Raw genomic sequence first — 112731 nt, 5'->3', positions numbered from 1 at the left:
CGCGCGCGTGCGCGGCGGCAACCCGCTGCTGTTCCCGTTCCTCGGCCGTCACCGCGTCGACGGCGAGCTCGGCCGCTGGCGCGACGCCGCCGGCGTGGTGCGCGACCTGCCGATGCACGGCTTCGCGCGCGACCTGCCGTTCGCCGCGCAACCGTCGGCCGACGGCGCCGCGTTGTCGATGACGCTCGACGCGACCGACGCACTGCGCGCGAGCTACCCGTTCGATTTCCGGTTCGAAACGACCTACCGGCTGGCCGACTCGCGCACGCTCGAAGTCGCGCTGACGACGACCAATCGCGGCGACACGCCGCTGCCCTACTACGCCGGTCACCATTTCTATTTCGCGCTGCCGCACGGCGAACGCGCGGAAACCACGCTCGAACTGCCGCCCACGCATCGCTGCGCGCAGCAGCCGGACGGTTCGATCAGCCCGCCCGAGCCGGGCGAAGCGCGCTATCGCCTCGACAACCAAGATATTCTCGACCGCTTCCACTGCCTCGACGGCGTGCCGGCCACGCCGGTGCGCATCGTGATGCCGGGCCGGCGCCGCACGATCGAGATCGCGCTCGACGTGCCGGGCTCGATCCCGTGGTACGCGGTCACGACCTGGACCGAAAAGCCGGATTCCGACTTCTATTGCGTCGAACCGTGGCTCGGCCTGCCGGATGCGATCCACAACGGCCTCGGGCTGCGCATGCTCGCGCCGGGCGCGACCGAAACGGCCACGCTGCGGATTCGCGTCCTCCCGCTCGCCGGCTGAAACGTGGGCCGAGACGCCGGCCACGCGGGCTGAGACGCTGGCCGAACCGGCGTCCGACGGCCCCCGGCAACGGCACAAACTGCGGTGCGCGGGTCGAACCCGTTAAAATCGGACGTTTTGTATTGCCTGCCGCGTCACGAGCGGCAGGGTCTTGCGAGGTTCAATGTTCGGAACAACAACGAAGCGACTCTTCGCAGCCGCCTGCGCTGCCCTGCTCGTCGCGTGCGGCTCCGCGCCCGTCGGCCCCGGGTTCTATCGCGTCGAACGCGGCGATACGCTCTACAAGATCGCGCGCGACAACCGCACGTCGGTATCGAACATCGTGCGCTGGAACCAGATGACGAACCCCGATGCGATCGAAGTCGGCCAGGTGCTGCGCGTCGCGCCGCCGCCCGGCACGACCACCGCATCGACGCCGTCGACCACCGGCACCGGCAGTGCCGGCCGGGCCCGCCCCGCGCCTTCCGCACCGGTTGAATCGGCCGTCAAGCCGGCCACGAGCATCGCGCTGATCTGGCCGGCGGCCGGCAACGTGGTCCGCACGTTCGACGGCTCGAAATCGAAGGGGATCGACATCGCGAACTCGCCGGGTACACCGGTGGTCGCGGCCGCGCCGGGTGTGGTGGTCTACGCGGGTAACGGGCTGCGCGGCTACGGCAACCTGATCATCCTCAAGCACAACGCCGACTACCTGACCGCCTACGCGCACAACCGTGCGCTGCTGGTGAAGGAAGGCCAGTCGGTCACGCAGGGGCAATCGATCGCCGAGATGGGCAACAGCGACAGCGATCGCGTCGCGCTGCATTTCGAATTGCGCTACGGCGGCCGGTCGATCGACCCGTCACGCTACCTGCCGGCGCGCTGAGCGCCCGACGGACGACACGCGACGCCGGCACGCATCGCGTGCCGTCGCGGTGAAAATCGGGAAAGGTGATGTCAGCGCTTGCGCAGACGTCCGGTGAAACGGCCGGACAACGGATCGACGCGACAAGCGAACGCTACCAGCACGCCGATTCCGATCAGGCTGAACCCCGCAGCTATCAGAAGCAAATCCATGGTCACACACTGATTTTTAAGTGATCTTATGCGTCATTGCGGAATCGTGCACTGAGCCGCAGCAATTGGACGAGTGCGAGGATTCCCTACCCTCAGGCGTCATTGTGGATTCCCCTGCGTGAAACCCTGATGTAAGCCGTTCGCCTGACACCACGCCGCCACCCAGGAGACACTGCGATGCTGCCCGCCGCCGACCGCTACGACGACCTGCTCTCCCGCTTCGCGTGGGACGTTCCGGCCCGCTACAACATCGGCGTGGACGTCTGCGACAAATGGGCGGACGGCAGCGGACGCCTCGCGCTGATCCACGAAACGGCGCAAGGCGACGTGTCCCGCATCACGTTCGACGACCTGAGGAATGCCTCTAACCGGCTCGCGAACAGCTTCGTGCGCGCCGGCCTGCGGCGCGGCGACCGCATCGGCATCTTTCTCGCGCAGGGCCCCGAAACGGCCATCGCGCACCTCGCCGCGTACAAGCTCGGCGCCATCGCGGTGCCGCTCTTCACGTTGTTCGGCGTCGATGCGCTCGAATACCGGCTCGCGAACAGCGAGGCGGCCGCGCTCGTTACCGATGCGGCCGGCTACGCGAAAATCGCATCGCTGCGCGCGCAGCTGCCGGCACTGCACACCATCTATTGCATCGGCGACGATGCGCCCGACGCTCCCGGCGTGCTGCGCTACGACGCGGCGCTCGCCGCCGAGACGCCCGACTTCGTGCCGGCCGATACGGCCGCCGACGATCCGGCGCTCATCATCTATACGTCCGGCACGACGGGCAAGCCGAAAGGCGCGCTGCACGCGCATCGCGTGCTACTTGGCCACCTGCCGGGCGTCGAGATGTCGCAGCAGTGCTTCCCGCGCGGCGCGCGCCTGTTCTGGACACCCGCCGACTGGGCATGGATCGGCGGCCTGCTCGACGTGCTGCTTCCGTCGTGGCATCACGGTGTGCCCGTGCTCGCCCGCCGCTTCGAGAAATTCGACGGCGACGCCGCGTTCGCGCTGATGGCCCGGCACGGCGTCACCCACGCGTTCCTGCCGCCCACCGCGCTGAAGCTGATGCGCACCGTCCCGGCACCGCGCGAACGCTACGCGCTGTCGCTGAAATCGGTCGCGAGCGGCGGGGAGACGCTCGGCACCGAACTGACGGCCTGGGGACGCGACGCGCTCGGCGTGACGATCAACGAGTTCTACGGGCAAACCGAGTGCAACATGGTGCTGTCGTCGTGCGCGGCGCTGTTCGACGCGCAGCCCGGCGCAATCGGCAAGGCGGTGCCCGGCCATGCGGTCGCGATCGTCGACGCGGACGGCACGCCGCTGCCGCCCGGCGTCGAAGGGCGCATCGCGGTGCGCCGCCCCGATCCGGTGATGTTCCTCGAGTACTGGCGCAACGCCGACGCGACCCGCGACAAGTTCGCGGGCGACTACCTGCTCACCGGCGATACAGGCATGATCGACGCCGACGGTTTCGTCCGCTTCGTCGGCCGCGACGACGACGTGATCACGAGCGCCGGCTACCGGATCGGCCCGGGCCCGATCGAGGACTGCCTGCTCACGCATCCGGCGGTGCGGATGGCGGCCGTCGTCGGCGTGCCCGACGCGACGCGTACCGAGATCGTCAAGGCGTTCATCGTGCTGAATCCCGGTCACGCCGGCGACGATGCGCTCGTTCAGGCACTGCAGGCGCACGTGCGCACGCGCCTCGCCGCCCACGAGTATCCGCGCGCGATCGCGTTCGTCGACAGCCTGCCGATGACCGCGACCGGCAAGATCGTGCGCCGCGCGCTGCGCGACGCGTAAGCGGGCCGCCACCCGCGCCGCCCGCCCGGCCGGATGGTTTATAGTGGCGCCACCACGCAGTCTTTCCAAGAAAACGATGTCCTCTGATCACCACGCCGCCGCGGGCGCGTCGCACAGCCCGCTCTACGCCAAACTCCTCGGCGAAACCGCCAAGATCGACTGGTGCGATCTCGAACGCTTCTTCGCGCAGGGCAAGCTGCTGTCCGTTGCGCGCGACCTCGATCTCGTCAGCGTCGCGGAAGCGGTTGCCGACGACGACGCCGAACAGGTCACGCGCTGGCTGTCCGCGGGCCTCGTCGCGCGCATGCCGGCCGAAACCGCCGCCGATTACGCGGCGCGCAACCCGGAGCTGTGGGCAGTCGTCGTCTCGCCGTGGGTCTGCGTGCAGGAACGCGCCTGACGCGTCCGCCATGTCCGAATCCGCGTTACCGCACGGGGCCGGCACGGGCTCGGCCACCGTCACGCACCGGCGCGTCCTCGCGCTCGCGTTTCCGATCGTCCTGGCGAACCTGACCCAGCCGATCCTCGGCGCCGTCGACACGGCCGTCGCCGGCCACCTCGACGGCGCGCAGTATCTCGGCGGCGTCGCGCTCGGCGGGCTGTTCTTCAATTTCGTGTTCTGGGGATTCGGTTTCCTGCGAATGGGGACGACCGGCCTCGTCGCGCAGGCGCACGGTGCCGGCGACACCACCGGGATCCGCCTGAACGTGCTGCGCGCGTTGATCGTCGCGTTCGCGCTCGGCGCCGCGGTGCTGGCGCTGCAGGTGCCGCTGCTGTCGTTTGCGCTGTCGGCGCTCGGCGGCAGCGATGCCGTCCGCGCGACGGCACTGTCCTACAGCCACGCGCGGATCTGGAGCGCACCGTTCGCGCTCGCGAACTACGTCGTGCTCGGCTACCTGCTCGGGGTGCAGCGCGTGCGGCTCGCGCTCGTCGCGCAGGTGTTCATCAATGCGGTCAACATCGGCGCCGTCCTGCTCTACGTGTATGGCTTCGGCTGGGGCATTGCCGGCATCGGCGCCGCGACGGCCACGGCAGACGCATGCGGCTTCGCGCTCGGCGCATGGATGCTGTGGCGGCTACGGCCGCGCGGCCTTGCGCCGATCGCGGTACGTGCACTCGCCGACCGCGTCGCACTCAAGCGGCTGATCGCGCTCAATCGCGACATCTTCCTGCGCACGCTGTGCCTGCTCGGCGCATTCGGCTGGTTCGCGCACCTCGGTGCGAAACAGGGCGATGCGACGCTCGCGGCAAACGCGCTGCTGCTGAATTTCCAGACGTTCATGGCGTACGGCCTCGACGGCTTCGCGCATGCGGCCGAGGCACTCGTCGGCGCGGCGGCCGGCGCACGCGACCGCGGTGCCTTCCGGCAGGCCGTGCGCGTCACCCTGCTCTGGTCGGCGCTCGGCGCGCTGCTGTTCGCGCTGGTGTACTGGGCCGCCGGCGGCTGGATCGTCGCGCGCCTGACCGACCAGGCCGAGATCCGCGAGGTTGCGCTGCGCTACCTGCCGTGGGCCGCGATTTCGCCGATCGTGTCGGTCTGGGGCTTCCTGCTCGACGGCGTCTTCATCGGTGCGACGCAGACACAATCGCTGATGCGCGCAATGGTCGCGTCGCTCTCGATCTTCGTTGTCGCCGCACTCGCCGCCGTCGGCACCTTCGGCAATCACGGCCTCTGGTTCGCGCTGCTGCTGTTCATGGCCGCGCGCGGCGCGACGCTGGCGCGCTACCTGCCGGGGCTGTTGCGGCGCATCGGCACCGATACACCCGCGGCCCGCGCCTGATGGCGCGCCGAACCGGCCCTAAGCGGGTCCGAGCGGCCTTAAACATCCGTTACCGCGCCGGTTTGGGCGGCGGTGCATCGAGCATCGTCGGCGGCGTCATGTCGGTCGGCACGCCGTGATAGTCGGCCGGATCTTCCGGCGGATGGCCGCGACGGGCCTGATGAGGATCGCTGGTACAGGCAGCGAGAAAAGATGCGGCCAGCACGGCCAGCATGAAACGGGTCATCGGGTAAGGCTCCGGAAATCGGCGTGCCCATCGCACGCCGGGACCGCGCCGAGTCTAGCGGAAATCCTGCTTCGGAGTCGCGCCGCGCATGTCCTACTATGTACGCATGGCGCTGTGCCGTGGAAAGGAGGCTGCCATGTCGTCTGAGGAAATTGCCGGCCTGATCGGCCTGTTCATCGGCCTGATGGTGTTCGTCGCCCTGTCGTTCTTCGAGTCGCGCGAGTACAAGCGCAGCCATGGCGGCGAAGGGATCATCCATCACTGGATGGCCGAACACCACCTGCTCGACTGGCGGCGCAAGCACTAAGCGCGCCGCTGCCGTCCGGCCCTCCCCCGGGCCGTTCCCGAACGTGCCGTCCCACGGCACGGCGGTGATCGCGTATCGCCGAAATTAACGGGGCCCGATTCACACACGTTGATCAAATGGACGAACGCCGTCGCGCGGCTCATGCCGCACGACGGCGTTCGCGTGCACGCGTCCGAACCCGCAGGCGGGCGCAACGAGGTTCAGAAGGCTCAGCCCAGGAAATGGCGGGCGTAGCGCGCGTTGATGTCGGACAGACGGAACAGCGTCAGGAAATCCGCGCAGTTGAAGTCGGGATCCCAGGCCGGCGCACCGCAGATCTTCGCGCCGAGACGCAGGTAACCCTTGATCAGCGGCGGCGGCGCCACGACGGTGCCCGTCTGCAATTCGTCGACCGGCAGGGCCGTATGCGGGAACGCACGATACTCGGGCGCCGTCAGCGAACCTGCCGACAGCGACTGGTACAGGTTCGCCGCATAGTGACCGCCGTCGGCCATCGACACGCTCGCGCAGCCGAGCATCGTCTCGTAGCCGTTCTGCATCATGTACGTGCCGAGACCGCCCCACAGCGCCATGATGACGGCGCCGCTGCGGTAGTCGCTGTGCACGCACGAGCGGCCGACCTCGACCATCTTGCCGCGCAGGTGCGTGAGGCGCGACAGGTCGAATTCGCCTTCGGCGTACAGGCGGCCGACACGCGCCGCCTGGTGCGGCGGCAGCACGCGATACGTGCCGACGACCTTCAGGGTGTCGAGATCGCGAACCAGCAGGTGGTCGCAGTACGCATCGAACGGATCGACGTCGAGACCGGAGGGGCCGCTGACCTGCGCGCCCATCTCTTCGGCGAACACGCTGTAACGCAGGCGCTGGGCTTCGCGCAATTCGTCTTCCGTACGCGCCCACGCGGCGCGCAGGCGATACTCCGATGTGACGGTTTCAGCAGCGCGCGGCAGGAGGCGCCGCGACGTGTCGAGGGGCAGCGAGGCAAAAGGGAGCGTAGGCGTCGGCAGTTCTCGCATTAGGCTTTCCTGATCGTAAGGAATAGGACGACATGCCCGCCAATGTAGTAATCGGCCGTGACCGTTATGTGGCACGACCGTGTCCTTTCAATGACGTGTCGCCGAATTGACTTTAGCAGAAAGCTTGCGAAACCGTATGACGAAACCCTTCAAAGCGCTTCAGGCGGGCCTCACACCAGGTCGGGCGTCAATACTGCCCGCAGCACGGCCTGCCGGCTACCGTCGCGCGTGCGGCTCGCGAGCCACACGATTCCGCCCTTCTTGACGCTCCAGCTGTCGTCGCCGCCGGCGATCAGTTGCGCAGCGACGCTGCCGAGCGTCGGCTGGTGGCCGACGATCACGACCGTCGGCGCGATGCCGTCCGGCCAGCCGGCCGCCGCCAGCACGTCGTCGACGCTGCCGCCCGGCGCAAGCGCCTCGACCGTCCGGTACTGGTCGGTCAGCGCCTCGACGGTCTGCACGGTGCGGGCCGCCGGGCTCGCGAGGATCACGGTGTTCGTCTCGAGCCGGCCACGCAGCCACTTGGCCATCGCCTGTGCGTCCTTGCGGCCGCGGACGGTCAACTGCCGCGCGAGATCGCTCGTCGCGTAGTCTTCGGCTTCGGCGTGGCGCCACAGGATCAGGTTCATCATGATGTTCTCCTTGCTTCGGCGAGCGGCCCCGCGCCCATGCGTGCGGGCCGGCCGATTACCGTGCGAATTGTCGCAAATTGCGGCTCGTTCGCCGCCGCGGCATTTACCCGCATATAGGGATTGACCGGATCAGCCATTCAAAGATAGAATCTTTGGCTCGTCGGAGCGTAGCGCAGCCTGGTAGCGCATCTGATTTGGGATCAGAGGGTCGAAGGTTCGAATCCTTTCGCTCCGACCACCGGAATCAAGGGGTTACAACACGAAGTGTTGTAACCCCTTTTCCATTTCGGGCCCGTGAAATATCCCGGACAACCGCCGCATTTCGCGCCACGCAGTCACTCGATCCGCACGAGATCACGCGGCGCGAGCGGCAATCGATCGGCAGGCGTGCTTTCCGATGGTCGCCCTTTCGATCCGGAATATCGATAAACCAGATACTTCCCGTCCGTCTCGCCGCCTTCGTTGGGGATGATCACCCACATCTCCCCACGCCCCGAATACAGCCACCGCGGAAGCGCCTTCTCCGCGAAATAGATCCGCTCTTCGACATGCGTGACCGGATTCAGCCGGATTGCGACGCCCTTCAGGTAAGGCGATCCGTAGTTCAGTACGAAGACGAGGGTCTTGCCGACGCACCTCGACAACGCAATCCTGCCCACGAAATCGGCCTCCGGCATGTCAAGGAACGCACGCCCGGTCTTGTGCCCCCGCCGCACGAACAGTGCATCGCCGTCCAACCCATGCGAGCGGGCGTCGAGCGCAATGCGGCTCCCGTCCGCCAGCGGGCAGGAAAGCACCTGACGCAGGCCGCCGACATCATCGATTCCCGGCGTCGCGCCGAACGTCGCTGTCGCCATCGATAAAAGACCGACGGCGAGCGCTTTCATTCGACCGTTACCGGTCAGTTGCGTCGCGAATCGACTCATTGAGATGCAGCATCGCGGGTTATCCACTTCGGTACGCTCGCACGAATCACCTTTTCCCAGGGACAAACCGGCGCCTCAACGGGGCCAACTCGAACCCGTAGCGGTACCATTATCGGCGCCCCAATGCCAAACCGGAGTTTCGTCGACCATGCCGACATCCCTGTCGTCCCTGCAACTGCCCGAAGGCCTCGGCACCATCGGGAATCTGGCTGTCGAGTTCGTCGAGGATGAACGGAAAACATACGAGATGTGGATGCTCGAAACGGATCTACCTTTCGACGAAGCCGTGTCGCGGTTGTCGGCCTTCGTCAAGCGCCATTTCGGCGGTGACGAGCGGGCTTCGTCCGCCGACCGCTTCGGCTTCCGCAGCTGGGCGGCCTCCTGGTCCCGCGAGAGACAGGAGATCTCGGCCCAGCTCACCGGCACCGACGACGGCAGCTCGGGTTACCTCCGCAATGCGTACGACGCGTGAATGAACACACTTGCCGCCCCCTACACCATCCGGACCTCGCATGACAGCCTCCTCGACTGATCGCCCGGCAAAACCGGCGATGAATATCGCGACCGTCATCGCCATGATCATCGGCGCCGCCGTACTCGCTTTCTGCGTCGTGCAGGCCTACCGGACGACGGTCTTCCTTTCGCACGCCTCTCGTGCACCCGGTGTAGTCGTCAAGTCGAGCGGACACCCGACCATACGCTTCGAAACGGCCCAGGGCCAGCGCATCGAGTTCGTGCAGAACGGCGGCATGGACGGTCCGCCCGGAACTGTCGTGCAGGTCGCGTACGACCCTGCCGCGCCCGCGGAAACGGCCCGGGCCGCCACGTTCCTCGCGATATGGGGAGCTGTGCTGTGGGGATTGCCGGCAGGCATCGGCTTTCTTGTCCTGCCGCTGTTCGGCGCCCGGTTCGTGCTCACCGGGCGGTACGGGAACGCGATTAGCCGTTGAGCGGCGACGCACGGATTCATGCGATGCCCGGGCATTCGCGGCAAGTCCGGACGCTTTCGTCGTCGGTCACGCTTGCAAAGGTCACGAATCGAACGAGGTGGCCGGCCCAGCCGCCGCAACCCGGATACGACACTTCCGGGAACACGCGATAATGCGCGTGGACAACCTGCATCAGCGCATGACAAACAATATTCTCAAGACCGCCCTGTGCGCATCGCTGCTCGCGCTTGCGACCGCCGGCACCGCATCGGCCAAGGCACTCGACGACGCACTCGACTGCCACTCGACCGGGCACAAGTTCGTCGCGCCGCTGCTCGCAGCCGGCGATATCCAGTCGGAGCCGATGCACGTCGAATCGAACTCGGTCAATGCATTCCGCACGAGCCACTCGCTGACCGCATACGGCTTCGGCGTCTACGTCGTGCTCGGCTACCAGGCGAACGACCCGATCTTCCGCACCGGCGACGGCACGCCGATCGGCGACTGGGCCTATGGCGTCGTGGTGCGCGGCACGAAAAGCGCGGTGGAGGAAGCCGTGCGCAAGGCCGGCAGCGACGCGACCGTCAGGCAGGCGTTTCCGTTCCTGACCGCGATCGTCTGCTCGTCGGACTGAGCGACCGTCAGGACGATCATGCGGCAATCCTGAGGGCGGCAAGCCAGCCTGCCGCCCGTCCCGGCCCCGCTATCGGCCTTTTACGCGCCCGTATACACCACGCGATACGGGATTCCGACCTTCTCCCATTCCGCCGCCTCCTGGCTGAGGCTGTAGTCGGTCAGCGGGTTCTGCTCGACCCACGCGCTCGGCAGGCGCACTTCATACCCGCCCTTCTTCATCTGCGAAACGGAAATGTCGGGCAGCCCCGCGTCGGTTCGGCGCCGGCACAGCAGCGCCGCGAGCCGCAGGCAGAACAGCAGCGGCCACTCGACTTCGCGGGCCTGCGACAGCTTGCCGAGCTTGCCCGCATGACCGAGCACCAGCGCGGCGAGCCGCGCCTGGTCGGTGCGCGAAAAACCCGGCATGTCCGCGTTGCTCGCGATATAGGCCGAATGCTTGTGATACGCGCTGTGCGAGATCGACAGGCCGATCTCGTGCAACGCGGCCGCCCAGCCGAGGAACATCCGCCCTTCCTCGCGCGCTTCGTCGTCGGCTTCCTCGAGTTCGTCGTAGAAACGCCCCGCCAGCGCGCCGATCCGCTCGGCCTGCGCACGATCGACACCGTAGCGGCGCGTAAAGCCCTCGACGGTCACCGCGCGCATGTCCTCGTGCTGCGTCCGGCCGAGCAGGTCGTACAGCACCCCGAGGCGCAGCGCGCCGTCGGTCGTATCGACGTAGTCGACCCCGAGTTCCTCGAACACCGCGAGCATGATCGCGAGGCCGCCCGCGAGCACCGGTACGCGGTCGGGCTTCAGCGCGATCAGCTTCAGCCGGTTGACGTTCTCCGACTTGATCAGCGCACGCTTCAGGCGCTCGAGGCCGCCGCGCGAAATGCCGTGCGTGATGCCCGGATCGTTGAAGCCGTTCGCCTCGACGAGTTCCGCGAGCGCACGCGCGGTGCCGGACGAACCGATCGCCTGGTCCCAGCCGGCCTTCTTGTACTCGCTCGAAATGATCTGGATCTCGCGCTTGGCCGCGAGTTCGGCCTGCCGCATCGTGTATTCGTCGACGTTGCCGGCGGGGAAGAAGGCGCGGCTGTGGCTCACGCAGCCAATGTAGAGGCTCTCCATCACGATCGGCGTGTAGTGCGAGCCGATGATGAATTCGGTGGAGCCGCCGCCGATGTCGACGACGAGCCGCTTGCCGGCGCTCGCCGGCACCGAGTGCGCGGCGCCCGCGTAGATCAGGCGCGCTTCTTCGCGGCCTGCAATCACTTCGATCGGAAAACCGAGCGCCGCTTCCGCCTCGCCGAGAAACTCGCCCGCGTTCTTCGCGACGCGCAGCGTGTTGGTGGCCACCGCGCGCACATGATCGGGATGGAAATCGCGCAGGCGCTCGCCGAACCGCTTGAGCGCCTCCCAGCCACGCTCCTGCGACGCGCGATCGAGCATCTTGTCGCTCGACAGGCCCGCGGCCAGCCGGACGGGCTCGCGCAGCGCATCGACGGGATAGATCTGGCTGCCCGCCGGCGTTTCCTCGACGCGTCCGACGATCAGCCGGAAGCTGTTCGAGCCGAGATCCACGGCAGCCAGCAAGTGGGGGGTTGTAACCATCAGAGGGGCTCCGTGCGCGTTCGCCCGCGGCGGCCGGTGCGACAGCCTTGGGCGATCAATCAAAGGCGACATTTTAAGCGTGGAACGCTTGCCGTTGCCACGCTTCACGGGCATGCATACTGCTCGTTTGCATATCGTCGAAACATTTATGGGACGAAACGATTACAGCGTAGAATTTCCCGATATAAATACATCATTGTCATCAGCACGTCATCGTACCGTGAGAGTTTCCGAGCGTCCTTTCGAATCATCGCCCGAATCCCCCCCTACTCTGCCGATGTCCGTCCGTTATCCGCTTCTCAATCGTGAACTCGGCATCCTCGGTTTCAACGAGCGCGTGCTGGCCCAGGCAGCCGATCCGCAAGTCCCGTTGCTCGAGCGCCTCCGTTTCATCTGCATCACCAGCAGCAACCTCGACGAATTCTTCGAAGTCCGGATGGCCGGCCTTCAGGAGCAGATCCGCGACAACCCCGGCGCCCTGACGCCCGACGGCATGTCGTTACAACATGCTTACGATCTCGTGGTCGAACGCGCGCAGCGGCTCGTTCATCGACAGTACACGATGCTGCACGAAACCGTGCTGCCCGCGCTCGAGCAGGAAGGCATCTACTTCCATGCGAGCGACACGTGGAACGACGAGCAGCTCGAATGGGCGCGGCACTACTTCCTCGACGAGCTGCTGCCCGTGCTGACGCCGATCGGCCTCGATCCCGCCCACCCGTTCCCGCGCGTGCTGAACAAGAGCCTGAACTTCGTCGTCGAGCTCGAAGGCCGCGACGCATTCGGCCGTCAGGCCGTGATGGGCATCGTGCAGGCGCCGCGCGCGCTGCCGCGCGTCGTACGCATGCCGCACGCGCTGTCGGGCTTCGAGCACGGCTTCGTGCTGCTGAGCTCGTTCATGCAGCGCTTCGTCGGCGAACTCTTCCCGCAACTCGTCGTGAAGAGCTGCAACCAGTTCCGTATCACGCGCAACAGCGAACTGTTCGTCGACGAAGACGAGATCACGAACCTGCGCGTCGCGCTGCAGGGCGAACTGCCCGCGCGCCACCTCGGCAACGCGGTGCGCCTCGAGGTGTCGGCCGACACGCCGCCGCACATCGTGCGACGCCTGCTCGACGAAAGCGAGCTCGGCGACAAGGACTGCTATCGCGTGGCCGGATCGGTGAACCTCGTGCGGCTGATGCAGATTCCCGATCTCGTCGACCGCCCCGACCTGAAGTTCACGCCGTTCACCGCATCGACTCCCGCCGCGATCACGAACGCGCCGACGATGTTCGACGCGATCGACAACGGCGACATCCTGCTGCACCACCCGTACGAGAGCTTCCAGCCGGTGCTCGAACTGCTGCAGCAGGCCGCGAAGGACCCGAGCGTCGTCGCGATCAAGCAGACGATCTACCGCACCGGCACCGATTCGCCGCTGATGGACGCGCTGATGGAAGCCGCGCGCAACGGCAAGGAAGTGACCGTCGTCGTCGAACTGCTCGCGCGCTTCGACGAGGAAACCAACATCAACTGGGCGTCGCAGCTCGAGGCCGTCGGCGCGCATGTCGTGTACGGCGTGGTCGGCCACAAGTGCCACGCGAAGATGATGCTGATCGTGCGGCGCGTCGTGCAGGGCGGCAAGGCGTCGCTGCGCCGCTACGTGCACCTCGGCACCGGCAACTACCATCCGCGGACGGCACGCCTCTACACCGACTTCGGGCTGATGACGGCCGACCAGAAGATCTGCGAGGACGTCCATCACGTGTTCCAGCAACTGACCGGCATCGGCGGCGAACTCACGCTGCACGAGCTGTGGCAGTCGCCGTTCACGCTGCATCCGCGCATCATCGACTCGATCCGCGCGGAGATCGACAATGCGCGTGCCGGCAAGCGCGCGCGCGTCGTCGCGAAGATGAACGCGTTGCTGGAACCGACGGTGATCGCCGCGCTGTACGAAGCGTCGCAGGCCGGCGTCAAGGTCGACCTGATCGTGCGCGGCGTCTGCGCGCTGAAGCCCGGCGTGCCGGGGCTGTCGGAAAACATCACCGTGCGCTCGATCGTCGGCCGCTTCCTCGAGCACCACCGGATCTACTATTTCCACGCGAACGGTGCCGAGGATGTCTATCTGTCGAGCGCCGACTGGATGGACCGCAACCTGTTCCGCCGCGTCGAAGTCGCGTTCCCGATCCGCGATCGCAAGCTCAAGCGGCGCGTGCTGGCCGAAGGGCTGTCGGTGTGCCTCGGCGACAATCAGTCGGCATGGCAGATGCACAGCGACGGCCACTACCGCCGGCGCCGCGCCGGCAAGACGATCCGCAACGCGCAACTCGGGCTGCTCGCGAAGTTCTGCTCGTGAACCGGCAACGCGGCGCGAGTTGCGCGCCGCGCACCACCGTTGCCAACGAAAAAGCGCAGCCCGCGGGCTGCGCTTTTTCGTTGCGGATCCGGCATGCCGCCGCTCGCAAAACGAGCGACGGATGCCGTTACGCGATCATGCCTCGTACGTGGCCGGCCGGATCGCGATGACGCGCGAACCCGGGAACCGCGCGGTGAACGTGCTGCCGCGCCCTTCCTCGCTCTGCACGTACAGGTGTGCGTCATGCCGCTGCAGCACGTGCTTGACGATCGCGAGCCCGAGCCCCGTGCCGCCCGTGTCGCGCGAACGGCTACGGTCGACGCGATAGAAGCGCTCGGTGAGCCGCGGCAGGTCGGCGGCCGGAATCCCGAAGCCGCTGTCCGTGACGGAAAATACGCCTTGCGCGCCTTCGCGCCGCCACGTCACGACGATCTTCCCGCCGTCCGGCGTATAGCGGATCGCGTTCGTGACGAGATTCGCGAATGCGCTGAACAGTTCCGTCTGCGCGCCGGTGACGCCGAGCGTCTCGTCGATCGAGAACGCGATGTCGTGATGTCCGTTCGACAGCGTCTGCGCGTCCTCCTTCAGGTGGTCGAACACGGCGCGCATGTCGATCGCGCGATCGACCGGCGGCTTGCTTTCGCCCTCCAGCTTCGCGAGCACCAGCAGGTCGGTCACGATGTGCCGCATCCGCGATGCCTGCTGCTCCATCATCTCGAGATAGCGCGCGCGGTCTTCCTCGTTCAGCGGCAGCTCGCGCATCGTCTCGAGAAAGCCCGACAGCACGGTGAGCGGCGTCTTCAGTTCGTGCGACACGTTCGCGACGAAGTCGCGCCGCATCGCGTCGGTCCGCTCGAGCTCGGTGATGTCCTGCGTGAGCAGCAGCTTGCGGTTCTCGCCGTACGGAAACACCTGCACTTCCAGCACGTTCTGCCGCGAGTCGCCCATGCCGCGCATCACGAGCGTCTCGTCGTAATGCTGCGCGTTCAGGTAGCGGACGAAATCGGGATGGCGTACCAGGTTGGTGATGTGCTGGCGCAGGTCGCGCTTCGCATCCAGGCCGAAATGAACCTCGGCGATCGCGTTGCACCACTCGATCTGGTCGTGATCGTCGAGCATCGCGACGCCGTTCGGCGACGCCTGGATCGCCTGGATGAAGCGCGAATGCTGCTGCTCGACCTGCCGCACCTGCGCATGCCACTGCTTCGCGAGCTTGTGCAGACGATAGTAGATCTCGCCCCAGATGCCCGGCGCGCTCGGCACTTCACCGTAGACCGGCGCATCGAGCAGCCGCCACAGACGCTGCGTGTGAAAGGTACTGAAAAAGCCCTGCGCGACCAGCATCACGACGACGAACACGAGGCCCGCGGTCGGGCCGGCGAACACGCCGACCAATACGCCGATCAGCACGAGCAGCACGAGCGACACCAGAAAGCGCGCCCAGATGATGTTCATGATTCAGCGCCCGAAAGAATGAACGGCATGCCGTGGCACACGGCAGGCCCGAATACGTTACGCGTGCTTGGCGAGCCGGTAGCCGCTGCCGCGCACGGTCTCGATCATCGCATCGCAACCGGCCGGTTTCAAGGCCGCGCGCAATCGTTTGATGTGCACGTCGACGGTCCGCTCCTCGACGAACACGTGGTCGCCCCACACCTGGTCGAGCAGTTGCGTGCGACTGTGCACGCGCTCCGGATGCGTCATGAAGAAATGCAGCAGGCGGAACTCGGTCGGGCCGAGATCGAGCTTGATCTCGCTGCCTTCCGCATGCGCGGCGACCCGATGCGTGGCCGGGTCGAGGCGCAGCCCGTTGATCGACACGACATCCTCGGTCAGTTGCGGCGCACGACGGCGCAGCACGGCCTTGATCCGCGCCATCAGTTCCTTCGGCGAGAACGGCTTCGTCACGTAGTCGTCCGCGCCGATTTCGAGGCCGAGCACCTTGTCCTGCTCGTCGCCGCGGGCGGTGAGCATGATGATCGGGATGTGCTTGGTCCGTTCGTTGTTGCGCAGGTCGCGCGCGAACGCGATACCGGATTTGCCCGGCAGCATCCAGTCGAGCAGCACGAGATCGGGCAGCACGTCGCTGATCAGGTTCTGCGCCTGTTCGGCGTTGTACGCACGAATCGGGCAGTGACCGGCGTGCTGGAGATTCACCGAGATCAGTTCGGAAATCGCGGGCTCATCTTCAACGACGAGAATGTTGCTGGGCATCGGCACCTCTTTTTTCCCCTGTACGGAGTCGATTAACTGTTGGCTTCGCGATCGAGCGTGTCGCGCGGCTGGTGCCGCACGTCCGTGCCCTTCACGATGTAGATGATGAATTCGGCGATGTTCTTCGCGTGGTCGCCGATCCGCTCGATCGCCTTCGCGATGAACAGGTATTCGAGGCCGACCGAGATCGTGCGCGGATCTTCCTGCATGTACGACACGAGCTTGCGCACGAACGCACGGAATTCCAGGTCGATCTCCTTGTCGTCCTTGACGATCTGCGCGGCGGCCACCGTATCGAGACGCGCGAACGCGTCGAGCGCGCGGCGCAGGATCGTCACGGCCATCTCGCCCGACACCTTGATCTCGGCGATGTTGACCGCACGCGCGGCCGGCTCGTCGACCAGGCGGCGCACGCGTTTGGCGATCTTCTCGGCCTCGTCGCCTGCGCGCTCGAGGTTCGTAATCGTTTTCGAAATCGACATCAAAAGACGCAGGTCACGCGCGGCAGGCTGCCTCCGCGCGATGATGTTGCCGCACTCCTGGTCGATGTCGACTTCCATCGCGTTCAGCGTTTCCTCGGCCGCGATCACCTTCTCGGCCGTATCGCGATCGAACTCGTTCAGCGCGTGCATCGCGCCGACGATCTGCGACTCGACGAGCCCGCCCATTTCCAGCACTTTCGACGACACGGCATTCAGGTCCGCGTCGAACTGGCTCGACAGATGTTTATCCGACATGGCTGTTGTTCTCCGTCATCAACCGAAACGGCCGGTGATGTAGTCTTCCGTTTCCTTGCGCACCGGCTTGATGAAGATCTTTTCGGTCTCGCCGAATTCGATCAGCTCGCCCAGGTACATGTAGGCCGTGAAATCCGAGCAGCGCGCCGCCTGCTGCATGTTGTGCGTGACGATCACGACCGTGTAGTCGCTCTTCAGCTCCGCGATCAGCTCTTCGATGCGGCCGGTCGAGATCGGGTCGAGCGCCGAGCACGGTTCGTCGAGCAGCAGCACTTCCGGACGGATCGCGATGCCGCGCGCGATGCACAGACGCTGCTGCTGGCCGCCCGAGAGGCCGTAGCCGCTCTGGCTCAGCTTGTCCTTCACTTCGTTCCACAGCGCGGCCTTCGTGAGCGCCCACTCGACGCGGTCGTCCATTTCCGAGCGCGTGAGCTTTTCGAACATCTTCACGCCGAACGCGATGTTGTCGTAGATCGACATCGGGAACGGGGTCGGCTTCTGGAACACCATGCCGATACGTGCGCGCAGCAGCGAGATGTCGCGCTTCGTCGTCAGCAGGTTCTCGCCGTCCATCAGGATTTCGCCTTCGGCGCGCTGCTCCGGATAGAGCGCGAACATCTTGTTGAACGTGCGCAGCAGCGTCGACTTGCCGCAACCCGACGGGCCGATGAACGCCGTCACCTTCCCTTCGGGAATGCTCAGGTTGATGTTCTTCAGCGCGTGAAACTTGTTGTAGAAGAAGTTGAGGTTGTTGACCTCGATCTTCGCGTTCAGCGGCTCGAGCGGACGGCCGTGCGCCGCTTCGTGCGTGCCGGCCGGCGCAGCGGTGCGCTCGACAGGATTCAGGTGGCTTTCTGCCATATTCATCGGATTGCTCCGCCGTTACTTTTTCGAGAAGATCGTGCGCGCCAGGATGTTGAGTCCGAGCACACCGAGCGTAATCAGGAACACACCCGCCCATGCGAGCGCCTGCCATTCCGCGAACGGGCTCATCGCGAACTTGTAGATCGTGACGGGCAGGTTCGCCATCGGCTGGCTCATGTCCCACGAGAAGAACTGGTTCGACAGCGCGGTGAACAGCAGCGGCGCCGTTTCGCCGGCGATCCGCGCGACCGCGAGCAGCACGCCCGTCACGATCCCGCCGACCGATGCGCGCAGCGTGATCTTCAGCACCATGCGCCACTTCGGCGTACCGAGCGCGAAGGCCGCTTCGCGCAGCGCGTTCGGCACGAGCTTCAGCATGTTCTCCGTCGTACGGATCACGATCGGAATCTGCAGCAGGGCAAGCGCGATCACGCCGGCCCAACCCGAGAAGCGCCCCGACTTCGCGACGACGATCGCATACACGAACAGGCCGATGACGATCGACGGCGCCGACAGCAGGATGTCGTTGATGAAGCGGATCGTGCTCGCCAGCAGGTTCTTCTGGCCGTATTCGGCGAGATAGACGCCCGCGAGGATGCCGATCGGCGTGCCGACCAGCGTGCCGAAACCGCACAGCAGCAGGCTGCCGACGATCGCGTTGGCGAGACCGCCGCCTTCCGTGTTCGGTGCCGGCGTCGATTCCGTGAACAGTTGCAGCGACAGGCCGCTGACGCCGAGATGCACCGTCGTGTAGAGAATCCACACGAGCCACAGCAGCCCGAAGGCCATCGCGCCGAGCGACGCGGCCAGCGCGATCGCGTTGACGGCCTTGCGCTTGCGCTGCAGGCGGTTGCGCATCGCGTCGAGCACGGCGCCGTCCGGCCCCGGGAAATTCATGATGGGCTCGCTCATTTCTTGCCCTCTCCCTTCTCGAGACGAAGCAGCAGCAGTTTGGAGATGGACAGCACGATGAACGTGATCAGGAACAGGATCAGGCCCAGCTCCATCAGCGCGGACGTATGCAGGCCCGGTTGCGCTTCCGCGAATTCGTTGGCCAGCGCCGACGTGATGCTGTTGCCCGGTGCGAACAGCGACACGCTGTCGAGCAGGTTCGTGTTGCCGATCACGAAGGTCACGGCCATCGTCTCGCCGAGTGCACGGCCGAGGCCGAGCATCACGCCGCCGATCACGCCGGTCTTCGTATAGGGCAGCACGACCTTCCACATCACTTCCCAGGTCGTGCAGCCGATCCCGTATGCCGACTCCTTCAGCAGCACCGGCGTGACTTCGAACACGTCACGCATCACCGATGCGATGTACGGGATGATCATGATCGCGAGGATCACGCCGGCGGCAAGGATGCCGATACCGATCGGCGGGCCGGCAGTCAGCGGGCCGATAATCCAGACGTCCTTGAACAGGCGGCCGATCGGCTTCTGGAAGTATTCCGCGAAGATCGGCGCGAACACGAGCAGGCCCCACATGCCGTACACGATCGACGGAATCGCGGCGAGCAGCTCGATGGCGATGCCGAGCGGGCGGCGCAGCCACACGGGCGACAGCTCGGTGAGGAACAGCGCGATGCCGAAGCTGACCGGCACGGCGATGACGAGCGCGATGATCGACGTCACGATCGTGCCGTAGATCGGCACGAGCGCGCCGTAGAGGTCCGAGTTGGGATCCCACTCGGATTGCCACAGGAAGCCGAGGCCGAACTTCTGGATGGTCGGCATCGACGCAATGATCAGGGAAACGATGATCCCGCCGAGCAGCAGCAGGGTCACGATGGCGGCGAGCCGTGCAAGACCGCCGAATACGACATCCCCGAGGCGGCTCGGCGCGCGTTGCTGCGCAACGTCGGCGGACCGTGAGGACGTATAGGAAATATCAGACATGGGTGCCTGCTTTTGATTGCCGGGCGCCGTAACGCCCGGCTTTACCGCACACACTGCCCGACCGGCACGGCCGGGCAGCGAACCGCTGCAATGCTTACTCGGCGGCGACCGGCTTGCCCGACGCGTCCGTCACCTTGACCTTCCACTGCTTGCGGATTTCCGCTTCGACTGCCGGCGGCAGCGAGATGTAGTCGAGGCTGTCAGCAGCCTTCTCGCCGTTCTTGAACGCCCAGCTGAAGAACTTCAGCGTTTCCGCGCCCTGCTCCGGCTTTTCCTGCTTCGCGTGCAGCAGCACGAACGTCGCGCCGACGACCGGCCAGGCTTCCTTGCCCGGCTGGTTCGTCAGGATCTGGTAGAACGACTTCGACCAGTTCGCGCCTGCGGCAGCAGCCTTGAACGTTTCGGTCTTCGGCTCGACCACCGTGCCCGTCGAGTTCTTCAGGGCCGTGTAGATCATGTTGTTCTTCTTCGCGTACGCCCACTCGACGTAGCCGATCGCGCCCGGCAGGCGCTGCACGAAGGCCGCGACGCCGTCGTTGCCCTTGCCGCCCGTGCCCGTCGGCCAGTTGACCGTCGTGCCTTCGCCGATCTTCGACTTCCACTCGTCGTTGACCTTCGACAGGTAGTTCGTCCAGATGAAGCTCGTGCCCGAGCCGTCAGCGCGGCGGACCACGGCGATGTCCGTGTCCGGCAGCTTGACCTTCGGGTTCAGCGCGGCGATCGCCGGGTCGTTCCACTTCTTGATCTTGCCGAGGTAGATGTCGCCGAGCACCGGGCCCGACAGCGTCAGTTCGCCGGCCTTCACGCCCGGCACGTTGACGACCGGCACCACGCCGCCGACCACCGTCGGGAACTGGAACAGGCCTTCCTTCGCGAGTTCGTCATCCTTCAGCGGAGCGTCCGAGCCGGCAAAATCGACCGTCTTCGCGATAATCTGCTTCAGGCCGCCCGACGAACCGATACCTTGGTAGTTGACCTTCGCGCCGCCGGTCTGCTGGTAGTCAGCAGCCCATTTCGTATAGATCGGCATCGCGAACGTGCTGCCTGCGCCCGTGATGTCGGCAGCGTGGGCGGCGACGGCGAAAAGCGCGCCAGCCAGGCCGGCAATCGCGGTTTGCATCAATTTCATGAGACCTCCAGTGTGTGAGCGGATGACTACGGCACCGCGAAGGTTAGGGGCTCCTCATGACGGTAATGTGACAATCGATGAAACTGGCGTGACAGTAACATGACTGGTTGAAAGGGAGTAACAGGGTCGGCGCGCGTGGCGCGCAGACGGCGCCGGAGGGGCGATGGCGGCAGGAATTGCCGGCCCGGAAGGGACAGGATGACGCCCCGTTTCTCACTGCGTGGCGGGATCACGGCGCCGCGTCGGTGGTACGAAAAGCCTCCGCCGGCGGCTGGCCCGCTCTCGGGGTCGGACGATTTTTCGTCCGGAGAATGCAGCAGTCGATATGCGTTACTTATAGGTATCGCAAACCTTTGCGTCTGATGAAATCGCGGCGCCCCGAAGGCGCCGCATGCCGGTTCAACGGAACGCCGGCGCGCGGGCGTCCGACCGCCCTCGCACCGGGCCCGCGCGTCAGGCCGTCGCCGCGCGCACCGCGTCGGCGATCGTCTCCGCATGGCGGACCGCGTCGGCCGCTTGCTGCGCTTCGACCATCACGCGCAACACGGGCTCGGTGCCCGATGCGCGGATCAGCACGCGGCCGCTGCCGGCGAGCGCGGCTTCGGCTGCGTCGATCGCTGCGCGAATCGACGTGCTGCCCTTCCAGTCGGCACCTGGCTTCATCCGCACGTTGATCAGCTTCTGCGGGAACAGCGTGACGCCGTCGAGCATCTGCGCAAGGGTCTGGCCGCTGCGCTTCAGCGCAGCCAGCACGAGCAGCGCCGACACGATGCCGTCGCCGGTCGAGTGGCGATCGAGCGACAGGATGTGGCCCGAGCCTTCCGCGCCGAGTTGCCAGCCGTGCTCGCGCAACTGCTCGAGCACGTAGCGATCCCCGACCGCCGCCCGCACGAACTTCACGCCCGCGCGCTGCAGCGCGACTTCGACGGCGAGATTCGTCATCAGCGTGCCGACCGCGCCCTCCACCTTGCCGTCGGTCGCGATCCGGTCCTTCACGAGCACGTAGAGCAGCTCGTCGCCGTTGTACAGGCGACCGGTCGCGTCGACGACCTGCAGGCGGTCCGCATCGCCGTCGAGTGCAATGCCGAGATCGGCGTGGTTCGCGCGCACCGCGCGCACCAGCGCGTCCGGCGCGGTCGCGCCGACGCCGTCGTTGATGTTGAAGCCGTTCGGCGCGACGCCGATCGGGATCACGTCCGCGCCGAGTTCGTGGAACACGTGCGGCGCGATCTGGTACGCGGCACCGTGCGCGCAGTCGATCACGAGCTTCAGCCCGCGCAGGTCGAACGCGGCCGGGAACGTGCTCTTGCAGAATTCGATGTAGCGGCCGGCCGCATCGTCGAGACGGCGCGCCTTGCCGAGACCGTCGGACGATGCGCATTCGAGCGGCTTGTCGAGCCACGCTTCGATCGCGGCTTCGGTGTCGTCCGGCAGCTTGTTGCCGTCAGCGGAGAAAAACTTGATCCCGTTGTCGCGATACGGATTGTGCGACGCGCTGATCACGACGCCCGCCGACAGGCGCAGGGCGCGCGTCAGGTAGGCGACCCCTGGCGTCGGCATCGGGCCGGCCAGCATCACGTCGACACCCGCCGCCGAGAACCCTGCCTCGAGCGCGGCTTCGAGCATGTAGCCCGACACGCGCGTGTCCTTGCCGATCAGCACGGTCGGCCGCGAGCCGGCCGCGCCATCGGCCGAGCTGGCCAGTACCTTGCCGGCCGCGTAGCCGAGACGCAACACGAAATCCGGCGTGATGGGTGCCTCGCCCACCGTGCCGCGAATGCCGTCCGTGCCGAAATATCGACGTCCCATAGCGAATCTTCCTCCTTCGTCTTCTGACTTATCGTTGCCGCGCGGCTTCGCGCACGGCATTCCAGACTTTCAACGCATCGACCGTCGCCGCGACATCGTGCACGCGCACGATCGCCGCCCCACGCTCGACCGCGCACAATGCGGCCGCCACGCTCGCCGCGACGCGCTCCATCGGCGGCTTGCCGCCGATCACCGCGCCGAGCATCGACTTGCGCGACATGCCTGCGAGTATCGGATACGCCCGCCCGTCGGGCCGCGCGGGCGCCGTTTCCGGCAGTGCGGCCAGGAGTGCATAGTTGTCGTCGACGACCGCCTTGCCGAACCCGAAACCGGGATCGACGCAGATCCGCTCCGGCGCAATCCCCGCGTCGCGCAGTGCCTGCGCGCGCGCGGCGAGAAAATCGCGCACGTCGGTCACGACGTCGCCGTAATCGGGTTCGCCGACCTGCATCGTTTGCGGCTCACCGAGCATGTGCATTGCACACAGCCCGCAATTGCCCTCGCGCACCGCGTCGATCGCGCCCGGCTGGCGGAACCCCCAGATGTCGTTGATCAGGTCGGCGCCTGCGGCCAGCGCCGCGCGCATCACGGCAGGCTTGTAGGTATCGATCGACAGCGGCACGTTCAATGGGCGCAGCGCTTCGACGAGCGGGATCACGCGCGCGAGTTCCTCGTCGAGCGGCACCGGCGGCGCGCCGGGGCGCGTCGATTCGCCGCCGATATCGAGAAGATCGGCGCCTTCGGCAATCATCCGCTCGGCCTGGCGCAGCGCATCGTCGCGCGCGAGGAAGCGGCCGCCGTCGGAGAACGAATCGGGCGTGGCGTTGAGAATGCCCATCACGAGCGGGCGCTCGAACGTCAGTTCGAAGCGGCCGCACCGGAGTGGCGCGGGAATTTGGGGGGAAACAGCGGAATCGGACACGGGCAACTGGCGTGAATGAATGCAAAACGGGCCGGTGTGAAGACACACCAGCCCGTGAACGGTGCTAAAGAGCGGAGATTATGCCGCCGGCGAAGCAGGCGCCGGCGCGTTGCCGGCCTTCACCTCGGCGCTGCTGCCGCCACCCGACGAATCGCCGCCGACAGCCGGCGAGCTCTTCGGGGAGCGCGGCGGACGGCCTTCCATGATGTCGTTGATCTGATCGGCATCGATCGTCTCCCACTCCATCAGCGCGGCGGTCATCGCTTCGACCTTGTCGCGGTTCTCTTCGAGCAGGCGGCGCGCAAGGCCGTACTGTTCGTCGAGCACGCGGCGGATTTCCGAATCGACCTTCTGCTGCGTCGCTTCCGAGATCGTGCGCGTGAAGCCACGGCCGAACGGCGATGCATCGTTTTCGTCGTCGACGTAGACCATCGGCCCGAGCGCATCGGTCATGCCGAAACGGGCGACCATCGCGCGCGCCGTCTGGGTTGCCTTGTTGAAGTCGTCCGATGCACCGGTGCTGACGAGGTTCATGAACAACTCTTCCGCCACCCGGCCACCGAACAGGATCGCGAGGCGGTCCATCAGGTAGTCCTTCGAGTACGTTTCGTTGTCATGCTCCGGCAACTGCCACGTGACACCCAGCGCGCGACCGCGCGGAATGATCGTGACCTTGTGCACGGGGTCGGCCTTCGGCAGCAGCTTCGCGATCACCGCGTGGCCCGACTCGTGATACGCGGTCGCACGCTTCGCTTCCTCGCGGATCACCGCCGACTTGCGCTCCGGACCCATGAAGATCTTGTCCTTCGCGTCTTCGAAATCCTGCATCTCGACGATGCGCTTGCCGCGGCGTGCGGCGAACAGCGCAGCCTCGTTCACGAGGTTCGCGAGATCGGCGCCCGAGAAGCCCGGCGTGCCGCGCGCGATGACTGCCGCATCGACGTCGTTCGCGATCGGTACCTTGCGCAGGTGCACGCGCATGATCTGTTCGCGGCCGCGGATGTCCGGCAGACCGACGTAGACCTGGCGGTCGAAACGGCCCGGACGCAGCAGCGCCTTGTCGAGCACGTCGGAACGGTTGGTCGCAGCGATCACGATCACGCCCGAGTTCGCCTCGAAGCCGTCCATCTCGACGAGCATCTGGTTCAGCGTCTGTTCGCGCTCGTCGTTGCCGCCGCCCATGCCGGCGCCGCGATGACGGCCGACCGCGTCGATTTCGTCGATGAACACGATGCACGGTGCATGCTTCTTCGCCTGTTCGAACATGTCGCGCACACGGGCCGCGCCGACGCCGACGAACATTTCGACGAAGTCCGAACCCGAGATGCTGAAGAACGGCACTTTCGCTTCACCCGCGATCGCGCGGGCCAGCAGCGTCTTGCCGGTACCCGGAGGGCCGACGAGCAGCACGCCGCGCGGAATGCGGCCGCCCAGCTTCTGGAATTTCTGCGGATCGCGCAGGAAGTCGACGAGCTCGGACACTTCTTCCTTCGCTTCGTCGCAACCCGCGACGTCGGAGAAGTTCACCGCGTTGTTGTTCTCGTCAATCAGCCGCGCACGGGATTTGCCGAACGAGAACGCGCCGCCTTTGCCGCCTCCCTGCATCTGCCGCATCATGTAGAACCAGAACACGATGATCAGGATCGTCGGCCCGAGGTAGTACAGCGCGGACATCAGCGCGTTCGGCTCGTCGTCGGCCTTGCCGCTGACCTGCACGCCGTACTTCATCAGATCGCCAACCATCCAGATGTCGCCGGGCGACACGATCTGGTATTTCTGGCCATCAGCCGGAGTGACGGTGAGGTTGCGCCCCTGAACGATGACGTTCTTGACCTTGCCGTTCTTGGCGTCGTCCATGAACTGCGAATAGGACACGCCTTCCTGGACGCGGGGCTTGTCGAACTGCTTGAACACCGTAAACAGCACCAGTGCGATCACCAGCCACACCGCTGCCTTCGAAAACATATTGTTGTTCAAAGCACCACTCCTTCACTCGTAGACGAGCGCCTACATTTTCCTTGCGGCGCCCCTCGGTCATTCTAATCCAGTCCGACCACCCTCGCCATAAGCATTGACAACCGCCGCGATAGCGCTTCGCTTGTCTGGCAAGGGCCGGAGCCCGTTTGCGGCACCCCGCCGCGCATCAGCGCGGACGTTTCAGATGCCGACCCAAAATGAACGTTTCGGACGATTTGTCGCGGGACGCCTTCGGCTTGCGCGGCGCGACGGTCTTAAACTGCTGTTTGAATTTCTCGACGATCTGGCTGTAGCCGCTGCCGTGAAAACACTTCACGAGCAACGCACCATCCGGCTTCAGATGGTTCTGCGCGAATTCGAGCGCCAGATCGCAGAGATGCTCGATGCGCGCCGCGTCTGCCGAGGCCACGCCGGAGAGGTTGGGGGCCATGTCGGAAATAACAAGGTCCACCGCGCGGCCTTCGAGCAATTCCTCAAGCTGGTGAAGGACGTCATCCTCGCGGAAGTCGCCCTGGAGGAAGTGGACGTCGGCGATCGGCTCCATCGGCAGGATGTCGAGCGCGACGATCGTGCCGTCGATGCCGCCTTCGCGCTCCGCATCGCGCTTCTTGCCCTGCGCGAGCTTGTTGCGGGCATACTGGCTCCAGCTGCCCGGCGTCGCGCCGAGATCGACGATCACCTGGCCCGGACGGATCAGCTTGTCCTGCTCGTCGATTTCCTTCAGCTTGTACGCGGCGCGCGCGCGATAGCCCTCCCGCTGCGCCATTTTGACGTACGGGTCGTTGATGTGGTCGTGCAGCCAGTGCTGGTTGAAGCGGTTTTTTGCCATTCGAAAGAGAGATTGCTGCCAATTGCTTCGTGAAGCCGCGCTTTTAGCGGATAATACGCGTCTTCTTCGCGCGGCTGCGGCCCCTTTTCGGGCCCAAGCCGCGATTTTACGTGGTTTCGGCGCACGGCTGACGCGGTAACTACCCGCGATCGCTTTTCAGTCAGCGCGCCCTTATTTAGATTTCGACATTTCCATGCCCGCCCTTTCGCTTTCTCCCGCCGAGCGCTCCGCGCTGCGCTCCCAGGCCCATGCGCTCAAGCCCGTCGTGCTGATCGGCGCCGAAGGGCTCACCGACGCCGTGCTGAAGGAAATCAAGGTGCACCTCGACGCGCACCAACTGATCAAGATCCGCGTGTTCGGCGACGAACGCGACGCGCGCATCGCGATCTACGACGAGATCTGCGATCGCCTGAGCGCGGCGCCGATCCAGCACATCGGCAAGCTGCTGGTGATCTGGAAGCCCGAAGCCGCCGTTGCGGCCCCGGCCCGCGGCCGTCGTGCCGGCACGCTACCGAGCGCGGCCGAAGCCGTGGACGACAAAAAAGGCCGTGCCCCGCGCACCGTCAAGGTCGTCAAGGTGTCGCCGAACGCGAGCCCCGTGCGCCGTCCGCGGCCGGTCAAGGTCACGGTGCGCGGCAACGAACGCGTGACGGCGGGCGGTACCGTGAAGCGCGCGAAAAAGCGCCAGGCCAGCACGAAGCGTCCGTTCCAGGACAAGTAAGCATCGGGGCGGCACGGCTGCGCCGTACCGCCACCCTGCCCGCGGGCCCGGCATTGACCGGGCCTGCGCGGCACACGCGTCAGGCGTCGCGCGCCGGCAAACGCCAGATCAGCATCAGCCCCAGTACGCTCTCGACGAGGTAGAACACGCTCGAGACGCCGTGCAGCATCCCGAAGCGGCTCGCATACGGCGAATTCGCGATATCGGTGCCCGCGTCCATCGCGGCGACCCGCAGCGCGTTCATGAACGGCTGCAGCGCAAAATACCCGACCAGCACACATACGACCATCGCGGCGACGACCCAGCGCACGCGGCGATATTCGCTGCTGCCGCGTCGAACCTGCTGGTTCGACAGCGCGAGCAGCAGCACGCCGCATACGACACCGAGGATCGCCTCGATACGGAACAGCTGGGCGGCGACCGAACCGGCCGTCATCCGCTCCAGCGTCTTGAACAGCACGGGCGCGACCGCATACCCGATCGTCAGCAGGCTGCCGACCCACACGGCCGACAGCAGACGGAACACGCGATGCGGCATCGTGTCGCCCCGCTTCAGATGTAGCTGACCGAGATGATTTCGTATTCGCGCACGCCGCTCGGCGCCTGCACGGCCGCGACGTCGCCTTCGGACTTGCCGATCAGTGCACGCGCGATCGGCGAGCTGACCGAGATCAGGCCGTGATCGATATCGGCTTCGTCGTCACCGACGATCTGGTACTTGACGGTGTCGCCCGACTCGAGATCCTCGAGTTCGACGGTCGAGGCGAAAACCACGCGGCCTTCGGCGTCGAGCACGGTCGGATCGATGACCTGCGCGGCCGACAGCTTCGATTCGATTTCCGCGATACGACCCTCGATGAAGCCCTGCTTTTCCTTCGCGGCATCGTATTCGGCGTTTTCGGACAGGTCGCCCTGTGCGCGGGCCTCCGCGATCGCGTTGATCACGGCCGGCCGCTCGACGGACTTGAGGCGCTGCAATTCATCGCGCAGTTGCTCTGCGCCACGCTTTGTCAACGGAATGGTGCTCATAAACGGCTCAATCGCTAAAAACGGCTATAAAAAAAATCACCGCGATTAAGCGCGTTTCCGATGCACTGGAAACACCGCCTAATCGCGGCACGTGTTGCTTCTACAGGTAACTGACTGCTTAGTTTAGGCGAGCGTGAAGACCTTGTAAATCATAGACTTCCAGATCCTTCAGGTAGCGCAAGCCTTCGACTGCCGCGCGCGCGCCCGACATCGTCGTGTAGTACGTGACCTTGTGCGCCTGCGCGCTCATGCGGATCGAACGCGAATCAGCGATCGCCTGGCGCGTTTCGTCGACCGTCGTGAACACAAGTGCGATCTCGCCGTTCTTGATCATGTCGACGATGTGCGGACGGCCGTCCTTCACCTTGTTCACGACCTTCACCGGCACGCCGGCCGCCTCGATCGCGGCAGCCGTGCCCTTCGTCGCGACGATCGGGTAGCCGAGGTCGTGCAGCATGCGCGCGACTTCGACCGCCTTCGGTTTGTCCGCATCCATCACGGTCAGCAGCACCGTGCCCGACTCCGGCAGGCGCGAACCGGCCGCGAGCTGCGACTTGAACAGCGCTTCGCCGAACGTCTGGCCGACGCCCATCACTTCGCCGGTCGAACGCATTTCAGGCCCGAGGACCGGATCGACGGTCGGGAACTTGACGAACGGGAACACCGCTTCCTTCACGCTGAAGTACGGCGGCTCGACTTCCTTCGTCACGCCCTGCTGCGCGAGCTTCTGGCCGACCATCGCGCGCGCCGCGATCTTCGCGAGCGGCAGGCTGGTCGCCTTCGACACGTACGGCACCGTGCGCGATGCGCGCGGGTTCACTTCGAGCACGTAGATGATGTCCTGCTTCGAACCGTCAGCCTGCGGCACTTGCTGGATCGCGAACTGAACGTTCATCAGACCGACCACGTTCAGCGCCTTCGCCATCGCGCCCGTCTGGCGCTTCAGCTCGGCCACGGTCTCCTTCGACAGCGAGTACGGCGGCAGCGAGCATGCCGAGTCGCCCGAGTGGACGCCCGCCTGCTCGATGTGCTCCATCACGCCGCCGATGAACACGGCTTCGCCGTCGCAGATGCAGTCGACGTCGCACTCGATCGCGTCGTTCAGGAAGCGGTCGAGCAGCACCGGCGAATCGTTCGACACCTTCACGGCCTCGCGCATGTAGCGCTCGAGGTCGCGCGGCTCGTGGACGATTTCCATCGCGCGGCCGCCCAGCACGTACGACGGGCGCACGACCAGCGGATAGCCGATTTCGGCCGCCAGTGCGAGCGCTTCGTCTTCGGCGCGCGCGGTGCGGTTCGGCGGCTGGCGCAGGCCGAGGTCCTGCAGCAGCTTCTGGAAGCGTTCGCGGTCTTCGGCCGCGTCGATCATGTCCGGCGACGTGCCGACGATCGGCACGCCGTGCGCCTCGAGGTCGAGCGCGAGCTTCAGCGGCGTCTGGCCGCCGTACTGGACGATCACGCCGACCGGCTTTTCCTTGTCGACGATCTCGAGCACGTCTTCGAGCGTCAGCGGCTCGAAGTACAGGCGGTCGGACGTGTCGTAGTCGGTCGACACCGTTTCCGGGTTGCAGTTGACCATGATCGTTTCGTAGCCGTCCTCGCGCATCGCGAGCGCCGCGTGCACGCAGCAGTAGTCGAACTCGATGCCCTGGCCGATCCGGTTCGGGCCGCCGCCCAGCACCATGATCTTCTTGTTGGTGGTCGGCTGCGCCTCGCACTCTTCCTCATAGGTCGAGTACATATACGCGGTTTTCGTCGCGAACTCGGCCGCGCACGTGTCGACGCGCTTGTAGACCGGGCGCACGTTGAGTTCGATGCGGCGCTTGCGGACGTCTTCCGGCGTCGCGCCGAGCAGCTTCGCGAGGCGGCGGTCGGAGAAGCCGCTCTGCTTCAGGTAGCGCAGCTCGTCGAACGTCAGCGACGCGAGCGTGCGGCCCGCGAGCGCCTTTTCCTTCAGGATGATCTGCTCGATCTGCTCGAGGAACCACGGGTCGATCGCGGTTTCCGCGAAGATTTCCTCGGCCGTCATGCCGATGCGGAACGCATCGCCGACGTACCAGATGCGATCCGGGCCCGGCTCGTGGATCTCGATCGCGATCTCGTCGCGGTCGGTCGACTTCTCGTCGAGACCGTCGACACCGACTTCGAGGCCGCGCAGCGCCTTCTGGAACGACTCCTGGAACGTACGGCCGATCGCCATCACCTCGCCGACCGACTTCATCTGCGTGGTCAGGCGCGAATCGGCTTCACGGAACTTCTCGAACGCGAAACGCGGGATCTTCGTGACGACGTAGTCGATGGTCGGCTCGAACGACGCCGGCGTCTGGCCGCCGGTGATTTCGTTCTTCAGCTCGTCGAGCGTGTAGCCGACGGCCAGCTTCGCCGCGACCTTCGCGATCGGGAAGCCCGTTGCCTTCGATGCGAGCGCCGACGAACGCGACACGCGCGGGTTCATTTCGATGACGACCATGCGGCCGTCCTTCGGGTTGATCGAGAACTGCACGTTCGAGCCGCCCGTGTCGACGCCGATCTCGCGCAGCACCGCGAGCGATGCGTTACGCAGGATCTGGTATTCCTTGTCGGTGAGCGTCTGCGCCGGCGCGACCGTGATCGAGTCGCCGGTATGCACGCCCATCGGGTCGAGGTTCTCGATCGAGCAGACGATGATGCAGTTGTCGGCGCGGTCGCGCACGACTTCCATCTCGTATTCCTTCCAGCCGAGCAGCGACTCTTCGATCAGCAGCTCGCGCGTGGGCGACAGGTCGAGACCGCGCTTGCAGATCTCCTCGAACTCTTCGCGGTTGTACGCGATGCCGCCGCCCGAGCCGCCGAGCGTGAACGACGGACGGATCACGACCGGGTAGCCGCTGCCGCCGGTGCCGGCCATGATCTCGGCGTGCACCTGGGTCGCTTCTTCCATCGAGTGCGCGATGCCCGACTTCGCGGAACCGAGACCGATCTTGGTCATCGCTTCCTTGAACTTCTGGCGGTCTTCCGCCTTGTCGATCGCTTCCGGCGACGCGCCGATCAGCTCGACGCCGAACTTCTCGAGCACGCCGTGGTGGTGCAGGTCGAGCGCGCAGTTCAGCGCGGTCTGGCCGCCCATCGTCGGCAGGATCGCGTCCGGGCGCTCCTTCTCGATGATGCGTGCGACGACTTCCCACGTGATCGGCTCGATGTAGGTCACGTCGGCCGTGTTCGGGTCGGTCATGATCGTCGCCGGGTTGCTGTTGACGAGAACGACCTTGTAGCCCTCCTCACGCAACGCCTTGCAAGCCTGCGCGCCCGAATAGTCGAACTCGCACGCCTGGCCGATGATGATCGGGCCGGCGCCGATGATGAGGATGCTCTTGATGTCTGTGCGTTTTGGCATGGCTTGTGAATTCAATAAGTAATCGTTGTCGTGGGTCGGCCGGCTGCGCTCAGCTCATCGTGGCGAGCGCGAGCTTCACCGAGAAACCGATGAACAGGCCGCCCACGCTGCTCGCCGCGCCTGCTGCAAGCTTGCGGCGGCGGCGGAAGTGCTCGGCGAGCCGCGCACCCGCGAAGATCAGCGTGCTCAGGTACAGGAAGCTCGCGCATTGCGCGATCGCCCCGAGCACGACGAACGACAGCGCGGGATGCGGGAATGCCGGGTCGACGAACTGGATGAAGAACGAGATGAAGAACAGGATCGCCTTCGGATTCAGCAGGCTCACGATCAGCGCCTTGCGGAACGGACGCTCGCCGTCGACCGCGGGCGGTGCATCGGCCGGCGCATCGGTGCGCGCGCGCAGCTTCTGCCACGCGCTGCGCAGCATGCCGGTGCCGATGTAGAGCAGATACGCGGCGCCGCCGTACTTGACGACGGAGAACAGCAGCGGGTTCGCCTTCAGCAGCGACGCGACGCCGGCGGCGGACAGCACCATCAGCACCGTGTCGCCGACGAACACGCCGCACGCCGCGCGATAGCCGGCCTTCACGCCGCGCTGCGCCGCGAGCGACAGCACGTACATCGAGTTCGGCCCCGGCAGCAGGATGATGAAGATCACGCCGAACACGTAGGTCCAGATATCCGTGATGCCGAGTGCGTGGCCGAACATGATGCGAATCTCCCGTCCTTCGGTTGCGTCGGTTGCGTTAAGCGTTGCGCTGCTTCGCCGCGTCCATCAGCGCGGTGAAGCGGTCGAACAGATAGCCGATGTCGTGCGGGCCGGGCGATGCTTCCGGGTGGCCCTGGAAGCAGAATGCCGGCTTGTCGGTCAGCTCGAAGCCCTGCAGCGTGCCGTCGAACAGCGACACGTGCGTCACGCGCGCGTTGGCCGGCAGCGAATCCGCATCGACCGCGAAGCCGTGGTTCTGCGACGTGATCACCACGCGGCCGTCGCCGAGATCCTTCACCGGGTGGTTCGCGCCGTGGTGGCCCGTCTTCATCTTCAGCGTCTTCGCGCCGACCGCGAGGCCCATGATCTGGTGACCCAGGCAGATGCCGAAGGTCGGCACGCCGCGCTCGATGAATTGCTTCGTGGCCGCGATCGCGTAGTCGCACGGTTCAGGATCGCCGGGGCCGTTCGACAGGAAGATGCCGTCCGGATTCAGCGCGAGCGCATCTTCCGCGCTCGCCTCGGCCGGCAGCACCGTCACGTGGCAGCCGCGTTCCGCGAGCATGCGCAGGATGTTGTACTTGACGCCGAAATCGTACGCGACGACACGGTACTTCGGCGCTTCCTGCATGCCGTAGCCGCCTTCGAGGCGCCATTCGGTCTGCTTCCACTCGAACGGCTTCGTGGTCGACACGACCTTCGCGAGATCCATGCCCGCGAGACCCGGGAACGAGCGCGCGAGTTCGATCGCCTTCGCTTCGTCGTCCGAGCCCGTCAGGATGCAGCCGTTCTGCGCGCCCTTGTCGCGCAGGATGCGGGTCAGCTTGCGGGTGTCGATGCCGGCGATCGCGACGACGCCTTCGTCGCGCAGGTAGTCGCCGAGCGTGCGGTCCATGCGGAAGTTCGATGCGAGCGTGGGCAGATCACGGATGATCAGGCCGGCGGCATGGACTTTCGTGGCTTCGACGTCTTCGGCGTTCACGCCGACGTTGCCGATATGCGGATAGGTAAGCGTGACGATCTGGCGCGAGTAGCTCGGGTCAGTCAGGATTTCCTGATAGCCGGTGATCGCGGTATTGAACACGACTTCGCCGATCGTGTGGCCTTCGGCCCCGATCGAATAACCACGAAAGACCGTGCCGTCGGCGAGTGCAAGCAAGGCGGGAGTAAAAGACGGCAACACGGGAGGCTCCTTGGGGAACACCCTGCTGCCGACCTGTTTACCCTGCCGCGCGAGCGCCGCGCTGCGTGGGCGCGCGTGGTCGCTAGCTGAACGCGGCCTGCGTTGTCGTGACGCGAACCCGGCGCGTGGCGCACGAGGCTTCGCGGCATCGCCCGGCAGGCGGCGTGCGGCGGATGAACGGGATGTATGAGGTAGGCGCTAGGGTGCGAGGTTGATCAGCACAAACTTTCAAATTATAGCCTGAAAATGGCCTTATCTTCAATCGATATGGCCGTCCGATCGTGCGTGCGCGACGCGCGGCGGCGCGAAGCAGCGCGCTGCGGCCCCGTTTTACGCGGCCGCCCTGCCCCGAGCGTACCGCCGGATCAGTGCACTTGGCCAGCGCCGCGCGCGGGCCATACGTACCAGACCGCGCTCGCGAGCTGCAGAGCCAACAACACGCCCCATGCGGTGAAGTGCGCGGCGGCCGGATAACGGCCATCGACCGCGGGCCAGTGCGACAGCACCGCGCCGACACCGATCTGGAACGCAAAGATCAGCAGGAAGATCACGAGCGTGAGCGTCGTGTTCGCGCGGCCGATCAGATGCGCGGGAAAATGTCCGGCCATCACCGCGTAGGTCAGGATGCCGACGCCGCCGAACATCCCGTATGCGGCCCACAGAACGGCCGGCGGCAACGGCACGCGCGCCACGATCGCGGCCTGCGTCGCGACGAACAACGCCATGCCGATGCCGCAGAACGCGTACACGGACACGCCGCGCCGCTCGAGCACGCGCGCCGCGGCGCCGAAGCCGACGCAGCCGGCCATCATCGCGAAGCCGAGCACCGACACGAGGCGCGCCGCATGCGGCGCATCGAACCCCGCGACGTCGCGCAGGTACGGCCCGACCCACAGCGACTGCATCGCGTAGAACACCCCCTGCGTGACAACGGAGAACGACGAGATCTTCCAGAACGCACGGCTGCCCAGGATATGCCACGTGCCCTTGAACTGGCTGACGAGCCCGCCCTGGTGACGCACCTGCTTCGCCTCCGGCGCGCCCAGGCCGATCGACGCCGCGACGGCCACCGTCAGCACCGCGAGGCCGAAACAGATCGCGCGCCAGCTCGTCCAGCCGAGCAGCCAGGTCAGCGGCGAGCCGACCATCACGCCGCCGAGGCCGCCCACGGCCATCACGAGACCGTTCACGAGCGGCAGCCGGCCGACCGGGAAATGCTGCGCGAGCGCCTTGAACGCCGCGCCGAGACACACCGATACGCCGACGCCGATCAGCAGCCGGCCGACCATCATCGTGCCGAGGCTGTGCGCGGCGCCGAACACGGCCGCACCGGCAGCCGCGAACAGCAGCATGCCGGCCGTCACGCGGCGCGGGCCGAAGTGATCGAGCATCACGCCGGCCGGGATCTGCGCGCCCGCGAAGCCGAGGAAATAGAGACTGGTGAGCAGGCCGAGATCGGCGGCCGACAACCCGAGCTCGTGCGTGACGAACGGCGCGAAGCCCAGATTGACGCCGCGAAACACATACGACACGAAATACCCGACCGAAAACAGCGCGAGCACCCTCACCTGCACCGACGACATCGCTTCCCCTTGTTATAAGAAGGCATTCAAGGCGGCACCCCCGCGCCACGCACAAACAAAAACGCCGTCACCTCGGTGACGGCGTTTCGTCGCATTTCGTCGGATGATAACGCAATCGCACGAACCGGGCCGGCCGCGCGATGCGCTCGCGACTGCGTTATTTCTTCTTGCCCTTGTGCGTTGTGGCCTTGGCCGGCGCCGCTTTCGTCGCTTTCGTCGATTTGGCCGCCGGCTTCGCCGCGCCGCGCTTCGCGCCGTGCGACTTGCCGCCCACCGCCAGGCTCGCGCGCTCGATGTGCGCACCGGCGGCCGACGTCGCGATCCGTTCCGGACCGGGCTCCGCCGGCACCGAACGGCCGACCGGCACGTGCAGCACGAGCGCCTGGCCCGGCATCACGAGATCGCGGTGCGTGCGGTTCCACGCCTTGAGCTGGCCGACCGACACGCCGTAGCGGCCGGCGATCGCCGCCATCGACTGCTTGCGGCGCACGCGGATCAGCATCTTGCGCGTGTCAGGCACATCGGGTTCCATCGCGAGCGCGCCGTTTTCGGCGACGTCGGCGCTGATGTCCTCGTCGTCGTCATCGCCGCGCGGCACGACGATCGTCGAGCCCGGCTTCAGGCGCATGCCGGCCGGAATCTTGTTGATCGACATCAGCGTATCGGCGTCCACGCCGATCTTCTCGGCGATCGCGGCCGGTCGCGCACGTTCGCTGACCGTATAGGTGGTCCACGACGAAAGCTGGCCGTTGTAGGCTTTCAGGTTCTTCTCGAACGCCGACGCGTTGTCGAACGGCAGCAGGATCTGCGGCTCGGTCGCGCCGAGGATCACCGGCTTCGAGAACGACGGGTTCAGCGAGCGGAATTCGTCGAGCGACAGGTTCGCGAGCTTCGCGGCGACCGCCACGTCGATATCGCGCGACGTCGTGACCGTCACGAAATACGGGTGGTTCGGGATGTCCGGCAGCGTCAGCCCGTACTGCTGCGGGCTCGCGATGATGTTCTTCACCGCCTGCAGCTTCGGCACGTAGTTGCGCGTCTCGTTCGGCATCCGCAGGTTCTGATAGTCGGTCGGCAGGCCGGCCGCCTGGTTGCGCGCGATCGCACGCTGCACGTTGCCCTCGCCCCAGTTGTACGCGGCCAGCGCGAGATACCAGTCGCCGAACATGTCATGCAGGCGCGACAGGTAGTCGAGCGCGGCGCTCGTCGACGCGAGCACGTCGCGGCGCTCGTCCTGCCACATGTTGCGCTTCAGGTTGTAGGTACGGCCCGTGCCGGGCATGAACTGCCACATGCCGGCCGCCTTCGCGACCGACAGCGCCTGCGGGTTGTACGCGGACTCGATGAACGGCAGCAGCGCGAGCTCGGTCGGCATGTGACGCGCCTCGAGCTCCTCGACGATGTGATACAGGTACTTCTGCGAGCGCTCGGTCATGCGCTGCACGTAGTCGGGCCGCTGCGTGTACCAGGTCGTCTGCATGTCGACGAGGTCGCTCTGCAGGTCGGGCATCTGGAAACCGCGGCGGATGCGCCCCCAGAGATCGGAGTCTGCACTGGTCAGGTCGCCGACGGATTGCTTGTCGACGTCGACAGTTTCTTTGGCGGTGGCTGATTTACGGAGGTAGTTGGACGTCGCCTGCGAATCGGCGGCGTTGTTGGCGACAGGGGCCTGGCTCGCACAAGCGGCGAGCAGCAGAACCACCATCGCACTCAATATAAGTCGCATGAAAATCTCGGCTTCCGACGGCTGGAAATTGCAGGCGATACTACGGAAGTGCGTGCTTCACGTCAATAAAAACACCGAAAACTCAGCGAAATCCTACATTTGGAGCAATTTTTACAGACACCGCTTGAGCTTTGGAGTCCTCCGGAAATCGTCATCGGAACCGGTTTTTCCATTCGCGCATCAGCGTGAACGCCGTCAAACGATCCGGCACCGTTTCATGCAACTCGGCCTCGAGCGTGGCATGAATCGCCGCGCTGTCCGCCCGCATGAACGGGTTAACGGCACGCTCGTGAGCAATCGTAGTGGGCAGCGTCGGCACACCCCGCGCGCGCAGCGCCTGCGCTTCGTCGCGCCACGCAGCGAGCGCCGCATTGCCGGGCTCGCATGCGAGCGCGAAGCGAATATTGGACAGCGTGTATTCGTGGGCACAATGCACGCGCGTGTCGCCCGGCAGCGCGGCGAGCGCGTCGAGCGACGCGAGCATCTGCGCGGGCGTGCCCTCGAACAGGCGGCCGCAGCCGCACGAGAACAGCGTGTCGCCGCAGAACACGTGCGGCGCCGCGTTGCGCGGCCCGGCCGCCTGGAAATAGGCGATGTGGCCGCGCGTGTGACCGGGCACGTCGAGCACGTCGAATGCGACGGACGGTGCGTCGAGCGTCACGCGATCGCCGCCTGCCAGCGGCCGCGTGACCACGCCGATCGCCTCGGCCGCAGGGCCGTAAACCGCGAGCGGAGCATCGTCCGGTTGGCTATCGCGCAGTGCCGCGACACCGCCGACGTGGTCGGCATGATGGTGCGTGAGTAAAATAGCGGTCAACCGCCAGCCTCGTTCGGCAAGAACCCGGCGCACCGGCGCGGCTTCACCCGGATCGACGGCGATCGCATCGCGGCCGTCCGAGACGAGCCAGATATAGTTGTCATCGAATGCCGGAACCGGCACGTATTCCAGCTCGTTCATGGGCGCGCAATCATCGTTATGTCTGACCGTCAAATTATAGACTGGCCCGCCTGGACCGACTCGCCTCCCGGCCGCTACGTGCTGGGCTGGGAGCAGGCGCAGCTCGACCGGATCGTGTCCGACGTCTTCGGGTTCCACGCGCTGCAGCTCGGCCTGCCGCAGCTCGACGCGCTGCGCGAGAACCGCATGCCGTATCGCGGCCTCGTGCTCGATCCGGCGAGCGGCGCGAGCGCGCCCTATCAGTATCCGTGGGCCCGCGAAGCCCATTCGCCCGAGCATGCACCCGCCGATCGCAGCACGACCTGGTGCGACCTGCTCGACCTGCCGTTCGAGTCGCAGAGTGTCGACCTGATCGTGATGCCGCACACGCTCGAATTCACGTCCGATCCGCACCGCCTGCTGCGCGAGGCCGAGCGCGTGCTGATGCCGGAAGGCCAGCTCGTGATCACCGGCTTCAATTCGCTCAGCCTGTGGGGCATGCGGCAATCGTTCGGGCGCATGGCGAACCGTCCGTTCGTGCCGGCCACGCGCGACCAGATCGCGTTCATCCGGCTCAAGGACTGGATCAAGCTGCTCGGCTTCGACCTCGAACGCGGCCGCTTCGGCTGCTACCGGCCGCCGCTCGTCACCGACAAGTGGCTGGCCCGCTACGGCTTCATGGAAGCCGCCGGCGACCGCTGGTGGCCGATCTTCGGCGCCGTCTACATGGTGACGGCCGTCAAGCGCGTGCGCGGCATGCGCCTCGTCGGCCAGATCCGGATGAAGAAACCCGTGCTCGCACCGGGCCTGACGCCGGCGGCCTCCCCGACCACCCATCAAGAACATTCATGACAATCGATACGATCGACATCTATACCGACGGCGCCTGCAAGGGCAACCCCGGCCCCGGCGGCTGGGGCGCATTGATGCGCTACGGCGACAAGGAAAAGGAGCTGTTCGGCGGCGAGCCGAACACGACCAACAACCGCATGGAACTGATGGGCGTGATCGCCGCGCTCGAAGCGCTGAAGCGGCCGTGCCAGGTGATCGTGCACACCGACTCGCAATACGTGCAGAAAGGCATCAGCGAGTGGATCCACGGCTGGAAGAAAAAAGGCTGGGTCACCGCGGCGAAGACGCCCGTGAAGAACGCCGACCTGTGGAAGCGGCTCGACGCGCTCGTCGCGCAGCACGAGGTCGAGTGGCGCTGGGTCAAGGGCCACGCGGGCCATCCCGAAAACGAGCGCGCGGATGCGCTCGCGAATCGCGGCGTCGAATCGCTCACGGCCTGAACGCGGGCCGCCCCCTGTTTCCTACGTTTTCCCCGACATGCGCCAGATCATTCTCGATACCGAAACCACCGGCCTGAACGCCCGCACGGGCGACCGCCTCATCGAAATCGGCTGCGTCGAGCTGCTGAACCGGCGGCTCACCGGCAACAACCTGCACTTCTACGTGAACCCCGAGCGCGACAGCGATCCGGGCGCGCTGGCGGTGCACGGCCTCACGACCGAATTCCTCAGCGACAAGCCGAAATTCGCGGAAGTCGCCGACCAGATCCGCGACTTCGTGAAGGACGCCGAGCTGATCATCCACAATGCGCCGTTCGACCTTGGCTTTCTCGACGCGGAATTCGCGCGGCTCGGCCTGCCGCCGTTCACCGAACATTGCGGCGGCGTGATCGACACGCTCGTGCAGGCCAAGCAGATGTTCCCCGGCAAGCGCAACTCGCTCGACGCGCTGTGCGACCGCTTCGGCATCAGCAACGCGCACCGTACGCTGCACGGCGCACTGCTCGACTCGGAACTGCTCGCCGAGGTCTATCTCGCGATGACGCGCGGCCAGGACAGCCTCGTGATCGACATGCTCGACGACGCGGGTGCCGACGGCGGCGCGGCAAACGGCCAGCGCGTGTCGCTCGCCGCGCTCGACCTGGCCGTGGTGGCCGCGAGCGACGACGAGCTCGCCGCGCACCAGGCGCAGCTCGACGAGCTCGACAAGTCGGTCAAGGGCACCTGCGTATGGCGCCAGTCCGCCGACGCAGGCGCCGCCGAAACGGCCTGAAACACACGGCACACGGCATGCGCCGCGGCCGCGCTCACGCGCGCGGCTGCAGCGCGATGACCGCCATTCCGCCGAGCGCGAGCGCCGCGCCGGCCACGTCCCAGCGGGTCAGCGCGACGCCGTCGACCACCCGCAGCCAGACCAGCGCCACCGCGATGTACACGCCGCCGTACGCGGCATAGGTGCGCCCCGCCGCACTCGGGTGCAGCGTCAGCAGCCACGCGAACAACGCGAGCGACAGCGCGGCCGGCAGCAGCAGCCACACCGGCCGCCCCTCCTTCAGCACGAGCCACGGCAGGTAACAGCCGACGATTTCGGCCAGCGCGGTGGCGGCGAACAGCGCCGCGACCCTCATCAGTTCGGTCATCCGGTTCCTCGTGAATTCGCCCCCGCCACCGCGAGGCGGCACGGCCCCGCCGCACGCCGCCGATCATACCCGAGCCGCCCCCGCCGAACGCCCCGCCAGACGGGCGTTTCCCGGCAATTTGCACGATCATCCGTCATCGTGCTATCATGTCGCCTGTTTCAACATTCAATCTCTGTCTATTCGATTTCGAGAGAAGTCCGTCCGCGCGTTGCGGGCCGGCCCTTCGACCGAAATTGCACCCACAGGAAAGCCCGCCCGACAGGCCCGCTTTTCTCGTTTCGTTGCCCCTCCGGGGCGCTTGCCGGAACGCCGGACATCGTCCGCACCGGCATCTGCCGCTTGCATCACGCGGCCCATTCTTCATGAGCGCACTGTCGCGACGGCCCATCGGGCCCGCGTCGAAGCAGCCCCTTACGGCCCTTTACCGCCGCTTGTGCAGTAAGTGCTTAATGGTCTGCCCCGACGCGCCGCGCACGACACCGCGCTCGCCGGCAAACCGTGTCGGACGGCCCGCCCGTTCGGCGCAGTCAAAGGAGTGCATGACCTTGACCGCAACACACGTCAGCCCGACCGCTGCCTCTTCCTCCGCTTCGTCGTCCGGCGAAGCCCCGCTCGTCGCGGACGACATCACCGTCGTCGACCAGAGCCTGCTCAAGCGCGCCGTCAGCGCGATGGCCATCGGCAATGCGATGGAATGGTTCGACTTCGGCGTCTACAGCTACATCGCCGTCACGCTCGGCAAGGTGTTCTTCCCGTCCAGCAGCCCGTCCGCGCAGCTGCTCGCCACCTTCGGCACATTCGCGGCCGCCTTCCTCGTGCGCCCGCTCGGCGGCATGGTGTTCGGCCCGCTCGGCGACCGCATCGGCCGCCAGCGCGTGCTCGCCGCCACGATGATCATGATGGCCGTCGGCACCTTCGCGATCGGCCTCATTCCCAGCTACGCGTCGATCGGCATCATGGCGCCCGTGCTGCTGCTCGTCGCCCGCCTCGTGCAGGGCTTCTCGACCGGCGGCGAATACGGCGGCGCGGCCACCTTCATCGCCGAGTTCTCGACCGACAAGCGCCGCGGCTTCATGGGCAGCTTCCTCGAATTCGGCACGCTGATCGGCTATGTGATGGGTGCCGGCGTCGTCGCGCTGCTCACCGCGTCGCTGTCGCAGGAGGCGCTGCTGTCGTGGGGCTGGCGTGTGCCGTTCCTGATCGCCGGCCCGCTCGGCCTGATCGGCCTGTACATCCGGATGAAGCTCGAGGAAACGCCGGCGTTCAAGCGCCAGGCCGAGGAGCGCGAAGCGCAGGACAAGGCCGTGCCGAAGGCGCGCTTCCGCGAAACGCTGATGCGCAACTGGCGTGCGCTGCTGCTGTGCGTCGGCCTCGTGCTGATCTTCAACGTGACCGACTACATGGTGCTGTCGTACCTGCCGAGCTTCATGTCGTCGACGCTGCATTTCGACGAATCGCACAGCCTCGTGCTCGTGCTGATCGTGATGGTGCTGATGATGCCGCTGACGCTCGCCGCCGGCCGCCTGTCCGACCGGATCGGCCGCAAGCCGGTGATGCTCGCCGGCTGCGTCGGCCTGCTCGCGCTGTCGATCCCGTCGATGATGCTGATCCATGCCGGCACCACGGCATCGGTGTTCGGCGGCCTGCTGATCCTCGGCGTGCTGCTGTCGTGCTTTACCGGCGTGATGCCGTCGGCGCTGCCGGCACTGTTCCCGACCGAGATCCGCTACGGCGCGCTCGCCATCGGCTTCAACGTGTCGGTGTCGCTGTTCGGCGGCACGACGCCGCTGGTCACCGCGTGGCTCGTCGACGTCACGCACAACCTGATGATGCCCGCGTACTACATGATGGGCGCCGCCGTGATCGGCATCGTGTCGGTCGTCGCGCTCGCCGAAACCGCACGCCAGCCGCTCAAGGGCTCGCCGCCGGCCGTCGCGACGCGCCGCGAAGCCCACCAGCTCGTGCGCCAGATGCGCGAGGACGACGATTCGGGCATGTACCCTGCCGTGTCGACCGCGCGCGCCTGAGCGTCGCCCATGAAAAACCCCGGCCGAAGCCGGGGTCCGATCGAATCCGATCCGCCCGACCGGCTTGCGCCGGCCGGGCTTTTTTTCATCCCCTCGCCGCGTACGCGCTCATGCGTGCGCTTCGCAGTTGCGGCAGAACAGCAGTGCGCGCGATCGCGACACGGCCGCCTGTGCACCACGCGTCGCGACGATCAGCCCGACCTGACCGAGATTGAAATCGCGCTCGACCATCAACTGCGTCAGCGCGGCAAGCGGCAACACGACGGACGGGTGGTACAGGCTCGATTCGATCAGGGTTCGCATCATCAGCTCCATCAGGCAAGGCGTCATTCGATGGAGTGGATTCTAGGGATCGGCGCCCGCCGGATAAACCGCGCGAATGCGAAGTCACTTGTCAGCCGCGGAGAACAATCCGCCGACGCTTGTCTGGCAAGACCGGCGGGCTGCCCGCAGCAGCCGGATGGCCCGCCGGCGGGCCTACGCAAGCGGCGTTTCGACGAAGGCCGGCAGCGCTTCCGCCCGCGCGGAATGCGCGGCGAGCGCCGGATAACGGGCCGGATCGATCCGCGCGAGTACCGGGTAGTCGGCCGCCATGAACTGCGTGAAGCGCCATGCGACCGCCACCGTCACGTCGGACTGCAGCAGGCGCGCGCCGCCGAACCAGCCGTTCGCGGCGGCGACGAGCGGCTCCAGTGCACCGTATGCGCCCTCGATCTGGCTCAGCACGCGCTCGAGCCACGGCGCGTGCTGCTTGTCGGCCGGACGCAGCGCCTGCTCGTAGACGACCTGCACGCTCTTCTCGGCAGCTGCCAGCGCGAAACCGACCGGCACGAGCGTGTTCAGGCGCGCGGCGGCATCCTCGGGCAGCAGCCGCCGCGCGGGCGCGACCCGATGATCGAGATAATCGACGATCAGCGACGAATCCATCAGCGTCGCACCGTCGTCGGTCACGAGCGTCGGCGCCTTGACGACCGGATTGATCGCCCTGAACTGCTCGATATGACGGAACACCGAGAGCGACTCGTGTTCGAACGGGAGGTCGAGCAGCTTCGCCGAAATGGCGACACGGCGCACGAACGGGGAATCCAGCATGCCGATCAGCTTCATCGCAAACGCTCCGCTTGAGGGAATGGGATCGACGACTGTAGCAGCGCCGCAGGGCTTCGCCTAGCGCGCCCGTGCGCTTGATGCGCATCAGCCGGCCGCACGCGGGGCTCACGTTGTCCGGCCGCAGTGACCATAATGCAAGTTCACGCCCCTTCCGCCCCAAGGTTCGCCATGTGGTACGCCCTCGTCGAGCAGCAGCGGGAATGGATGCGCGCCTGGCGCGCGGCGACGCGGCATGCGTTCGACGCGTGGCCCGCGGCCACGCTGCCGCACGCCGCATCCTCGTGCTACGACGACCTGTTCGAGCCGCTGCTCGGGCCGCCGGGCGAGCCCCCGCACTTCGACATCGGGTGGCCGGCCGTCGGCGAGCGCATCGTCGCGCGCACGCCGTTCTGCGACCTGCGGCGCTTCACGCGCGTCGACGCGCGGCGCACGGTACTGCTCTGCGCGCCGCTCGCCGGGCATGCGGCCGTGATGATGCGGGAAACCGTCGAGACGCTGCTCGCGGACGGCGACGTCTGCGTGACCGACTGGCGCAATGCGCGCGACGTGCCGCTCGCGGCGGGCCGCTTCGGGCTCGACGAGTACGTCGCGACGCTCGACGGCTTCGTCGACGGGCTCGCGCACGACGACCGGCCGCTGCATGTCGTCGCCGTGTGCCAGGCAACCGTGCCGGTGCTCGGCGCGCTCGCGCTGCGCGCCGCTCGCGGCCTCGCGCCGCCCGCGAGCGTCACGCTGATCGGCGGCCCGCTCGACGCGCGCCGGAATCCGAGTGCGCTCGGCACCGCCGCCGCGGCCCATTCGCTGGGCTGGTGCCGCCGCCACCTGATCGACGTCGTGCCGCCGGGTTTCGCGGGGCATGGCCGCCACGTGTTTCCCACCTATCTGCAGCAGGGCGAGATCGCGCTCGTGTACCCGCAGCGCTTCCTGTCGCTGATCGAAGCGTACGCGCTGGCCGCGTCGCGCTTCGACATGACCGGGCTCGCCGGCGCACGGCGTGCGCTGCTCGAATACACGGCGCTGCTCGACATGCCCGCCGAGTATTTCCTCGACACGGTCGACATCGTGTTCCAGCGCATGAGCCTCGCGGTCGGTACCTGGGACGTGGGTGGGCGGCGCGTCGAGCCGGCCGCGCTGCGCGGCGTCGCGCTGCTGACCGTCGAAGGCGCATGCGACGCGGTCACGGGCGCCGGCCAGACGCATGCGGCGCTCGACATGTGCAGCGGCCTCGCCGACGACGAGCGCTACCGCATCGACATCGGCGACTGCGATCACTACGGGTTGTTTACCGGGGTGCGCTGGCGCGGGGAGGTCCATCCGATGCTGCAGCGCCTGTTCGCCTGGGCCGAAACCCGTCGCCCCCGCCCGCGCCGCATCAGGCGCACGTGATGCCGCGTCAGGGCCGGGCCGCGTCGAGCAACGCGCGTACCTCGTCGTCGCTCGTCTGCTCGAAGCGCGCGTAGAACTGGCTGATCCCGAAGAACGGCAGCGGCTGCCACACCGTGACGAACGCATCGACCAGATCGTCGAACGCGTGCCGCGCACCCGCTGGCGCGACCGGTGCAGCCGCGACGATGCGCGCCGGGTGACGCTCGCGCAACGTCTGCAGCGCGACGCGCATCGACGCGCCGGTCGCGACGCCGTCGTCGACGACGATCGCAATGCGGCCCTCGACCGGCAGCGGCGGCGCGGCACCGCGATACAGCGCCTCGCGGCGATACAGTTCGACCGTCTCGCGCGCGATCACATCGGCGAGCTGCGCGTCGGACACGCCCATCGAGCGGAGCACCGAACGCTGCAGATGAATCGCACCGCCCGTCGCGATCGCGCCCATCGCGAGCTCGGGATCGGACGGCACGCCGAGCTTGCGTACGACCAGCACGTCGAGCGGCGCGTGCAGCGCGCGGGCGACCGGATACGCGACGGGCACACCGCCGCGCGGCAAGGCGAGCACGACGACATTGCCGCGGCCCGCATAATCGCGCAACGCGCCGGCCAGCTGGCAGCCGGCATCGGTACGATCGGCAAAACACTCGAACACGTTCGGCTCCCTGCCGTTGCGCCGGAGGCGCGAAACCCGCGTCGGCGCCTGTCAACGAGCATGGTTCATCGGCAGCGCCGATGCAAGCAGGGTCACACCGGCGCGCGGGGCACCGAAGGAAAGGGTCAGAGGCCGCCGGCCTGCCGGTACAGCCGCCAGAACGACTGCGCATAGGATTGCGCGAGCTCGGGCGCGCGCTGGAACACGTTCACCGTTTCCGCATGCGCAGCCGCCCCTTCGGAGAGCGTCGTCAGCGCGACGCTGTCGTCCACGATCACGAAGCGCGGCGCGGGATCGCCGTGCCGCGACTCGATCGCCACGTCGATACCCGACGCTTTCAGATAGCCCGCGCCGCTGTACCGGCCCGCGTGCGGCGAACGCACGAGCACGACACGCACCTCGATCCCGCGCGAGCGGGCCGCGCGCAGCGCGCTCGCGACCGCCGGCGGCACGTGCGTATAGCCGGCCAGCAACACGCGACGCTGCGCCTGCTCGATCAGGTCGACGGTCGCGTCGGCCGCCGCATTGTCATACGAAAAGTATGTGCCGACCGATGCGGCGTCGGACGGAATCTGGCTGGCGTGGGCGCTCGCCGCGCAGCAGAGCGCGGCGAGAAGGAAGGCGGCTGGTCTCATGGCGGGCGCCATTTTAGCGACGCCAATTCGTGTGGCAAGCGCCGGCTGCAAGGCTGCTGCGCCGGCGCAACACACAGTGCGAAAGGCGACTCCGGCGAGGGGCTTCCGGGCCGTCGATCAGCCCGCCGCGACACGCGCGAGCCAGCTCGTGACGCCGTCGACGGAACGGAAATCCGCGAGGCTGCGCGCCGGCAGCGCGGGATATGCGCTACCGGCCATCTCGGCCAGTGCGCGGCCGGGGCCGAGCTCGAGGAACGCGGTCGCACCGGCCTCCACGCACGCGGCAAGACAGGCCGCCCACTCGACCGGCTCCGCGATCTGCCGGGCCAGCTTGTCGAGTCCCGCGTCGACGTCGAGCACCGACGCGCCGTCGATACCCGAAAAGAGCCGCGTGCCGGGCAGCGGCCGCCGCACGTGAGCGGCGGCGAGCGACGCGCGAAACACCGGCACGGCCGCGGCGAGCCGGCGCGTGTGCGACGCGATCCGCACGCAGACGGGCGCGACGCGCAGCGCACCGTCGCGCGACGCGTCGTCGGCCACCGCATCGACATCGGGCTGGCGCCCCGCGACCACGAACGCGTCGCCCGGGTTCGCGATCGCGATCGCCGCGTCGCGGCCGTCGCACAATCGCGCAAGCCGAGCGCGCGTCAGGCCGCGCACGAACACCATCCGCTCGTCGCCGCCGCTCGCGGCATCCATGGCACGCGCACGCGCGTCGGCCAGGTCGAGCGCGGCGTCCGGCTCGATCATCCCCGCGACGCTCCACGACGCGACTTCGCCGACGCTGTAGCCGGCGACGCAGCGCCGGCGCGGCCACACCGCGTCGAGCAGCGCGGCCGCCGCGAGCGCCTGGAGCGTGCAGAGGATCTGCGCGGCACGGTTTTCACGCAGCGCGTCCGGCCCGGCGTGCCGCACCCACGCGCGCGGATCGTCGCCGAGCAGCCGGCCGGCGTGGGCGAACAGCGCGTCGGCCTGCGGCGCGGTGCCGGTCAGGTCGAACATGTCGGCGCGCTGCGCGCCCTGTCCCGAACAGAGGATGGCCAGCGTCATCGCGCGCCTCCGTCGGCTTCGAGCGCATCGACGAAGACGCTCATCGCAAGCAGGTCAGCCGCGCCGCCCGGGCTCAGCCGGCGCGCGACGAACGCACGATGCACGGCGGCCGCGCGTAGCCGCCAGTCGCGCGCCCGCACGCCGCCGCGTGCGACGAACGCGCGTGCGGCCGCTTGCGCGAATTCGAGGCCGTCCTGCCCGCCCCGGTGCAGCAGGTTCGTATCGTCGAGCGCGGCGATCAGCGCGAAGCACGCGTCGACGCGCGCCGCTTCCGGGTCGCCGGGCAGGTCGCGCCGCGCGCGACGCAGCGCGGGCAGCCCGACCGCATAGACGGTCGTGAAACCGTCGGCCGCCTCGCGGCGCGCGCCGCCGACGCCGTAGCGGCGGCTCGCGCGTTCGCCGTGGCTGTCGGGCAGGCGCGGGCCGCCGAGGATATCGGCGCCCCAGCGGCGGGAGACGAACGCGCCGAGCGTCGTCCCGCCCGGCACGGCGCCCGGCGTCGCACGCCGGCCCGCCGCCGCGCACAGCAGCCCGAGCCCGAAGATCGCGCCGCGATGCGTGTTGACGCCGCCCGTCGCGGCGAGCATCGCGTGCTCGGCACGCAGGCCGATCTTGCGCAGCACGGCCATGTCCGCATCGCGCGCGCCTGCGTCGGCCAGTTCCGCGAAGTAAGGCCGCAGCACGGCGGCGCTACGCGTGAACGTCGCGGCATCCATGTCGGTGTGACTGCCGGTGTCGACGTGACTGACGAGCCCCGGCTTCGGATAGGTCTCGATCTCGAGCACGAGGCTGCGCTCGGCCAGTTCGGCGATGCGCCCGGCTTCGGACGGCGCCGGTATGCGGCAGGCGGCCCATGCACTCATCGCGCGCCCCCGGTGAAGGCGTCGACCGGCATCAGTTCGACGGCGATCGCCGTCTTGACCGCGACTTCAGGCTGCCGCGCATGCAGTTCGCGCCAGTTGACGCCCGCGCCGTCGTTGCGCAGCAGTTCGCCGTCGATGCGCATGGGCGCGCGCCCGTCGATCGCCGCGAGGCCGTCGAGCAGCGGCGCGATCGATGCGGCTTCCGGTAGCGGGAACACGATGTCGAGGTCAGACGACTCGCCCAGGTACGGCTCGCCCGTCAGCGCCTGCCATGCGAGGCTGCCGAACACGCGGCCCTGCACGCCGCACCGCGCGCCGAGCGCATCGAGCTCGCGCAACGGTGCGCGCCATGCGTCGGGCGCGGCCGCGAGCACGTCGGACAACGTGGGCAGCGGGCCGACCGTCGCGAGCGCATCGGCCGCTGCGTTCAACGCGATGCGCCGCTTGCCCGCGGACGGCGGCAGCGGCAGGCCGAGCGGCACGCGGCCGGCATCGGCCTCGTCGGGCGACGCGCGGCGCACGATCAGCGGCCGGCCGCGCGCGGCCCACGCCTGCACGAGCGGATCGGCGGCGAGCGCGGGATCGCGCGCGAATGCCGCGCCCCACCCTGCCGCCGTCAACGTGACGAGCGTGTGGCGGCGCAGCGGCATCTCAGTGCGCGGCACGCGCGAGCGCCTCGACACGCCGCGCGACATCGGCAGCCACCGGCCGGCCGCGCGCAGCGCGCCGGTCGACGCGCTCGGCCGGCTTGCCGAGCCATTCACCGACCTGCGCGTCGAGCGCGCGGGCCGGATCGAGCACGGCGTCGACGGCGCCCATCGTCACGAGATTGTCGAGCCCCGGCGCGAACACCGGCGTCGAGCGCGCCATCTCCTTCAGCACGTCGATCGGCAGCTTGGTCACGCGCGACATCGACGGCAGGTCCATCACTTCCGGTTCGGCGCCCGGCACCGCAAGCAGCGTGCGCGTCGCGAGCGCGGTCGCGATGAACGCGCCGGCGGCCGTGTGGCCGTACAGCACGCCGATCGTCCGGTGCCCGGCGAGATCCGCGTGCATCAGGCACTTCGCGAGATGCGACAGCCCCTCGTTCAGGCCGAGCAGTTCGTCGCGCTTGCTCATCCGCTGGCTGTCGCTGTCGACGAGCACGAGGATCGGCGTGTCGCCGCCGCGCGCGATCGTGTCGAGCACGCGGGCCGCGAGCGTCAGCGCCTCGTCGATGCCGAACGGCAAGCGGTCGGCGACGCCGATCACGTCGACGCGTGTACCGGCCAGTTCCGCATGCCCCGTCAGCAGGCCGCCAGTGCGGGCGATCGAATGGCCCTGGGGAAACAAGGCGTTCAGCACTTCATCGAGCGTCATGCGTGCTCTCCTGCAATTGATCCGCGAGCGACGCGAACGTGTCGTCGGGCATGCCCGGAATCGCTTCCGGCTTGTCGGCCCCGAGCGTGCGCCAGACGTCGAGCGCATCGTGGCATGCGCCGAACCGTTCGACACGCGCCTCGAGACGCGCCTGCTCGGCACGCAGCATCGCCGCATCGAACGTCGGAGCACGCCCGATCAGCTCGAGCGCCGCCGCGCGGAATGCGTCCGGCGTATCGGCCACGTAGCGGTCCGCGCCGCCGATCAGCCGCCGGTGCTTGCCGCCCATCGTGCGCCAGATCAGCGCGCGGTCCTTCGAATCGAACTCCTCGACGCCGCGATTGGTTTCGATCACCTCGGGGCCCGACACGCTGATACGGCCCTGCTCCGACACCGCAAGCGCCGAGCAGCACGCGGCGAGCAACCCGCCGCCGCCGTAGCAGCCCGCGCGCCCGCCGATCAGCCCGATCACCGGCACGCCGGCCGCACGCGCTTCGACGAGCGCGCGCATGATCTCGGCAATCGCGAGTTCGCCCGCGTTCGCCTCCTGCAGCCGCACGCCCCCCGTATCGAACAGGATCAGCACCGGCTTGCCGACTTCGCGCGCGGCGCGCAGCAGCCCGGTGAGCTTCGCGCCGTGCACTTCGCCGAACGCCCCGCCCATGAAGCGGCCTTCCTGCGCCGCGACGAACACCGGCTGCCCGTCGAGCCGGCCGTGGCCGACCACCATCCCGTCGTCGAACTGCTGCGGCAGGTCGAACAGCGGCAAGTGCGGGCTCGTCACGCGTTCGGCCGGCCCGAGGAATTCGTCGAAGCTGCCCGCGTCGAGCAGCCCGTCGACGCGCTGCCGCGCCGACGCTTCGTACCAGCTCGCCCCATTCGCGACGAACGCGGGCGTGTCGTGGATCGCGTCGTTCATCATGCGTCCCCCTCGATCGCGCGCACGGCCTGCGCGAGCCGCAGCGACACCATGTCGGGCCGCGCGCCGCCGTCGTTGATCGACAGCTTCAGGCCGCCCGGCGTGCGCCGCTCGACGAAATCCGTGACGACGGCCTGCCACACCGCACCGAAACCGACCGCCGCGGTGCGGATGTCGATCTCGCATTCGTTGCCCGGCAGCACGCGCTCGACGAGCACCTCGAGATTGCCGGATGCCACCACGCCGACGAGCGCCGCGGCCTGCTCGCCCTTCGCGCGCTCGCGCGCGGTGAAGCGATAGTTCAACTGTTCCATGCCCTCTTCCTCACCAGTTGCGGAACCGGGCCGGCGGCGCATAGAGCCCGCCCGACCAGTGCACGAGATCCTTGATCGAGCGCGCGGCGAGCCAGCGGCGATCGGCGTCGAGCGGATCGATGCCGAGATCCTCCGGACGGCGGATCACGCCGCGCTCGCGCAGCCGCTCGACCATCTTCCGGTCGCGGCCGCGGCCGATCTCCGTATAACCGGCGACGCCGCGGATCGCGTGCTCGCGTTCGTCCTTGTCGCGGCACATCAGCAGGTTCGCGATCCCCTCCTCGGTGACGATGTGCGTGACGTCGTCGCCGTAGACCATGATCGGCGCGAGGTCGAGCTGCAGCTTGTCGGCGAGCTTCAGCGCGTCGAGTTTCTCGACGAACATCGGCACGTTCTTGTCGCCGAACGTCTCGCCGATCTGCACGACGAGCTTGCGGCCGCGCCTGAGTGCCGCCGGCGTATCGGGGTCGGCTTCCGCGCCGGCCTTCAGCCACGGCTCGCTCGGGTGACGCCGGCCGCGCGCGTCGCTGCCCATGTTCGGCGCGCCGCCGAAACCGGCGATGCGCTCGGCGGTGACCGTCGACGAATGGCCCGACAGGTCGATCTGCAGCGTCGAGCCGATGAACATGTCGCACGCGTAGAGGCCGGCCGTCTGGCAGAACGCGCGGTTCGAGCGCAGCGACCCGTCGGAGCCCGTGAACCATATGTCGGAACGCGCGCGGATGTAGTCGTCCATCCCGACTTCCGAGCCGAAGCAGTGGATCTGCTCGACCCAGCCCGATTCGATCGCGGGGATCAGCGTCGGGTGCGGATTGAGCGCCCAGTGCGAGCAGACCTTGCCCTTCAGCCCGAGCTTCTCGCCGTAGGTCGGCAGCAGCAGTTCGATCGCGGCCGTGTTGAAGCCGATCCCGTGGTTCAGGCGCTTGATGCCGTACGGTTCGTAGATGCCCTTGATCGCGAGCATCGCGGTGAGGATCTGCGTTTCGGTGATCGCGGCCGGGTCGCGCGTGAACAGCGGCTCGACGTAGAACGGCCGGCCCGCCTCGACGACGAAGTGCACGCGGTCGCCGGGAATGTCGACGCGCGGCACCTTGTCGACGATGCGGTCGACCTGCGCGATCACGATGCCGTCCTTGAACGCGGTGGCCTCGACGACGGTCGGCGTGTCTTCGGTGTTCGGGCCGGTGTACAGGTTGCCGTCGGCGTCGGCGCTGACCGCGGCGATCAGCGCGACCTGCGGCGTGAGGTCGATGAAGTAGCGCGCGAACAGCTCGAGATAGGTGTGCACCGCGCCGAGCGCGATCTTGCCGCCGAACAGCAGCTTCGCGATGCGCTGCGACTGCGGGCCCGAATACGCGAAGTCGAGGCGCTTCGCGATGCCGCGCTCGAACACGTCGAGATGCTCGGGCAGCACGACGCCCGACTGCACCATGTGCAGGTCGTGAATCTTCGCGCTGTCGACGTCGGCGAGCGCCGTCGCGAGCAGGTCGGCCTGCTTCTGGTTGTCGCCTTCGAGGCACACGCGGTCGCCTGGCCGCAGCACCGCTTCGAGCAACGCGACGGCGTCGCGCGCATCGACCCGTTTGCCCTGCGCGAAACGCGCACCGGCCGCGAGGCGTGCATCGCGCGCCTGCCGCGCGTGATTCCATCCCGTCATGAACAGTTCTCCCGCTTCGATGGTTCAGCGGCATTCTAAGCCTGGCGCCGCCGCCGATTGATGATGTTGACGAATGCGACTCAGAGGACGCCGCGATGGATGCGGCCCGCATGCTTGGGCCGCATCGCAGCGCGCTACGCGCCGACCAGCGCGCGCGTCGTGAAGAACAGCACCGACGGCCCGAGCAGACAGCCGACGCCCGTATGGAACGTCGCGACCAATGCGCCGTACGGGACGAGCCGGCGGTCGGTCGCGGCGAGCCCCGCGCTCACGCCGCTGACGGTGCCGGCCAGGCCACCGAAGATCATCGCGGAACGCGGCGTCTTCAGGCCCATGAAGTTGGCCGCGACCGGCGTGCCGACCATCACGATGATCGCCTTCACGAGCCCCGTCGCGATGCTGAGCGCGATCACGTCGGAGCTCGCGCCGATCGCCGCGCCCGTCACGGGGCCGACGATGTAGGTGACGGCGCCCGCGCCGATGGTCGTCATGCTGACCGCGTCGGTGTAGCCGAACGCGCGCGCGATGCACGCGCCGACGATGAACGGCAGCACGGTGCCGAGCAGCAGCGACACGACGCCGACGAGCCCGGCCTTGCGTGCCTCGGTCGGCTGCACTTCGAACGCGGTCGCGACGATCGCGAAATCGCGCAGCATCGCGCCGCCCATCAGGCCGACGCCGGCGAACAGCTTGACGTCGGCCAGCCCTTTCTCGCCGCCGGTGAATGCGCCGCCGACGTAGGCGAGCACGAGGCCGATCACGATCGCGATCGCCGAGCCGTGTACACGGCCGAACGTGAGCTTGCGCGACGCGATCGACGACAGCCACATGATCAGGCCGACCAGCGCGAACGACGCGACGAGCCCGTTGTGGGCGACGACTTTTTCGAGCATCTGCAGCATGGCGGCCTCCTTCACTGTTCTTCGAATTGCGGCACGGCCGCGAAGGCCGTGTCGTCGCGCCCGGTGCGCACGAGTACCGCGATGCAGCATGCGCAGATCGCGACCGCGCCGACGGCGGCCAGCAACGCGACGGGGCCGCCCTTGAGCGCGGCGACGACGTTCTGGTTCGCGGCCATCGCGACGACGACGGGGATGTACATCGCGCCCCAGAACCCGACGCCGGCCTCGGTTTCCTTCGGCAGCCAGCCGCGCCGGTGCAGCCACAGGCGCAGGCAGATCAGCAGCAGCATCGCGATGCCGACGCCGCCGACGTTGGTCTTCACGCCGATCGCGCTGCCGAGCAGGTCGCCGAGGAACAGGCCGGCCAGGTGGCAGAACGCCAGCAGCGCGGTTCCGTAGATGATCATGAGTCGTCTCCAGTCTCTTCGTGACGGGCGCCGGACGCATGCAGGAACCGGCCCCGCACGCCGATCCCGTGCGCGGACTCGTCTCCTGCCGCGGTGCGCCGCGGCCCGGCGGCCCGTCGTGCGGGCGCGTTCTCGGGCGGTCGATGGGATGATGCGGTTTCGGGCCGGATGCCGGATGCCGTAGACTGACCGATGCAGCCGCCGGCACGACGCGGGCTACGCATCCGGTGTGCGCCGTGACGGGCACGCACCGAGGCGTGATCCGATACTAGCGCCGCAATATCCGGCCATTTATGAAGTTGTCGAAACCGATTCAGTGGATTTAGCAATGCGCCCGTTACCGCCCGAGCTGCTGCGCAGCTTCGTCGCCGTCGCCCAGTCCGGCAGCTTCACCGCCGCGTCCGAGCGCGTGAGCCTGTCGCAATCGACCGTCAGCCAGCATATCCGCCGCCTCGAGGAGCTGCTCGACCGGCCGCTGTTCGAACGCGACACGCGCAACGTGCACCTGTCGCAGCACGGCGACGCGCTGTTCCGCTACGCGGTGCGCATCCTCGAACTGATGGACGAAGCCGTCACGTCGGTGTGCGGGCCGCCGCTGTCGGGCAAGGTGCGGCTCGCGATGTCGGAGGATTTCGCGTCGGCGCACCTGACGGCCGCGCTCGCGAGCTTCGTGCAGCGCAATCCTGAAGTCGAACTCGCGATCTCGACCGGGCTGTCGGGCGACCTGTTCGACGCGCTCGACGAAGGGCGGCACGATCTCGTGTTCGCGAAGCGCATCGCGGGCAGCCGGCGCGGCCGCGTGATCCGCAGCGAGCCGCTGTACTGGTGCACGGGCCCCGATTCGCGGATCACCGGCCACGAGGCCGTGCTGCCGCTCGCGATGCATCCGGAGCCGAGCGTGTCGCGCCGCCGCGTGCTCGAATCGCTCGAAGCCGTCGGGCGGCCGTACCGGATCGCGGTAGTCAGCAGCAGCGTCGCGGTGTTGCGCGCCGCCGCGAGCGCGGGGCTCGGCGTCAGCGCGTTCGCGGGCTACGTGATCCCGGCCGGGCTCGCGCGGCTCGACGCGGGGCTGCCCGAACTCGGCGAACTCGAGTACGTGATCGACCGGCCGGCGGCCGCGTCGCGATCGACGCTCGCGCTCGAAGCCACACTGATCACGGCGGCGTCGGAGTTGTAACCGCACCGGGCGCGACGCACGCATGCGCGGCCGGACGCGCCCGCAACTGACAGTTCTGCCCGGAACGCGTCATCGTCCGCGCAGCGCCCGCTCACGACAATGGGCCCCATCGGAACGCACGGCAGCCGCCGCGCGCATCCGGTGTCCCGTCCCCTTGATCGGAGCACGCCATGAATGTCTTGCGATTCGCCGTCGCGACCGCCGCCGCCGCCCTGCTGTCCCCCGCCTTTGCCCAGACCGATGCCGCCGCGCCCGAACCGGGCCTGACACGCGCGGAAGTCATCGCCCAGCTCAAGCAGGCCTATCTCGACGGTGAACTGCCGACGAACGACGGCAACTACCCGCCGAGCGCCGCGACGCGCGCGCGCAACCGCGAACTCGTGCAGGCCGCGAGCCCGTCGTGGCTTGCCCAGACGCCGCAGGCACCGCAAACGGCCGCGCAGCAGTAGCGGAGTGCGGCCCGACCGATCGCGGCCCGACCGAAACGCTCCGCCCAGGCCCGATCACGGCAGGAAGCTGCGGCGCCGCGCGTCGATCAGCTCGACGAGCAGGCGGTCGCGTTCGGCCGCCAGTTCCTGCATCGAGCGCCCGCCCTGGATCGCGCGCAATTCGTCGTTCAGCTTGCGATCGACGTCCGGGTTGAACGACGGCGTGCCGAGGTCGTCCCACCAGCTCGTGATCGGCCCCGACAGGTGTTCGAGGAAGTGCGCGATTCCGCCCGCGCCGCCGCCGAGGTGATAGGTCAGGCACTGCCCCATCAGCCCCCAGCGCAGGCCGGGCCCCCATGCGACGGCCTTGTCCGCATCAGCAACGCTCACGACGCCTTCGCCGACGAGGTGATACACCTCGCGGAACAGCGCCGCCGCGAGCCGGTTCGCGACGTGGCCGGTCATCTCCTTGTTGAGGACGATCGTCTGCTTGCCGAGCGCATCGTAGAACGCCTTCACGCGCGCGATCACGTCCTGGCCGGTGGCCTCGCCGCCGACCAGCTCGACGAGCGGAATCAGGTGCGGCGGATTGAACGGATGCGCAATCAGGCAACGTTCCGGATGCTTTTCGCACGCTGTCTGGATGTCCGACATTTTCAGGCCCGACGAACTCGACGCGATCGGCACGTGCGCGGGCAGCACGTCGTCCATCTGCCGGTACAGCGCACGCTTCAGGTCGAGCCGCTCCGGGCCGTTCTCCTGCACGAAGTCGACGCCGTCGAGCGCACGCACGAGATCGGCATCGAACGACAGCCGCGCGGAAAGCTCGGCGGCCCGCTCGCCGAGAAACGCGGCCAGTGCGTCGCGCAGCCGCGCGTCGGCTTGCGGCGCCGGATCGGTCGCGACGACGTCGAAGCCCTGCGTCAGATAGAAAGCGGCCCAGCTGGCGCCGATCACGCCGGCGCCGACGATCGCGATGCGTCGAATGTCCATGGTTGTCCCGTGTCGTTGGTCTGCAGATAGATCGCGGCGATTGTCGCATCGAACCGCACGGGCCTGCATTGATGCAGATTGTGGATCCCCTCTTGAAATGCGCTGCGGCGGCCACTAATTACGCGTCGTCGGGCAGCGCACCACACCACGCACTGCCCCCGTTTCGACCCAGTGGAGCCCCCGCGTCGCGCCCGCCGCAGGCGTCGCGCCGTCGCGTCTCCCGCGTTCCCTGTTCAGGAGGACTCACATGAGCGGTATCCATTTCGGCAGCGACCTGTTCGACGAATTCGCCCGCGTGCAGCGGCAGGTGGCGAGCCTGCTCGGCGATCGTCCGTCCGGCATTCGCGCGGTGCGGCCCGGCGCCTTTCCCGCACTCAACGTCGGCGCCACCGACGGCGCGATCGAGATCGTCGCGTTCGCGCCCGGCATGGCCGCGGCCGACTTCGACGTGTCGATCGACAAGGACCTGCTGACGATCAGCGGCGAGCGCAAGCCGGCGCCAGGCGGAGAAGGCGACGACCTGCGCACCTATGCGCAGGAGCGCTTTCACGGTGCGTTCCGCCGCGTCGTCGAGCTGCCGCGTGACGCGGATCCCGACCAGGTCAGCGCCCGCTATGAAAACGGCTGCCTGCTGATTCGCGTCGGCCGACGCGAGGCATCGAAGCCGCGCGCGATCACCGTTCAATAATTCTCAGGATACCGACATGACTGCGAACCCGACCCTGGCCGAACGCCAAACGAGCACCGTCCACCCCGCTGCCGCCGAAGCGGCGCGCCGGCCCGCGATCACGCCGGCCGTCGACATCGTCGAGAATCACCTCGGCGTCACGCTGCGGGCCGACCTGCCTGGCGTGCCGCGCGAGAACCTCGACGTGAAGGTGCACGACAACACGCTGACGATCGAGGCCGACACGCACCTCGATACGCCGGCCGACCTCCGCGTGCGGCATGCCGAAATCCGCGCGACGCGCTATGCGCGCAGCTTCGTGCTGAGCCCCGACCTCGATACGTCGAGGATCGACGCGAACCTGCGCGACGGCGTGCTGACGCTGACGATTCCGCGCCGCGAGGAAACGCGTCCGCGCCGCATCGACGTGACGGCCGGCAACGCGTAAGCACCGGTGCGTGCCGTCGTCCCGCACGTGTGAAAAAGCCCCGCCGGGTACGCGCCCGGCGGGGCTTTTCAATGACATGGCGACATCGGCGGAGTCAGTCGAAGTCGAACAGGTCGAACACCGATTTCCGGCGACGCTGGCCGTCATGCTTGTAACGATCGCCGTGCGAGCGGCCATCGTGCCTGTCCCGGTCGTCGTGCGCGCGGCCGTCGCGCCCCCACCCGCCGTCATGGCCGCGCGGCGCTTGCGCATCGTGCCGCACGGGCGTCTCGTCGCGACGCACCGGCGCGTCGCCGGCCTCGCGCGCGATCAGCTTGTCGAGTTCGCCGCGATCGAGCCATACGCCGCGGCAGGTCGGACAGTAGTCGATTTCGATCGACTGGCGCTCGGCCATCAGCAGGTCGGGCGTCTTGCAGACAGGGCATTTCATCGCGCTTCTCCTTTCCGTGCGAATTTCGTCTGGATTCCATATGAGACGCGCGAGCCGGGTGCCGCCTGAGCGGCAGCCGGCGTCGCGCGCGGCCGCTCAGCGGCCTTCCGTCCGTGCCGCGCGCTTCACCTTCGCGCGCCGCGCCAGCATGTTCATGCCCTCGACGAACGCCGAGAACGCCATCGCCGCGTAGATGTAACCCTTCGGCACATGCGAGCCGAAACCTTCGGCGATCAGCGTCATGCCGATCACCACCAGGAACGACAGCGCGAGCATCACGATGGTCGGGTTGCGGTCGATGAAGCGTGCGAGCGGCTGCGCGGCGAACAGCATCACGGAGACGGCGACGATCACCGCGACGAACATGATCGGCACGTGTTCGGTCATGCCGATCGCGGTCACGATGCTGTCGATCGAGAACACGATGTCGAGCATCACGATCTGGCCGATCGCGGCCCACATCGTCAGGCCTGCCGCGCCGCCGGCACCGCCCGCGCCGTCACCGTCGTGCGACACGTGGTGATGGATCTCGGTGGTCGCCTTCCACACGAGGAACAGGCCGCCCGACAGCAGGATCATGTCGCGCCACGAGAACGCGTGGTCGAACAGCGTGAACACCGGTTCGGTGAGGCTTGCGATCCACGCGACGCTGCCGAGCAGCGCGAGGCGCATCACCAGCGCGAGCGCGATGCCGAGGCGCTGCGTGCGGGCGCGTTGCGCTTCGGGCAGCTTGTTGCTGAGGATCGAGATGAAGATCAGGTTGTCGATGCCGAGTACGACTTCCATCACGACGAGCGTCAGAAGCGCCGCCCAGACGGCAGGGTCGGCGGCAAGCGTCAGCAGGTAGTCCATGAAATGGGCCGATTCGAAAGTGGAAAGCCCGATGATATGCCGCCCAGAACTTCGTAAAAATCAGAGAGAATCTGATTTTTGGTTCGGTTTTTCCGAAATTACGTTCCGATGCTCAATTTCCGACATCTGTACTACTTCTGGGTCGTCGTGAAGGAAGGCGGCTTTGCGCGCGCGGCCGGGCGGCTCGACATGGCCGTGCAGACCATCAGCGCGCAGGTGCGCGAGCTCGAGAAAGCGCTCGGGCACCAGTTGCTGCGCCCGGCCGGGCGCAGCGTCGCGATGACCGACGCCGGCCAGGCCGCGTTTGCGCGCGCGGAGGCGATCTTCGAGATGGGACGGCTGATCCCCGACGAAGTGCGCGCGGCAGCCAGCCAGCCGACCGTGCGGCTCGCGGTCGGCCTCGCGGACGGCATCTCCAAGCTCGCCGCGCACGCGATCCTGGCACCCGTGCTGGATACCCCCACGCTGCGGCTGCTGTGCCACGAGGGCGAGCACGACGCGCTGCTCGCGGAGCTCGCGCTGCATCATCTCGATCTCGTGCTGGCCGGCCAGGGCGCGCCGTCCGGTTCGAACCTGCGCGTGACGAGCGAGCGGCTCGTCGCGTCGCCGGTCGACTGGTACGGCCCCGCGGCACTCGTCACGCCGGCCGCACGGGAGCACTTTCCGCAGTGCCTCGCCGAGCTGCCCGTGCTGCTGCCGACCGCGCACTCGGCGCTGCGCGCGCGCCTCGACCTGTGGCTGGAAGGTGAGCGGATCGTGCCCCGCGTGGCCGGGGAATTCGAGGACAGCGCGCTGATGGCCGTGTTCGCGGCGCGCGGCCTCGGCGTGTTTCCGCTGAGCGAACTCGGCGCGAACGATGCGTCGCTGCTGCGCGGGTTGCGGCGGCTCGGGCGCGCGGGCGACGTGACCGAGGAGATCCACGCGATCCGCTCGCGGCGCGGCGAACACCATCCGCTGACGTCGCAATTGCTGGACGCGGCGCGCGGCGCGCCGGCCGACTGAAGCGAGTGCGACATCAAACGAAACTATAATGGCGCCCCGGCCTTACGAGATTGCCGCGCGCTTCATCCAGGCACCGCCGTTGCGCGGCCTCTCGCCAAGCCTTCTGAAAGACGCCATGCACAACCGATTTCGCCTGTTTTCCGTTTCGTGCGCGCTCGCGGCCGCGACCGTGCTGGCGGCGTGCTCGTCGCCGCCCAAGCCGATCTACCAGCAGGAACAGTTCGACGCGACGAGCAGCCCGTATGCGCATACGTTCCATTCGAAATCCGACGCGGCCTGCGAGGCCGCGCGGCGCGCGCTGCTGAGCCAGGGTTATGTGGTGTCGTCGTCGCGCAACGATGCGGTCGACGGCAGCAAGAATTTCCAGCCGAACAACGACATGCACGTCGTGATCGAGTTTCACGTCGTGTGCGCGGACGCGAACGCGGACGGCTCGTCGAGCATCGCGTACGTCAACGCGGTGCAGGATCGTTACACGCTGAAGAAGTCGAATACGTCGGCCAGCGTCGGGCTCAGCGTGTTCGGCTCGCTGTCGCTGCCGATCGGGTCGAGCGACGACGCGCTCGTCAAGACCGCCAGCGAGACGATTCCCGCCGGCGTGTTCTATGAGCGCTTCTTCAATCTCGTCGAGCATTTCCTGAAGATCGACCCGGCCCGCCGCGACCGCGCGACCGTCAAGGCCGCCGAGAAGGAACCCGTCACACCGCTGCCCGAACCCGCGCCGACGCCGCAGGGCGAGCCGATGAAGATGACGACCCCGGCCGTGCCGACGCCGCCTGCGGCGCCGGTGCCGCTTTCGCTGCCGGCCGTCGCGCCCGAATCGGGCGCGCACGCGGTGCCGGCCGCGGCGTCGGCCGTGGTCGCGCCGGCGGCAATGCGTGCTGCCGCGCCGGTGGCCGCGTCGGGTTCGGGTTCGGGTTCGGGTTCGGGTTCGGGTTCGGGTTCGGGTTCGGGTTCGGGTTCGGGTTCGGGTTCGGGTGCGGGTGCGGGTGCGGGTGCGGGTGCGGGTGCGGGTGCGGGTGCGGGTGCGGGTGCGGGTGCGGGTGCGGGTGCGGGTGCAGCACCGGCTCCTGCCACCGCGTCGACGCCCGCACCGGCAATGGCACCTGCAACGGCGTCCGGAGCGGCATCCACACCGGCATCAGCGCCCGTGCAGGCTTCCGCGCCTGTTCCCGCTTCCAGTCCGGCATCGACACCCGCCGCAGCGGCATCGGCGCCCGCCGCTTCCCCAACCGCCGCTGCGACACCGACACCGGCACCGGCCGCACCTGCGCACGTGCCCACCGCATCTGCCCCCGTACCGGCATCGGCGCCCTCGAGCTCGGCACCCGCGCCTGCCGCGGCCAATCCTGTCGCCTCGTCCGCACCGTCCGGCGCGAGCGCACCGGCCGCAAACTGATCGGTCACCCGTATCGCCGCGCCCGGCCGTAACCGGCGCAGCGCGACGATACGCACCCTTCCCGTCGTTCCTCACATGAATTTCCGCGCTGCCGGCTGCCTGTCCGTTGCGTAGCCGGCATTGCGCCGACGCTTCGCAGCGGGAATACGCGGCCAATGCACGCATTCGCCGCGTTCGCCCCGATCGACGGCCGCCCCGCCTACCGCAACGTCGCGCGCAGCGTCTGCAACTGCTCGACGGTCGCCGTCACGCCGCCGCAGACGATCACGGCGATATCCGTCGCCGACGCGAGCACGGGCACTGGCCGCTCGAGCGCAGCCAGCGCGGCACCGCAGGCGGGCTCGACGACGATCCGGTGCTCGTCGACGAAGCGCAGCGACGCGGCCACCGCGTCGGCGTCGGACACGACGACCGGATGAATCTCGTGCCGCGTCGCCCATTCGACCGCCGCGTCGCACGGCCGCTTCGCGCCAAGCGACGTCGCGATGCTCGTGATCGCCGGCAATTCGGCCGGGCGCCCCTGCGCGAGCGAGCGCGCGTAGCAGTCGGCGCCTTCCGTTTCGGCCGCGACCACCGGCACGTCGTGCCAGGCGTTGCGCGCCAGCCCTTCGAGCACACCGCACAGCAGCCCGCCGCCACCGACCGCGAGCACGACCGCGTCGGGCTTCGGGCCGGCCGCCGCCATCTCGTCGATCATCGTCGCGTGGCCCTGCCACAGCGCGCGGTCGTCGAACGGGTGCACGAACGCATCGTGCTCGCCGAGCGCCGACTGCGCGAACGCGTTCGCCTCGGCCCAGCTCGGGCCGTGCACGATCAGCTCCGCGCCCTCGACACGGATCAGCTCGCGGGCGCGGGCCGATGCGCTTTCCGGCACGACGACGCGTACCGGCACGCCGAGTTCGCGGCCGCAATAGGCAACCGCGATGCCCGCGTTGCCGCCCGACGACGACACGAACCGCCGCGCGCCGGCCGCGTGCCGCGCTTCGCAGACGGCACCGATGCCGCGCAGCTTGAACGAGCCCGACGGCTGCAGCGCATCGAGCTTCAGCCGGATGGTCCTGCCGAGCCGGCGGGACGCGATTTGCGAGCGGATATAGGGAGTCGGGATATGAAGCGGCATGGGGACGGAACCAATGGGAACGGAGCGAACGGAAGAAACGCACGGAAGAAGCGCACGCGACCCGCGAGGGCGAGCGGCGATGACGGCTATCGTACGGCAGGCTCTCCATGCTTTCCAATACCATTGCATGGCACTTGCTATGCTTCACGGGTATATCAACGAACCGGAACGGATACCGCATGCGCCAGATCGAATTGCGTCACCTGCGCTACTTCGTCGCCGTCGCACAAGCCGGCAGCGTGATGGCGGGCGCCCGTGCGGCCGGCATCGTCCAGCCCGCGCTGTCGCGACAGATCCGCGAACTCGAGGACGCGATCGGCACGCCGCTGCTGGTCCGCCGCGCAACGGGCGTCACGCTCACGGCGGCCGGCACGAGCTTCCTGCAGGACGCAACCGGCCTGCTCGCGACATTGCAGGACAGCCGTGAGCGCGCGCTGCGCAGCGCGGCCGGCCAGCTGGGCGAACTCCGGCTCGGCGCGTTGCCGAACTGCCTGCCGTTGCCTGTCGTCGCGAACGTCCTCAGGGCGTTTCGCGATGCCTGCCCGGACGTCAAGCTGTCGATCGCGCCGATGCTGTCGGCCGAACAGGCGAACGCGCTGGTGCGCGGCCAGCTCGACGGCGGCATCATGGCGTGGCGTCGCGACGAGGCGCCGCACCTGTCCGGCGTCCGATTGCTGAGCGACCGCTTCGTGCTCGCGATGCCCGCGCCGCCTGGCGGACACTTCACCGCGCCGCGCACGCTGGCCGACATCGCGAACGAGCCCTTCGTGTGGTTCGACGCGCAGCGCTCCGCCGCGCATCACCGGTTCCTGATGGCGCAGTGCCGGCAGGCTGGCTTCACGCCGCGCATCGCGCAGGTCGGCAGCGACATCCCGACGCTGATCGGCCTCGTCGCGGCCGGAATGGGCTGTGCGTTCGTGCCGGAAAGCGCGTCGCCGACCTGCCCGCACACGGTCCGGCTCGTCGCGCTCGACGAACTCGCGAGCCGCTTCGACATCGAGTTCGTGTTCGACGGCGCCGCCGTGCCGCCGTCGCCCGTCGTCGCGCGGTTTCTGGCGGCCGTGCGCGATGCGGCCGGCGAAGCGAACTGACCGGACGCAGTTCGACCGAAGACGCGCCCGGCACACGATCGGGCGGCCGAATTCGCCCCGTCGATCCACGACCGGATACCCCTTCGTCAAAACGCCGGTTCGACTGGCCTCACGTACTAATCACCAGCATCGCTTCCGCTAAACATCTTTCAAAACGCCAACGGAAGGCGCCGCAGCGCCGGTGTTTTTAAATTGACACCCAAAACAGCCGTTTAACGCCGGTTCGAATTGTCATGCGTCGAAATATACTTCGCGCGCATCCAACCCTCGTGCCAAAGAGAGGATGCGTTTCTGCCCCGGTCACGGTCCCCCTGTGGCCGGGGCTTTTTTTACCTGCGCGCCTTGTCTGAAAAGGGTTTCCGGCGGTGACGCGACGCTCGCGCCGGGCGATGACCGCCACCTCGCCGGCCCGCCGGATCCGCGCCGCCGGACGGGCGGCGGACGGCTTCCGGGCCACCGGGCGAAAAAGGGCGAAACGGACATCCGTCCGCGTCGGACCGCCCATGAATTGCGCTCTCCCGGTCGAGCGTCACCCGCCCATCTTTACAACCAGCCTTCACAAAAGCCCTCCGCTCGTTCACCCGCGCCGTCTGCCGGTTTCGCTGTACGCTGCATTGTTGAAATGAAATCAAGATAATTTCGTCCGGATACGGCTTTTTCCGCAAAAGTGAAGCAGGCACACTTCGCACTGTCCTCAATGGCCTCGTGCCGTTGTTTCTCGATTACAGGAGCACATCGCGTGAACCCCACGACTTCCTCTCCTTCCCGCCCGGGCGGCGGCGCCGCGCTGCCGCTGCTGGCGCTCGCCGCCGGTGCATTCGGCATCGGTACGACCGAGTTCTCGCCGATGGGCCTGCTGCCGGTGATCGCCGAAGGCGTGCACGTGTCGATTCCGCAAGCCGGCATGCTGATCAGTGCTTACGCGATCGGCGTGATGGTCGGCGCGCCGCTGATGACGCTGCTGCTCGCGCGCTGGTCGCGCCGCTCGGCGCTGATCGCGCTGATGTCGATCTTCACGATCGGCAACCTGCTGTCGGCGCTCGCGCCCGGCTACACGACGCTGCTGCTCGCCCGCCTCGTGACGAGCCTCAACCACGGCGCCTTCTTCGGGCTCGGCTCGGTGGTCGCGGCCAGCCTCGTGCCGCGCGAAAAGCAGGCCAGCGCGGTCGCGACGATGTTCATGGGTCTCACGATCGCGAACGTCGGCGGCGTGCCGGCCGCGACCTGGCTCGGCCAGATCATCGGCTGGCGCATGTCGTTCGCGGCGACCGCGGGCCTCGGCCTGGTCGCGATCGCGGGGCTGTTCGCCGCGCTGCCGAAGGGCGAAGCCGGCAAGATGCCCGACCTGCGCGCCGAACTCTCGGTGCTGACGCGCCCCGTCGTGCTCGGCGCGCTCGGGACGACCGTGCTCGGCGCCGGCGCGATGTTCACGCTCTACACGTATGTCGCACCGACGCTCGAGCACCTGACCGGCGCCACGCCCGGCTTCGTGACCGCGATGCTGGTGCTGATCGGCGTCGGCTTCTCGATCGGCAACATCGCGGGCGGGCGTCTGGCCGACCGCTCGCTCGACGGCACGCTGATCGGATTCCTGCTGCTGCTGATCGCAACGATGGTCGCGTTCCCGGTACTCGCCAGCACGCATGCCGGCGCCGCCGTCACGCTGCTCGTGTGGGGCATCGCGACGTTCGCGGTCGTGCCGCCGCTGCAGATGCGCGTGATGCGGGCGGCCCACGAGGCGCCGGGCCTTGCGTCGGCGGTCAACATCGGCGCGTTCAACCTCGGCAACGCACTCGGCGCGGCCGCCGGCGGCGCGGCGATCTCGGCGGGCTTCGGGTATGCGGCCGTGCCGCTCGTCGGCGGGCTGATCGCCGCGGCCGGCCTCGCGCTCGTCTTCCTGCAGATCGCGCAACAGCGCCGCGCACCGGCCGCCGCGAATTCGTAATCGCGACACGCCGTCCGCCGGCGACGAATGCCGGATCACCACCCCGCACCAACACACGTTCGCGGCCGCTCGATGCGGCCGCGTTCGTTTTCAACCGTCAATTCCACTTCATTCGTTTTTCCAGTCCGGATATCCGGAATATCCGTATATCCCGCCTCAACAAGAATCAAATTCTCTTGCGAATTGCGGGAATCAATTCAATTCCCTTGAGCGATTCATTTTTTCGCCCTCTGAATTCCGCCGAATTCATTAATCAACCATTCCGTACAGGCTGATTCATCCCCGCTAATTCAGGCAAAAAGTCACGACCGAATCCAGCATGACTCATGAAGTGCTTGCTACATCCCAGGAAAATATTTCACTCAATTCGTATATTTAAATCACAAATCGCAATGCTTCCCGACTTTATTTACTCAACACCCAATCCAGATGTAACAAAATGAAACAGGGCCGATTTTAATATTGAAAGAATTGCGGGTTCGTATCAGCATTTGCGGTACCGTGGCCTGCGAAGCGCGGCATAAATCCAACGAAAATTCGATCGATGAGGGATCTGCGTGAAAGTCGCCATCGTATCCACCACATTGTCGCTCGCGCTGTCAGTCGGCCTTTCGACACCCGCCGCAGACGCCGCCGTCTATTCGAACGGCACGTCGACCGCCACCTTCAACGTCACGCTCACGCTGCAACCGAACTGCGCGATCACGGCGAATCCGCTGGCCTTCGGCACGAACGGCGTGCTGTCCGCCGCGATCAACCAGCAGACGACCTTGAGCGTCACCTGCACCAACACGACGCCGTACAACGTCGGTCTCGACGCGGGCCTGGTCACGGGGTCGACCGTCGCGAGCCGGCTGATGGCCGGCACGGCGACCGGCAACACGACGACGACGGTCGGCTTCCAGCTCTACCAGGACGCCGGACGGACGACGATCTGGGGCAACACACAAGGCACGGACACCGTGGCCGGCACCGGCACGGGGTCCGCACAGTCCTTCACCGTCTACGGCCAGGTGCCCACGCAAGCCACGCCGAAGCCGGACACTTATCAGACGACCATCACCGCAACCGCCTACTTCTGACCGGCGCTGCTTCCCATGTCCGCATTACGTCGAACGCTCGCCGCGCTGCTGTGCGCGGCCGGCGCCGCGCACGCCGCGTCGCTGCAGATTTCCCCCGTCACGATCGAATTCGGCGCCGACGACACGGCCACCGGCATCACGCTCCGCAATCCGGGCGAGCGCCCGGTGTACGGGCAGGTGCGCGTGTTCCGCTGGGATCAGGCCAATGGCCAGGATGCGTTGACGCCCACCCAGGATCTGCTCGCCAGCCCGCCGCTGATCGAGGTCGGCAAGCAGTCCGAGCAGCTGATCCGCGTCGTGCGCGCTTCGCGTACGCCAGCCGGTACCGAGCAGACCTACCGGCTGCTGATCGACGAGTTGCCGCAGCCCGGCGAGGCACCGGCCAACGGCGTGTCGATCCGGCTGCGCTATTCGATTCCGGTATTCGTCGAGCCGGCCGCCAACGGCGCGCCGCAGCTCGACTGGGCGCTCCTGCGCAGCAACGGCGGCTGGGTGCTGCGCGTGCACAACGGCGGCACGCGGCGCGCGCAACTCGCGTCGGTCGAACTCGTGACCGGCGACGGGCGCGCGTACCCGCTCACGCGCGGGCTGCTCGGCTACGCGCTGGCGGGCCGAACCGGCCAGTGGAGCGTGCCGCTGCCGGCCGGCGTCGCGCTCGGCGGCAAGGTCACGGTGCGGGCGGCCGTCAATTCGCAGCCGGCCAGTGCGGTCGTCGCGGTGGAGCCGCCGGGCTAGACCGCCGGTGCGCCGCCCGGCCTCTCCCCCTTCGCCACGCGCCGGCACGCCCCCGGCCAACGGACGCGGAACGCCGCGCCGCTCGCCGCGCGCCGTGCTCGCGGCCATCGTGGCCGGCGGCCTGCTCGCGCTCGGCCCGGTGCGCGCTGACGAACTCCCGGTACTCGTGATGACCGACGGCACGCACGACGTGATCCTCGAAGTCAGCGTCAACGGCGAAAACACGACGCTGCTCGCGCACTTCCGCGAACGCGACGGCCACCTGTCGGCGAGCGGCGCCGACCTGCGCACGATCGGCGTTGCGACCGACCGGCTCGGCCTCGCCGACGCGGCGACGGTCGACCTCGACGCGATTCCCGGCCTGCGCTACCGCTACGACGCGGCACGCCAGAGCGTCGACCTGCAGATGCCCGACTCGCTGCGCCGGCCGTACGCGGTCGACAGCCGTGCGTTGCCGCCCACGCAGGCGGCCAGCGCGTCGCGCGGCGTCGCGATCAACTACGAGGCGTACGCGCAGACGATCGGCGACCGGCAGTACTCGCTCTACACCGACGTGCGCTACTTCGATCCGGGCGGCGTGTTCGACACCACGGGCGCCGCGACCTTCTACAACGGCCAGCGGCGCTACACGCGCTTCGATACGTCATGGAGCCGCTCGGACCCGGCGCGGCCGAGCACGACGCAGATCGGTGACACGATCTCGGGGTCGCTCGCGTGGACGCGCTCGGTGCGCATCGGCGGCTTCCAGTGGCGCAGCAACTTCGCGCTGCGCCCCGATCTCGTCACGTTCCCGATCCCGTCGCTCGCGGGCTCCGCCGCCGTCCCGTCGGCCGTCGACCTCTACATCAACAACGTGCGCCAGTACACCGGCAACGTGCCGAGCGGCCCGTTCCTCATCCATGACGTGCCGGGCATCAGGGGTGCCGGCCAGGCGACCGTCATCACGCGCGACGCGCTCGGCCGCACCGTCGCGACCTCCGTGCCGCTCTACGTCGATACGCGCATGCTGTCCGCCGGGTTGTCGAGCTATTCGTTCGAAGCCGGCTTCCTGCGCCGCAACTACGGGCTGCGGTCGTTCGACTACGACGCGCGGCCGGCCGTCAGCGGGTCGATGCGGCGCGGCGTCACCGACGCGCTGACCGTCGAGGGGCATGCGGAAGCGACCGGCAGCGTGCTCAACGCCGGCGTCGGCGCGCTGCTGCGGCTCGGCTACGCGGGCGTCGTGAGCGGCGCGGTCGCGGGCAGCGCCGGCCGCTTTCCGGGCACGCAGGTGAGCGTGGGCTACCAGCTGATCGAGCCGCGCTTCTCGATCAACGCGCAGACGATCCGCGCGTTCGGCCGCTACGGCGACCTGGCCTCGCGCGACGGCGCGACGGCGCCGGCGGCGACCGACCAGGCGACGCTCGCGCTGCCGTTCATGCACCGCCAGACCCTGTCGCTCAGCTATATCGGCTTCCGGATGCCGCAAGGCCCGAGCACGCGGATCGGCACGGTGTCGTACACGCTGGGCTTCGGCGATCTCGCGTCGCTGAGCGTGAGCGCGTACCGCGACTTCGCGCAGCAGGGTGCGAACGGCGCGTTCGTGTCGCTGAACATCGGGCTCGGCCGCAACACGTCGATCAACACGACCGTCGGCCGCCAGCGCGGCCAGTCGAACTACACCGTCGACGCGAGCCGCCCGCCCGACTACGGCGGCGGCTGGGGCTGGGGCGTGCAGACGGGTGGCACGGGCGCGGTGCCCTACCGGCAGGCGCAACTGCGGTATCTCGGCCACGCGGGCGAAGTCATCGCTGCCGCGCAGCACATCGACCGCCAGACCGGCGCGTCGCTCGACGTGAGCGGCGCGCTCGTGTTCATGGACAGCAGCCTGCAGGTGTCGCGCCGCATCGACGACGGCTTCGCGCTCGTGTCGACCGACGGCGTCGCGGGCATTCCGGTGCTGCACGAGAACCGCGTGATCGGCACGACCGACCGCGCGGGGCACCTGCTCGTGCCCGACCTCAACGCGTACCAGAACAACCAGATCGCGATCGACTCGATGAAGCTGCCCGCCGATGCGCGGATCGCCCGCACGTCGATGACGGTCGTGCCGCAGGCGCAGTCGGGTGTCGTCGCGCACTTCGGCGTGTCGCGCTATCGCGCGGCGTCGGTGATCCTGCGCGACGCCGAGGGCCGCCCGCTGCCGGCCGGTGCGCGCGTGCATCACGCCGAAAGCGGCGCGGATACGATCGTCGGCTACGACGGGCTCACGTTCATCGACGGGCTGAAGGAGGACAACCACCTCGTGATCGACTCCGGCACGCAGCGCTGCATCACGGAATTCGCGTTCACCGCGCCCGGCAACGGCACGCTGCCGACCATCGGGCCCCTCACCTGCCGGGCGGCGCCATGAGGCTCGCGCTGCTGCTCGTCATCGCGTTCGCCGCGTGGTGCGGCGTGCCGCATCACGCGCGGGCCGAGTCCTGCACGGCCACGGCGTCGACGGTCAGCTTCGGATCGGTCAGCCCGATCTCCAACGCACCGGTCACCGCGACCGGCACCGTCAGCGTCACCTGCACATGGTCGACCGTCTCGCTGGTGCCGAACGTGCTCGTGTGCCTGAACCTCGGCGGCACGAGCCCGCGCAGCCTCGTCAACGGCACGAACGCGATGCAGTACGACCTCTATCTCGACGGCGGACATTCGGTCGCGTGGGGCTCGGTGTATTCCGGCACGACGCCGGCGTCCGTCACGCTCGCCAAACCCGCGCTCGGCACGAGCGCGTCCGCGACGGTCACCGTGTACGGACAGATCACCGGAAACCAGCCGACCGTGCCGACGACCGGCAACAGCACCACGACCTATTCGCAGCAGTTCGGCGGCAACACGACGTCGATCAACACCGGGTTCTACCTGCTCGTCGCGCCGACCTGCGCATCGCTGACGACGTCGAGCGGCACCTTCCCGTTCGGCGCGACGGCGGACGTCATCAACAACTGCAACATCAACGCGACCAACGTGAACTTCGGCACCGCGAGCATCCTGTCGGGCACGCTCGCGGCAACGGGGACGATCACCGCGCAATGCACCAACGGCGACGCGTGGAAAATCGCGCTGAGCAGCGGCGGCAGCGGCGACGTGACGGCGCGCCAGATGAAGCGCAGCGGTGGTGGCGGGACGATCGATTACGGACTGTATACGGACGCCGCGCACTCGATCGGATGGGGCGACGGCACGGGCGGCAGCGCGACGGTCACGGGTGTCGGCACGGGCACGTCGCAGGTCGTGACCGTATACGGCGCGGTGCCGGCGCAGGCCACGCCAGCGCCCGGCAGCTACAGCGACACGATCACCGCGACGATCAGTTTCTAGCGTTCAACGGCGTGAACGGGCGGGCGCGCCGCTCAGAACGTGACGGTCCATGCGGGCGGCGCGCCCGCGCCGATGCTGCGCGGCGCCGACCGCGCGTCGGGCAGCGCCGCGTGGCTGAGCACGAACGGCGTGCCGTGCATGCAACTGACGCTCGGCATGCCGGCATCGGCAGCGGCCTGCGGCGCGCCGGCGTCAATCGTGCAGGTTTCCGGAATGACGAGACTGACTCGCAGCGGAATCGACGGCTCCGCCGCGCTCGCGAGCGACCCTGCGCCCAGTACGGCGAGCGCGATCGCACCGCGTGTGATCTGGCCGGCTGTCATCGTGCGGCCCTCCTTCGTGCATCCATCCAGGCAGATGCGCGAATTATCGGCATGCGCGCGGAAAACCTCAATCCGCGCGCACGCGGTCGAACCCCGCCGCGCCGGTCAGCGCGCGCCGGCGAACCCGCCGAAGAACGCACGCGCGTTGGCGTCGAGGCTTTCGAGGTGATAGCCGCCTTCCTGCACGATCACCGTCGGCAACCCGAGTGCGCCGATGGCCCCGCCGAGCCGCCCGAAACCGCCGGTCGTGACGGCAACCTGCGATTGCGGATCGTCCTTGTAGATATCGAAGCCGAGCGCGAGCACGAGCGCATCGGGCTGGAACCGCGCGAGCGCGCGCAGCGCGTCGTCGAGCCGCTCGAAGAACGCCGACTCGGGCGCGCCGTGCGGCATCGGCAGGTTGAGGTTGAAACCGTCGCCGGGCCCCGTGCCCGTCTCTTCCTCGTAACCCGCGACGACCGGGTAGAAGTTGGTCGGGTCGCCGTGGATCGACACGTACAGCACGTCGTCGCGGCCGTAGAAGATCTCCTGCACGCCCTGCCCGTGATGCATGTCGGTGTCGAGAATCGCGACCCGGCGATGGCGGCCGAGCAGCGCCTGCGCGGCGATCGCCGCATTGTTCAGGTAGCAGAAGCCGCCGGCCGCGTCGCGGCGCGCGTGATGGCCGGGCGGCCGGCACAGCGCGTACGCGTCGCGTGCGCCGTCGTTGACGTCGGCCGCAGCCGCAAGCGCACTCTGCGCGGACCAGTACGCGGCGCGCCACGTGTTCGCACCGACCGGGCAACTGCCGTCGGCGAGATAGCGCGCGGCCTTCGCGAGCACGCCGCGCAGCGGGTTCGGGTCCCGCACGAACACGTTCGACATCACTTCGTCGCCCCAGTCGTCGGGCATCCGCTTCCAGTCGCGGTGCGCTTCTTCCAGAAAGCGCAGGTAGTTCATGTCGTGCACGGCCGCGATCGGCGCGGTGCCGCGGTCGGCCGGCTCGCGCACGTCGATGTCGAGCGACCGGACGGCCGCGACGAGCCGCGCCGCGCGCTCGGGCACTTCCTGCGGCTCGCGCATCCGGCCGCGCGACAGGTAGCTGCGCGGATGGTGCAGCAGCTGCTCGGGATGGAAATAGGTGTTCATCGTTTGCCCTCGTCGGTTGTTCTGTCGGTCGATCGGTCGGTTCGCGCTGTCACGCATCCTGCGTGGCGGCGGCCACGGCAACGCTCGCCGCGACGCCGGCGCGGGCGAGCACCGCATGAAGGAGCACGTTCGTGCCGCGCGTCACGTCGGCGGGCAGCGCGTCCTCGGCTTCGTTGTGCGACAGGCCGTCGACGCACGGGATGAACACCATCGCGGTCGGAACGCGGCGCGCGAGCAGGATCGCGTCGTGCCCGGCGCCGCTGACGATCCGCTCGTTCGTATAGCCGAACGCGGCAGCCGCCTGCGCGACCAGTTCGACGCAGTCGCGATCGAACGGCGTCGCCGGGCTGCGCCAGCAGGTGTCGATCGCGACCTGCACGCCGCGCGCCGCGGCGACACGTGCGCAGGCATCGCGCAGTTCGCGCTCCATCGCGTCGACTTGCGCATCGTCGTGATGACGGAGGTCGACCGTGAACGTCACGTCGCCGGCAATGGTGTTGCGCGACGCGTTGCGGATGCCGACCTGCCCGATCGTCGCGAGCCCGCGCGGTGCATGACCGGCGACGATCCGTTCGAGTTCGAGCGCCATCTGCGCGCTCGCGAAATACGCGTCCTTGCGATACGGCATCGGTGTCGTGCCCGCATGCGCGGCCACGCCCGTCACCGTCACGTCGAGCCAGCGGATCGCCTGCCCGCCCGTGACGATACCGATCGTCGTACCGTTGGCCTCCAGCACCGGGCCCTGTTCGATATGCGCCTCGAAGTACGCATCGACCGCGCCGCCCGTCGCGCGCGCGCCGCGATAACCGCAGGCGTCCAGTGCCGCGCCGAGCGTGATGCCGTCGGCGTCCCGCTTCGCGAGCGCATCGTCGAGCGGCAACGCGCCCGTGAACACGGCCGAGCCGAGCATCGCCGGCGCGAAACGCGCGCCCTCCTCGTTGGTCCACGACACGATTTTCAGCGGCTTGCCGGTCGCGATGCCTGCGTCGTTCAGCGTGCGCACGAGCTCGAGCGCGGCGAGCACGCCATAAACGCCGTCGAACCGGCCGCCTTCGGGCTGCGTGTCGAGATGACTGCCGATCAGCACCGGCGCGGCCTGCGCATCGACGCCGTCGCGCCGCGCGAACAGGTTGCCGACCGCGTCGACGCTCACCGTCATCCCCGCGTCGCGGCACCACTGCGCGAACAGGTCGCGCCCGCGACGATCGTCGTCGGTGAGCGCCAGGCGCCGCACGCCGCCGCGAGGCGTCGCACCGACGCTCGCCATGTCCGCCAGGCTCTGCCACAAGCGGGCGCCGTCGATTTCCAGCAGGTCTTTCATGTGCACTCCGGATGAATTCGTTCGTTGAGGTTCACTGCGAGCCGAGCGCTTCGGCGGCGGCCGGCCGCGCTGCGCGGCGTGCGTCGATCGCGACGATGGAGAGCAGCGAGATGCCGGCCAGGCACGTGTAGAACACCGCGAGCGGCCACCACTGGCCCGTGAAGCGATGCGCGAGCCACGTGCCGACGAGCGGCGTCAGCCCGCCCGCGATCGCGCCGCAGATCTGGTAAGCCAGCGAGATCGCCGAATAGCGCACGTGCGCGGGAAACACGTCGCTCACGAAACCCGCGATCACCGAATAGAAGCCGGCCATGCACACCACGGCGAGCGCGATGCCGGCAATCAGCGACGCGGACGTGCCGCCCTGCACGAGCATGAACATCGGATACGGCGACAGCATCGCGAGCAGCGCCGCGAGTTTCAGGAAGCGCGCGCCGCCGATGCGCTCGGCGATCCACGCGGCGACCGGTTGCGCGAAGAACTGGATGATCGCGACCGCGAACAGGCTGTCGAGGATCAGCGATCGCGAGACGCCGACGTACTGCGTCGTGTACGCGATCATGAACGTGTTCGTGAAATAGACGCCCGCGATGCCGATCGTGTTCGCGCCGATGCAGAGGAACACGAGCCCCGACGCCGAGCGGAACACTTCCGCAACCGGCAGCTTCACCGTGCGGTTGGTTTCCTTCACGCGCGCGAATTCCGGCGACTCGTTCACGCCGAGCCGGATCAGGATGCCGACCACGAGCAGCACCGAACTCGCGAGAAACGGCAGGCGCCAGCCCCACGCGAGGAAGTCCGCCTTGTCCATCGACGTGACCGCGCGGAACGCGATCAGCGACAGGATCAGCCCGGCCGGGCTGCCGAGCTGCGCGAACGACGCGAAGAACGTGCGGCGCCCCTGCGGCGCATGCTCGCCCGCCATCAGCACCGCGCCGCCCCATTCGCCGCCGACCGCGATCCCCTGCACCACGCGCAGCGCAACGAGCAGCACCGGCGCGAGCAGGCCGACCGTCGAATAATCGGGCAGCAGCCCGACGCAGACGGTCGCGACGCCCATCATCATCAGCGTCGTCATCAGCGCCTTCTTGCGGCCGATGCGATCGCCGAGGTGCCCGAAGATCACGCCGCCGAGCGGCCGCGCGAAGAAGCCGACCGCGAACGTCGCGAACGACGCCATCGTGCTGACGAAGCGGTCATGCGACGGGAAATAGAGTTCGCCGAACACGAGCGCGGCGGCGGTCGCGTAGATGTAGAAGTCGTACCACTCGATCATCGTGCCGATGAACGCGGCCGTCGCGGCGCGTCCCGGCTGGCGGGCGGAAGGAAGAGACTGGGTCATGCGGGCTCCTGACGCGCGCCGCTGCGGCGCGACGCGCAATATCGTGGACGGCCGTCTGTCGCGGCCTTGCGCCGCACGCTGCGGCGCACCTCCTTTATCGGCGACCGCAAATCATTAGTCAAATTTCAAGTTATTATTCGCCGTATAAATTCAACTAATATCCACCCGACGCCTCGCCCGGAGACCCGATGCGCCCCGACCTCGCCCCGTTCCTGAACGACCGTCTCGACTGGAACCTGTTGCGCACCTACCTCGTCATCGTGCAGGAGCGCAGCGTGAGCCGCGCGGCCGCGCGCCTGCACGTGACGCAGCCGGCCGTGAGCCAGGCATTGCGGCGGCTCGAGGACACGCTCGAACGCAAGCTGATCGAGCGGCGCGGCACGCACTTCGCGACGACGCCTGCGGGCGAAGCCGTGTACCGGATCGCGAGCGACATCTACGGCGGCATCTCGCGCCTCGAAACCGAAATCGACGACAGCACGGCCGACCTGACCGGCTCGATCCGGCTGCTGACGGTGAGCCGCATCGAGTCGCCCGTCTACGACGAATTCCTCGCGGAATTCCATCGCGCATATCCGCGCATCGACCTGCAGATCGAGGTGATGCGCTCGTCGGACATCCTGTCTTCGCTGCTGCAGAAAACCGCCACGGCCGGGCTCGGCCTGTGCCGCACGCCGCACGACAAGCTGGAGATGCGCTGCTTCCTGCGCCAGCGCTATGCGATCTACTGCGGCCGCCATCACCGGCTGTTCGGGCAGACGCAACTGCGCATGGACGATCTGCTCGCCGAGAATTTCGTGTCGTTCACGAGCGACCAGATCGGCGACAGCCTGTCGCCGCTCACCGTGTTTCGCGACCAGAAGGGCTTCACGGGGCGCATCGTCGCATCGTCGCCGAGCCTCGAGGAAGTGCGGCGGCTGATCTTCGCGGGTTACGGGATCGGCTGCCTGCCCGAACACATCGTGCGCGACGACATCGCCCAGCAGCGGCTGTGGCGGCTGCCGCCCGACGAAGGGCTCGTCGACGTCGACGTGTTCCTGCTGTGGCATCGCGATCGCAAGATGAACGCGGCCGAGCACGCGTTTCTCGACGCGATGGAGCGCTGCATGCAGCGCCATTCGCTGGCGGAGCGGCTCGGGAAGTAACGGCGCGAGCGCGCCGGAGGAAAGCGCCGGGCGCACACGGCCCGGCGCGTCGGCAACGTCAGAAGCGATGCACGATGCCGAGCTGCACGCCGCGCGCATTCGCGCCCGGATACGCGAGCGGCAGGCCGGGGTTCGCCGCACCGGCGAGCGTGTAGCCGGCCTGGTTGCGGTTGCGCAGGTACGACAGCGCGCCGTAGAAGCTCGTGCGCTTCGACAGGTCGTACTCGTACATCAGCCCGAGCTGGTCCGCATTGTTGCCTTGCGACGACTGGTCGTGCAGATATGCGTAGCCGAGCGCCACGTAGTTCGCCGGATTGAACTGGTATTTGACCGACAGCCCGTACACGCGCGAATCGATGCCGAGATCGGCCCACTTCACCGCGGAAAAACCGCCGTACACGGTCGCCTTGCCGATCTCGTACGACACACCGGCCATGATCGTACGATCGGTCGTGGTCGCCGTCGCGTTCTTCAGCCACTGGCCGGCGACGAACGCACCGAACGGCCCGTGTTCGTAAGTCAGGTCGAACTGCTGGCTGGCGCCCGCCGAGCGCACGCCGCCCGCATCGCCGAACCCGAAGTACAGCCCGCCCTGGAAACCGGCGATCTCCGGGCTCTGGTACGACAGCGTATTGCTGGTGCGGAACGCGAACACGGTCAGGTTGTCCATGCCGGACGCCTGCGTGACACCGCCGAACGCATCCTGCCCGCCCTGGTCGTTGAACAGCGGCGAATTCTGGCGGCCCGCGCGCACCTTGCCCCACTGCCCCGCGATCCCGACCCACGCCTGCCGGTTGAACAGGCTGCCCGAACTCGCCAGCGAGCCGTCGTTCGGGTTGAAGCCGTTCTCCAGCGCGAACTCGATCTTCTGCCCGCCGCCGATATCCTCGCTGCCCTTCAGCCCGAACCGGCTGCCCCACTGCCCGCCCGAACCGATCGCCGCCGTATAGCCGTTGCCCGTGTTCACGTACTGCGCGAACTCGTCGATCACGCCGTACAGCGTGACGCCGTCCTGCGCGAGCGCCGCGCCCGATCCGGCGGCGCACGCCGCCGCCACCGTCACGCGAAGACCGGCGTGCACCATCCACGCCCGGGAGTCGCTGCCGCGGGACTTCATTTTCTTAGTCATACTATTCAACAGCCTGAGAATGAAACGACACCGCGCGCGGCAGCCGCGCCGCACCGGCATCGTCGAAAGGGAAACGTGAGGAAGAACCCGGCGCAGGCAGCGCCCGGCTCGCGCGGCATTCAGGCCGGCAGCCGGCCGGCCCGATGCGCGTGACGTGTCGTCAGTGGTGAACTTCGCCGCGTTCGAGCGGCAGGATCAGGCGTTCGGGAATGCTGCGGCGCGACGCACGCGCGCCCACGTAATACAGCACGGCCGGCACGATCAGGCCGAGGATCCACGAGATATCGGTGCCGCCGAGCGCGTCGACGAGCGGGCCCGTGTAGATGTGCGTCGACATGAACGGCAACTGCACGAGGATGCCGACCACGTAGATCGTGATCGCCATCACGTTCCAGCGGCCGTAGCGGCCGTCCGGATCGGACAGCGCCGGCACGTCGTAGCGCGAGCGCGTGAAGCAGTAGTAGTCGACCAGGTTGATCGCGCTCCACGGCGTGAAGAACGCGAGCAGGAACAGGATGAACGCGGTGAATTCCTTCAGGAACGAATGGCGGCCCGCGAGCGCGATGAGCGTGGAGACGCAGATCATCCCGAAGATGTAGACGAGGCGGCTCTTCGACGACACGGCGCCCTTGCCGCGGAAGCCGCTGACGATCGTCGCCATCGACATGAAGCTGCCGTATGCGTTGAGCGCCGTCACCGTCACCTTGCCGAACGCGATGCTGAAGTACAGCAGTGCGGCCACGGCGCCGGTCGAGCCGAGGCCGACGATATACGCCACCTCATGGTGCGCGAACTGGCTGCCGGCCAGTGCGGCCGCGAACACGCCGAACACCATCGCCGCCTGCGCGCCGATCACCGAGCCCAGGCCGACCGCGAGAAACGTCGCGACCGACGACGTCGAGCGCGGCAGGTAACGCGAGTAGTCGGCGACGTACGGACCGAACGCGATCTGCCACGACGCGGACAGCGACATCGAGAGCAGGAAGCTCGCGAGCGAGAAATGCCGGTTCGCGAGCAGCGCGCCGATGTCGTGGTTCGCGAACAGCTGCGTGAACATGTAGACGAACGCGGCGATGCCGATCACGCTCGCGACCCGGCCGACGGCATGGATCGCGCGATAACCGAACACGGTCAGCACGACGATCACGGCCGCGAACAGCAGGATGCCGGCCGCGTCGTCGACGTGCAGCAGCTGCGCGACAGCCTGCCCGGCCAGTACCGAACCGCTGGCGGAAAAGCCGATGTACATCAGGCACACGAGCACGATCGGGATCATCGCGCCATAGACGCCGAACTGCACGCGGCTCGAGATCATCTGCGGCAACCCGAGCTGCGGCCCCTGCGCGCCGTGCAGCGCCATCACCGCGCCGCCGACGAACTGGCCGAGCAGCAGCGCGACCAGCGACCAGAACACGTCGCCGCCGAGCACGACGGCGAGCGCGCCCGTGACGATGGCCGTGATCTGCAGGTTGGCCGACAGCCACAGGGTGAACTGGCTCAGCAGGCCGCCGTGGCGCTCGGCGTCGGGAATGAAGTCGATCGATCGGACTTCGATCAGGCCGCCGGCTTTTCCACTGGGATTCGTAGACACGGGCAAATCTCCAAAATACTCAGGATCACAAATGGTTCGAACAAGACGGGAAGCTGCGAGCCGCCCTTTCGGCTCTGCGGGTGCGGGGCGCCGTGGATCGCCGGCATGCGCCACGCACGCACGGTTTGCGCGCTGGCGCGCAAGCGGCACGACGTGTGCCGACATTGCCAGCGGATGATCTTGTATATACAACTTGCGAGATATCGGTGATTACCCGGTATCGGCCGATTTTCGAAATCGTCCGAACAATCGGCCCACGTTCGGACGATTTTGTCGAAAGCAAGACGTCGGAATAATGAAAGCTCAGATGCGCGCGGGCGATGCCTGATCGGGTTCGGCCGTCATGTCGGCGGCCGGGAGCACGGTCAGCATGCGCCGGGCTGCCTCGATGTCGCGCACGTGCAGCCACTCGTCGTAATCGTCGCGGCGCAGGATCACGACGCCCCGCTTCTCTTCGCCGGGCCGATGCATCCGTGCGAACAGCGGGTGCGCGTCGGCGTTGACCGTGAGCATCGCCATGCCCACGCGTTCGCGGCCGTCGGCGCCTTCGTAGCGCCGCCAGATGCCGGCGACGCAGCACGGTTGCCAGCCGGCGACGCCGATCCGGTGCCACACGTTGCGACCGGTTTCGTAACAGGGCTCGACGATCCAGCGCACCGGGATCAGGCAGCGCTGGCCGTTGCGCCACGCAGTGCCGTAGAGCCGCGACGAGCCGACCGTTTCCGCCCGCGCGTTCACCGTATCGAGTTTCTTTCTTTTTCGACCGTTCTCGTCGACCCGCTCGGGCTGCATGAATTTCGGCCAGAAACCGAACACGGCCGCGACGACCTCGAGGCCGTCGCCGTCGGCGCGCGCGACCGGCGCCGCGTAGTCGGGATACACGTCGGGTGCCCAGGGGTCGCGGCGGAACAGGTCGCCGAACCCGATCTTCAGTTCGCTGATGCCCGGGTCTTCATCGGGAGCGCGGTAGTGGGTGCACACGGCTCGGTGGACGGTGGAAGCGATGTCTCCATCGTAGGTCAGCGCAGGCGCCGCGGTCACGCGATCGCTTGGTATGACGAAACAGTTTTACGAAGCGACGGATCGACGAATCGACAAAGCGCCTGGCGCCTCCGCCGCTTGCCGTCATGCGTGCCGCGCGATCCGCAGCGTCAGGATTTCGTCGCCGGCGGCGTCGAGCGTGCCCGTCGGCGTCCAGCCCAGATGCCGGTAGAAGCCGTACGAGCGCGACGTCGGATCGGTCGAGCACCCGAGAAACAGCGACGTGAAACCGTTCGCGGCGAACGTGTCGATCACCTGCAGCAGCAGCCGCTTGCCGATCCCCGCCCCCTCGTATTCGGGCAGGATCGCGAGCACGACGATCTCGCCCGATCCGGTGTCGCCGAAGCAGTAGCCGACCATGCGCCCGTTCGCGCAGCAGACCCGGCCCGAGACCAGGCCGTCCCGGATGCCGTCGCCCCAGCTTTCGACGGTGATGCCGAGGTCGCGCAACTGCGCGTCGGTGAATGCGTTCTCGCGCGTCTTGCCGCGCAGTTCGATGCACGCGGCCGCATCGTCGGGAACGGCCTCGCGCCAGGTGAGTTCAGTCATCGTTCGATTTTTCCGTGGTGCGCCGGCGCGACGCATACAGGCAGATCAGCTCCAGCGCGATCGTCGCCCCGGCCAGCGACGTGATTTCCGCATGATCATACGGCGGCGACACTTCGACCACGTCCATGCCGACCAGGTTGATGCCCTCCAGGTGACGCAGGATCTCGAACGCCTGATGGCTCGACAGCCCGCCCGAAACCGGCGTCCCCGTGCCCGGCGCGAACGCGGGATCGAGGCAGTCGATGTCGAACGTCAGGTACACGGGATGATCGCCGACCCGGTCGCGAATGCGCGCGGCGATCGCGGCGGGCGTCGACGCATGCACGTGGCGCGCATCCTGGATGTCGAAGCCCATCGGCGCGTCGTTGGTCGTCCGGATGCCGACCTGGGCCGACCGTCCGGGCACGACCCATCCTTCCCGCGCCGCGTGATAGAACATCGTCCCGTGATCGATGCGCTTGACGTCGCGATCGGGCCACGTGTCGGTGTGCGCATCGAAATGCACGAGCGACAGCGGCCCGTGCACTTTCGCGTGCGCCTTCAGCAGCGGATACGTGATGAAGTGATCGCCGCCGAGCGTCAGCATCGCGCAGCCGCGCGCGAGGATTCCGTCGGCATGCCGCTCGATCGCGCCCGGCACCGATTCGGGCTGCCCGAGATCGAACGCGCAATCGCCGTAGTCGACCGCGGCCAGCACGTCGAACGGATCGAACGACCACGGCCACGGGCGCTCCCACGCGATGCCCGTCGACGCGATCCGCAACCCGCGCGGGCCGAAGCGCGTGCCGGGCCGGTGCGATGCGGCGGAATCGAACGGCACGCCCGTGATCGCGAGATCGACGCCGTCGAGCTCGCGGCTGAAACGCCGGCGCATGAAGCTCGTCGCGCCCGCGAAGGTCGGCTCGGCCTGCGTGCCGTAGAGGCTGTCGCGCGTGAATGCGAAATCGTTCTGGCTCATCGTCGGCTTCCTGTCTGAAGGGGGACGGCCGCGCGGCTGGCGACCTCGTGCCCGATTCTGCCGCCCCGGCATCCGACGAAAAATATGAACTAACATAAGCCGACTTCACAAAACGCGACGTATCGCCATGCTGACCCGATTGAGAGACATGGATGTGCAGCTGCTGCGGCTCTTTCTGACGATCGTCGAAAGCGGCGGCTTCAGCGCCGCGCAAGGCACGCTCGGCATGGCGCCCTCGACCATCAGCACGCAGATGGCCAAGCTCGAGACGCGTCTCGGGTTCCGGCTGTGCGATCGCGGCAAGAGCGGCTTCCGGCTGACGCCGAAGGGCGAACGCGTGCTGCAGTCGACGCGGCGGCTCCTGCACGCGATGGACGTGTTCACGCGCGATACGCAGCACGTGTCGGGCACGTTGCTTGGCGAGCTGCGTATCGGGCTGTCCGAGCGACTGGCGCCGGACGTCGTCGAATCGATCGCGGCGGGTGTCGGCCGCTTTCGCGAACGGGCGCCGGACGTGCTGATCGAGATGGTCGCGGTACCGCCCGACGAGCTGGAACGCCGGCTGCTGAAAAGCGAACTGCAGCTCGCGATCGGCTATTTTTCCGGCCACCAGGCCGGCCTGCACTACACGCCGCTGTTCGTCGAACACCAGTCGCTGCACTGCGGCGCCCGGCATCCGCTGTTTGCGAAAAAGACCGTGTCGGTCAACGACATCGCGGGCGCGAGCAACGTCGCGCGGCTCTACAAGACGAACACGTCGGGTGCGGCGCTGCGCAACGCGCAGCCGACCGCGTTCTCCGAAAACGTCGACGCGGACGTGATCTTCATCCTGTCCGGCGCGCACGTCGGCTTCCTGCCCGACCATGTCGCAGCACCGTGGGTCGCCGCCGGGAAGATGCGCCGGCTGCTCGCGAGCAAGCTGAGCCATACGGTCGAATTCCAGCTCGCGACGCCGCGCAACTGCGACGGCAGCGAAGCGCTGGAAGCGTTCACGGCGGCGCTCGCCGAACAGTTCGGCGAGCTCGACGGCTTCGCGGGCCCGTGACCGGCGCGCGCCGCCCGTTGCGCGTCAGGCGAGCCGGTCGGACGCGATGACCTGCACGCCCGGCCGCGCGTCGATCGCCGCGTCGAGCAGCGCGCGGGCAATCCGCGACGCGGGATTCACGCGCCACTTCGCCGGCAACACGGGGCGGGCCGCGTTCAACGCGAACACCAGCAGCCGCTCGCCGAGCCTGAATTCGTCGCGGCTGCCGCCGATCAGCCCGGGCCGCACATACGTGAGCGACGCGAACCCGACGCCGGCGAGCGCCTGCTCGACCTCGCCCTTCACGCGGTTGTAGAAGATGCTCGATGCCGGGTCCGCACCGAGTGCGGAATTCAGGACGTAGGCCGGGGTGCCGTGGCGGTGCGCGAGCCGCGCGACCGCGAGCGGATAGTCGTGGTCGACGCGCCGGAACGCCGCCTTCGAGCCGGCGGCCCGCATCGTGGTGCCGAGCGTGCAGATCACGGCATCGGCATGCCACCAATCGGCCGCGTCGGGCAGATGATCGAAATCGACCTCGAGCGCGCGCATCTTCGGGTGCGGCGACAACGGGCGGCGCGCGAGGACGATCACCTGATCGACCCGCGCATCGGCGAGCGCGACTTCGAGGACGTGACGCCCGACGAGTCCGGTCGCGCCGACGAGCAGCAATTTCATGTCCGGTTCTTCCGTGTGGAGCCTGCGTTGGCGGAGCGGGAACGCCCCGGTTTCCGGCTTCCCACATGATCGTCGGCCAACTCGGCACCGACAAGCGCCCAACATCTCGAAAAGTTACAGGCCGTGCTCATTTCCTGTCTCTGACTTGACGCGGCACGACTCCCGCTAGGCTTCGTCGACGCTTCGGTTCCGCGCACATTCGAGATTTTTATCGCATCAAAGCGCTCGATATTGATATTTATTCGACATTGATACGACAAATGACGCGGCCAATGAAAAAGAGAACGTTCATTTTTCGCTGTCTTTCGAACATGATGCGGGCGTGCGCTACGACCCGGCCGTCTCGTGTCGCGACACGCTCCAGCGCTCGTATGCCTGCGAGAACGACGACATGTCGCCGAATCCCGGTTCCTGCGTGATTTCCTTGATCGACAGCCGCCCAGGTGACGAAGCTGGAGAACGCGGGCCGCTATCCACTCGAACAGCCCTGGCTGTCGCAGATGGTCGATGCGATCGATGCGTTATGTCGCGACGTGACGGCGCCTCACGTCGACCTGCGCGCGCCGTCATGACGAAGGCGCAAGCGCTAGCGCGGAAGCCGGCGCCTCAAACGAAAAGCCGCCGGTGCGCACGCTGCGCACCGGCGGCCCCCTGTCACACCCGCCCCTCAGACATGCAACGCATGCCCGAGCGCACGCAGCGCGGCCTCCTGCAGTGCTTCACCCAGCGTCGGATGCGCATGGATCGTGCCGCCGATGTCCTCCAGCCGCGCGCCCATCTCCAGCGACTGCGAGAACGCCGCCGCCAGCTCCGACACGCCGCGCCCGACCGCTTGCCAGCCGACGATCAGGTGGTTGTCGCGCCGCGCGACCACGCGCACGAAGCCGTCGGTTGCCTGCAGCGTCATCGCGCGCCCGTTCGCCGCGAACGGGAACGACGCGCTCACGCAATCGACACCGGCCGCCCGCGCGTCGTCCGGCGACCAGCCGGCCGTGACGATCTCCGGATCGGTGAAGCACACGGCCGGGATCGATGCGGGCATGAACTTGCGGCGCTTCCCGGCGATCAGCTCGGCCACCATCTCGCCCTGCGCCATCGCGCGATGCGCGAGCATCGGCTCGCCGGCCACGTCGCCGATCGCCCAGACGTTGCGCATCGACGTCCGGCATTCGTCGTCGATCCAGAGCGCGCGGCCGTTGCGATCGAGCGGCAACGACTCGAGCCCGAAGCCGTCGACGCGCGGCCGGCGGCCAACCGCAACCAGCACGCGATCGGCCGGCAGCGTCTGCTCCGCGCCGTCGGCGGCCTGCACGCGCACCGCGCCGTGCTCGGCGAGGCCGAGCACCTTGTGGCCGAGCAGCAGCCGCACGCCGAGCCGCGCGAGCGAATCGGCAACCGGCCGCGCGAGTTCGGCATCGTACGCGGGCAACACGCGCTCCGCCGCTTCGACGACACTCACGTCGACGCCGAGCTTGCGATAGACGATCCCGAGTTCGAGCCCGATGTACCCGGCCCCGACGACGACCAGCCGCTTCGGCAGGGTCGTGGGCGACAGTGCCTCGGTGGACGACACGACATGCCCGCCGAACGGCATCGACGGCAGCGCGACCGGTTCGGAACCGGTCGCGAGCAGCAGGTGCTCGCAGCTGATTCGCGTCGTGTGGCCGCCGGCGACGACGTCGACGGTCTTGCCGTCGACCACCTGTGCGTCTCCGTGCAACACGCGCACGCCGTTCTTCTTGAGCAGCGCGCCGACGCCGCGCGTCAGCCGGTCGACGATACCGTCCTTCCATGCGACACTTTTCGCGATGTCGATCTCGGGCGTGCGCACGCGAATCCCGAGCGCGCCCTCGCCTGCATGGCCGCGCGCCTGTTCGAATGCGTCGGCCACGTGGATCAGCGCCTTCGACGGAATGCAGCCGATGTTCAGGCACGTGCCGCCGAGGCGGTCGCGCTCGACGAGCACGGTCGGGATGCCGAGCTGGCCGGCGCGAATCGCAGCGACGTAGCCACCCGGGCCACCGCCGATCACCAGTAGCGTGGTGTGTTCGTTCTTCATTGCGCTCACTCCACGAATAGCAGTGCCGGGCGTTCGAGCACCGCGCGCACCGCCTGAATGAATTCGGCCGCGTCCGCGCCGTCGACGACACGATGGTCGAACGACGACGACAGGTTCATCATCTTGCGTGCGACGACCGCGCCGTCGCGGATCATCGGCCGCTCGACGATCCGGTTCACGCCGACGATGCCGACCTCGGGATGATTGATGACCGGCGTCGACACGATGCCGCCGAGCGCGCCGAGGCTCGAAATCGTGATCGTCGAGCCGCTCAGTTCGTCGCGCTGCGCGCGGTTCGTGCGCACCGCGTCGGCGAGCCGCGCGATCTCGGCGGAAATCGACCACACGTCCTTCGCTTCCGCGTGACGCAGCACCGGCACCGTGAGGCCGCTGTCCGTCTGCGTCGCGACGCCCATGTGCACCGCGCCATAGCGCGTGACGACCCCCGCTTCGTCGTCGAAACGCGCGTTGATCTGCGGAAAGTCGCGCAACGCGATCACCATCGCGCGGATCAGCAGCGGCAGCGGCGTGAGCTTGCCGCGCGTGTCGCCGTAGCGGCGGTTCAAATCCGTACGCAACGATTCGAGCTCGGTGACGTCGATCTCCTCGACGTAGCTGAAGTGCGGAATGCGGCGCTTCGCTTCCTGCATCTTGCGCGCGATCGCACGCCGCAAGCCGATGACCGGCACCTCGGTTTCATCGTTGCGTTCGTCGTAGCCGTGCGCCCGCGATCCGCGGGCGCCGCGCGCCGCACCGCCGCCGCTGCCCGCATACGCATCGAGATCCGCGTGCAGGATCCGTCCGGCTTCCCCCGTGCCGCGCACATAACGCAGCTCGATGCCCATGTCCCATGCGCGCTGGCGCACGGCCGGCGACGCGAGCGGCCGTTCACCCGGCGCGAGTGCCGCGCGCGGCGGCTCCACGTGCTCCTTGCGTTCGGCCTGCTTCGCGTGACGCGGCTCCGCAGGCGCGTGCTTCGTCGCCGGCCTGGCGGGCGACTCTGCCGGCGCGTCGGCCACCGCCGTCGACGGCACGGCCGCGGCCGGTGCGGTTTCTACCTTTGATTCCCGCACCGGTGCGCCGGCCTTCAGGTTGCCGGCACCTTCGACCTCGAGGCGGATCAGCTCGCTGCCGACCGCCATCATCTCGCCGATCCGGCCGCCGAGCTCGATCACCTTGCCCGTCACCGGCGACGGAATCTCGACCGCCGCCTTGTCGGTCATCACATCGGCGAGCGGCTGATCTTCCTTGATCGTCTGCCCGACTTCCACGTGCCAGGCCACCAGTTCGACCTCGGCAATCCCTTCGCCGATATCCGGCATCTTGATGACATGAATCCCCATCTCACGCCTCCATCACGCGTCGCAACGCTTCACCGACCCGGGCCGGGCCCGGAAAGTACGCCCACTCCTGCGCATGCGGATACGGCGTGTCCCAGCCCGTCGTGCGCTCGACCGGCGCCTCGAGGTGGTAGAAGCAATGTTCCTGGACCAGCGACACCAGTTCCGCCCCGTAACCGCAGGTGCGCGTCGCCTCGTGCACCACGACACAGCGCCCGGTCTTGCGCACCGACGCGACGACCGTGTCGAGGTCAAGCGGCCACAGCGTGCGCAGGTCGATCACCTCCGCATCGATGCCCGTCTCCTCGGCCGCGGCGAGCGACACGTGCACCGTCGTGCCGTAGGTCAGCACCGTCACGTCGTTGCCGGGACGCACCACGGCGGCCGTATCGAGCGGCACCGTGTAGTAGCCCTCGGGCACCGCGCTCGACGGATGCTTGAGCCACGACGTGACGGGCCGGTCGTGATGGCCGTCGAACGGCCCGTTGTACAGCCGCTTCGGCTCGAGGAAGATCACCGGATCATCGTTCTCGATCGACGCGATCAGCAGCCCTTTCGCGTCGTACGGATTCGACGGCATCACCGTGCGCAGCCCGCACACCTGCGTGAACATCGCCTCCGGGCTCTGGCTGTGCGTCTGGCCGCCGTAGATGCCGCCGCCGCAGGGCATGCGGATCGTCATCGGTGCGGTGAACTGGCCGGCGGAGCGATAGCGCAGCCGCGCGCCTTCCGACACGATCTGGTCGGAGGCCGGGTAGAAATAATCGGCAAACTGGATCTCGCACACCGGGCGCAGCCCGTATGCGCCCATCCCCACCGCCGCGCCGACGATCCCGCTTTCGGAGATCGGCGCATCGAACACGCGCGACTTCCCGTATTTGTTCTGCAATCCTTCGGTACAGCGGAACACGCCGCCGAAATAGCCCACGTCCTGCCCGAACACGACCACGTCGCTGTCGCGCCCGAGCATCACGTCCATCGCCGAGCGCAGCGCCTGGATCATCGTCATCGGCTGCGTTGCTGTGCCTGTCTCGTGTTGCGCCATGATCATGCTCCCAGTTCCTGGCGCTGACGGCGCAGGTGCGCGGGCAGCTCCTTGTAGACGTCGTCGAACATCGAGGCCGGCGACGGAATCCGGTCGTCGGCCAGCGTGCCGAATTTCTCCGCTTCCTTCTGCGCGGCGATCACCTCGGCCTCGAGCTCGGCCGTCAACGCCTCGTGCGCGCTGTCCGACCAGATGCCCTTGACGATCAGGTGGCGCTTGAAGCGTTCGACAGGATCGCCGAGCGGGAAATGGGACCAGTCGTCGCTCGGCCGGTACTTGGTCGGATCGTCCGACGTCGAATGCGCGCCCGCACGGTAGGTCACCCACTCGATCAGCGTCGGGCCGAGATTGCGGCGCGCACGTTCGGCCGCCCAGCTCGACGCCGCGTAGATCGCGAGGAAGTCGTTGCCGTCGACGCGCAGCGACGCGATCCCGCAGCCGACGCCGCGCCCCGCGAACGTCGTGCCCTCGCCGCCCGCGATCGCCTGGAACGTCGAGATCGCCCACTGGTTGTTGACGACGTTCAGCACGACCGGCGCGCGGTACACGTGCGCGAACGTGAGCGCGGTGTGGAAGTCGGATTCGGCCGTCGCGCCGTCGCCGATCCACGCGGACGCGATCTTCGTGTCGCCCTTGATCGCCGACGCCATCGCCCAGCCGACCGCCTGGATGAACTGCGTCGCGAGGTTGCCGGAAATGGAGAAGAAGCCCGCGTCGCGGTCCGAGTACATCACCGGGAGCTGGCGGCCCTTGAGCGGGTCGCCTTCGTTCGACATCAGCTGGCAGATCATGCGCTCGAGCGGCACGTCGCGCGCGATCAGGATGCTCTGCTGGCGGTAGGTCGGGAAGCACATGTCGCCGTCGCGCAGCGCCATCGCATGCGCGGTGCCGATCGCCTCTTCGCCGAGGCTCAGCATGTAGAAGGAGATCTTCTTCTGGCGCTGCGCGATCATCATGCGCGCGTCGAAAATGCGGGTCTTGAGCATCGCGCGCAGGCCGGCGATCAGCCGCGCATCGTCGAGATCCGGTGCCCACGGGCCGACCGCCTTGCCGCTGTCGTCGAGCACGCGCACGAGGCTGCGGGCGAGATCGGCGGTGTCCGCCGCGGCAACGTCGATCGGCGGGCGGCGAACCGCACCGGCCGGCGATAGATGCAGATAGGAAAAGTCCGTCTTGCAGCCCGGGCGCCCGGTGGGCTCCGGCACATGCAGACGCAATGGCTCTGACAGGCTCATCGTGTCGTCTCCACGCTCGATTGTGTCTCACGCTGTTTGGGAACGCGCGACCGGTTGCCGGCCTGCGCGTGGGCTGACGGGCGGATAAGCACGTCAACCTTCAAAATTTATGCCCTGCGGCGACGGACGTCGATGCCCAAGCCGCTCGATCGCGGTGAGCAGATTTGCCATGACGGGCGTCGGCGGGCCATCGGCGCGGCAGGCGGGGTAAACCCATGATGCGTTTGCGGCGCTGCGGTACCCGGCGCGCAGCGCCGGGGCATCGGCGCCGGACGGATCGGCACACCCGGGCTGCATGACGACACGAAGCAAAAGACCCCGCGAAATCCGGAGATCCGCGGGGTCTTTTGTCGTCTGTTCGGGCGCGTCAGCGCGCCCTTGACGATCGTTGCAGCGTGCGACGGATCATGCGTCGGGGCGAAACAGGTCGAACCGGCTGTCGGGCTTGACGTGCACGTAGGCCGACGGGCCGCCCGCGCGCAGAATGATGCCGGCGCCGAACGTGTCGAAGAGGCCGTCCTTCAGCAGATCCTGCCGGATATGAACGGCGATGACCTCGCCGAGCACCAGCGACGCCGGTGTTTCCACGCCCTGGTGATCGCGCAGGCGAACCACGTCGGTCACCTTGCATTCGAAGTTGACGCCGCTTTCCGCCACGCGCGGCACGTCGACCAGACGCGACGGCACCGCGGTCAGGCCGCCCAGCTCGAACTCGTTCACGTCGTACGGCACCGCGGCACACGTCTGATTCATCCGCTCGGCGAGCTCGCGCGTCGCGAGGTTCCATACGAACTCGCCAGTCTCCTGCACGTTGCGCAGGCTGTCCTTCGCGGCGACGCTCGAAAAACCGATGATCGGCGGACGGTAGTTGAATGCGTTGAAGAAGCTGTAGGGCGCGAGGTTGACCGTACCGTCGCTGCCGCGCGACGAGATCCAGCCGATCGGGCGCGGGCCCACGATCGCGTTCAAGGGATCATGTGCAAGGCCGTGGCCTTGCGACGGTTCGTAATAGTGGTGGGTCGAATCGGTCATGACGGGCGGTCTTGCGGGATGCAAACTGCGTTGGATTCCATCGGCGCATCACACGTGCCGATGACGGTAACGGCGTTCAGTACGACGTGCGCGGCCAGTATCACATGGCGTCGCATTCGCTGCCTCGAAGGGCCACTGGACGCGGACGAACCGCAAGGCGAAGTCGCGCGGGTCGAACGACCGGACAAAGGCAGCGCGACAACGGCAACGTTCCACGCTCACGCGCGTCCGGACGCACCAAAAACAAAAAACCCGCGAGCGCATGGCTTCTCGCGGGCTTTCGTACCGTCATCGAATCGCGCTGAAAGCGATCGTGGTGCCGGGGACCGGACTCGAACCGGCAAGCCAGTTAAGGCGGCGGATTTTCGTCACACTGCTTCTTTCAAAGCCGGCGTCGCGGATGCGATGCCGTTCGTGCGCTGGACTATGCCTTCACCGTCGCGCGCGGGCGTGCCTGCTGCCCATGCGCCTTAGGCGCCCCCCGTCTAGTCTCTACACCTTCCTCGCGGATGCCGCGAGGCTTGGCTCGGCGTTGCCTCGATGCGCGCATCAGGGGTTTCGCCGAATTTGAAGGGTTCTGCACCGACCGTTTCCGGCCGGGCACTCAATCTTTTAAGTCCGCTATGTTTACCAATTTCATCACCCCGGCAAGAGGGCGGACGCGATTCTACCATTGCTTGCGCATGCGTTCCCTTATTCTGCGCCGCCGCATGGCGACATCTCCCGGCGCCGCCCGGATTCATCCCGTGCAATCGACGCCGTAACGGCGCCGCCCGCGATTTTCTCCCGCGCCGCAACATCCCCGATACAATCGAACCCGCGTCGTCCGGCGGCCCCCATCCGTCCGATGTTTGTGTCGTGCTTTTTTGCGAAACAGGCATCGCTTGCGTCATCGCGAAGTCACAAACGTTTTCGATAATTTCCCTGCCGAAAACGTTTACATCGCGCTAGTTAATGACCTCGACCATCAAGGACGTCGCTGCCCTCGCGGGCTTCTCGATCGCCACCGTCTCGCGCGCGATCAACGCACCGCATACCGTCAGCCCCGCCACGCTGCAGACAATTCGCACCGCGATCGACACGCTGCAATTCCGCCCGAGCCCGCTCGGCCGGCAACTGCGCGGCGAGCGCACGCGGCTCGTCGGTGTCGTCGTGCCGACGCTGTCGAACCCCGTGTTCGCCGACTGCCTGCAAGGCATCGACGAACTCGCGACCGCGGCCGGCTTCAAGCTGATCCTGATGACGACCGAATACGACGCGGCGCGCGAGCGTCACGCGATCGAGACGCTGCGCGAGCAGCGCGTCGAAGGGCTGATCCTCACCGTCGCCGACGCGGACACGCACCCGCTGCTCGACATGCTCGACCACGAAGGCCCGCATTACGTGCTGATGCACAACGACACGCAGCGCCGCCCGTCGGTATCGGTCGACAACCGCAGCGCCGCCTATGACGGCGTGCGGCTGCTGACCGCGCGCGGTCACCGCCGCGTGCTGATGCTGGCCGGCTCGCTCGCCGCGTCGGATCGCGCACGCCAGCGCCATCTCGGTTATGCGCAGGCACTCGAGGAAAGCGGCGTCGCCACGCTGCCGCCGGTCGAAGTCGACTTCAACGCGCCCGAGCTGCCCGATGCGGTGCTCGCGCATCTCACCGCACACGCGACGCGCCCGACCGCCCTCTTCTGCAGCAACGACCTGCTCGCGATGGTCGTGATGCGCGGCCTGCGCCGCGCGGGTTTCTCGATCCCGGACGACCTGTCGGTGCTCGGCTTCGACGGGATCGCGATCGGCGAATTGCTCGCGCCGCCGCTCGCGAGCATCGCGACGCCGAACCGCGACATCGGCCGCCACGCGTGGCAACGCCTCGTCGAATGCATCGGCGGCGCGGCGATCGAACGGTCGTCGCTGATCCTGCCGCACGTGGTGCGCGACGGCGCAACCGTCGCCCCGCCGGCCACCGACCTGCAACTGCGCAAGGCCTGAACGCGCGCACCGCCCCTGACCGCCTCACCCCAGCGCCTCACCCCAGCGCCTCACATTCGCCCGGAGACCTACCGTGTCCTTTCGCCTGACCTCGCTGCTGCGCGCGCTCGCAGCTCCCGTCGCCTGCGCCGCGCTCATCGCCGGCGCGCCCGCCGCCCACGCCGACGAAACGGCGATCTGCTACAACTGCCCGCCCGAATGGGCCGACTGGGCTGCACAGATCGCCGCGATCAAGCAGAAGACCGGCATCCGCGTGCCGTTCGACAACAAGAACTCGGGCCAGTCGATCGCGCAGCTGATCGCCGAGCAGAAGAGCCCGGTGGCCGACGTCGTCTACCTCGGCGTGTCGTCGGCGTTCCAGGCGAAGGACAAGGGCGTGATCGCGCCGTACAAGCCCGCGCACTGGAACGACATCCCCGCGAACCTGAAGGACCCGCAAGGCTACTGGTTCGCGATCCACTCGGGCACGCTCGGCTTCTTCGTGAACAAGGACGCGCTCGACGGCAAGCCGGTGCCGCGCTCGTGGGCCGACCTGCTGAAGCCGGAATACAAGGGCATGGTCGGCTACCTCGACCCGTCGAGCGCGTTCGTCGGTTATGCGGGCGCGGTCGCCGTGAACCAGGCGCTCGGCGGCAGCCTCGACAACTTCAAGCCGGCGCTCGACTGGTTCCGCAAGCTGAAGGCGAACGCGCCGATCGTGCCGAAGCAGACCGCGTATGCGCGCGTGCTGTCGGGCGAGATCCCGATCCTGCTCGACTACGACTTCGATGCGTATCGCGCGAAGTACAAGGACAGCGCGAACGTCGAGTTCGTGATTCCGAAGGAAGGCACGATCGCGGTGCCGTACGTGATGAGTCTCGTGAAGGGCGCACCGCACGACGCGAACGGCAGGAAGGTGCTCGACTTCGTGCTGTCCGACGAAGGCCAGAAGCTGTGGGCCAACGCGTACCTGCGCCCGGTGCGCGCACAGGCGCTCGGCGCCGACGTCGCGTCGAAGTTCCTGCCGGCGAGCGAATACGCCCGCGCGAAATCGGTCGACTTCGGCAAGATGGCGGCCGGCCAGCAGGCATTCGGCCAGCAGTACCTGCAAGTGATGCAGTAAGCGCCAGGACGCAACCGATGCTCGACCTGACTTTCCCGCTGCGCTGGCGCGTCGCGCTCGTCGCGCCGGCGCTCGCGGTGTTCACCGCGTTCTGGCTGCTGCCGATGGCGGCGCTCGTCCGGGTGTCCGCCGACGGCGCATTCTTCCCGCACTACGCGGCCCTGCTCGGCAATGCACGCTACATGAAAAGCCTCGGCGAGACCGTCGCGCTCTCCGCGGGTGTCACGCTCGCGACGCTCGCGCTGTCGACCGTCTCGGGCCTCCTGCTCGCGCGCCGCGAATTCGCGGGCAAGCGCGTGCTGCTCGCGCTGCTCACGTTCCCGCTCGCGTTCCCGGGCGTCGTGGTCGGCTTCATGGTGATCATGCTCGCCGGCAGGCAGGGGCTGATCGGCATGCTGTCCGCGAAGCTCACGGGCGACAAGTGGGTGTTCGCGTACTCGGTCGCGGGCCTGTTCGTCGGCTACCTGTATTTCTCGATTCCACGCGTGATCGTCACCGTGATCGCGGCCGCGTCGAAGCTCGACGCGTCGCTCGAGGAAGCCGCGCGTTCGCTCGGCGCGTCGCCGTGGCGCATCTTCGTCGACATCGTGCTGCCGGCGCTCGCGCCGGGGCTGATCGCCGCGGGCGCGATCTGCTTCGCGACCGCGATGGGCGCGTTCGGTACCGCATTCACGCTCGCCACCGACCTGAACGTGCTGCCGATGACGATCTACACCGAGTTCACGCTGAACGCGAACATCGCGACGGCGGCCGGCCTGTCGATCGTGCTCGGCATCGTCACCTGGGCCGTGCTCGCGCTCGCGCGCCGCTTCACCGGCCACACCGCCGCCGCCGCGGCCTGAGGATTCCCGCATGCAATCGCTTTCCGGCTCTTCCGCACCGTCGCCTTCACCGGCACCGGCTCCCGCGCAGGCGAACGGCATCGCCCGCCGCGCACCGCGCGTCACCGGCGCGCGCATGATCGCCGCGCTGCAATGGGGCGTCACGCTGCTGCTGTGCGCGTTCCTGATCGTGCCCGTCGTGATGTCGGTGCTCGCGGGCCTCACCGTCAACTACTTTCGCGGCCTGTCGAGCGGCCTCACGCTGCGCTGGCTGGAACAAGTGTGGCAGCAGTATCACGGCTCGGTCGCGCTGTCGCTCTACGTCGCGTTCGCGACGCTCGCGATCGTGCTCGTCGTCGGCGTGCCGGCCGGCTATGCGCTCGCGCGCAGCAAGCACCGCGTCGCACGCGCGATCGAGGAGGCGCTGGTGCTGCCCGTCGCGCTGCCCGGCCTCGCGTCGGCGCTCGCGCTGCTGGTCGTCTACGGCGGCTTCACCGCGTTCCGGATGAGCCTGTGGTTCATCGTCGCCGGCCACGTCGTGTTCACGCTGCCGTTCATGGTGCGAGCGGTGGCAGCCGTCGCGGCCGGTGCCGACCTGCGCACACTCGAGGAAGGTGCGGCCAGCCTCGGCGCATCGTTCGTCACGCGCTTCGTCACGATCGTGCTGCCGAACCTGCGCCCCGGCATCGTCGCGGGCGCGCTCGCGGTGCTCACGCTGTCGATCGGCGAATTCAACCTCACGTGGATGCTGCACACGCCCGACACCAAGACGCTGCCGGTCGGCCTCGCCGATACCTATGCGTCGCTGCGCCTCGAAGTCGGCAGCGCGTACACGATCCTGTTCCTGCTGATGACGCTGCCGCTGCTCGTCGCGATGCAGTGGCTCGGCGTCGATCCATCCGGCACGCGTGCGCTCAAGAAGCGCCCGCGCTGAATTTCTCGCAGACATGAAACTCGATTCCACTCCCATCACCCTGACCCGCTGCGCGAAGACCTTCCGCGGCACGCGCGTGCTCGAACCGCTCGACCTGTCGATCGGCGCGGGCGAAACGCTCGTGCTGCTCGGGCCGTCGGGCTGCGGCAAGACGACGACGCTGCGCCTGATCGCGGGCCTCGACACGCCGGATGCCGGCGGCACGATCGCCTTCGGCCATGACGACGTCACCGCGTTGCCGATCGAGCGCCGGCAGGTCGGCATGGTGTTCCAGAACTACGCGCTGTTTCCGAACCTGACGGTGCGCGGCAACGTCGGCTACGGGCTGAAGATCCGCAAGACCGAGCCGCGCGCGCTGCGCGCGCGCGTCGACGAGCTGCTCGCGATGATGCGGCTCGACGCGCATGCGGACAAGCCGGTCGACCAGCTGTCGGGCGGCCAGCGCCAGCGCGTCGCGCTGGCCCGCGCGCTGGCGGTGCGGCCGCGCGTGCTGCTGCTCGACGAGCCGCTGACCGCGCTCGACGCGAAGCTGCGCGACGTGCTGCGTCGCGAGATGAATGCGCTGCTGCGCGAGCTCGGCGTGACGACGGTCTACGTGACGCACGACCAGGCCGAAGCGATGGAGCTCGGCGACCGGATCGTCGTGATGGGCGCGGGCCGCATCGAGCAGATCGGCACGCCGCGCGACATCTACTACCACCCGGCGAACCGCACGGTCGCGCAGTTCATCGGCACGCTGAACCGGCTCGCCGGGCAGTGGCGCGACGGCACGCTGGTGACCACGGGCGGCGCGGTCGCCACGCCGCACGCGGCCGACGAATGGTTCTTCCGCCCCGAGGATGCGCAACTCGCCGATCCCGCGCATGCGCCGCTGCGCGGCGCGGTCGGCGCGTGCGCGTTCCTCGGCGAACGCACGCGGCTCACGATCGAGCACGCGGCCCCCGATGCGCTCGTGATCGACGTGCCGGGCCGCATCGCGCTCGCACGCGGTACGGCGGTCGGCCTCGCGATCGCACCGGAAGGCCTGATCGCGCTCGGTGCGTAATCCATCGTTCGGGCATCATTCATGCAGCCCCCCACCGCGACGCGCGACGCCGCCGCGACAACAACCAGACGATTCCGAGGAACGACGATGCTGCTTGCTCAAATCAGCGATCTCCACATCAAGCGTCCGGGCCAGCTCGCGTACCGGCGCGTCGACACGGCGGCCGCGCTCGCGCGCTGCATCGACAGACTGAACGCGCTCGTGCCGCGCCCCGACGCCGTGCTCGTCACCGGCGACCTCACCGACTTCGGCCACGATGAAGAGTACGGCAACCTGCGCGGGCTGCTCGCGGCGCTCGAGATTCCGTACTACCTGATGATCGGCAATCACGACGACCGCGCCGGGCTGCGCCGCGCGTTTGCCGATCGCGCCGAGCTGCAGGATGGCGAATTCGTGCAGTACGCGCTCGACGTCGGCGCGGTGCGCGTGCTCGCGCTCGATTCGCAGGTGCCAGGCGCAAGCCACGGCGACCTGTGCGACGCACGGCTCGCGTGGCTCGCCGCGCAGCTCGACGCCGCGCGCGACCGGCCCGTGATTGTCGCGCTGCATCACCCGCCGTTCGCGGCGGGAATCGGCCACATGGACAAGCTGCGCCTCGCGCCCGCCGCCGCCGCGAAACTCGACGCGTTGCTGCGCGCTCATCCGAACGTCGAGCGCGTGCTGTGCGGCCACGTGCATCGCACGATGTTCACGCGCTTCGGCGGCACGCTCGCGTCCGCGGTGCCGTCGCCCGCGCATCAGGTCGCCTTCGACCTGCGAACCGACGCGCCGTCCGCATTCCGGCTCGAGCCGCCGGCGTTCGCGGTCCACCGCCATGCGCCCGATACGGGGATGACGTCGCATCACGTGTATGTCGATGAAGGCGCCGGGCCTTATCCGTTCTACGAGCCGACGGGCGAGCTGGTCGATTGACGGGGTGAAGCGCGCGCGATGACGGGCGGTTTGCCGGTTTGCCGGTTTGCCGGCTTTACCGGTCCGCCGCGCGCCCGGCAGGATTCACGCCGCTCCGGTATGATCGGCAGCCTTGACCGGCGCCCCGCGCGCCTGCGCACCCGATGCGTGCGCCGCGCGCCGCGCCGCCCCACTCCGTCCGCGCAGCCATGTCCACCGCCCCCACCGACCATCCGACCGACGCCGCCTCGCCCCACTATTCGCGCAGCCTGCTGTTGCTGCTCGCGACGATCGCGGGCGTATCCGTCGCGAACATCTACTACAACCAGCCGCTGCTCGACAGCTTCCGCTCCGCGTTTCCCGACGGCGCTTCGTGGATCGGCGCGGTGCCGACCGCGACGCAGCTCGGCTATGCGGCCGGCATGTTCCTGCTCGCGCCGCTCGGCGACCGCTTCGACCGCCGCCGGCTGATCCTGATGCAGATCGCCGGCCTGTCGGTCGCGCTGATCGTCGCGGCCGCCGCGCCGTCGCTGGCCGTGCTCGCCGTCGCGAGCCTCGCGATCGGCGTACTCGCGACGATCGCGCAGCAGGCCGTGCCGTTCGCCGCCGAGATCGCGCCGCCGGCCGAACGCGGGCACGCGGTCGGCACCGTGATGAGCGGCCTGCTGCTCGGCATCCTGCTCGCGCGCACCGCCGCCGGCTTCGTCGCCGAATATTTCGGCTGGCGCGCGGTGTTCGCCGCGTCGGTCGCGGCGCTCGTCGCGCTCGCCGCCGTGATCGTGCTGCGGCTGCCGCGCAGCTCGCCGACGTCGACGCTGTCGTACGGCAAGCTGCTCGGCTCGATGTGGCATCTGGCGGTCGAACTGCGCGGGCTGCGCGAGGCGTCTTTGACGGGCGCCGCGCTGTTCGCGGCATTCAGCGCGTTCTGGCCCGTGCTCACGCTGCTGCTCGCCGGCGCGCCGTTCCATCTCGGCCCGCAGGCAGCCGGCCTGTTCGGGATCGTCGGGGCGGCCGGCGCCCTCGCGGCGCCCTACGCGGGCCGCTTCGCGGACAAGCGCGGCCCGCGCGCGATCATCTCGCTCGCGATCGCGCTGCTCGCGCTGTCGTTCGTGATCTTCGCGCTGTCGGGCTCGAGCCTCGTCGGGCTCGTGATCGGCGTGATCGTGCTGGACGTCGGCGTACAGGCCGCGCAGATCTCGAACCAGTCGCGCATCTATGCGCTGAAGCCCGAGGCGCGCAGCCGCGTGAACACGGTGTACATGGTGTGCTATTTCATCGGCGGCGCGCTCGGCTCGTCGGCCGGTGTGGCCGCATGGCACGCGTTCGGCTGGATCGGCTTGTGCGCGACCGGGCTGGCGTTCACCGCGCTGGCGGGCTGGTTCCACCATCGCGGCGGCCGGCGCGGCTGAACGCGACCGGCCACGGCAGCGTCACGCGTCGGTGCGGGGCGCTGCCGGTTCGGCGGCGGGTGGCGGCGCGAACGCCGGCGCCGGATCCACGACCCCGGCGGGGTCCATCACGGCAGCCGGGGTCGGCACGGCCAGCGGAACGGCGGAAGGCGCCAGGATCGGCGCCGCATCCGGCACCGCGATCTGCTCGGGTGCGGACGCAGCCTCCGCCACCGGCGTGGCCGCCGCGGCCGCCGAACCGGCGGCTGCCGCGCGCGCCGCGGGCCGGCGCGCCGGATCGAACACGAACGACAACCCGACGCTGCCGAGGATCGCGACGGTCGCGACCACGGTCGCCATCGTCACCGGCTCGCCCAGCAGCAGCGCACCGAGCGCGACCGCGACGATCGGGTTCACGTACATGCAGCTGCTCGCGATGATCGGGCTCGTGTGGCGGATCAGGTAGCCGTACGCAACGTACGCGGCCATCGTGCAGAACACCATCAGGTACAGGAACGCGAACACCGGCCCCACCATCACGTGCTCGATGCGCTCGCCGATCAGCCAGGCAACGAGCGTCGAGATCATGCCGCCCAGGCCGATCTGCAACGACGTGGACAGGAACAGGTCGGACGGAAGCTTGAGCCGCGTCGCGAGATGCGCGCCGCCGGCCCAGAACAGTGCGCCGGCCAGCACGCAGATCGTGCCGAGCGCCGAATTCTGCGCGGCCGCGCCGCCAGAATTCAGCACGACGATGCCGACCATCCCGAGCGCGACGGCCGCCCACTCGCCTTTGGTGACCGGCCGCCCGGCGACCGCCGCGATCACGGTCGCGAACAGCGGCACCGTGGCCACCATCACCGCGGCCGAGCCGCTGCTGACCGAACTGATCCCGAGCGCGATCGTGCCGGACGACAGCGCGACGAGCATCGTGCCGACGATCCCCGCATTGCGGATTTCGAGCGGCGTCGGCCATTCGGGCTTGCGCCGCAGCGCGAAGATGAACAGGCCGATCCCGCCGAGCAGGTTGCGCAGCCCCGACAGCAGCAACGGCGGGAACGACTGCAGCGCGAAATGCAGGCCGCTGTAGGTCGAACCCCAGACGAAATAGATGAACACGAGCGCCAGCGCGACGCGGCCGCCGCGGCTTTGCGGCAGGCGGATCCGGAACGAGAAGCGGGCGAGGAAATCGAGGAGACGGTCGAGCGGCGTCATCGCGCAGCCTGCCCGCACGTCGCGCCGCGTGCTCCGCTGAAAGACGCCGGCGATGCCGGCAAACGGCCCTGGCGGGACCGGGAAGGCAGAGCGAACGTGCGGAACGACATGGCAGTGCGAACGGCGACGAAAGAGAACCGGCAGGCGGCGGCAGAGGGACAAAAAAAATGCGCGCAACCGTTTCGGCTGCGCACGCTCGGCATTATGGCATCAAGGATTCGAAAGCATCATCGGACCTGTCTGAAAGGATCGCGAATGATGTTTCCGCGCGACATTTTACGGCCGGCGGACGGGCGAAATCGGGGGCCGGATACACCGCGCGCTTGCGCTGCCGGTGCCGGCTCGCCTCCACCGCCAACGGCGATCCAGCGCGCCCGAACCAGACATCGGCCGAACGGCCAGTCCTGCACGCCAGCCACTGCTTCCCCCTTATCGTGACGGTCGACTCACGCGCCGCGCGCCCTGCGCGACCTTCCTTCAAAACCCGCACCACCCATACAAAATTTTGTATAATTCGACCATTCTTCCGCCGAAGCCGGTTGTTTTCGTCGGCAGCGCCCTCGCCGATCTTCGCGGCTTTCCGCTGCCCGCGCGACGCGAAGCCGGCCACCAGATCGACCAGGTGCAACGCGGCCTGGCGCCGGACGACTGGAAGCCGATGCGCACCGTCGGCGTCGGCGTGCGGGAAATTCGCCTGCGCGATGCGAGCGGTGCATTCCGGATCATTTACGTCGCGACCTTCGCCGACGCCGTCTACGTGCTTCACTGCTTCCGGAAGCAATCGGCGCGTACGACCAGGGCCGATATCGAACTGGCCGCCCGGCGCTATTGCGCGCTGATGATGGAGAGGAAACGATGACCAACGAACGTTACGAGAGCGTCTGGGACGCGATCGAAGGCCAGCCGGCCGAAGCCGAGAACATGAAGCTGCGCTCCGAACTGATGATCGCGCTCAAGCAGCGCATCGCGCAACTCGAACTCAGCCAGGCCCAGGCCGCGAAACAGCTGGGTGTCACGCAGCCGCGCGTCTCCGACCTGCTGCGCGGCAAGATCAACCTGTTCGGGCTCGACGCGCTCGTCAACATGGCGGCGGCTGTCGGCCTGCGCGTCGACCTCCAGGTGCGTGAATCCGCGTGATGCATCGCGGCACGCGCCGCCACCGCATGCCACGCACCGCTCACGATCCGCCGAACCAGTTGTACCCCTGATCGACCCAATAGCCGCCCGGATACGTATCGGTCACGAAGATTTCCATGATGTGCTTCGGGTTCTTGTAGCCGAGCTTGGTCGGCATCCGCAGCTTCATCGGGAAGCCGAATTCCGGCGGCAGCCGGCGGCCGTCGTAGTCGAACGCGAGCAGCGTCTGCGGATGCAGCGCGGTCGGCATGTCGATGCTCTCGTAGTAGTCGTCCGCGCACTTGAAGCCCACGTACTTCGCCCGTGTATCGGCGCCGGCCCGTGCGAGAAACGCGCCGAACGGCGTGCCGCCCCAGCGGCCGATCGCGCTCCACCCTTCCACGCAGATATGTCGCGTGATCTGCTCCGCGTGCGGCAGCGCATACAGTTCGTCGAGCGTCCACACGCGCTTGCCCGTCACGCGGCCGGACAGCACGAGCCGGTACGTCGACGCATCGACGTGCGGCACGTCGTCGATCCCGTAATACGCGTTGAACGGGAACGGTCGCGTGATGTCGGCTTCGGTGTAGGTCGGTGCGAGCCGTTCGCCGCTGAACAGCCACGCCTGCACGCGGTCGTTCATGCGCGACACCGTCTCGAGGAACGTGTTGACCGACGCGTCGTCCTTCAACGTGCAGCCGGTCAGCATCGTCAGGCCGCCGAGCGTCAGGATGCGCCGGTTGAAGAGGCGCCGCGACGGCATCTCGAGCTCGCGGCGCACGTCCAGCTCGAGCGACTTCCGGTCGAGCGTCCAGCGCGAACCCTCGCGCTTGTATTCGGATTCCGACATGATGATTTCCTTCGCCCGCGGCTCGCGGGTCAGCGGCCGCGCAGCATCGCGAGCAGCGAGCGCGGCACCAGCAGCGCCATCGCGACGTGAACGACAACGAATGCGACGAGGAGCGACATCGCCCAGAAGTGCACGACACGCGCGTTGTCGTAGCCGCCGAACAATTCGCGCAGCAGCGGGAATTGCACGGATTTCCAGATCGTGAGCCCCGACAGCACCAGCACGACGAGATCGACGATCGCGGTCAGGTAAGCGGCACGCTGCACCGCGTTGTAGACGCTCAGGTCGTCGTGCGACAGCCGTCCGCCCAGCGCGGCACGCACGTCGCGCCATATCGACGCCGGCGTGACCGGCAGCATCTTGCGCGCGAGGCGCCCCGTCGCGATCGACATCGCGAGGTAGAACAGCCCGTTGCCGACCAGCAGCCACATTGCCGCGAAATGCCATTGCAGCGCGCCGCCGAGCCAGCCGCCCAGCGTGATGCCGTGCGGAAACACGAACGGCGGATAGATCGGCGACGCGTCGTAGATGCGCCAGCCGGACAGCACCATCAGGATCGCCGCGAGCGCATTGAGCCAGTGGCTCGCGCGCACCCACAGCGGATGAATCGGGCGCGCGGGCGGCGTGGCGGTCGCGCGCCCGGTAGCGGGAACGGTTTGCATGATGAAGACTCCGGGAATGAGTCGACGAGACAGGATGCGATGCGGGCGGCCGCCGTGCGACGCACGCGCCGGCCGCGCCGCGTCCGCCTCCGTCAGTTCGACGGCGCCATCTTGTCGCCCGACGGCTTGCCCATCTCGTCGTGCGACATCGCGTCCTTCTTCATCGCGTCTTTCTTCATCGCATGCTTCTTCATGCCGTCCTTCTTCATCGCGTCATGGCCCATTGCATCCTTGGCCATCGCGTCGTGACCCATCGCGTCCTTCGACATCGACGAACCCGGCTGCGACATCGCGTCGTTCTGCGCATACGCGCCCGTGGCAATCGTGGCGATAGCGGCGACGCAAGCGGCGATCAGTACTTTTTTCATGACATCTCTCCAACACATGGGTTTAAGGAGCCGAATAGACGGACGACGTCGCGGGAAATGACAGCCGCTGCGAAAAAATTTTTTGAGGTTGCGCGAAAGCGCGCCATGTTGCACCGCTTCACCCCGGCCGGCCAAGCCGTGGGGCCATGCGGCGGCGACGCGCGCTGCCATTTCGACGGGCCATCGCACCGCCCGCCATGCTGCGGCCGCACCGGGGCAGCCGATTCTCTCCCGGTTGAAACCGCCGCGAAGCCAGTGTATCGTGTGCGCTGCTAACGCGGGGGTCCTGCAATGCGCGCGGTCAAACAACCGGCATTGCGGGTGAGAAATACCCTTTGAACCTGATCTGGATAATGCCAGCGCAGGGAAGCGTACGGATTTCGCCGCCATCCTTCTGACGAAATCCGCCGCCTCACCAAGCCTCGTCTCCTGCTTAGCTCGAGCCCCACATTCGTCAAGGGCTCCGGGCAAGCGCCGAAGCGCCTGTCCGGCGCTCATACAGGAGATTGCATGAACGCCAATCCGAAGTTTCTGTCCGCCGACGCACACGTCGACGCCGCCGCTGTCGCCCCGCTGCCCAATTCGCGCAAGGTTTATGTAACCGGCTCGCAGCCCGACATCCGCGTGCCGATGCGTGAAATCACGCAGGCCGATACGCCGACCGGCTTCGGCGGCGAAAAGAATCCGCCGATCTACGTGTACGACACGTCGGGCCCCTATACCGATCCGGACGCGAAGATCGACATCCGCGCGGGCCTGGCCGCGCTGCGCCAGGGCTGGATCGAGGCACGCGGCGACACCGAAGTGCTCGGCGGCCTGTCGAGCCGGTACGGCCTCGAGCGCGCGGCCGACCCGGCCACCGCCGACCTGCGGTTCCCGGGCCTGCACCGCAACCCGCGCCGCGCACAGGCCGGCAAGAACGTCACGCAGATGCACTACGCGCGCCAGGGCATCATCACGCCGGAAATGGAATACATCGCGATTCGCGAGAACCAGCGCCGCGCCGAGTACCTCGAGAGCCTGAAGGCGAGCGGCCCGAACGGCGCGAAGCTCGCCGCGATGATGGGCCGCCAGCACCCGGGCCAGGCGTTCGGCGCAGCGGCCTTCGGCGCGAACGCGCCGGCCGAGATCACGCCGGAATTCGTGCGCTCGGAAGTGGCATGCGGCCGCGCGATCATCCCCGCGAACATCAACCACCCGGAATCCGAGCCGATGATCATCGGCCGCAACTTCCTCGTGAAGATCAACGCGAACATCGGCAACTCGGCCGTCACGTCGTCGATCGGCGAGGAAGTCGACAAGATGACGTGGGCGATCCGCTGGGGCGGCGACACGGTGATGGACCTGTCGACCGGCAAGCACATCCATGAAACGCGCGAGTGGATCATCCGCAACAGCCCGGTGCCGATCGGCACGGTGCCGATCTACCAGGCGCTGGAAAAGGTCAACGGCAAGGCCGAGGACCTGACCTGGGAAATCTTCCGCGACACGCTGATCGAGCAGGCCGAGCAAGGCGTCGATTACTTCACGATCCACGCGGGCGTGCGCCTGCAGTACGTGCCGCTCACCGCGAACCGGATGACGGGCATCGTGTCGCGCGGCGGCTCGATCATGGCGAAGTGGTGCCTCGCGCATCACAAGGAAAGCTTCCTGTACGAACACTTCGAAGAGATCTGCGAGATCATGAAGGCGTACGACGTGAGCTTCTCGCTCGGCGACGGCCTGCGCCCCGGCTCGATCTACGACGCGAACGACGAAGCGCAGCTCGGCGAGCTGAAGACGCTCGGCGAACTCACGCAGATCGCGTGGAAGCACGACGTGCAGGTGATGATCGAAGGCCCCGGCCACGTGCCGATGCAGCTGATCAAGGAGAACATGGATCTCCAGCTCGACTGGTGCAAGGAAGCGCCGTTCTACACGCTCGGGCCGCTGACCACCGACATCGCGCCGGGCTACGACCACATCACGTCCGGCATCGGTGCCGCGATGATCGGCTGGTTCGGCACCGCGATGCTGTGCTACGTGACGCCGAAGGAACACCTCGGCCTGCCGAACAAGGACGACGTGAAGGAAGGCATCATCACGTACAAGCTGGCCGCTCACGCCGCCGACCTGGCGAAGGGCCACCCGGGTGCGCAGGTGCGCGACAACGCGCTGTCGAAGGCGCGCTTCGAGTTCCGCTGGGAAGACCAGTTCAACATCGGTCTCGATCCGGACAAGGCGCGCGAATTCCACGACGAAACGCTGCCGAAGGATTCCGCGAAGGTCGCGCACTTCTGCTCGATGTGCGGCCCGCACTTCTGCTCGATGAAGATCACGCAGGACGTGCGCGAGTTCGCGGCGCAGCAGGGCGTGTCGGAAACCGAAGCGCTGAAGAAGGGGATGGAAGTCAAGGCGGTCGAGTTCGTCAAGACCGGCGCCGAGATCTATCACCGTCAATAAGCACGCGCGGCGGTCCGCCCGGACCGCCGCGTCTCGCGCTTCGGCGCTGCGCAAGCCCGCTTTCGAGCGGGCTTTTTTGTGCGTGTGCACACCGCGTGCCTGCCGGCGCGAGGGAAACAAATGATTACGAAACCGCCCGAGCCTTAACAAGTCCTTACAGCAGCCCCATGGGACGGCGCGTAGATTGGGGTCATGCGCGGTCGCCAGCCGGTCGCGCGACCTCCGTTCACTACCACAAGGACAACGATCATGAACTCGATTCGGCGTTTTGGGGTATGCGCTCTGCTCGTCGCGACGGTGGCCAGCCTGTCGGCCTGCGATTCGATGTCACGACGCCAGCGCGATACGGCAATCGGTGCAGGTGTCGGCGGCGTTGCCGGCGCGGCGATCGGCGGCAGCGCGCTGTCGACGCTCGGCGGCGCAGCGGCCGGCGGCATCATCGGCAACCAGGTCGGCAAGTAAAAGGCGGCGCAGCGCGCCGCGACAGTCGGCCAGACGGCGTTTTCGCGGTGCGGAAGCGCCGTTTTCGCATGCGGCGCCGCAACGTGGCCGGCAGCCCGTGCGGAAATGATCCGTTACCGTTTTGCACACCGTGTCATCGGCGCGCGGCCTAAGCTTAAGCATCTGCCGATTGCCGGCTCCGCCGGAGAGACATCATGAACAGGACCCTCGTCGCCGCGGCGCTCGCCTGCGTGACGCTCGCCGGCTGCTACTACCCGTACGGCTATTATCCCGGCGGCTATTACACGGCTGCACCGGCCCCGGTCTATGTCGATCCGGGCCCCGCCTATTACTATCCGGCACCTGCCTACGCGCCCGCATGGGGCGGCTATTGGGGACCGGCGGTATCGCTCAATTTCGGCTTCGGCGGACGCGGCGGACACGGCGGCTGGCGCCATCACTGACCGGGCTCGACCGCCGGCACGCGGCCATCGCGTGCCGGCAACCGGCGACATTCCCGTTTCTTGCCATTTCATCGAAACGTGAAACGACGGCCTGGTAACGGGGTGTAAGATTCCCGCATCCCTTCCCCGCCCTTCACACTCGATGTCGCCCAAGAACGCCCTTCTGCTGACCGTGCTCGCTGCCCTGTGGGGTGCGTCGTTCCTGTTTATCCGGATCGGCGTCGTCGATCTCGGCGTGGCGCCGCTGATGGCGTTGCGGGTCGGTATCGGCGCGCTGTTTCTCGCCGGCTTCGCGCTGACGCGCTTCAAACCCGCCGATCTCGGCACCCGGCTGCGCCGTCACGCGTGGCCGTTGTTCGTCGTCGGCGCACTGAACTCGGGCATCCCGTTCTGCCTGTTCGCGTTCGCCGAGCTGACGCTGTCGGCCGGCGTGACGTCGGTGATCAACGCGACGACGCCGCTCTGGGGCGCGCTCGTGGCCTACCTGTGGCTGAAGGACAAGCTGTCGCTGCCGCGTGCGCTCGGCCTCGTGATCGGGTTCGCCGGCGTGCTCACGCTCGTGTGGAACCAGATCGCGAATGCGCATGGCGAAACGGGCGCCGCCGCGACCGCGCTCGCCGCCGCCGCGGCACTCGGCGCGACGCTGCTGTACGGCATCGCGGCCAATTACACGAAGCGCAAGCTGACCGGCGTCGATCCGCTCGTCAACGCGACCGGCAGCATGATCGGCTCGACCGTCCTGCTGCTGCCGTTCGCGATCGCCACCTGGCCGGCCGCGCCGGTCAGCGCGCACGCGTGGGGCTCGGTGCTCGCGCTCGGCGTCGCCTGCACGGGCATCGCGTATTTCATCTACTTCTACCTGATCGCGCATGTCGGCCCCGCCCGCGCCATCACCGTGACGTTCGTGATTCCGGTGTTCGGCCTGCTGTGGGGCGCGCTGTTCCTCGGCGAACACGTGTCGGCCGTGATGATCGAAGGCTGCGCGATCGTGCTCGTCGGCACCGCGCTCGCGACCGGCGTGATCAAGCGGATTCCCGGGATCCGGCCGCGCAGCGGCGAAGCGACCTGACGATTCATTCGGGTGCACGTATCGCCATCGGCCGGGCCGTGATGCCTTCCGACCGGGTGCCGGCTGTTCTCCGCGTCGCCGTGGAGGGTGACGCAGCGCCGCCGGCATTCGTCTGACGGCGACATGCGCTCGCGGCCCTGCCGGCCGCCGGGATTGCCCGCCTCGCCTCATCGTGCGCACCATGCTCACCATGCCGCCGGGTTGTCATGTGCGGCGGCGGCGCCCTTCGCGCCGCGGCGGTCATGCGCGGCACGCATGCGGGCGGCGCCGGCCGCAGCCGCATACCCGCGTGCGTCTGGAGTTTCCCTGATACGCGAGCGGCCCCATTCCCGTTACACTCCGAACACTTACCCGCAGAAGGCGGCCTCGATGTCTCACGTCCTTTCGCGTCCGCCGGCGCGTGCGACCGCTTCAGCGCGGCGGCGCGCTACCGCCCCGCCGCTCGCCCCCGGGCTCCGTTGACATGAAGCCCGCCCGCGACCTCTCGCTCGACTCCCTGCTCGACCGTCTCACGCCGACGCCCGGCGGCTGGGTCGCCACCTATCGCACCACGACGCTGCGCAGCGTGTTCCAGCCCGTGCTGTCGATCACGCACAAGCGGGTCGTCGGTTACGAGGCGCTGCTGCGCGTCGTCGACGCGAACGGCGCACTGATCTCGCCCGCCGCCCTGTTCGACAAGACGCGCGCCGACGCCGACGCGCTGCTGCTCGACCGGCTCGCGCGCTGCCTGCATACGGCCAACTTCGTCGCTCAGGGCATCGGCGACGGCTGGCTGTTCCTGAACGTCACGCCGCGCGTGCTCGACTCGGGCCTCGTGCAGCGCGAATTCGTCGAGGCGCTGTGCCGGCATTTCGCGCTGCCGCCGAACCGCATCGTGCTGGAGGTCGTCGAACAGCCGTCGCGCGACGAAGCTGCGCTCGCCCGCACGATCGACATGATCCAGCATCGCGACTTCCTGATCGCGATCGACGATTTCGGCACCGGATTCTCGAACTTCGACCGCGTGTGGCGCGCGCGCCCCGACATCGTCAAGCTCGATCGCTCGCTCGTCGAACGTTCGACCGGTTCGGCCGACGATCGCCGCATCATGCATCACCTCGTGTCGATGCTGCACCAGGCCGGCGCGATGGTGCTCGCCGAGGGCGTCGAGAACGACGATTCGCTGCAGGCGCTGATGGAAGCCGACATCGATTTCGTGCAGGGTTTCCAGTTCGGCCAGCCCGACGCATCGATCGCCCATGCCAGCGCGGCAGCACCCGCGATGCTCGACGCCGCGTGGCAGCGCTTCATCGCCCGCCGGCACACGCCGGTCGTCGCCGAGCAGCCGGGCTTCGACGCGATCGAGCGGCTCGTGCTGACCGGCGCGGCCGCGTTTTCCGCGAGCGGCAACCTGCAGGACGCCGCGCATCGCGTGTTCGCGGTGCCGGCCGCCCGCCGCGTGTTCGTCACCGACGAAACCGGCGAGCAGTTCCTGCCGTCGATCGGCGCGCCCGCCGACGACGGCCAGGCCGGCGTCACCCGCCTCGCACCGCTCTTTCCGGAGACCCACAGCAACTGGTCGCGGCGCCCGTATTTCCAGCGCGCGATCGCCGCGCCCGGACGCGTCGCGCTGATGGGCCCGCATTTCTCGCTGACGGAAGGCCGCGACTGCTATACGGCCGCCGTCGCGATCCGCGCGCAGAGCCGGCTCGTCGTGTTCTGCGTCGACTTCGTACTCGACAGCGCCGGGACCGTGATGCGGTAACCGGCGCGGGTGCGGGCGCCCGGCTGTCGCACCCGCGGCTCGTCCGCCCGACCATTCGTCAGTCGATCACCTTCCCTCTTCCCGACTTCACCGCGCTGCGGCGCGACTTGTGCTCGAGCCGCCGCTCCTTCGACGCGCGCGTCGGCCGCGTGGCGACCCGCGCGCGCGGCGTGAACGCAACGCCGGCGATCAATGCATCGAGGCGCGCCAGCGCGGCCTCGCGGTTTTTCTCCTGGGTGCGGTATTCCTGCGACTTGATCACGACGATGCCGTCGCGCGTGATGCGCTGGTCGGACAGCGCGAGAAGCCGCTCCTTGATGACAGGCGGCAACGACGACGCACGGATGTCGAAGCGCAGGTGGATCGCGCTCGACACCTTGTTCACATTCTGCCCGCCGGCGCCTTGCGCGCGCACGGCCGTCCATTCGACCTCGGCCGGATCGAGCGTATAGCGGATCATCATCGCGACGCCTCCATGCGGCGCCGTGCAAGCGCCTCGTCGACGCGCGCCGCGAGCCCCGAATCGCGCTGCGTGCGCGTCGCGACCGCCTGCGCCAGCACGCGCCGCGGCCCGATCACCTGCACGCGCGTGCGGGCACGCGTGACGGCCGTATAGACGAGTTCGCGCGTGAGCACGCGGCCGAACGATGCCGGCAGCACGAGCGCGGCTTCGTCGAATTCCGAGCCCTGCGATTTGTGGACCGTCAGCGCGAACGCGGTTTCGTGCGGCGGCAGCGCGGCCGGCGACACCGCGCGCGCGGTGCCGTCCGCACGCCGGAACCACACGCGCAGCACGCCGTGCGCGTCGGGCAGCGCAATGCCGATATCGCCGTTGAACAGCCCGAGCGCGTAGTCGTTGCGCGTCACCATGATCGGCCGCCCCGTGAACCAGTGCGCGCCGACCGCCAGCGGCACGCGCGCCGCGTGGCGCACGTGCGCGGCCACGAGCGCATTGACGTGCTCCGCGCCGCGCAAGCCGCTGCGGGTCGCGCACAGGATCCGGAACCGGTTGAGCGCGTCGAACAGCGGCAGCGGATCGGGCACCGGCGCCGCCAGCGCGTCGCGCAACGCGTCGAGGTAAGCACCGAACCGCCGCGCAAGCCGCTCGAGCGTCGACGTCGCGAGCGACTCGCCCGCATCGTCATGGAACGACGCGGCCGCCGAATCGTCGGCGGGCAGCGCGTCGAGCGCGGCCTGCACGTCGCCGCTGCGGATCGCGAGCGACAGCCGCCCGATCGGCGAATCGAGACCGAAGCGGTAGTTGCGTTCGAGCCAGACGACGCAGTCGGCGAGCGGTGCGGGTGCCGGCGCGGGCGTGGGCGCTACGGACGCGGCGGCGGGTTCGCCCGGCGGGTTCGATGTGACCGACGCAAGCGCCACGTCGCCTGCGTCAAACGGCGGCAGTTCGACGGCGTCGAGCCACGCCAGTTCGTCGACCTCGATCCATGCGGAGGCCTCGCCTGCGTCGCCAGCTTCACCGGTTTCGGCCGGCGGCGGCGCGACGTTGGACGACGAAACTTCGTCATCCTGCGGTTCGTCGTCGAAGAGCGATGCCTGTCTCGCATCGGCCTTCCGTCGCGACGCCGGCTTGCGTGTGGTGGCCGATGGCGGCGCCGGGACGCGGGACGCAGCGGAAACCGGATGCGCAGCGGGAACGGCCGCGACCACGGTCGCGGCCTCGTCCTGCACCGGCAACGCCGCGACGAATGCCGCCTCGTCGATGCCGAGCGCCTGCGCGATGCGCGTACGCGCCGCGACGGTAAACGCGGGTCGCGCGCTCAGCTCCGCGAATACGGCACCCGCCTCGACCGCGGCCAGTTGATCCTTGTCGCCGAGCAACACGAGCCGCGCGCCCGGCGCGAGCGCATCGAGCAGATGCGCGGCCAGCGCGACGTCGATCATCGATGCCTCGTCGACGACGATCAGGTCGTACGGCAGCGGATTGTCGCGATGATGCCGGAAACCGGCCGCCCCGCCGCCGCCCAGCAGCCGGTGCAGCGTGTACGACGTATCGGGCAGGCGCGCCGCGAGTTCGGGCGGCAGGTCGCCGGCCCGCGCATGCAATGCCTCCTGCATCCGCTGCGCGGCCTTGCCGGTCGGCGCGGCCAGCGCGACGCGCAGCCCCGGATGCGCATCGAGCAGACAGGCCAGCACGCCGACGACGGTCGTCGTCTTGCCCGTGCCCGGGCCACCGCTGACGATCGTCACGCGGCCGGTCAGCGCGACGATCGCCGCGACGCGCTGCCAGTCGACTTCGCCGTTCGCCGGCCCGAAGTAACGCGCGAGACTGTCGCGCAGCCGGTCGGGCGCAAGACCTTCGTCCGGCACGGTCGCACCGGCCTGCGCGACGAGCGCATCGGCGAGCCGCCGTTCGTAGTCGAAATAGCGCGACAGGTACAGGTGGTCGTGGCGGTCGACGATCAGCGGCCGCTCGTCGCCACGCGCGAGCGTGCCGAACGCGACCACGCCGCTCGCGGCGAGCGCCGCGCGAACCTCGTCGAGCGGTGTTTCGTAGCGCTGCGCGAGCGCGCCGAGCGCGACGCACACGTGGCCGCCTGCCGTCGCACGACTCGTCGCGAACGCGGCGCGCGCCGCCCAGCGCGCGGCCGCGGCCGGCGCGCCGGCGCGGCGAGCGAGATCGCCGATCCGCCGCGCGAAACCTTCCGCGAGCGCGATGCCGAAATCGGCGGGCTCGGGCAGCCGCGCGACGAGGCCGCCGGTGAATTCGAGCGTATCGTCCTGCGCGTTCATGCGCGGCCCCCTTCCATCACCCGGTCGAGTGCGTCGACAAGCGCGCGCGCGGGCCGCCGCGCATGCACGCCGGCCGGCTCGCCGCCGCTGCGCCAGCCGGGCCGTACACCCCGCACGAACAGGTACAGGTAGCCCGCGACATGCGTGTCGTAGTCGTAATCGGGCAACCGCCCGCGCAGGTAGCGATGCAGCGCGACCGTATAGAGCAGCGCCTGCAGGTGATATGCGTGGTCGGCCATCGCGACGTCGAGCGCGCGCGGGCCATAGGCGTCCGGCGTCGTGCCGAGATGGTTCGACTTCCAGTCGACGATCCAGAAGCGGCCGTCGTGTTCGACGATCATGTCGATGAAACCCTTGATGAAACCGGCGAGCATGCCCGCCTCCAGTGCAACGTCCGGGTAGCCGTGCGCGACCAGCAGGCGGCGTAGCGCCATCAGGTCGAGCGACGGCGCCGGGAACAGGAACCCCATTTCGTCGAGCCGCTTCGCGGGATCGAGATCGACGAGCCGCATGCCCGGCACGAGCTCGGTGTGCACGACGTCATCGACCAGTTGCACCATCATCGCCGGCAGACGTGTCGCGAGTTCGGGCCCGGCCTCGACCGGCCGGTCGTGCAGCGCACCGAGCGCGGCCTTCGGCCACGACTCGGGCTCGGTGAACCGGCTGAGCTCGAACAGGCGGTGCAGGCACTCGCCGGCCGCCGCGCCGCGCGGGAACACGAGGATGTCGTCGTCCGGCGGTTCGGGCGCAACCGTATCGGCCAACAGCCACTCGGCATCCGGCGCGACCGCGGCGAGCGCATCGTGGTCGGGCCGCAGTTCGTCATCCGGCACGGCCGCGACGCCCGCCTCCTCGCGCGCCATCGACGCGGTCAGCGAACTGAAGCTGGCCATCCGCCAGGCATCGCGCAGCACGCGCGTCGCATGGCGCGCCGCGAGCGTCTGCGACGCGTCGTGCCCGGCCGCCAGACGCTCGGGGCGCGCAGGCGCCGGCAGCGGCGCGACGCTTACGGGGCCGCCCGCGAGCGCGTGCCACGCCGTATCGAGCGCGGCTTCGTCGGGCGGCTCGTCGAGCCATGCATCGAACGACTGGCCGGCGCCGGCGACGAGCCAGTTGAGCACGCTGCGTCGCGCCTCGCGCGTCGAGCGCGACGACAGGTACGGCCCGGCGACGACGTAGCAGCGATAGACCGCACGCGTGAGCGCCACGTAGACGAGCCGCGCGCGCTCCGCGGCCTGCTCGCGTAGCGCTTGCTGCGCCGCATGCGCGGCCGCCTCGTCGTCGCACCCGTAATGCAGCACCGCGTCGCCCGCATCGTCGTGGTATTCGCGCGCATCGGGCAACGCGGACGCGGGCGGCTCGCGCAACCCGCCGTCGTTCAGGAACGGACAGAACACGATCGCGTATTCGAGGCCTTTCGACTTGTGCACGGTGACGATCTGCACGAGGTTGCGATCGGATTCGAGCCGCAACTGCGCTTCCTCGCCGCCGCCGTCGAGCCGTTGCGCGGCAAGCCAGCGCAGCGTCGGCGCGATGCCCGGCTGCGCGGACGCGCGTGCCTGCGTCAGTTCGGCCAGATGGTTGATGTCGGTCACGCGACGCTCGCCGTCCGCGCCGGCCATCAGCCGCTCGGCGATCCGCAATTCGCGCGTGAACGTGCGCCACATCACCGCGAAACCGCGTTCGCGCCACAGCAGCCGGTACCGCGAGAAGCGCTCGACCCAGCTCATCGCGTCGGCGCTGTCAGCCGCGGACGCTTCGTGTGATGCATCACCGTCGCCCTGCTCCATCCGCCACAGTGCGCCGGCATCGAGGCCGAACCAGTCGGCTGCGAGCGCCGCGCGCAGACGTCGCAGGTCGCCCGGCGCATCGATCGCCGCCAGCACGCGTTCAAGCTGCTCCGCGTCGCCGGTCGAGAACACCGAGGCCTGCGCCAGTTCCACGCTGCCGATGCCCCACGTGGCCAGCACGCGCTTCACGAGACTGCCCTGCCGGTGCGTCTGCACGAGCACTGCGATATCGCCCGGCGACAGCGGCGACTCGCCGAGCCGCACGCGCCCTACGCGCGCGCCCCGCATCAGCCGGGCAATCTCGGCGGCACAGGCCTGCGCGGCCTGTGCCTGCGCATCACGCTTGAGCAACGTGCCTTCACCGCCAGGCAACGCCCACACCCGGAAGTCGCCTGCCGGGCCCGGATCGGTTTCGTCGACGAACGGCGCGCGCACGCGCGTGCCGGCACGCACCGCGTAATAGTCGAGCCCGTCCAGCACGAACGCGCGCGGATTCGACATGAAGAAGCGGTTGCACGCATCGACGATCGCGGGCGTCGAGCGCTGGTTGACCGCGAGCGTGTAGCACGCGCTCGCCCGCGCGCGCGCCGCCAGATAGGTATGCAGATCGGCCGCGCGGAAGCTGTAGATCGCCTGCTTCGGATCGCCGACG

At 68.0% G+C, this 112731-nt stretch carries 109 protein-coding genes, 1 tRNA gene and 1 riboswitch (2 of these 111 cut by a window edge); of the genes, 46 read left to right on the top strand and 64 right to left on the bottom strand.

What is annotated here, in order from left to right:
- The 5 genes from APZ15_RS10305 to APZ15_RS10285 all read left to right on the top strand — a co-directional run.
- A protein-coding gene (locus tag APZ15_RS10305) for an aldose epimerase family protein (RefSeq protein WP_027787857.1) crosses the window boundary here: on the top strand, positions 1 to 760 show its 3' portion. The gene continues 152 nt to the left of window position 1, outside the view; 760 of the gene's 912 nt are visible here — the last part of the coding sequence; its start codon lies beyond the left edge, outside the window; its stop codon occupies positions 758 to 760.
- A gap of 163 nt (positions 761 to 923) precedes the next feature.
- A complete protein-coding gene (locus APZ15_RS10300; protein ID WP_027787858.1) occupies positions 924 to 1625 on the top strand; it encodes a peptidoglycan DD-metalloendopeptidase family protein in 702 nt (233 codons plus the stop codon).
- A gap of 368 nt (positions 1626 to 1993) precedes the next feature.
- Positions 1994 to 3613 carry an acyl-CoA synthetase gene (locus APZ15_RS10295; RefSeq protein ID WP_027787859.1) on the top strand — a complete coding sequence of 540 codons (1620 nt, stop codon included), beginning with the start codon at positions 1994 to 1996 and terminating at the stop codon, positions 3611 to 3613.
- A gap of 76 nt (positions 3614 to 3689) precedes the next feature.
- On the top strand, positions 3690 to 4013 hold the full coding sequence (locus APZ15_RS10290; RefSeq protein WP_027787860.1) for a DUF2288 domain-containing protein: 324 nt from the start codon (positions 3690 to 3692) through the stop codon (positions 4011 to 4013).
- 10 nt (positions 4014 to 4023) lie between these two features.
- Positions 4024 to 5394, top strand: a complete 1371-nt coding sequence (locus tag APZ15_RS10285) for an MATE family efflux transporter (RefSeq protein ID WP_027787861.1) — start codon at positions 4024 to 4026, stop codon at positions 5392 to 5394.
- 49 nt (positions 5395 to 5443) lie between these two features.
- Here the strand turns inward: APZ15_RS10285 and APZ15_RS41715 are convergent, their stop codons facing one another.
- On the bottom strand, positions 5444 to 5620 hold the full coding sequence (locus APZ15_RS41715) for a hypothetical protein (protein WP_088611358.1): 177 nt from the start codon (positions 5618 to 5620) through the stop codon (positions 5444 to 5446).
- A 136-nt stretch (positions 5621 to 5756) separates the two neighbouring features.
- On the opposite strand from APZ15_RS41715, the gene APZ15_RS41710 reads away from it, so the two are divergent.
- Positions 5757 to 5927 carry a hypothetical protein gene (locus tag APZ15_RS41710; RefSeq protein WP_162922944.1) on the top strand — a complete coding sequence of 57 codons (171 nt, stop codon included), beginning with the start codon at positions 5757 to 5759 and terminating at the stop codon, positions 5925 to 5927.
- 209 nt (positions 5928 to 6136) lie between these two features.
- Here the strand turns inward: APZ15_RS41710 and APZ15_RS10280 are convergent, their stop codons facing one another.
- A complete protein-coding gene (locus APZ15_RS10280; protein WP_021157266.1) occupies positions 6137 to 6943 on the bottom strand; it encodes a GNAT family N-acetyltransferase in 807 nt (268 codons plus the stop codon).
- 170 nt (positions 6944 to 7113) lie between these two features.
- On the bottom strand, positions 7114 to 7575 hold the full coding sequence (gene sixA / locus APZ15_RS10275; protein ID WP_027787862.1) for a phosphohistidine phosphatase SixA: 462 nt from the start codon (positions 7573 to 7575) through the stop codon (positions 7114 to 7116).
- A gap of 161 nt (positions 7576 to 7736) precedes the next feature.
- On the opposite strand from sixA, the gene APZ15_RS10270 reads away from it, so the two are divergent.
- A tRNA-Pro gene (locus tag APZ15_RS10270) sits at positions 7737 to 7813 on the top strand.
- 97 nt (positions 7814 to 7910) lie between these two features.
- On the opposite strand, the gene APZ15_RS10265 is transcribed toward APZ15_RS10270, so the two are convergent.
- Positions 7911 to 8462 carry a hypothetical protein gene (locus APZ15_RS10265; RefSeq protein WP_027787863.1) on the bottom strand — a complete coding sequence of 184 codons (552 nt, stop codon included), beginning with the start codon at positions 8460 to 8462 and terminating at the stop codon, positions 7911 to 7913.
- 187 nt (positions 8463 to 8649) lie between these two features.
- On the opposite strand from APZ15_RS10265, the gene APZ15_RS10260 reads away from it, so the two are divergent.
- The 3 genes from APZ15_RS10260 to APZ15_RS10250 all read left to right on the top strand — a co-directional run bounded on the left by APZ15_RS10260 (position 8650) and on the right by APZ15_RS10250 (position 10064).
- Positions 8650 to 8973 carry a hypothetical protein gene (locus tag APZ15_RS10260; protein WP_027787864.1) on the top strand — a complete coding sequence of 108 codons (324 nt, stop codon included), beginning with the start codon at positions 8650 to 8652 and terminating at the stop codon, positions 8971 to 8973.
- Between the two features lie 40 nt (positions 8974 to 9013).
- The gene (locus tag APZ15_RS10255) at positions 9014 to 9451 is read left to right on the top strand and encodes a DUF3592 domain-containing protein (protein WP_080981930.1); all 438 of its coding nucleotides are present in this window, start codon (positions 9014 to 9016) and stop codon (positions 9449 to 9451) included.
- A 178-nt stretch (positions 9452 to 9629) separates the two neighbouring features.
- Positions 9630 to 10064, top strand: a complete 435-nt coding sequence (locus APZ15_RS10250) for a hypothetical protein (RefSeq protein ID WP_027787865.1) — start codon at positions 9630 to 9632, stop codon at positions 10062 to 10064.
- A gap of 80 nt (positions 10065 to 10144) precedes the next feature.
- Here APZ15_RS10250 and ppx read toward each other — a convergent pair whose 3' ends face one another.
- Entirely contained in the window at positions 10145 to 11659 is a 1515-nt protein-coding gene (ppx, locus tag APZ15_RS10245; RefSeq protein WP_027787866.1) for an exopolyphosphatase, read from the bottom strand.
- Between the two features lie 277 nt (positions 11660 to 11936).
- Here ppx and ppk1 point away from each other — a divergent pair, with 277 nt between their 5' ends.
- Entirely contained in the window at positions 11937 to 14000 is a 2064-nt protein-coding gene (gene ppk1 / locus APZ15_RS10240) for a polyphosphate kinase 1 (protein WP_027787867.1), read from the top strand.
- A gap of 135 nt (positions 14001 to 14135) precedes the next feature.
- Here the strand turns inward: ppk1 and phoR are convergent, their stop codons facing one another.
- The 11 genes from phoR to APZ15_RS10185 form a co-directional block, all read right to left on the bottom strand.
- A complete protein-coding gene (gene phoR / locus APZ15_RS10235; protein WP_027787868.1) occupies positions 14136 to 15455 on the bottom strand; it encodes a phosphate regulon sensor histidine kinase PhoR in 1320 nt (439 codons plus the stop codon).
- 57 nt (positions 15456 to 15512) lie between these two features.
- The gene (gene phoB, locus APZ15_RS10230; RefSeq protein ID WP_027787869.1) at positions 15513 to 16214 is read right to left on the bottom strand and encodes a phosphate regulon transcriptional regulator PhoB; all 702 of its coding nucleotides are present in this window, start codon (positions 16212 to 16214) and stop codon (positions 15513 to 15515) included.
- Between the two features lie 32 nt (positions 16215 to 16246).
- Positions 16247 to 16951: a phosphate signaling complex protein PhoU gene (gene phoU, locus APZ15_RS10225; RefSeq protein WP_027787870.1), complete on the bottom strand. Its 705-nt coding sequence runs from the start codon at positions 16949 to 16951 to the stop codon at positions 16247 to 16249.
- An 18-nt stretch (positions 16952 to 16969) separates the two neighbouring features.
- A complete protein-coding gene (gene pstB / locus APZ15_RS10220; protein WP_027787871.1) occupies positions 16970 to 17818 on the bottom strand; it encodes a phosphate ABC transporter ATP-binding protein PstB in 849 nt (282 codons plus the stop codon).
- Between the two features lie 15 nt (positions 17819 to 17833).
- Positions 17834 to 18727: a phosphate ABC transporter permease PstA gene (gene pstA, locus APZ15_RS10215; protein ID WP_027787872.1), complete on the bottom strand. Its 894-nt coding sequence runs from the start codon at positions 18725 to 18727 to the stop codon at positions 17834 to 17836.
- Positions 18724 to 19710 carry a phosphate ABC transporter permease PstC gene (gene pstC, locus APZ15_RS10210; protein WP_027787873.1) on the bottom strand — a complete coding sequence of 329 codons (987 nt, stop codon included), beginning with the start codon at positions 19708 to 19710 and terminating at the stop codon, positions 18724 to 18726. The genes pstA and pstC overlap by 4 nt, the downstream gene beginning before the upstream one ends.
- Positions 19711 to 19804: 94 nt before the next feature.
- Positions 19805 to 20839 (bottom strand): phosphate ABC transporter substrate-binding protein PstS, encoded by a 1035-nt coding sequence (gene pstS, locus APZ15_RS10205; protein WP_027787874.1) that lies wholly within the window; start codon positions 20837 to 20839, stop codon positions 19805 to 19807.
- Between the two features lie 453 nt (positions 20840 to 21292).
- Positions 21293 to 22648, bottom strand: a complete 1356-nt coding sequence (gene glmM, locus APZ15_RS10200; protein ID WP_021163356.1) for a phosphoglucosamine mutase — start codon at positions 22646 to 22648, stop codon at positions 21293 to 21295.
- A 28-nt stretch (positions 22649 to 22676) separates the two neighbouring features.
- Positions 22677 to 23570 (bottom strand): dihydropteroate synthase, encoded by an 894-nt coding sequence (gene folP / locus APZ15_RS10195; protein ID WP_034195906.1) that lies wholly within the window; start codon positions 23568 to 23570, stop codon positions 22677 to 22679.
- Between the two features lie 78 nt (positions 23571 to 23648).
- Complete coding sequence (ftsH, locus tag APZ15_RS10190) at positions 23649 to 25547, bottom strand: ATP-dependent zinc metalloprotease FtsH (RefSeq protein ID WP_021163358.1); 1899 nt, start codon at positions 25545 to 25547, stop codon at positions 23649 to 23651.
- Between the two features lie 166 nt (positions 25548 to 25713).
- Positions 25714 to 26376, bottom strand: coding sequence for an RlmE family RNA methyltransferase (locus APZ15_RS10185; RefSeq protein ID WP_021163359.1), 663 nt, complete (start codon positions 26374 to 26376; stop codon positions 25714 to 25716).
- A 193-nt stretch (positions 26377 to 26569) separates the two neighbouring features.
- Here APZ15_RS10185 and APZ15_RS10180 point away from each other — a divergent pair, with 193 nt between their 5' ends.
- A complete protein-coding gene (locus APZ15_RS10180; RefSeq protein ID WP_027787876.1) occupies positions 26570 to 27097 on the top strand; it encodes a YhbY family RNA-binding protein in 528 nt (175 codons plus the stop codon).
- Between the two features lie 79 nt (positions 27098 to 27176).
- Here APZ15_RS10180 and APZ15_RS10175 read toward each other — a convergent pair whose 3' ends face one another.
- The 8 genes from APZ15_RS10175 to gloB all read right to left on the bottom strand — a co-directional run bounded on the left by APZ15_RS10175 (position 27177) and on the right by gloB (position 37658).
- Positions 27177 to 27635 carry a DUF4149 domain-containing protein gene (locus APZ15_RS10175; RefSeq protein WP_021163361.1) on the bottom strand — a complete coding sequence of 153 codons (459 nt, stop codon included), beginning with the start codon at positions 27633 to 27635 and terminating at the stop codon, positions 27177 to 27179.
- 14 nt (positions 27636 to 27649) lie between these two features.
- Entirely contained in the window at positions 27650 to 28126 is a 477-nt protein-coding gene (greA, locus tag APZ15_RS10170; RefSeq protein WP_021163362.1) for a transcription elongation factor GreA, read from the bottom strand.
- 118 nt (positions 28127 to 28244) lie between these two features.
- On the bottom strand, positions 28245 to 31499 hold the full coding sequence (carB, locus tag APZ15_RS10165) for a carbamoyl-phosphate synthase large subunit (RefSeq protein WP_027787877.1): 3255 nt from the start codon (positions 31497 to 31499) through the stop codon (positions 28245 to 28247).
- A gap of 49 nt (positions 31500 to 31548) precedes the next feature.
- Entirely contained in the window at positions 31549 to 32208 is a 660-nt protein-coding gene (leuE, locus tag APZ15_RS10160; protein ID WP_027787878.1) for a leucine efflux protein LeuE, read from the bottom strand.
- Positions 32209 to 32245: 37 nt separating this feature from the next.
- Entirely contained in the window at positions 32246 to 33391 is a 1146-nt protein-coding gene (gene carA / locus APZ15_RS10155) for a glutamine-hydrolyzing carbamoyl-phosphate synthase small subunit (protein ID WP_027787879.1), read from the bottom strand.
- A 365-nt stretch (positions 33392 to 33756) separates the two neighbouring features.
- Positions 33757 to 34974 carry an MFS transporter gene (locus APZ15_RS10150; protein WP_021163366.1) on the bottom strand — a complete coding sequence of 406 codons (1218 nt, stop codon included), beginning with the start codon at positions 34972 to 34974 and terminating at the stop codon, positions 33757 to 33759.
- A 157-nt stretch (positions 34975 to 35131) separates the two neighbouring features.
- Positions 35132 to 36700 carry a transglycosylase SLT domain-containing protein gene (locus APZ15_RS10145; RefSeq protein WP_027787880.1) on the bottom strand — a complete coding sequence of 523 codons (1569 nt, stop codon included), beginning with the start codon at positions 36698 to 36700 and terminating at the stop codon, positions 35132 to 35134.
- A gap of 151 nt (positions 36701 to 36851) precedes the next feature.
- Positions 36852 to 37658 (bottom strand): hydroxyacylglutathione hydrolase, encoded by an 807-nt coding sequence (gloB, locus tag APZ15_RS10140; RefSeq protein WP_027787881.1) that lies wholly within the window; start codon positions 37656 to 37658, stop codon positions 36852 to 36854.
- 18 nt (positions 37659 to 37676) lie between these two features.
- Here gloB and APZ15_RS10135 point away from each other — a divergent pair, with 18 nt between their 5' ends.
- The 3 genes from APZ15_RS10135 to dnaQ are packed head-to-tail and all read left to right on the top strand — an operon-like array spanning position 37677 to position 39701.
- Positions 37677 to 38489 (top strand): class I SAM-dependent methyltransferase, encoded by an 813-nt coding sequence (locus APZ15_RS10135; RefSeq protein ID WP_027787882.1) that lies wholly within the window; start codon positions 37677 to 37679, stop codon positions 38487 to 38489.
- The gene (rnhA, locus tag APZ15_RS10130; RefSeq protein ID WP_021163370.1) at positions 38486 to 38929 is read left to right on the top strand and encodes a ribonuclease HI; all 444 of its coding nucleotides are present in this window, start codon (positions 38486 to 38488) and stop codon (positions 38927 to 38929) included. Before APZ15_RS10135 ends, rnhA begins: the two co-directional genes overlap by 4 nt.
- Positions 38930 to 38966: 37 nt before the next feature.
- On the top strand, positions 38967 to 39701 hold the full coding sequence (dnaQ, locus tag APZ15_RS10125; RefSeq protein WP_027787883.1) for a DNA polymerase III subunit epsilon: 735 nt from the start codon (positions 38967 to 38969) through the stop codon (positions 39699 to 39701).
- Positions 39702 to 39735: 34 nt separating this feature from the next.
- Here the strand turns inward: dnaQ and APZ15_RS10120 are convergent, their stop codons facing one another.
- Complete coding sequence (locus tag APZ15_RS10120) at positions 39736 to 40068, bottom strand: YnfA family protein (protein WP_027787884.1); 333 nt, start codon at positions 40066 to 40068, stop codon at positions 39736 to 39738.
- Positions 40069 to 40607: 539 nt separating this feature from the next.
- Between APZ15_RS10120 and proP the strand changes: the two genes are divergently transcribed.
- Complete coding sequence (gene proP, locus APZ15_RS10115) at positions 40608 to 42095, top strand: glycine betaine/L-proline transporter ProP (protein ID WP_027787885.1); 1488 nt, start codon at positions 40608 to 40610, stop codon at positions 42093 to 42095.
- A gap of 108 nt (positions 42096 to 42203) precedes the next feature.
- On the opposite strand, the gene APZ15_RS10110 is transcribed toward proP, so the two are convergent.
- Positions 42204 to 42410, bottom strand: a complete 207-nt coding sequence (locus APZ15_RS10110; protein WP_080982016.1) for a hypothetical protein — start codon at positions 42408 to 42410, stop codon at positions 42204 to 42206.
- Between the two features lie 162 nt (positions 42411 to 42572).
- The gene (locus APZ15_RS10105) at positions 42573 to 43202 is read right to left on the bottom strand and encodes a glutathione S-transferase family protein (protein ID WP_027787887.1); all 630 of its coding nucleotides are present in this window, start codon (positions 43200 to 43202) and stop codon (positions 42573 to 42575) included.
- Between the two features lie 171 nt (positions 43203 to 43373).
- Here APZ15_RS10105 and APZ15_RS10100 point away from each other — a divergent pair, with 171 nt between their 5' ends.
- The gene (locus APZ15_RS10100) at positions 43374 to 44591 is read left to right on the top strand and encodes a polyhydroxyalkanoate depolymerase (RefSeq protein ID WP_027787888.1); all 1218 of its coding nucleotides are present in this window, start codon (positions 43374 to 43376) and stop codon (positions 44589 to 44591) included.
- 7 nt (positions 44592 to 44598) lie between these two features.
- On the opposite strand, the gene APZ15_RS10095 is transcribed toward APZ15_RS10100, so the two are convergent.
- From APZ15_RS10095 to madL, 11 genes are all read right to left on the bottom strand, one after another.
- Positions 44599 to 45243 (bottom strand): phosphoribosyltransferase, encoded by a 645-nt coding sequence (locus tag APZ15_RS10095; protein WP_027787889.1) that lies wholly within the window; start codon positions 45241 to 45243, stop codon positions 44599 to 44601.
- 125 nt (positions 45244 to 45368) lie between these two features.
- Positions 45369 to 45890: a phospholipase D-like domain-containing protein gene (locus tag APZ15_RS10090; RefSeq protein ID WP_027787890.1), complete on the bottom strand. Its 522-nt coding sequence runs from the start codon at positions 45888 to 45890 to the stop codon at positions 45369 to 45371.
- A gap of 105 nt (positions 45891 to 45995) precedes the next feature.
- Positions 45996 to 46928, bottom strand: coding sequence for a malonate decarboxylase subunit epsilon (gene mdcH / locus APZ15_RS10085; protein WP_027787891.1), 933 nt, complete (start codon positions 46926 to 46928; stop codon positions 45996 to 45998).
- Positions 46925 to 47791, bottom strand: a complete 867-nt coding sequence (gene mdcB / locus APZ15_RS10080; protein ID WP_027787892.1) for a triphosphoribosyl-dephospho-CoA synthase MdcB — start codon at positions 47789 to 47791, stop codon at positions 46925 to 46927. Before mdcB ends, mdcH begins: the two co-directional genes overlap by 4 nt.
- The gene (gene mdcG / locus APZ15_RS10075; protein WP_027787893.1) at positions 47788 to 48456 is read right to left on the bottom strand and encodes a malonate decarboxylase holo-[acyl-carrier-protein] synthase; all 669 of its coding nucleotides are present in this window, start codon (positions 48454 to 48456) and stop codon (positions 47788 to 47790) included. Before mdcG ends, mdcB begins: the two co-directional genes overlap by 4 nt.
- The gene (mdcE, locus tag APZ15_RS10070; protein WP_027787894.1) at positions 48443 to 49150 is read right to left on the bottom strand and encodes a biotin-independent malonate decarboxylase subunit gamma; all 708 of its coding nucleotides are present in this window, start codon (positions 49148 to 49150) and stop codon (positions 48443 to 48445) included. The genes mdcG and mdcE overlap by 14 nt, the downstream gene beginning before the upstream one ends.
- Positions 49137 to 50072 (bottom strand): biotin-independent malonate decarboxylase subunit beta, encoded by a 936-nt coding sequence (locus tag APZ15_RS10065; protein WP_027787895.1) that lies wholly within the window; start codon positions 50070 to 50072, stop codon positions 49137 to 49139. The genes mdcE and APZ15_RS10065 overlap by 14 nt, the downstream gene beginning before the upstream one ends.
- On the bottom strand, positions 50069 to 50383 hold the full coding sequence (gene mdcC / locus APZ15_RS10060) for a malonate decarboxylase acyl carrier protein (protein WP_027787896.1): 315 nt from the start codon (positions 50381 to 50383) through the stop codon (positions 50069 to 50071). The genes APZ15_RS10065 and mdcC overlap by 4 nt, the downstream gene beginning before the upstream one ends.
- A gap of 10 nt (positions 50384 to 50393) precedes the next feature.
- The gene (mdcA, locus tag APZ15_RS10055; protein WP_027787897.1) at positions 50394 to 52040 is read right to left on the bottom strand and encodes a malonate decarboxylase subunit alpha; all 1647 of its coding nucleotides are present in this window, start codon (positions 52038 to 52040) and stop codon (positions 50394 to 50396) included.
- Positions 52041 to 52174: 134 nt separating this feature from the next.
- On the bottom strand, positions 52175 to 52942 hold the full coding sequence (gene madM / locus APZ15_RS10050) for a malonate transporter subunit MadM (protein WP_027787898.1): 768 nt from the start codon (positions 52940 to 52942) through the stop codon (positions 52175 to 52177).
- An 11-nt stretch (positions 52943 to 52953) separates the two neighbouring features.
- Positions 52954 to 53349 carry a malonate transporter subunit MadL gene (gene madL / locus APZ15_RS10045; RefSeq protein WP_021162694.1) on the bottom strand — a complete coding sequence of 132 codons (396 nt, stop codon included), beginning with the start codon at positions 53347 to 53349 and terminating at the stop codon, positions 52954 to 52956.
- A gap of 328 nt (positions 53350 to 53677) precedes the next feature.
- Between madL and APZ15_RS10040 the strand changes: the two genes are divergently transcribed.
- Together APZ15_RS10040 and APZ15_RS10035 are read left to right on the top strand one after the other, a co-directional pair.
- Positions 53678 to 54526, top strand: a complete 849-nt coding sequence (locus APZ15_RS10040; RefSeq protein WP_027787899.1) for a LysR substrate-binding domain-containing protein — start codon at positions 53678 to 53680, stop codon at positions 54524 to 54526.
- Positions 54527 to 54696: 170 nt separating this feature from the next.
- Positions 54697 to 54975 carry a DUF4148 domain-containing protein gene (locus APZ15_RS10035; protein ID WP_027787900.1) on the top strand — a complete coding sequence of 93 codons (279 nt, stop codon included), beginning with the start codon at positions 54697 to 54699 and terminating at the stop codon, positions 54973 to 54975.
- 54 nt (positions 54976 to 55029) lie between these two features.
- Here the strand turns inward: APZ15_RS10035 and APZ15_RS10030 are convergent, their stop codons facing one another.
- A complete protein-coding gene (locus tag APZ15_RS10030) occupies positions 55030 to 55947 on the bottom strand; it encodes a 3-hydroxyacyl-CoA dehydrogenase NAD-binding domain-containing protein (RefSeq protein WP_027787901.1) in 918 nt (305 codons plus the stop codon).
- A 247-nt stretch (positions 55948 to 56194) separates the two neighbouring features.
- Here APZ15_RS10030 and APZ15_RS10025 point away from each other — a divergent pair, with 247 nt between their 5' ends.
- Both APZ15_RS10025 and APZ15_RS10020 read left to right on the top strand, forming a co-directional pair.
- Entirely contained in the window at positions 56195 to 56635 is a 441-nt protein-coding gene (locus APZ15_RS10025; protein WP_027787902.1) for an Hsp20/alpha crystallin family protein, read from the top strand.
- A gap of 16 nt (positions 56636 to 56651) precedes the next feature.
- Positions 56652 to 57062 carry an Hsp20/alpha crystallin family protein gene (locus tag APZ15_RS10020; RefSeq protein WP_027787903.1) on the top strand — a complete coding sequence of 137 codons (411 nt, stop codon included), beginning with the start codon at positions 56652 to 56654 and terminating at the stop codon, positions 57060 to 57062.
- A gap of 94 nt (positions 57063 to 57156) precedes the next feature.
- Here APZ15_RS10020 and APZ15_RS10015 read toward each other — a convergent pair whose 3' ends face one another.
- Together APZ15_RS10015 and APZ15_RS10010 are read right to left on the bottom strand one after the other, a co-directional pair.
- Positions 57157 to 57492: a TFIIB-type zinc ribbon-containing protein gene (locus APZ15_RS10015; protein WP_027787904.1), complete on the bottom strand. Its 336-nt coding sequence runs from the start codon at positions 57490 to 57492 to the stop codon at positions 57157 to 57159.
- Positions 57493 to 57588: 96 nt separating this feature from the next.
- The gene (locus APZ15_RS10010; protein WP_027787905.1) at positions 57589 to 58344 is read right to left on the bottom strand and encodes a TerC family protein; all 756 of its coding nucleotides are present in this window, start codon (positions 58342 to 58344) and stop codon (positions 57589 to 57591) included.
- A 108-nt stretch (positions 58345 to 58452) separates the two neighbouring features.
- Here APZ15_RS10010 and APZ15_RS10005 point away from each other — a divergent pair, with 108 nt between their 5' ends.
- Together APZ15_RS10005 and APZ15_RS10000 are read left to right on the top strand one after the other, a co-directional pair.
- Positions 58453 to 59346, top strand: a complete 894-nt coding sequence (locus tag APZ15_RS10005) for a LysR family transcriptional regulator (RefSeq protein WP_027787906.1) — start codon at positions 58453 to 58455, stop codon at positions 59344 to 59346.
- Between the two features lie 115 nt (positions 59347 to 59461).
- The gene (locus APZ15_RS10000; protein WP_027787907.1) at positions 59462 to 60745 is read left to right on the top strand and encodes a DUF2242 domain-containing protein; all 1284 of its coding nucleotides are present in this window, start codon (positions 59462 to 59464) and stop codon (positions 60743 to 60745) included.
- Between the two features lie 199 nt (positions 60746 to 60944).
- Here APZ15_RS10000 and APZ15_RS09995 read toward each other — a convergent pair whose 3' ends face one another.
- A complete protein-coding gene (locus tag APZ15_RS09995; protein WP_027787908.1) occupies positions 60945 to 61865 on the bottom strand; it encodes a pyridoxal-phosphate dependent enzyme in 921 nt (306 codons plus the stop codon).
- Positions 61866 to 62044: 179 nt separating this feature from the next.
- On the opposite strand from APZ15_RS09995, the gene APZ15_RS09990 reads away from it, so the two are divergent.
- The 6 genes from APZ15_RS09990 (at position 62045) to APZ15_RS09965 (ending at position 70069) form a co-directional block, all read left to right on the top strand.
- Positions 62045 to 62956 carry a LysR family transcriptional regulator gene (locus tag APZ15_RS09990; RefSeq protein ID WP_027787909.1) on the top strand — a complete coding sequence of 304 codons (912 nt, stop codon included), beginning with the start codon at positions 62045 to 62047 and terminating at the stop codon, positions 62954 to 62956.
- Positions 62957 to 63695: 739 nt separating this feature from the next.
- On the top strand, positions 63696 to 64901 hold the full coding sequence (locus tag APZ15_RS09985; protein ID WP_027787910.1) for an MFS transporter: 1206 nt from the start codon (positions 63696 to 63698) through the stop codon (positions 64899 to 64901).
- 584 nt (positions 64902 to 65485) lie between these two features.
- A complete protein-coding gene (locus APZ15_RS09980) occupies positions 65486 to 65983 on the top strand; it encodes a Csu type fimbrial protein (protein ID WP_027787911.1) in 498 nt (165 codons plus the stop codon).
- A gap of 15 nt (positions 65984 to 65998) precedes the next feature.
- Entirely contained in the window at positions 65999 to 66718 is a 720-nt protein-coding gene (locus tag APZ15_RS09975) for a fimbrial biogenesis chaperone (protein ID WP_027787912.1), read from the top strand.
- 94 nt (positions 66719 to 66812) lie between these two features.
- Positions 66813 to 69110, top strand: a complete 2298-nt coding sequence (locus APZ15_RS09970; protein ID WP_226128641.1) for a fimbria/pilus outer membrane usher protein — start codon at positions 66813 to 66815, stop codon at positions 69108 to 69110.
- A complete protein-coding gene (locus APZ15_RS09965) occupies positions 69107 to 70069 on the top strand; it encodes a Csu type fimbrial protein (RefSeq protein WP_027787914.1) in 963 nt (320 codons plus the stop codon). Before APZ15_RS09970 ends, APZ15_RS09965 begins: the two co-directional genes overlap by 4 nt.
- 32 nt (positions 70070 to 70101) lie before the next feature.
- Here the strand turns inward: APZ15_RS09965 and APZ15_RS09960 are convergent, their stop codons facing one another.
- The 4 genes from APZ15_RS09960 to APZ15_RS09945 form a co-directional block, all read right to left on the bottom strand.
- Positions 70102 to 70392 (bottom strand): hypothetical protein, encoded by a 291-nt coding sequence (locus tag APZ15_RS09960; protein WP_027787915.1) that lies wholly within the window; start codon positions 70390 to 70392, stop codon positions 70102 to 70104.
- A gap of 105 nt (positions 70393 to 70497) precedes the next feature.
- The gene (locus APZ15_RS09955; RefSeq protein ID WP_027787916.1) at positions 70498 to 71520 is read right to left on the bottom strand and encodes a histone deacetylase family protein; all 1023 of its coding nucleotides are present in this window, start codon (positions 71518 to 71520) and stop codon (positions 70498 to 70500) included.
- Between the two features lie 49 nt (positions 71521 to 71569).
- Complete coding sequence (locus APZ15_RS09950) at positions 71570 to 72841, bottom strand: Zn-dependent hydrolase (protein WP_027787917.1); 1272 nt, start codon at positions 72839 to 72841, stop codon at positions 71570 to 71572.
- 31 nt (positions 72842 to 72872) lie between these two features.
- Complete coding sequence (locus APZ15_RS09945; protein ID WP_027787918.1) at positions 72873 to 74183, bottom strand: MFS transporter; 1311 nt, start codon at positions 74181 to 74183, stop codon at positions 72873 to 72875.
- Between the two features lie 188 nt (positions 74184 to 74371).
- Here APZ15_RS09945 and APZ15_RS09940 point away from each other — a divergent pair, with 188 nt between their 5' ends.
- Positions 74372 to 75328, top strand: coding sequence for a LysR family transcriptional regulator (locus tag APZ15_RS09940; RefSeq protein WP_027787919.1), 957 nt, complete (start codon positions 74372 to 74374; stop codon positions 75326 to 75328).
- Between the two features lie 58 nt (positions 75329 to 75386).
- Here the strand turns inward: APZ15_RS09940 and APZ15_RS09935 are convergent, their stop codons facing one another.
- The 5 genes from APZ15_RS09935 to speB all read right to left on the bottom strand — a co-directional run bounded on the left by APZ15_RS09935 (position 75387) and on the right by speB (position 80596).
- Positions 75387 to 76457 (bottom strand): porin, encoded by a 1071-nt coding sequence (locus APZ15_RS09935; protein WP_027787920.1) that lies wholly within the window; start codon positions 76455 to 76457, stop codon positions 75387 to 75389.
- 160 nt (positions 76458 to 76617) lie between these two features.
- A complete protein-coding gene (locus APZ15_RS09930; protein ID WP_027787921.1) occupies positions 76618 to 78048 on the bottom strand; it encodes a purine-cytosine permease family protein in 1431 nt (476 codons plus the stop codon).
- Between the two features lie 303 nt (positions 78049 to 78351).
- The gene (locus tag APZ15_RS09925; protein ID WP_027787922.1) at positions 78352 to 79029 is read right to left on the bottom strand and encodes an SOS response-associated peptidase family protein; all 678 of its coding nucleotides are present in this window, start codon (positions 79027 to 79029) and stop codon (positions 78352 to 78354) included.
- 144 nt (positions 79030 to 79173) lie between these two features.
- Positions 79174 to 79638: a GNAT family N-acetyltransferase gene (locus APZ15_RS09920; RefSeq protein WP_027787923.1), complete on the bottom strand. Its 465-nt coding sequence runs from the start codon at positions 79636 to 79638 to the stop codon at positions 79174 to 79176.
- Positions 79631 to 80596, bottom strand: a complete 966-nt coding sequence (gene speB / locus APZ15_RS09915) for an agmatinase (protein ID WP_027787924.1) — start codon at positions 80594 to 80596, stop codon at positions 79631 to 79633. Before speB ends, APZ15_RS09920 begins: the two co-directional genes overlap by 8 nt.
- Positions 80597 to 80723: 127 nt before the next feature.
- On the opposite strand from speB, the gene APZ15_RS09910 reads away from it, so the two are divergent.
- A complete protein-coding gene (locus tag APZ15_RS09910; RefSeq protein ID WP_027787925.1) occupies positions 80724 to 81641 on the top strand; it encodes a LysR family transcriptional regulator in 918 nt (305 codons plus the stop codon).
- Between the two features lie 24 nt (positions 81642 to 81665).
- Here the strand turns inward: APZ15_RS09910 and APZ15_RS09905 are convergent, their stop codons facing one another.
- The gene (locus tag APZ15_RS09905) at positions 81666 to 82295 is read right to left on the bottom strand and encodes an NAD(P)H-binding protein (RefSeq protein ID WP_027787926.1); all 630 of its coding nucleotides are present in this window, start codon (positions 82293 to 82295) and stop codon (positions 81666 to 81668) included.
- Between the two features lie 443 nt (positions 82296 to 82738).
- Here APZ15_RS09905 and APZ15_RS42515 point away from each other — a divergent pair, with 443 nt between their 5' ends.
- Entirely contained in the window at positions 82739 to 82867 is a 129-nt protein-coding gene (locus APZ15_RS42515; RefSeq protein WP_255221835.1) for a hypothetical protein, read from the top strand.
- Between the two features lie 95 nt (positions 82868 to 82962).
- Here APZ15_RS42515 and lpdA read toward each other — a convergent pair whose 3' ends face one another.
- The 5 genes from lpdA to APZ15_RS09880 all read right to left on the bottom strand — a co-directional run bounded on the left by lpdA (position 82963) and on the right by APZ15_RS09880 (position 89006).
- Positions 82963 to 84354, bottom strand: coding sequence for a dihydrolipoyl dehydrogenase (lpdA, locus tag APZ15_RS09900; protein WP_027787927.1), 1392 nt, complete (start codon positions 84352 to 84354; stop codon positions 82963 to 82965).
- Between the two features lie 5 nt (positions 84355 to 84359).
- Complete coding sequence (locus APZ15_RS09895; RefSeq protein WP_027787928.1) at positions 84360 to 85697, bottom strand: dihydrolipoamide acetyltransferase family protein; 1338 nt, start codon at positions 85695 to 85697, stop codon at positions 84360 to 84362.
- A 1-nt stretch (position 85698) separates the two neighbouring features.
- Complete coding sequence (locus APZ15_RS09890) at positions 85699 to 86739, bottom strand: alpha-ketoacid dehydrogenase subunit beta (protein WP_034195800.1); 1041 nt, start codon at positions 86737 to 86739, stop codon at positions 85699 to 85701.
- 2 nt (positions 86740 to 86741) lie between these two features.
- Positions 86742 to 87974, bottom strand: coding sequence for a 3-methyl-2-oxobutanoate dehydrogenase (2-methylpropanoyl-transferring) subunit alpha (locus APZ15_RS09885; RefSeq protein WP_027787930.1), 1233 nt, complete (start codon positions 87972 to 87974; stop codon positions 86742 to 86744).
- A gap of 405 nt (positions 87975 to 88379) precedes the next feature.
- The gene (locus tag APZ15_RS09880) at positions 88380 to 89006 is read right to left on the bottom strand and encodes a flavin reductase family protein (RefSeq protein ID WP_027787931.1); all 627 of its coding nucleotides are present in this window, start codon (positions 89004 to 89006) and stop codon (positions 88380 to 88382) included.
- Between the two features lie 954 nt (positions 89007 to 89960).
- Here APZ15_RS09880 and APZ15_RS09875 point away from each other — a divergent pair.
- From APZ15_RS09875 to APZ15_RS09845, 7 genes are all read left to right on the top strand, one after another.
- The gene (locus APZ15_RS09875; protein WP_027787932.1) at positions 89961 to 90986 is read left to right on the top strand and encodes a LacI family DNA-binding transcriptional regulator; all 1026 of its coding nucleotides are present in this window, start codon (positions 89961 to 89963) and stop codon (positions 90984 to 90986) included.
- Between the two features lie 73 nt (positions 90987 to 91059).
- Complete coding sequence (locus tag APZ15_RS09870) at positions 91060 to 92088, top strand: ABC transporter substrate-binding protein (protein WP_021159576.1); 1029 nt, start codon at positions 91060 to 91062, stop codon at positions 92086 to 92088.
- 17 nt (positions 92089 to 92105) lie between these two features.
- Positions 92106 to 92930, top strand: coding sequence for an ABC transporter permease (locus APZ15_RS09865; protein WP_027787933.1), 825 nt, complete (start codon positions 92106 to 92108; stop codon positions 92928 to 92930).
- 10 nt (positions 92931 to 92940) lie between these two features.
- Positions 92941 to 93843: an ABC transporter permease gene (locus APZ15_RS09860; protein ID WP_027787934.1), complete on the top strand. Its 903-nt coding sequence runs from the start codon at positions 92941 to 92943 to the stop codon at positions 93841 to 93843.
- A 13-nt stretch (positions 93844 to 93856) separates the two neighbouring features.
- On the top strand, positions 93857 to 94888 hold the full coding sequence (locus APZ15_RS09855; protein ID WP_027787935.1) for an ABC transporter ATP-binding protein: 1032 nt from the start codon (positions 93857 to 93859) through the stop codon (positions 94886 to 94888).
- Between the two features lie 87 nt (positions 94889 to 94975).
- Positions 94976 to 95800 carry a phosphodiesterase gene (locus APZ15_RS09850; RefSeq protein ID WP_021159580.1) on the top strand — a complete coding sequence of 275 codons (825 nt, stop codon included), beginning with the start codon at positions 94976 to 94978 and terminating at the stop codon, positions 95798 to 95800.
- Positions 95801 to 95988: 188 nt separating this feature from the next.
- Positions 95989 to 97188 carry an MFS transporter gene (locus APZ15_RS09845; protein WP_027787936.1) on the top strand — a complete coding sequence of 400 codons (1200 nt, stop codon included), beginning with the start codon at positions 95989 to 95991 and terminating at the stop codon, positions 97186 to 97188.
- Between the two features lie 21 nt (positions 97189 to 97209).
- On the opposite strand, the gene APZ15_RS09840 is transcribed toward APZ15_RS09845, so the two are convergent.
- Positions 97210 to 98382 carry an EamA family transporter gene (locus APZ15_RS09840; protein WP_049098321.1) on the bottom strand — a complete coding sequence of 391 codons (1173 nt, stop codon included), beginning with the start codon at positions 98380 to 98382 and terminating at the stop codon, positions 97210 to 97212.
- A gap of 505 nt (positions 98383 to 98887) precedes the next feature.
- Here APZ15_RS09840 and APZ15_RS09835 point away from each other — a divergent pair.
- On the top strand, positions 98888 to 99241 hold the full coding sequence (locus APZ15_RS09835; protein ID WP_027787937.1) for a type II toxin-antitoxin system RelE/ParE family toxin: 354 nt from the start codon (positions 98888 to 98890) through the stop codon (positions 99239 to 99241).
- Positions 99238 to 99519 carry a helix-turn-helix domain-containing protein gene (locus tag APZ15_RS09830; RefSeq protein ID WP_021162059.1) on the top strand — a complete coding sequence of 94 codons (282 nt, stop codon included), beginning with the start codon at positions 99238 to 99240 and terminating at the stop codon, positions 99517 to 99519. Before APZ15_RS09835 ends, APZ15_RS09830 begins: the two co-directional genes overlap by 4 nt.
- Before the next feature lie 40 nt (positions 99520 to 99559).
- Here APZ15_RS09830 and APZ15_RS09825 read toward each other — a convergent pair whose 3' ends face one another.
- The 3 genes from APZ15_RS09825 to APZ15_RS09815 form a co-directional block, all read right to left on the bottom strand.
- Positions 99560 to 100348: a molybdopterin-dependent oxidoreductase gene (locus tag APZ15_RS09825; protein ID WP_027787938.1), complete on the bottom strand. Its 789-nt coding sequence runs from the start codon at positions 100346 to 100348 to the stop codon at positions 99560 to 99562.
- Between the two features lie 29 nt (positions 100349 to 100377).
- A complete protein-coding gene (locus APZ15_RS09820; protein ID WP_027787939.1) occupies positions 100378 to 101010 on the bottom strand; it encodes a cytochrome b/b6 domain-containing protein in 633 nt (210 codons plus the stop codon).
- 92 nt (positions 101011 to 101102) lie between these two features.
- Positions 101103 to 101378 (bottom strand): pentapeptide MXKDX repeat protein, encoded by a 276-nt coding sequence (locus APZ15_RS09815; RefSeq protein ID WP_027787940.1) that lies wholly within the window; start codon positions 101376 to 101378, stop codon positions 101103 to 101105.
- A gap of 269 nt (positions 101379 to 101647) precedes the next feature.
- A riboswitch (TPP riboswitch) is annotated at positions 101648 to 101764 on the top strand.
- A 124-nt stretch (positions 101765 to 101888) separates the two neighbouring features.
- Here APZ15_RS09815 and thiC point away from each other — a divergent pair.
- The 5 genes from thiC to APZ15_RS09790 all read left to right on the top strand — a co-directional run bounded on the left by thiC (position 101889) and on the right by APZ15_RS09790 (position 107538).
- Positions 101889 to 103820, top strand: coding sequence for a phosphomethylpyrimidine synthase ThiC (gene thiC, locus APZ15_RS09810; protein WP_027787941.1), 1932 nt, complete (start codon positions 101889 to 101891; stop codon positions 103818 to 103820).
- A gap of 249 nt (positions 103821 to 104069) precedes the next feature.
- Positions 104070 to 104282, top strand: a complete 213-nt coding sequence (locus APZ15_RS09805) for a glycine zipper 2TM domain-containing protein (RefSeq protein ID WP_021162063.1) — start codon at positions 104070 to 104072, stop codon at positions 104280 to 104282.
- Between the two features lie 194 nt (positions 104283 to 104476).
- Entirely contained in the window at positions 104477 to 104725 is a 249-nt protein-coding gene (locus APZ15_RS09800; protein ID WP_027787942.1) for a hypothetical protein, read from the top strand.
- Positions 104726 to 104867: 142 nt separating this feature from the next.
- Positions 104868 to 105794: a DMT family transporter gene (locus APZ15_RS09795; RefSeq protein WP_027787943.1), complete on the top strand. Its 927-nt coding sequence runs from the start codon at positions 104868 to 104870 to the stop codon at positions 105792 to 105794.
- Positions 105795 to 106257: 463 nt separating this feature from the next.
- Positions 106258 to 107538 (top strand): sensor domain-containing phosphodiesterase, encoded by a 1281-nt coding sequence (locus tag APZ15_RS09790; protein ID WP_027787944.1) that lies wholly within the window; start codon positions 106258 to 106260, stop codon positions 107536 to 107538.
- Between the two features lie 58 nt (positions 107539 to 107596).
- On the opposite strand, the gene arfB is transcribed toward APZ15_RS09790, so the two are convergent.
- The 3 genes in view from arfB to recB are tightly spaced (each overlapping or abutting the next) and all read right to left on the bottom strand, a layout consistent with a single transcriptional unit that may run on beyond the window.
- A complete protein-coding gene (gene arfB, locus APZ15_RS09785; RefSeq protein ID WP_021162067.1) occupies positions 107597 to 108001 on the bottom strand; it encodes an alternative ribosome rescue aminoacyl-tRNA hydrolase ArfB in 405 nt (134 codons plus the stop codon).
- On the bottom strand, positions 107998 to 110289 hold the full coding sequence (locus APZ15_RS09780; RefSeq protein ID WP_027787945.1) for an AAA family ATPase: 2292 nt from the start codon (positions 110287 to 110289) through the stop codon (positions 107998 to 108000). The genes arfB and APZ15_RS09780 overlap by 4 nt, the downstream gene beginning before the upstream one ends.
- Positions 110286 to 112731 carry the 3' portion of an exodeoxyribonuclease V subunit beta gene (recB, locus tag APZ15_RS09775; RefSeq protein WP_027787946.1) on the bottom strand. The gene runs 1265 nt beyond the window's last position, so the window shows 2446 of its 3711 coding nt (coding positions 1266-3711); its start codon lies beyond the right edge, outside the window — the gene reads right to left on this strand; the stop codon is at positions 110286 to 110288. Before recB ends, APZ15_RS09780 begins: the two co-directional genes overlap by 4 nt.

It is taken from the genome of Burkholderia cepacia ATCC 25416 (genome assembly GCF_001411495.1).
GTDB lineage: Bacteria > Pseudomonadota > Gammaproteobacteria > Burkholderiales > Burkholderiaceae > Burkholderia > Burkholderia cepacia.
This window is presented reverse-complemented; position numbering and strand designations above follow the sequence as displayed.

Bases quoted from the DNA above. Each gene is read 5' to 3' on its own strand.
- APZ15_RS10110 (WP_080982016.1), bottom strand. From the start codon at position 42,410: ATGGAGCTGATGATGCGAACCCTGATCGAATCGAGCCTGTACCACCCG.
- arfB (WP_021162067.1), bottom strand. From the start codon at position 108,001: ATGATGATCCGCTATACGCTCGATCCGGCCGAGGTCGAATGGACGGCC.
- APZ15_RS10145 (WP_027787880.1), bottom strand. From the start codon at position 36,700: ATGCGACTTATATTGAGTGCGATGGTGGTTCTGCTGCTCGCCGCTTGT.
- APZ15_RS41710 (WP_162922944.1), top strand. From the start codon at position 5,757: ATGTCGTCTGAGGAAATTGCCGGCCTGATCGGCCTGTTCATCGGCCTG.
- APZ15_RS10010 (WP_027787905.1), bottom strand. From the start codon at position 58,344: ATGGACTACCTGCTGACGCTTGCCGCCGACCCTGCCGTCTGGGCGGCG.
- mdcB (WP_027787892.1), bottom strand. From the start codon at position 47,791: ATGAGTGCATGGGCCGCCTGCCGCATACCGGCGCCGTCCGAAGCCGGG.
- APZ15_RS09990 (WP_027787909.1), top strand. From the start codon at position 62,045: ATGCGCCAGATCGAATTGCGTCACCTGCGCTACTTCGTCGCCGTCGCA.
- APZ15_RS09885 (WP_027787930.1), bottom strand. From the start codon at position 87,974: ATGAGCCTGTCAGAGCCATTGCGTCTGCATGTGCCGGAGCCCACCGGG.
- APZ15_RS09965 (WP_027787914.1), top strand. From the start codon at position 69,107: ATGAGGCTCGCGCTGCTGCTCGTCATCGCGTTCGCCGCGTGGTGCGGC.
- sixA (WP_027787862.1), bottom strand. From the start codon at position 7,575: ATGATGAACCTGATCCTGTGGCGCCACGCCGAAGCCGAAGACTACGCG.
- APZ15_RS09880 (WP_027787931.1), bottom strand. From the start codon at position 89,006: ATGACCGATTCGACCCACCACTATTACGAACCGTCGCAAGGCCACGGC.
- APZ15_RS10040 (WP_027787899.1), top strand. From the start codon at position 53,678: ATGCGCCCGTTACCGCCCGAGCTGCTGCGCAGCTTCGTCGCCGTCGCC.
- APZ15_RS09855 (WP_027787935.1), top strand. From the start codon at position 93,857: ATGAAACTCGATTCCACTCCCATCACCCTGACCCGCTGCGCGAAGACC.
- gloB (WP_027787881.1), bottom strand. From the start codon at position 37,658: ATGAACGAGCTGGAATACGTGCCGGTTCCGGCATTCGATGACAACTAT.
- APZ15_RS10290 (WP_027787860.1), top strand. From the start codon at position 3,690: ATGTCCTCTGATCACCACGCCGCCGCGGGCGCGTCGCACAGCCCGCTC.
- APZ15_RS09825 (WP_027787938.1), bottom strand. From the start codon at position 100,348: ATGTCGGAATCCGAATACAAGCGCGAGGGTTCGCGCTGGACGCTCGAC.
- APZ15_RS09805 (WP_021162063.1), top strand. From the start codon at position 104,070: ATGAACTCGATTCGGCGTTTTGGGGTATGCGCTCTGCTCGTCGCGACG.
- APZ15_RS10090 (WP_027787890.1), bottom strand. From the start codon at position 45,890: ATGGCGCCCGCCATGAGACCAGCCGCCTTCCTTCTCGCCGCGCTCTGC.
- APZ15_RS09800 (WP_027787942.1), top strand. From the start codon at position 104,477: ATGAACAGGACCCTCGTCGCCGCGGCGCTCGCCTGCGTGACGCTCGCC.
- APZ15_RS09955 (WP_027787916.1), bottom strand. From the start codon at position 71,520: ATGAACACCTATTTCCATCCCGAGCAGCTGCTGCACCATCCGCGCAGC.
- APZ15_RS10185 (WP_021163359.1), bottom strand. From the start codon at position 26,376: ATGGCAAAAAACCGCTTCAACCAGCACTGGCTGCACGACCACATCAAC.
- APZ15_RS09865 (WP_027787933.1), top strand. From the start codon at position 92,106: ATGCTCGACCTGACTTTCCCGCTGCGCTGGCGCGTCGCGCTCGTCGCG.
- APZ15_RS09815 (WP_027787940.1), bottom strand. From the start codon at position 101,378: ATGAAAAAAGTACTGATCGCCGCTTGCGTCGCCGCTATCGCCACGATT.
- mdcE (WP_027787894.1), bottom strand. From the start codon at position 49,150: ATGACGCTCGATGAAGTGCTGAACGCCTTGTTTCCCCAGGGCCATTCG.
- APZ15_RS09820 (WP_027787939.1), bottom strand. From the start codon at position 101,010: ATGCAAACCGTTCCCGCTACCGGGCGCGCGACCGCCACGCCGCCCGCG.
- APZ15_RS10000 (WP_027787907.1), top strand. From the start codon at position 59,462: ATGCACAACCGATTTCGCCTGTTTTCCGTTTCGTGCGCGCTCGCGGCC.
- leuE (WP_027787878.1), bottom strand. From the start codon at position 32,208: ATGTTCGGCCACGCACTCGGCATCACGGATATCTGGACCTACGTGTTC.
- APZ15_RS09995 (WP_027787908.1), bottom strand. From the start codon at position 61,865: ATGCCGCTTCATATCCCGACTCCCTATATCCGCTCGCAAATCGCGTCC.
- APZ15_RS10300 (WP_027787858.1), top strand. From the start codon at position 924: ATGTTCGGAACAACAACGAAGCGACTCTTCGCAGCCGCCTGCGCTGCC.
- APZ15_RS09795 (WP_027787943.1), top strand. From the start codon at position 104,868: ATGTCGCCCAAGAACGCCCTTCTGCTGACCGTGCTCGCTGCCCTGTGG.
- APZ15_RS10255 (WP_080981930.1), top strand. From the start codon at position 9,014: ATGACAGCCTCCTCGACTGATCGCCCGGCAAAACCGGCGATGAATATC.
- APZ15_RS10250 (WP_027787865.1), top strand. From the start codon at position 9,630: ATGACAAACAATATTCTCAAGACCGCCCTGTGCGCATCGCTGCTCGCG.
- APZ15_RS10135 (WP_027787882.1), top strand. From the start codon at position 37,677: ATGTCTGACCGTCAAATTATAGACTGGCCCGCCTGGACCGACTCGCCT.
- APZ15_RS10120 (WP_027787884.1), bottom strand. From the start codon at position 40,068: ATGACCGAACTGATGAGGGTCGCGGCGCTGTTCGCCGCCACCGCGCTG.
- APZ15_RS10175 (WP_021163361.1), bottom strand. From the start codon at position 27,635: ATGCCGCATCGCGTGTTCCGTCTGCTGTCGGCCGTGTGGGTCGGCAGC.
- APZ15_RS09920 (WP_027787923.1), bottom strand. From the start codon at position 79,638: ATGACTGAACTCACCTGGCGCGAGGCCGTTCCCGACGATGCGGCCGCG.
- APZ15_RS10020 (WP_027787903.1), top strand. From the start codon at position 56,652: ATGACTGCGAACCCGACCCTGGCCGAACGCCAAACGAGCACCGTCCAC.
- APZ15_RS09895 (WP_027787928.1), bottom strand. From the start codon at position 85,697: ATGGGGATTCATGTCATCAAGATGCCGGATATCGGCGAAGGGATTGCC.
- APZ15_RS09905 (WP_027787926.1), bottom strand. From the start codon at position 82,295: ATGAAATTGCTGCTCGTCGGCGCGACCGGACTCGTCGGGCGTCACGTC.
- glmM (WP_021163356.1), bottom strand. From the start codon at position 22,648: ATGGGACGTCGATATTTCGGCACGGACGGCATTCGCGGCACGGTGGGC.
- APZ15_RS09780 (WP_027787945.1), bottom strand. From the start codon at position 110,289: ATGAACGCGCAGGACGATACGCTCGAATTCACCGGCGGCCTCGTCGCG.
- mdcH (WP_027787891.1), bottom strand. From the start codon at position 46,928: ATGACGCTGGCCATCCTCTGTTCGGGACAGGGCGCGCAGCGCGCCGAC.
- APZ15_RS41715 (WP_088611358.1), bottom strand. From the start codon at position 5,620: ATGACCCGTTTCATGCTGGCCGTGCTGGCCGCATCTTTTCTCGCTGCC.
- phoU (WP_027787870.1), bottom strand. From the start codon at position 16,951: ATGTCGGATAAACATCTGTCGAGCCAGTTCGACGCGGACCTGAATGCC.
- APZ15_RS10065 (WP_027787895.1), bottom strand. From the start codon at position 50,072: ATGATGAACGACGCGATCCACGACACGCCCGCGTTCGTCGCGAATGGG.
- APZ15_RS10265 (WP_027787863.1), bottom strand. From the start codon at position 8,462: ATGAAAGCGCTCGCCGTCGGTCTTTTATCGATGGCGACAGCGACGTTC.
- pstS (WP_027787874.1), bottom strand. From the start codon at position 20,839: ATGAAATTGATGCAAACCGCGATTGCCGGCCTGGCTGGCGCGCTTTTC.
- APZ15_RS10030 (WP_027787901.1), bottom strand. From the start codon at position 55,947: ATGGACATTCGACGCATCGCGATCGTCGGCGCCGGCGTGATCGGCGCC.
- thiC (WP_027787941.1), top strand. From the start codon at position 101,889: ATGAACGCCAATCCGAAGTTTCTGTCCGCCGACGCACACGTCGACGCC.
- APZ15_RS09845 (WP_027787936.1), top strand. From the start codon at position 95,989: ATGTCCACCGCCCCCACCGACCATCCGACCGACGCCGCCTCGCCCCAC.
- APZ15_RS10280 (WP_021157266.1), bottom strand. From the start codon at position 6,943: ATGCGAGAACTGCCGACGCCTACGCTCCCTTTTGCCTCGCTGCCCCTC.
- ppk1 (WP_027787867.1), top strand. From the start codon at position 11,937: ATGTCCGTCCGTTATCCGCTTCTCAATCGTGAACTCGGCATCCTCGGT.
- APZ15_RS10025 (WP_027787902.1), top strand. From the start codon at position 56,195: ATGAGCGGTATCCATTTCGGCAGCGACCTGTTCGACGAATTCGCCCGC.
- rnhA (WP_021163370.1), top strand. From the start codon at position 38,486: ATGACAATCGATACGATCGACATCTATACCGACGGCGCCTGCAAGGGC.
- APZ15_RS09890 (WP_034195800.1), bottom strand. From the start codon at position 86,739: ATGGCGCAACACGAGACAGGCACAGCAACGCAGCCGATGACGATGATC.
- proP (WP_027787885.1), top strand. From the start codon at position 40,608: ATGACCTTGACCGCAACACACGTCAGCCCGACCGCTGCCTCTTCCTCC.
- lpdA (WP_027787927.1), bottom strand. From the start codon at position 84,354: ATGAAGAACGAACACACCACGCTACTGGTGATCGGCGGTGGCCCGGGT.
- APZ15_RS10035 (WP_027787900.1), top strand. From the start codon at position 54,697: ATGAATGTCTTGCGATTCGCCGTCGCGACCGCCGCCGCCGCCCTGCTG.
- phoB (WP_027787869.1), bottom strand. From the start codon at position 16,214: ATGCCCAGCAACATTCTCGTCGTTGAAGATGAGCCCGCGATTTCCGAA.
- greA (WP_021163362.1), bottom strand. From the start codon at position 28,126: ATGAGCACCATTCCGTTGACAAAGCGTGGCGCAGAGCAACTGCGCGAT.
- APZ15_RS09790 (WP_027787944.1), top strand. From the start codon at position 106,258: ATGAAGCCCGCCCGCGACCTCTCGCTCGACTCCCTGCTCGACCGTCTC.
- dnaQ (WP_027787883.1), top strand. From the start codon at position 38,967: ATGCGCCAGATCATTCTCGATACCGAAACCACCGGCCTGAACGCCCGC.
- pstA (WP_027787872.1), bottom strand. From the start codon at position 18,727: ATGAGCGAGCCCATCATGAATTTCCCGGGGCCGGACGGCGCCGTGCTC.
- APZ15_RS09910 (WP_027787925.1), top strand. From the start codon at position 80,724: ATGCTGACCCGATTGAGAGACATGGATGTGCAGCTGCTGCGGCTCTTT.
- phoR (WP_027787868.1), bottom strand. From the start codon at position 15,455: ATGAACATCATCTGGGCGCGCTTTCTGGTGTCGCTCGTGCTGCTCGTG.
- APZ15_RS09840 (WP_049098321.1), bottom strand. From the start codon at position 98,382: ATGACGCCGCTCGACCGTCTCCTCGATTTCCTCGCCCGCTTCTCGTTC.
- APZ15_RS10005 (WP_027787906.1), top strand. From the start codon at position 58,453: ATGCTCAATTTCCGACATCTGTACTACTTCTGGGTCGTCGTGAAGGAA.
- APZ15_RS10260 (WP_027787864.1), top strand. From the start codon at position 8,650: ATGCCGACATCCCTGTCGTCCCTGCAACTGCCCGAAGGCCTCGGCACC.
- APZ15_RS09975 (WP_027787912.1), top strand. From the start codon at position 65,999: ATGTCCGCATTACGTCGAACGCTCGCCGCGCTGCTGTGCGCGGCCGGC.
- mdcC (WP_027787896.1), bottom strand. From the start codon at position 50,383: ATGGAACAGTTGAACTATCGCTTCACCGCGCGCGAGCGCGCGAAGGGC.
- APZ15_RS09850 (WP_021159580.1), top strand. From the start codon at position 94,976: ATGCTGCTTGCTCAAATCAGCGATCTCCACATCAAGCGTCCGGGCCAG.
- carB (WP_027787877.1), bottom strand. From the start codon at position 31,499: ATGCCAAAACGCACAGACATCAAGAGCATCCTCATCATCGGCGCCGGC.
- APZ15_RS10105 (WP_027787887.1), bottom strand. From the start codon at position 43,202: ATGAAGCTGATCGGCATGCTGGATTCCCCGTTCGTGCGCCGTGTCGCC.
- APZ15_RS09950 (WP_027787917.1), bottom strand. From the start codon at position 72,841: ATGAAAGACCTGCTGGAAATCGACGGCGCCCGCTTGTGGCAGAGCCTG.
- APZ15_RS09945 (WP_027787918.1), bottom strand. From the start codon at position 74,183: ATGACCCAGTCTCTTCCTTCCGCCCGCCAGCCGGGACGCGCCGCGACG.
- pstB (WP_027787871.1), bottom strand. From the start codon at position 17,818: ATGAATATGGCAGAAAGCCACCTGAATCCTGTCGAGCGCACCGCTGCG.
- mdcA (WP_027787897.1), bottom strand. From the start codon at position 52,040: ATGACGGGATGGAATCACGCGCGGCAGGCGCGCGATGCACGCCTCGCG.
- APZ15_RS09875 (WP_027787932.1), top strand. From the start codon at position 89,961: ATGACCTCGACCATCAAGGACGTCGCTGCCCTCGCGGGCTTCTCGATC.
- speB (WP_027787924.1), bottom strand. From the start codon at position 80,596: ATGAGCCAGAACGATTTCGCATTCACGCGCGACAGCCTCTACGGCACG.
- ppx (WP_027787866.1), bottom strand. From the start codon at position 11,659: ATGGTTACAACCCCCCACTTGCTGGCTGCCGTGGATCTCGGCTCGAAC.
- APZ15_RS09960 (WP_027787915.1), bottom strand. From the start codon at position 70,392: ATGACAGCCGGCCAGATCACACGCGGTGCGATCGCGCTCGCCGTACTG.
- APZ15_RS09830 (WP_021162059.1), top strand. From the start codon at position 99,238: ATGACCAACGAACGTTACGAGAGCGTCTGGGACGCGATCGAAGGCCAG.
- APZ15_RS10295 (WP_027787859.1), top strand. From the start codon at position 1,994: ATGCTGCCCGCCGCCGACCGCTACGACGACCTGCTCTCCCGCTTCGCG.
- pstC (WP_027787873.1), bottom strand. From the start codon at position 19,710: ATGTCTGATATTTCCTATACGTCCTCACGGTCCGCCGACGTTGCGCAG.
- APZ15_RS10180 (WP_027787876.1), top strand. From the start codon at position 26,570: ATGCCCGCCCTTTCGCTTTCTCCCGCCGAGCGCTCCGCGCTGCGCTCC.
- APZ15_RS10015 (WP_027787904.1), bottom strand. From the start codon at position 57,492: ATGAAATGCCCTGTCTGCAAGACGCCCGACCTGCTGATGGCCGAGCGC.
- APZ15_RS09860 (WP_027787934.1), top strand. From the start codon at position 92,941: ATGCAATCGCTTTCCGGCTCTTCCGCACCGTCGCCTTCACCGGCACCG.
- APZ15_RS09935 (WP_027787920.1), bottom strand. From the start codon at position 76,457: ATGACTAAGAAAATGAAGTCCCGCGGCAGCGACTCCCGGGCGTGGATG.
- APZ15_RS10285 (WP_027787861.1), top strand. From the start codon at position 4,024: ATGTCCGAATCCGCGTTACCGCACGGGGCCGGCACGGGCTCGGCCACC.
- madL (WP_021162694.1), bottom strand. From the start codon at position 53,349: ATGATCATCTACGGAACCGCGCTGCTGGCGTTCTGCCACCTGGCCGGC.
- APZ15_RS10100 (WP_027787888.1), top strand. From the start codon at position 43,374: ATGTGGTACGCCCTCGTCGAGCAGCAGCGGGAATGGATGCGCGCCTGG.
- APZ15_RS09940 (WP_027787919.1), top strand. From the start codon at position 74,372: ATGCGCCCCGACCTCGCCCCGTTCCTGAACGACCGTCTCGACTGGAAC.
- madM (WP_027787898.1), bottom strand. From the start codon at position 52,942: ATGCTGCAGATGCTCGAAAAAGTCGTCGCCCACAACGGGCTCGTCGCG.
- APZ15_RS10150 (WP_021163366.1), bottom strand. From the start codon at position 34,974: ATGTCGTCGGTGCAGGTGAGGGTGCTCGCGCTGTTTTCGGTCGGGTAT.